Annotated in this window: 86 protein-coding genes and 5 pseudogenes; 39 read left to right on the top strand and 52 right to left on the bottom strand. The window is 66.6% G+C overall.

Features of this window, described 5'->3' with window-relative positions; all coding sequences use genetic code 11:
* Positions 1-263: 263 nt before the first annotated feature.
* Positions 264-983, top strand: a pseudogene (locus AC5RU7_RS15065) (helix-turn-helix domain-containing protein).
* Positions 984-1,033: 50 nt separating this feature from the next.
* On the opposite strand, the gene AC5RU7_RS15060 reads toward AC5RU7_RS15065, so the two are convergent.
* Together AC5RU7_RS15060 and AC5RU7_RS15055 are read right to left on the bottom strand one after the other, a co-directional pair.
* The gene (locus AC5RU7_RS15060) at positions 1,034-1,906 is read right to left on the bottom strand and encodes an alpha/beta hydrolase (protein ID WP_494052906.1); all 873 of its coding nucleotides are present in this window, start codon (positions 1,904-1,906) and stop codon (positions 1,034-1,036) included.
* Between the two features lie 45 nt (positions 1,907-1,951).
* Positions 1,952-2,218, bottom strand: coding sequence for a hypothetical protein (locus AC5RU7_RS15055; RefSeq protein ID WP_494052905.1), 267 nt, complete (start codon positions 2,216-2,218; stop codon positions 1,952-1,954).
* A 113-nt stretch (positions 2,219-2,331) separates the two neighbouring features.
* Here AC5RU7_RS15055 and AC5RU7_RS15050 point away from each other — a divergent pair, with 113 nt between their 5' ends.
* From AC5RU7_RS15050 to AC5RU7_RS15035, 4 genes are all read left to right on the top strand, one after another.
* Positions 2,332-2,724, top strand: a complete 393-nt coding sequence (locus AC5RU7_RS15050; protein WP_494052904.1) for a VOC family protein — start codon at positions 2,332-2,334, stop codon at positions 2,722-2,724.
* Between the two features lie 125 nt (positions 2,725-2,849).
* Entirely contained in the window at positions 2,850-3,311 is a 462-nt protein-coding gene (locus AC5RU7_RS15045) for a MarR family winged helix-turn-helix transcriptional regulator (RefSeq protein WP_494011592.1), read from the top strand.
* A complete protein-coding gene (locus AC5RU7_RS15040; RefSeq protein WP_494052903.1) occupies positions 3,308-4,567 on the top strand; it encodes an MFS transporter in 1,260 nt (419 codons plus the stop codon). Before AC5RU7_RS15045 ends, AC5RU7_RS15040 begins: the two co-directional genes overlap by 4 nt.
* Before the next feature lie 519 nt (positions 4,568-5,086).
* Positions 5,087-6,310, top strand: coding sequence for a CBM96 family carbohydrate-binding protein (locus tag AC5RU7_RS15035; protein ID WP_494052902.1), 1,224 nt, complete (start codon positions 5,087-5,089; stop codon positions 6,308-6,310).
* Positions 6,311-6,414: 104 nt separating this feature from the next.
* Here the strand turns inward: AC5RU7_RS15035 and AC5RU7_RS15030 are convergent, their stop codons facing one another.
* A complete protein-coding gene (locus AC5RU7_RS15030; protein WP_494011595.1) occupies positions 6,415-6,792 on the bottom strand; it encodes a VOC family protein in 378 nt (125 codons plus the stop codon).
* Between the two features lie 260 nt (positions 6,793-7,052).
* Here AC5RU7_RS15030 and AC5RU7_RS15025 point away from each other — a divergent pair, with 260 nt between their 5' ends.
* From AC5RU7_RS15025 to AC5RU7_RS15010, 4 genes are all read left to right on the top strand, one after another.
* Positions 7,053-7,661 carry a TMEM175 family protein gene (locus AC5RU7_RS15025; RefSeq protein WP_494052901.1) on the top strand — a complete coding sequence of 203 codons (609 nt, stop codon included), beginning with the start codon at positions 7,053-7,055 and terminating at the stop codon, positions 7,659-7,661.
* A 239-nt stretch (positions 7,662-7,900) separates the two neighbouring features.
* Positions 7,901-8,611 (top strand): hypothetical protein, encoded by a 711-nt coding sequence (locus AC5RU7_RS15020; protein ID WP_494011597.1) that lies wholly within the window; start codon positions 7,901-7,903, stop codon positions 8,609-8,611.
* On the top strand, positions 8,608-9,471 hold the full coding sequence (locus tag AC5RU7_RS15015; RefSeq protein WP_494052900.1) for a hypothetical protein: 864 nt from the start codon (positions 8,608-8,610) through the stop codon (positions 9,469-9,471). The genes AC5RU7_RS15020 and AC5RU7_RS15015 overlap by 4 nt, the downstream gene beginning before the upstream one ends.
* The gene (locus AC5RU7_RS15010; protein WP_494052899.1) at positions 9,468-9,875 is read left to right on the top strand and encodes a DUF1801 domain-containing protein; all 408 of its coding nucleotides are present in this window, start codon (positions 9,468-9,470) and stop codon (positions 9,873-9,875) included. The genes AC5RU7_RS15015 and AC5RU7_RS15010 overlap by 4 nt, the downstream gene beginning before the upstream one ends.
* On the opposite strand, the gene AC5RU7_RS15005 is transcribed toward AC5RU7_RS15010, so the two are convergent.
* From AC5RU7_RS15005 to AC5RU7_RS14980, 6 genes are all read right to left on the bottom strand, one after another.
* On the bottom strand, positions 9,859-10,443 hold the full coding sequence (locus AC5RU7_RS15005) for a dihydrofolate reductase family protein (RefSeq protein ID WP_494052898.1): 585 nt from the start codon (positions 10,441-10,443) through the stop codon (positions 9,859-9,861). The two genes, AC5RU7_RS15010 and AC5RU7_RS15005, sit on opposite strands and share 17 nt — an antisense overlap.
* 7 nt (positions 10,444-10,450) lie before the next feature.
* A complete protein-coding gene (locus tag AC5RU7_RS15000; RefSeq protein ID WP_494052897.1) occupies positions 10,451-10,795 on the bottom strand; it encodes an iron chaperone in 345 nt (114 codons plus the stop codon).
* Positions 10,796-10,802: 7 nt separating this feature from the next.
* Positions 10,803-11,276, bottom strand: coding sequence for an SRPBCC family protein (locus AC5RU7_RS14995; RefSeq protein ID WP_494052896.1), 474 nt, complete (start codon positions 11,274-11,276; stop codon positions 10,803-10,805).
* A 37-nt stretch (positions 11,277-11,313) separates the two neighbouring features.
* A complete protein-coding gene (locus tag AC5RU7_RS14990; RefSeq protein ID WP_494052895.1) occupies positions 11,314-12,231 on the bottom strand; it encodes a 2-hydroxyacid dehydrogenase in 918 nt (305 codons plus the stop codon).
* Positions 12,228-13,010: a DeoR/GlpR family DNA-binding transcription regulator gene (locus AC5RU7_RS14985; protein WP_494052894.1), complete on the bottom strand. Its 783-nt coding sequence runs from the start codon at positions 13,008-13,010 to the stop codon at positions 12,228-12,230. Before AC5RU7_RS14985 ends, AC5RU7_RS14990 begins: the two co-directional genes overlap by 4 nt.
* 71 nt (positions 13,011-13,081) lie before the next feature.
* A complete protein-coding gene (locus AC5RU7_RS14980) occupies positions 13,082-14,224 on the bottom strand; it encodes a Gfo/Idh/MocA family protein (RefSeq protein WP_494052893.1) in 1,143 nt (380 codons plus the stop codon).
* Positions 14,225-14,362: 138 nt separating this feature from the next.
* On the opposite strand from AC5RU7_RS14980, the gene AC5RU7_RS14975 reads away from it, so the two are divergent.
* The 8 genes from AC5RU7_RS14975 to AC5RU7_RS14940 all read left to right on the top strand — a co-directional run bounded on the left by AC5RU7_RS14975 (position 14,363) and on the right by AC5RU7_RS14940 (position 22,884).
* Positions 14,363-15,253, top strand: a complete 891-nt coding sequence (locus tag AC5RU7_RS14975) for a carbohydrate kinase family protein (RefSeq protein WP_494052892.1) — start codon at positions 14,363-14,365, stop codon at positions 15,251-15,253.
* Between the two features lie 41 nt (positions 15,254-15,294).
* Positions 15,295-16,179, top strand: coding sequence for an aldolase (locus tag AC5RU7_RS14970; protein ID WP_494052891.1), 885 nt, complete (start codon positions 15,295-15,297; stop codon positions 16,177-16,179).
* A gap of 96 nt (positions 16,180-16,275) precedes the next feature.
* Positions 16,276-17,562: an ABC transporter substrate-binding protein gene (locus tag AC5RU7_RS14965; RefSeq protein ID WP_494052890.1), complete on the top strand. Its 1,287-nt coding sequence runs from the start codon at positions 16,276-16,278 to the stop codon at positions 17,560-17,562.
* Positions 17,559-18,521 (top strand): carbohydrate ABC transporter permease, encoded by a 963-nt coding sequence (locus AC5RU7_RS14960; protein WP_494052889.1) that lies wholly within the window; start codon positions 17,559-17,561, stop codon positions 18,519-18,521. The genes AC5RU7_RS14965 and AC5RU7_RS14960 overlap by 4 nt, the downstream gene beginning before the upstream one ends.
* Before the next feature lie 4 nt (positions 18,522-18,525).
* A complete protein-coding gene (locus tag AC5RU7_RS14955; protein ID WP_494011610.1) occupies positions 18,526-19,341 on the top strand; it encodes a carbohydrate ABC transporter permease in 816 nt (271 codons plus the stop codon).
* A gap of 40 nt (positions 19,342-19,381) precedes the next feature.
* Positions 19,382-20,821: an NAD-dependent succinate-semialdehyde dehydrogenase gene (locus AC5RU7_RS14950; protein WP_494052888.1), complete on the top strand. Its 1,440-nt coding sequence runs from the start codon at positions 19,382-19,384 to the stop codon at positions 20,819-20,821.
* On the top strand, positions 20,822-21,565 hold the full coding sequence (locus AC5RU7_RS14945; RefSeq protein WP_494011612.1) for a sulfite exporter TauE/SafE family protein: 744 nt from the start codon (positions 20,822-20,824) through the stop codon (positions 21,563-21,565).
* Positions 21,566-21,609: 44 nt separating this feature from the next.
* Positions 21,610-22,884 carry an AGE family epimerase/isomerase gene (locus AC5RU7_RS14940; RefSeq protein WP_494052887.1) on the top strand — a complete coding sequence of 425 codons (1,275 nt, stop codon included), beginning with the start codon at positions 21,610-21,612 and terminating at the stop codon, positions 22,882-22,884.
* A gap of 31 nt (positions 22,885-22,915) precedes the next feature.
* On the opposite strand, the gene AC5RU7_RS14935 is transcribed toward AC5RU7_RS14940, so the two are convergent.
* Genes AC5RU7_RS14935 through AC5RU7_RS14925 form a run of 3 tightly spaced genes read right to left on the bottom strand, consistent with a single transcriptional unit; the run spans position 22,916 to position 26,000 of the window.
* The gene (locus AC5RU7_RS14935; protein ID WP_494052886.1) at positions 22,916-23,695 is read right to left on the bottom strand and encodes a carbon-nitrogen hydrolase family protein; all 780 of its coding nucleotides are present in this window, start codon (positions 23,693-23,695) and stop codon (positions 22,916-22,918) included.
* Between the two features lie 35 nt (positions 23,696-23,730).
* Entirely contained in the window at positions 23,731-25,080 is a 1,350-nt protein-coding gene (locus AC5RU7_RS14930; protein WP_494052885.1) for an APC family permease, read from the bottom strand.
* A gap of 8 nt (positions 25,081-25,088) precedes the next feature.
* Positions 25,089-26,000, bottom strand: a complete 912-nt coding sequence (locus AC5RU7_RS14925; RefSeq protein ID WP_494052884.1) for a carbon-nitrogen hydrolase family protein — start codon at positions 25,998-26,000, stop codon at positions 25,089-25,091.
* Positions 26,001-26,063: 63 nt separating this feature from the next.
* Here AC5RU7_RS14925 and AC5RU7_RS14920 point away from each other — a divergent pair, with 63 nt between their 5' ends.
* Positions 26,064-26,807, top strand: a complete 744-nt coding sequence (locus tag AC5RU7_RS14920; protein ID WP_494052883.1) for a FadR/GntR family transcriptional regulator — start codon at positions 26,064-26,066, stop codon at positions 26,805-26,807.
* A 130-nt stretch (positions 26,808-26,937) separates the two neighbouring features.
* A complete protein-coding gene (locus AC5RU7_RS14915; RefSeq protein WP_494052882.1) occupies positions 26,938-28,182 on the top strand; it encodes an MFS transporter in 1,245 nt (414 codons plus the stop codon).
* Here the strand turns inward: AC5RU7_RS14915 and AC5RU7_RS14910 are convergent.
* Complete coding sequence (locus AC5RU7_RS14910; RefSeq protein WP_494052881.1) at positions 28,179-29,177, bottom strand: phosphotransferase; 999 nt, start codon at positions 29,175-29,177, stop codon at positions 28,179-28,181. The two genes, AC5RU7_RS14915 and AC5RU7_RS14910, sit on opposite strands and share 4 nt — an antisense overlap.
* Positions 29,178-29,212: 35 nt before the next feature.
* Complete coding sequence (locus AC5RU7_RS14905) at positions 29,213-30,247, bottom strand: helix-turn-helix transcriptional regulator (RefSeq protein WP_494052880.1); 1,035 nt, start codon at positions 30,245-30,247, stop codon at positions 29,213-29,215.
* Between the two features lie 85 nt (positions 30,248-30,332).
* On the opposite strand from AC5RU7_RS14905, the gene AC5RU7_RS14900 reads away from it, so the two are divergent.
* The 3 genes from AC5RU7_RS14900 (at position 30,333) to AC5RU7_RS14890 (ending at position 33,142) form a co-directional block, all read left to right on the top strand.
* Entirely contained in the window at positions 30,333-30,740 is a 408-nt protein-coding gene (locus AC5RU7_RS14900; protein WP_494052879.1) for a DUF1304 family protein, read from the top strand.
* A 153-nt stretch (positions 30,741-30,893) separates the two neighbouring features.
* The gene (locus AC5RU7_RS14895) at positions 30,894-32,315 is read left to right on the top strand and encodes an FAD-binding oxidoreductase (RefSeq protein WP_494052878.1); all 1,422 of its coding nucleotides are present in this window, start codon (positions 30,894-30,896) and stop codon (positions 32,313-32,315) included.
* 74 nt (positions 32,316-32,389) lie between these two features.
* Positions 32,390-33,142 carry an ArsR/SmtB family transcription factor gene (locus AC5RU7_RS14890; protein WP_494052877.1) on the top strand — a complete coding sequence of 251 codons (753 nt, stop codon included), beginning with the start codon at positions 32,390-32,392 and terminating at the stop codon, positions 33,140-33,142.
* A 60-nt stretch (positions 33,143-33,202) separates the two neighbouring features.
* On the opposite strand, the gene AC5RU7_RS14885 is transcribed toward AC5RU7_RS14890, so the two are convergent.
* The 5 genes and pseudogenes from AC5RU7_RS14885 to AC5RU7_RS14865 all read right to left on the bottom strand — a co-directional run bounded on the left by AC5RU7_RS14885 (position 33,203) and on the right by AC5RU7_RS14865 (position 37,091).
* On the bottom strand, positions 33,203-33,409 hold the full coding sequence (locus tag AC5RU7_RS14885; RefSeq protein WP_494011624.1) for a hypothetical protein: 207 nt from the start codon (positions 33,407-33,409) through the stop codon (positions 33,203-33,205).
* Positions 33,410-33,432: 23 nt separating this feature from the next.
* Positions 33,433-34,165: pseudogene (locus tag AC5RU7_RS14880) on the bottom strand (dienelactone hydrolase family protein).
* A gap of 44 nt (positions 34,166-34,209) precedes the next feature.
* Positions 34,210-35,583: an MFS transporter gene (locus AC5RU7_RS14875; protein ID WP_494052876.1), complete on the bottom strand. Its 1,374-nt coding sequence runs from the start codon at positions 35,581-35,583 to the stop codon at positions 34,210-34,212.
* Positions 35,584-35,657: 74 nt separating this feature from the next.
* Complete coding sequence (locus AC5RU7_RS14870; RefSeq protein ID WP_494052875.1) at positions 35,658-36,488, bottom strand: serine hydrolase; 831 nt, start codon at positions 36,486-36,488, stop codon at positions 35,658-35,660.
* 252 nt (positions 36,489-36,740) lie between these two features.
* Positions 36,741-37,091 carry a GNAT family N-acetyltransferase gene (locus AC5RU7_RS14865; protein WP_494052874.1) on the bottom strand — a complete coding sequence of 117 codons (351 nt, stop codon included), beginning with the start codon at positions 37,089-37,091 and terminating at the stop codon, positions 36,741-36,743.
* A gap of 163 nt (positions 37,092-37,254) precedes the next feature.
* Between AC5RU7_RS14865 and AC5RU7_RS14860 the strand changes: the two genes are divergently transcribed.
* Complete coding sequence (locus tag AC5RU7_RS14860; protein ID WP_494052873.1) at positions 37,255-37,584, top strand: DUF6457 domain-containing protein; 330 nt, start codon at positions 37,255-37,257, stop codon at positions 37,582-37,584.
* A 102-nt stretch (positions 37,585-37,686) separates the two neighbouring features.
* On the opposite strand, the gene AC5RU7_RS14855 is transcribed toward AC5RU7_RS14860, so the two are convergent.
* Positions 37,687-40,014, bottom strand: a complete 2,328-nt coding sequence (locus AC5RU7_RS14855) for an FdhF/YdeP family oxidoreductase (protein WP_494052872.1) — start codon at positions 40,012-40,014, stop codon at positions 37,687-37,689.
* Between the two features lie 189 nt (positions 40,015-40,203).
* Between AC5RU7_RS14855 and AC5RU7_RS14850 the strand changes: the two genes are divergently transcribed.
* The 3 genes from AC5RU7_RS14850 (at position 40,204) to AC5RU7_RS14840 (ending at position 46,939) form a co-directional block, all read left to right on the top strand.
* Positions 40,204-41,967, top strand: a complete 1,764-nt coding sequence (locus AC5RU7_RS14850) for a RecQ family ATP-dependent DNA helicase (RefSeq protein WP_494052871.1) — start codon at positions 40,204-40,206, stop codon at positions 41,965-41,967.
* Between the two features lie 34 nt (positions 41,968-42,001).
* Complete coding sequence (locus AC5RU7_RS14845) at positions 42,002-43,201, top strand: TerC family protein (protein WP_494052870.1); 1,200 nt, start codon at positions 42,002-42,004, stop codon at positions 43,199-43,201.
* Between the two features lie 96 nt (positions 43,202-43,297).
* Complete coding sequence (locus AC5RU7_RS14840) at positions 43,298-46,939, top strand: TM0106 family RecB-like putative nuclease (RefSeq protein WP_494052869.1); 3,642 nt, start codon at positions 43,298-43,300, stop codon at positions 46,937-46,939.
* 30 nt (positions 46,940-46,969) lie between these two features.
* Here AC5RU7_RS14840 and AC5RU7_RS14835 read toward each other — a convergent pair whose 3' ends face one another.
* The 3 genes from AC5RU7_RS14835 to AC5RU7_RS14825 form a co-directional block, all read right to left on the bottom strand.
* Positions 46,970-47,296: an acylphosphatase gene (locus AC5RU7_RS14835; RefSeq protein ID WP_494052868.1), complete on the bottom strand. Its 327-nt coding sequence runs from the start codon at positions 47,294-47,296 to the stop codon at positions 46,970-46,972.
* 109 nt (positions 47,297-47,405) lie between these two features.
* Complete coding sequence (locus tag AC5RU7_RS14830; RefSeq protein ID WP_494052867.1) at positions 47,406-48,326, bottom strand: pullulanase X25 domain-containing protein; 921 nt, start codon at positions 48,324-48,326, stop codon at positions 47,406-47,408.
* A 261-nt stretch (positions 48,327-48,587) separates the two neighbouring features.
* Positions 48,588-49,649: an adenosine deaminase gene (locus AC5RU7_RS14825; protein WP_494052866.1), complete on the bottom strand. Its 1,062-nt coding sequence runs from the start codon at positions 49,647-49,649 to the stop codon at positions 48,588-48,590.
* 271 nt (positions 49,650-49,920) lie between these two features.
* Here AC5RU7_RS14825 and AC5RU7_RS14820 point away from each other — a divergent pair, with 271 nt between their 5' ends.
* Positions 49,921-50,568, top strand: a complete 648-nt coding sequence (locus tag AC5RU7_RS14820; protein ID WP_494052865.1) for a transglycosylase family protein — start codon at positions 49,921-49,923, stop codon at positions 50,566-50,568.
* A 144-nt stretch (positions 50,569-50,712) separates the two neighbouring features.
* On the opposite strand, the gene AC5RU7_RS14815 is transcribed toward AC5RU7_RS14820, so the two are convergent.
* The gene (locus AC5RU7_RS14815; protein ID WP_494052864.1) at positions 50,713-51,300 is read right to left on the bottom strand and encodes a hypothetical protein; all 588 of its coding nucleotides are present in this window, start codon (positions 51,298-51,300) and stop codon (positions 50,713-50,715) included.
* Between the two features lie 157 nt (positions 51,301-51,457).
* Between AC5RU7_RS14815 and AC5RU7_RS14810 the strand changes: the two genes are divergently transcribed.
* The 3 genes from AC5RU7_RS14810 (at position 51,458) to AC5RU7_RS14800 (ending at position 53,695) form a co-directional block, all read left to right on the top strand.
* A complete protein-coding gene (locus AC5RU7_RS14810) occupies positions 51,458-52,363 on the top strand; it encodes an MSMEG_6728 family protein (RefSeq protein ID WP_494052863.1) in 906 nt (301 codons plus the stop codon).
* Between the two features lie 2 nt (positions 52,364-52,365).
* Complete coding sequence (locus AC5RU7_RS14805) at positions 52,366-53,226, top strand: NAD-dependent epimerase/dehydratase family protein (RefSeq protein WP_494052862.1); 861 nt, start codon at positions 52,366-52,368, stop codon at positions 53,224-53,226.
* A gap of 73 nt (positions 53,227-53,299) precedes the next feature.
* Entirely contained in the window at positions 53,300-53,695 is a 396-nt protein-coding gene (locus AC5RU7_RS14800) for a DUF1622 domain-containing protein (protein WP_494011641.1), read from the top strand.
* On the opposite strand, the gene AC5RU7_RS14795 is transcribed toward AC5RU7_RS14800, so the two are convergent.
* The 10 genes from AC5RU7_RS14795 to AC5RU7_RS14750 form a co-directional block, all read right to left on the bottom strand.
* Positions 53,692-54,747 carry a metallophosphoesterase family protein gene (locus AC5RU7_RS14795; protein WP_494052861.1) on the bottom strand — a complete coding sequence of 352 codons (1,056 nt, stop codon included), beginning with the start codon at positions 54,745-54,747 and terminating at the stop codon, positions 53,692-53,694. The genes AC5RU7_RS14800 and AC5RU7_RS14795 overlap by 4 nt on opposite strands.
* A complete protein-coding gene (locus AC5RU7_RS14790) occupies positions 54,744-54,959 on the bottom strand; it encodes a hypothetical protein (RefSeq protein ID WP_494052860.1) in 216 nt (71 codons plus the stop codon). Before AC5RU7_RS14790 ends, AC5RU7_RS14795 begins: the two co-directional genes overlap by 4 nt.
* A complete protein-coding gene (locus AC5RU7_RS14785; protein ID WP_494052859.1) occupies positions 54,956-55,294 on the bottom strand; it encodes a hypothetical protein in 339 nt (112 codons plus the stop codon). Before AC5RU7_RS14785 ends, AC5RU7_RS14790 begins: the two co-directional genes overlap by 4 nt.
* Positions 55,291-57,072 carry a glycosyltransferase gene (locus AC5RU7_RS14780; RefSeq protein ID WP_494052858.1) on the bottom strand — a complete coding sequence of 594 codons (1,782 nt, stop codon included), beginning with the start codon at positions 57,070-57,072 and terminating at the stop codon, positions 55,291-55,293. Before AC5RU7_RS14780 ends, AC5RU7_RS14785 begins: the two co-directional genes overlap by 4 nt.
* Positions 57,069-58,352, bottom strand: a complete 1,284-nt coding sequence (locus tag AC5RU7_RS14775; RefSeq protein ID WP_494011646.1) for a lipopolysaccharide biosynthesis protein — start codon at positions 58,350-58,352, stop codon at positions 57,069-57,071. Before AC5RU7_RS14775 ends, AC5RU7_RS14780 begins: the two co-directional genes overlap by 4 nt.
* The gene (locus AC5RU7_RS14770; protein WP_494011647.1) at positions 58,349-59,161 is read right to left on the bottom strand and encodes a glycosyltransferase family 2 protein; all 813 of its coding nucleotides are present in this window, start codon (positions 59,159-59,161) and stop codon (positions 58,349-58,351) included. The genes AC5RU7_RS14775 and AC5RU7_RS14770 overlap by 4 nt, the downstream gene beginning before the upstream one ends.
* Positions 59,162-59,173: 12 nt before the next feature.
* On the bottom strand, positions 59,174-60,265 hold the full coding sequence (locus tag AC5RU7_RS14765; protein ID WP_494052857.1) for a hypothetical protein: 1,092 nt from the start codon (positions 60,263-60,265) through the stop codon (positions 59,174-59,176).
* An 84-nt stretch (positions 60,266-60,349) separates the two neighbouring features.
* Positions 60,350-61,345 carry a glycosyltransferase family 2 protein gene (locus tag AC5RU7_RS14760; protein WP_494011649.1) on the bottom strand — a complete coding sequence of 332 codons (996 nt, stop codon included), beginning with the start codon at positions 61,343-61,345 and terminating at the stop codon, positions 60,350-60,352.
* 1 nt (position 61,346) lies between these two features.
* On the bottom strand, positions 61,347-62,198 hold the full coding sequence (locus AC5RU7_RS14755) for a glycosyltransferase family 2 protein (RefSeq protein WP_494011650.1): 852 nt from the start codon (positions 62,196-62,198) through the stop codon (positions 61,347-61,349).
* A 583-nt stretch (positions 62,199-62,781) separates the two neighbouring features.
* On the bottom strand, positions 62,782-63,105 hold the full coding sequence (locus AC5RU7_RS14750) for a hypothetical protein (protein ID WP_494052856.1): 324 nt from the start codon (positions 63,103-63,105) through the stop codon (positions 62,782-62,784).
* Between the two features lie 99 nt (positions 63,106-63,204).
* Between AC5RU7_RS14750 and AC5RU7_RS14745 the strand changes: the two genes are divergently transcribed.
* Complete coding sequence (locus AC5RU7_RS14745) at positions 63,205-64,002, top strand: ZIP family metal transporter (protein WP_494052855.1); 798 nt, start codon at positions 63,205-63,207, stop codon at positions 64,000-64,002.
* A gap of 12 nt (positions 64,003-64,014) precedes the next feature.
* On the opposite strand, the pseudogene AC5RU7_RS14740 reads toward AC5RU7_RS14745, so the two are convergent.
* A pseudogene (locus AC5RU7_RS14740) lies at positions 64,015-66,392 on the bottom strand (Tex family protein).
* A gap of 168 nt (positions 66,393-66,560) precedes the next feature.
* On the opposite strand from AC5RU7_RS14740, the gene AC5RU7_RS14735 reads away from it, so the two are divergent.
* A complete protein-coding gene (locus AC5RU7_RS14735; protein WP_494011654.1) occupies positions 66,561-66,857 on the top strand; it encodes a hypothetical protein in 297 nt (98 codons plus the stop codon).
* Positions 66,858-67,089: 232 nt separating this feature from the next.
* Here AC5RU7_RS14735 and AC5RU7_RS14730 read toward each other — a convergent pair whose 3' ends face one another.
* The 4 genes and pseudogenes from AC5RU7_RS14730 to AC5RU7_RS14715 form a co-directional block, all read right to left on the bottom strand.
* Positions 67,090-68,160: an alkene reductase gene (locus AC5RU7_RS14730; protein ID WP_494052854.1), complete on the bottom strand. Its 1,071-nt coding sequence runs from the start codon at positions 68,158-68,160 to the stop codon at positions 67,090-67,092.
* A 110-nt stretch (positions 68,161-68,270) separates the two neighbouring features.
* Positions 68,271-69,059, bottom strand: coding sequence for a hypothetical protein (locus AC5RU7_RS14725; RefSeq protein WP_494052853.1), 789 nt, complete (start codon positions 69,057-69,059; stop codon positions 68,271-68,273).
* Between the two features lie 135 nt (positions 69,060-69,194).
* Positions 69,195-69,851 (bottom strand): DUF6318 family protein, encoded by a 657-nt coding sequence (locus tag AC5RU7_RS14720; RefSeq protein ID WP_494052852.1) that lies wholly within the window; start codon positions 69,849-69,851, stop codon positions 69,195-69,197.
* A 169-nt stretch (positions 69,852-70,020) separates the two neighbouring features.
* Positions 70,021-70,254, bottom strand: a pseudogene (locus AC5RU7_RS14715) (hypothetical protein); the annotation flags it as partial.
* A gap of 213 nt (positions 70,255-70,467) precedes the next feature.
* Between AC5RU7_RS14715 and bioB the strand changes: the two are divergent.
* Genes bioB through AC5RU7_RS14695 form a run of 4 tightly spaced genes read left to right on the top strand, consistent with a single transcriptional unit; the run spans position 70,468 to position 72,706 of the window.
* A complete protein-coding gene (bioB, locus tag AC5RU7_RS14710; RefSeq protein WP_494052851.1) occupies positions 70,468-71,487 on the top strand; it encodes a biotin synthase BioB in 1,020 nt (339 codons plus the stop codon).
* The gene (gene bsaP / locus AC5RU7_RS14705) at positions 71,484-71,753 is read left to right on the top strand and encodes a biotin synthase auxiliary protein BsaP (protein ID WP_494052850.1); all 270 of its coding nucleotides are present in this window, start codon (positions 71,484-71,486) and stop codon (positions 71,751-71,753) included. The genes bioB and bsaP overlap by 4 nt, the downstream gene beginning before the upstream one ends.
* A gap of 55 nt (positions 71,754-71,808) precedes the next feature.
* Positions 71,809-72,243, top strand: coding sequence for a pyridoxamine 5'-phosphate oxidase family protein (locus tag AC5RU7_RS14700; protein WP_494052849.1), 435 nt, complete (start codon positions 71,809-71,811; stop codon positions 72,241-72,243).
* 19 nt (positions 72,244-72,262) lie between these two features.
* The gene (locus tag AC5RU7_RS14695; RefSeq protein WP_494011661.1) at positions 72,263-72,706 is read left to right on the top strand and encodes a very short patch repair endonuclease; all 444 of its coding nucleotides are present in this window, start codon (positions 72,263-72,265) and stop codon (positions 72,704-72,706) included.
* Positions 72,707-72,712: 6 nt separating this feature from the next.
* Here the strand turns inward: AC5RU7_RS14695 and AC5RU7_RS14690 are convergent, their stop codons facing one another.
* Positions 72,713-73,936, bottom strand: coding sequence for a glycosyl hydrolase (locus AC5RU7_RS14690; RefSeq protein ID WP_494052848.1), 1,224 nt, complete (start codon positions 73,934-73,936; stop codon positions 72,713-72,715).
* Positions 73,937-74,166: 230 nt separating this feature from the next.
* Between AC5RU7_RS14690 and AC5RU7_RS14685 the strand changes: the two genes are divergently transcribed.
* Positions 74,167-74,577: an Hpt domain-containing protein gene (locus AC5RU7_RS14685; RefSeq protein WP_494052847.1), complete on the top strand. Its 411-nt coding sequence runs from the start codon at positions 74,167-74,169 to the stop codon at positions 74,575-74,577.
* Here AC5RU7_RS14685 and AC5RU7_RS14680 read toward each other — a convergent pair.
* Positions 74,550-75,311, bottom strand: coding sequence for a response regulator transcription factor (locus AC5RU7_RS14680; protein ID WP_494052846.1), 762 nt, complete (start codon positions 75,309-75,311; stop codon positions 74,550-74,552). The genes AC5RU7_RS14685 and AC5RU7_RS14680 overlap by 28 nt on opposite strands.
* Positions 75,312-75,405: 94 nt before the next feature.
* Between AC5RU7_RS14680 and AC5RU7_RS14675 the strand changes: the two genes are divergently transcribed.
* Positions 75,406-77,061, top strand: coding sequence for a sensor histidine kinase (locus AC5RU7_RS14675; protein WP_494052845.1), 1,656 nt, complete (start codon positions 75,406-75,408; stop codon positions 77,059-77,061).
* A 19-nt stretch (positions 77,062-77,080) separates the two neighbouring features.
* Here AC5RU7_RS14675 and AC5RU7_RS14670 read toward each other — a convergent pair whose 3' ends face one another.
* The 11 genes and pseudogenes from AC5RU7_RS14670 to AC5RU7_RS14620 form a co-directional block, all read right to left on the bottom strand.
* Complete coding sequence (locus AC5RU7_RS14670) at positions 77,081-78,286, bottom strand: 5-methylcytosine restriction system specificity protein McrC (protein ID WP_494052844.1); 1,206 nt, start codon at positions 78,284-78,286, stop codon at positions 77,081-77,083.
* Between the two features lie 13 nt (positions 78,287-78,299).
* Positions 78,300-80,531, bottom strand: a complete 2,232-nt coding sequence (locus tag AC5RU7_RS14665) for an McrB family protein (protein WP_494052843.1) — start codon at positions 80,529-80,531, stop codon at positions 78,300-78,302.
* Positions 80,532-80,621: 90 nt separating this feature from the next.
* Positions 80,622-80,876 (bottom strand): hypothetical protein, encoded by a 255-nt coding sequence (locus AC5RU7_RS14660; protein ID WP_494052842.1) that lies wholly within the window; start codon positions 80,874-80,876, stop codon positions 80,622-80,624.
* Positions 80,877-80,951: 75 nt separating this feature from the next.
* Entirely contained in the window at positions 80,952-81,380 is a 429-nt protein-coding gene (locus AC5RU7_RS14655) for an acyl-CoA thioesterase (RefSeq protein ID WP_494011727.1), read from the bottom strand.
* 92 nt (positions 81,381-81,472) lie between these two features.
* Positions 81,473-83,542 carry an ABC transporter ATP-binding protein gene (locus AC5RU7_RS14650; protein ID WP_494052841.1) on the bottom strand — a complete coding sequence of 690 codons (2,070 nt, stop codon included), beginning with the start codon at positions 83,540-83,542 and terminating at the stop codon, positions 81,473-81,475.
* On the bottom strand, positions 83,539-85,272 hold the full coding sequence (locus tag AC5RU7_RS14645; RefSeq protein ID WP_494011669.1) for an ABC transporter ATP-binding protein: 1,734 nt from the start codon (positions 85,270-85,272) through the stop codon (positions 83,539-83,541). The genes AC5RU7_RS14650 and AC5RU7_RS14645 overlap by 4 nt, the downstream gene beginning before the upstream one ends.
* A gap of 157 nt (positions 85,273-85,429) precedes the next feature.
* A pseudogene (locus AC5RU7_RS14640) lies at positions 85,430-86,968 on the bottom strand (MFS transporter); the annotation flags it as partial.
* Positions 86,969-87,023: 55 nt separating this feature from the next.
* On the bottom strand, positions 87,024-87,512 hold the full coding sequence (locus AC5RU7_RS14635) for a MarR family winged helix-turn-helix transcriptional regulator (protein ID WP_494052840.1): 489 nt from the start codon (positions 87,510-87,512) through the stop codon (positions 87,024-87,026).
* Between the two features lie 135 nt (positions 87,513-87,647).
* Positions 87,648-89,342 (bottom strand): thiamine pyrophosphate-binding protein, encoded by a 1,695-nt coding sequence (locus tag AC5RU7_RS14630; RefSeq protein WP_494052839.1) that lies wholly within the window; start codon positions 89,340-89,342, stop codon positions 87,648-87,650.
* A gap of 4 nt (positions 89,343-89,346) precedes the next feature.
* Entirely contained in the window at positions 89,347-90,411 is a 1,065-nt protein-coding gene (gene speB, locus AC5RU7_RS14625; protein ID WP_494052838.1) for an agmatinase, read from the bottom strand.
* A gap of 269 nt (positions 90,412-90,680) precedes the next feature.
* A complete protein-coding gene (locus tag AC5RU7_RS14620) occupies positions 90,681-91,256 on the bottom strand; it encodes a helix-turn-helix domain-containing protein (RefSeq protein WP_494011675.1) in 576 nt (191 codons plus the stop codon).
* Positions 91,257-91,516: 260 nt separating this feature from the next.
* On the opposite strand from AC5RU7_RS14620, the gene AC5RU7_RS14615 reads away from it, so the two are divergent.
* Positions 91,517-93,037 carry a sodium:solute symporter family protein gene (locus tag AC5RU7_RS14615; protein WP_494052837.1) on the top strand — a complete coding sequence of 507 codons (1,521 nt, stop codon included), beginning with the start codon at positions 91,517-91,519 and terminating at the stop codon, positions 93,035-93,037.
* Positions 93,038-93,059: the final 22 nt, after the last annotated feature.

Here is a 93,059-nt window from a genome sequence, read left to right as displayed (position 1 = left end):
GCTCTTCGCTGTCTCCCTCGCGGCGACTCAGAAAACAATACACCCCCACCCACCCCACCGCAACCCGGCCCCACCACCCCACCAAAACCCCGGAAACCCGCGCCAAAACCACCCACCAACCCACCCAGACAACCCCCCGCCGTCGAAATGCTTCCTGTGCGCTGCAGCACAGTGGACGGCTGGGATCGGAGCCGATTGAATCGGGCACGGATAGTGGGGCGGGAGCCTGTGCCGGTAAGCAGGATTGAGGGGAAAGGGGAACCGTGATCGGAATTCTTAACCGGCTGGTAGGGCTCATTAAAGACCACCTGACTGAGGAGCTGGACATTGCCGGCCTGTCGGGCAGTCTCGGCACCAGCGAGTACCACCTGCGGAGGATGTTCTCGTCATTGGCAGGCATGCCGTTGTCAGAGTATGTGCGGCGGCGCCGGATGGCAGTTGCCGCGGCCGATGTCTTGGGCGGCGGCGACCTGCTGGGCATTGCGGTCCGCTATGGCTACGGCTCAGCGGAGGCATTCAGCCGGGCCTTCCGGGCCGTGCATGGTGCCGGCCCTGGCGAGGTCCGCCGCAACGGCGGCCCCCTTCGCACACAACCGCAGCTCAGGTTTCGCCTGACCGTAGAAGGGAACAAACCCATGGACACCCGCATCGCAGACAAGCCCGCCTTCCGGCTCGTGGGCCACTCAGCCCGCGTTCCGCTCATCCACCACGGCGTCAATCCGTACATCCAGGAGCACATCGCTTCCTTGCCTGAATCCGAACATCTCCGCCTCAAGGCACTGGGCAACACGGAACCTGCAGGGCTGCTGCAGGTGAGCGCGGACGTGGACCCTGACTACACGGAGGGCAGCGACCGCCGCCGACTGGTTCCCCTCCAACCCGTGGCGGCTGAGGCCCGGGCCCTCCATCGTGGGCATACTGGCCGCGCCCCCGACTTCAGCACGGCAACCTGCGAATTATGGCTGCCGGTGGAACGCGCCTGACGAAAAGCGCCGTAGACCATAGCATTTTCCGCAGGACAAACCCGGAGGGTTCAGGCTGCCCAGCCCACTTTCCTGAGCCAGTCCTTGAGCAGCGGCAGGACAACAGAGCTCTGCATCGCCCCGAGATGGTCCAGGCCCGGCAGGACCTGGACGTCCCAGCCGGCTTCGACGAGTTCATGCTCATGCGCGGCCAGCGGGTCACCGATCCGCACCTGCACGCCGCCCCACTGCGGCGAGTAGTCAATCCGGTCTTCGGCTCCGGCGAACGCCAACCGGGGCAGGCCGGCCGGGACCAGCGCCGCGGCGTCGTCGAAATCCTGGAGAACCTCATAGAGGGTGAGGAACTGGCGCGTCTGGTCCTCGTTGGCCTGGATGGAGGCCGAGTCCCAGTCCCCTGGTTCAACCTCGGCGGGCACGGGCAGCTCCCCCGTTGCCCAGGCGGCCGCGTCCCGTACCGCTGCGTCGTGGGCAGCCCGGGTCACGGCCAGCATGCTCTTGTACGGTCCTTCGAGGGGAGGGAACCCTCCCATGGCAAGCGCACCCAGCCGGTCAGTCCGGAGGGCGAGCTGGAGACCACACAGTCCCAGCCAGGAGTAGCCGTAGTAGGCGAAAGTGGCTGCCCCCGCGGCGTCGGCGATGGCAAGCAGGTCGGCGGTCACATTCTCCGGGGTCAGCGTGTCCGGGGCCGGGAAGGCCATCCGGTGCGCCTCGTAGTCCACGGCGATCACACGGTTCGCCGCGGAAAGCCCCTGGACCAGGTTCGGCCCCAGGTCCGGATCAGCGCCCCACTGCAGGATGGTTTCGGCTTCCTCCGGCGAATGCCCGGCAAGTGGCACCGGCAGCAGGAGGTCCGGCCCGCCTCCCTGGATGGTGACGGGAATGGTGCTGCCGTCATGCAGTACAGCAGCGGCGGTTGGTGCCATGGCTACTCCCTTGGTTGAGGACCGGCGGTACTCGCGGACGTACCCCTACTCCCCCATGCCGGGATGCACCGGAACATAGTCCACCTTGTTGCCGGGGTTCTTGCGCCCGGCCTTTGTCCGGTCGTATCCCCGCGCGTCCAGGCCGTTCTTCGCCCTGAACTCCGCCAGTGCCGCGTCATAGGCCTTGTTGAGTGCCTGCCCGGAGAACTCCCCCGTGCTGCCGTCAGCGAAGGCAATCCTGATGCGGACGCTGGCCGGGTAGTGCCGGGTCATCCGGACGAAGCCGTCCGCGTCCTGCTGAAGAGTGATCAAGGGGAACCTGCTTTCGTCGGTGGACCGGCCTCCAGTTTGACGCAGGCAGAGGCCGCGTGGATACAGCGGGCCGGCAGTTCCGTCAGCAGGTAGGCGGACGATAGAGTCACCGCATGCAGATGCGCCTTGAAGTTGTCCAGGTGCCGGTGTCGGATGTCGACAAGGCAAAGTCGTTCTACGTGGAGCAGATGGGCTTCGTCCTTGACCACGATGTTGAACACATCCCCGGAATGCGGGTGGTACAGCTGACTCCACCCGGATCGGCAGCGTCGATCGTCATCGGCACCGGCATGACCGCCATGGAGCCAGGCACCCTCGAGGGCCTTCAACTGGTAGTTCCAAACCTCACCGCCCTCCGCGGCGAACTCCGGGCCCGAGGCGCGGACATAAGCGACATCCAAAACATGGGCGGCGTGCTGTTTGCACATGTCAGCGATCCGGATGGCAACCGCTGGGTCCTGCAGGAGGAAACGCCGTCGGACATCCGCGAGGCGCACCACTCCTAGCCTCAAGGCAGCCCTGGTCGTGCTGCTCACAAATGTTTGCCCTGCGCAACCATCCAGGAGCATAATCATTAGCAGAACTAATTAGCACTGCTAACGATTACCGCCCAGGAGGCGCACCCGACCAGATGACCGCCAGCCAAACGAAAAACCACGCCCAGGCAGCCCCCACCTCCCCCGACACCCTCGCCATCGACCTCCGCACTGCCGTGATGCGCACCTCGCGCCGGCTCCGCGTCGAGGCAACCGGCGAGGTGATCACCCCCGGCCAGTACACCGTCCTGGCCCTCCTCAACGGCGACGGCCCCAGCACCCTGCGCGCCCTCGCGGACAGCGAGCACGTGCAGGCGCCGTCCATGACCCGGATCGTCAACGCCCTCGCGGACCAGGGCTTCGTCACCAGGGCGCCGCATCCCGACGACGGCCGCCAGGTCCGCGTGGACATCACCGACGCCGGAAAGGCAGTCCTCGCGGAGGCGAGGGAGCAGCGCACCGCCTGGCTGGCGCAGCGCGTGGCCGGACTCAGCGAAGAGGACCGCGGTATCCTCAGCCGCGCCGCCCGCATCATGCAGGAGATGAGCGGCCGATGAGCGCCATGTTCCGCGCCCTCGAAAACCGCAACTACCGGATCTGGGCCGGCGGCGCGCTGGTGTCCAACATCGGCACCTGGATGCAGCGGATCGCCCAGGACTGGCTGGTCCTGACCGTCCTCACCAACCACGACGGGGCCGCCGTCGGCATCACCACGGGCCTGCAGTTCCTGCCCATGCTGCTGCTCGGCCCGTACGGCGGCGTCCTGGCCGACCGCTACCGCAAACGCAGGATCCTGCTCTGGACCCAGCTGGCCATGGGCATCACCGGCCTGGCCATCGGGCTCCTGGTGGTGACCGGCACCGCCGAACTCTGGCACGCCTACCTGGCGGCCCTCTGCCTGGGCATCGCCAGCGCCATCGACGCCCCCGCCCGGCAGGCCTTCGTGTCCGAACTTGTGGGCCAGGACAACATCTCCAACGCCGTGGCCCTGAACTCCGCCTCGTTCAACACCGCCCGGCTCACCGGCCCGGCCATCGCCGGCGTCCTCATCGCCTGGGTGGGCACCGGACCGGTCTTCCTGCTCAACGCGGCCAGCTACGCCGCCGTCATCATTTCGCTGTTCCTGATCAACACCTCCGCGCTGGTCCCGACCGTCCGGGCCGAACGCAGCAAGCACCAGGTGGCCGAAGGCGTCAACTACGTCCGGCGACGCCCGGACCTGATGCTGATCATGGTCCTGGTGGGGATCCTGGGCGCGTTCGGCATGAACTTCCCCATTACCAACGCGTTGATGGCCACCACGGAGTTCGGCGTGGGACCGGGGGAATTCGGCCTCCTCGGCTCCATCATGGCGGTGGGCACGCTCGCCGGCGCACTGCTCGCCGCACGCCGGTCCGGCCCCCGGCTGCGGTTCCTGCTGGGCGGGGCGCTGGGCCTTGGCGCCTTCACGCTCCTGGGCAGCGTGTCGCCGTCGTTCTGGCTCTACGCCGCCGTGCTGATCCCCGTGGGCCTGGCGTCCATCACTTTCCTGAACAGCTGCAACACCAGCATCCAGCTCTCCGTGGAGCCGCAGTTCCGCGGCCGGGTGCTGGCGCTCTACCTGGCCGTCCTGCAGGGCGGCACGGCGGTGGGCGCGCCGCTGATGGGCTGGATCGGCAGCGAGTTCGGCGCGCGCTGGTCCGTGGCGGCGGGCGGCATCGTGGTCCTGCTGACCGGGCTTGCGGCGGTGGTCGTGGTCAGCCGCAGGAGCCGGCTGACCTTCCGCGGCGCCCTCCGGATAGCGTTCACTGGCAATCGTGAGCCTGCCATCTAACCTTGGCTGCCTCAGCCAAGCGCTGAATTCCGGCTGGTGGAGGGCCTTGACGATGGCCCGGCGTCCTTGGGTATAGGGGTTATTGTCCACTCCCGGTTTAGGTATAGGGGTTATTGCCCATTGCCTGAAATTAGGTACAGACGATCGTTGTGCGTTCTTCCGCTCCAGGTCTACCCTGTGCGTATCTGGAATTAGCCATCGTTGTTTCTGGGGATCGACGCTGGCTTTAACCAGTTGGACACATCGAAGCCTCAATAGAAACAGCCAAGAAAATGCAAGCTAAGTCCGATGGCTTAGTAAGGCCCCCGTCCTCGCCGCAAGCGCCGCACCGAGTCGGCTCGATAATTCCTGCTGCGCTTGGGCCGCCTGCAATGACGGCTATCCAGAGCAGCGTTCATTAGGCGTGGCCAATCCGCGGTTGCGGCAGTGCCCGACTTTCCAGTTTTTCCTCACACCGGAATTGTGTCGCGTGGAATAACTGTTTTAACAGGAATTATCGTTTTGATAGGGGCCGGGCTGATGTTCTGGCGTAAATTCATGGCGGCTGCTTCGTCCATTTTGGTTGGAACCGCTATTCTCACTCCGCTATCGGCCCACGCCGCAGCGACCACCTCACTGGCCATGGACGCCTTTGTACAGGCGGACAGGGCAGCCACCAACTTTGGGACCAGCATTCGTCTGTCCACCGAGGGCAGGGCATACATCTGGCGGAACACACTACTACGCTTCAATATCCAGGTTCCCGCTGGCGAACGCGTTGTCTCAGCCAAGCTCCGGTTATTCTCGGAGGCCTCCGCATCTTCCAGTGAGTTCGTGGATGTGTTTACTACGTCTGGCGGCTGGACCGAACGGGGCGTCACCTGGAATAACGCCCCGGCTCGAGGGACATGGCTGGGAAAGGTTGGCGGGTTCGCAAACGGCTCTTGGGTGGAATGGGACGTTACCAAAGGCGTAAGCCCAACGGGTGGCGAACAGAACTTCAAGCTGGAAAGCAACGCACAGAAGTGGATCGGCTTCAAGTCGAAGGAGTCTCCGGATTCCGCCCGGCGTCCAAAACTGGTGGTGACCACGGGACCCGCTACGGCACCGCCAACCGAGGCGGCGGTAGTCCACGGCTGGGGCGCGCCGGTGGCCGGTGATGAATTCAATTACGCGGGCGGGCCGGACGCCACGAAGTGGATTGTCTACAACAGCCCCGGCCACGCGGGTAACGGTATACGGAGCCCGCAACAGGTTACCGTCGACGGTTCCAAGATGGTCATGAATGGGACCCCGGATGGCACGACCGCAGGAATGGGCGCGAGGTTTGCAAACCAGAAGTACGGGCGGTGGGAAGTCCGCGCGGCCGGATCAGGTGACAACGAATACCATCTGGTATCCATCCTGTGGCCGGACAGCGAGAATTGGCCGTGCGACGGCGAAGTTGACTACGCGGAGACCACCGGCGACTGGAACGTCATACAGTTCTTCCACCACTATGGCTGTTCGAACTTGCAGACGCAGGCGATCAGGCCTATTGATGTCAGCCAGTTCCACAATTACGCGGTCGACTGGTCACCGAGGGGGATCGTCGGTTATGTCGATGGAGTGAAGTGGTTTGAGGACTACGACCCAACACATCAGCCTCCCGGCCCGATGCACCAAACCCTGCAACTGGACTGGTTCCCGGACAGCACTGCCAATGGCGCCGGTGAGATGCGGGTGGATTGGGTCCGTGTGTATGCGGCAGCCGCAACCGCCTAGAAGAGCCGGGCACGACGGCGACGCCGGACTTCCGCATCCCCGCACCCTGGGAAGGGGTGCCGGGGAGGGAAGTGCCGGCGTCGTACTGCTTTGTGTACCCGAACCTACATGGACGAGATGTTGAGGATGTTGCCCTCGCTGTCCAGGAACCAGGCGCCCTTGCCCACGTCATCCATGGTGGCGACGCCGTTCTCGGTCTTGAGGCCGGGCTGGTCATACTCTTCGAAGACCACGCCGCGGCTCCGCAGTTCCTCAACCTCGCGGTCGAAGTCCTGGGCCACCCAGCCCATTTGGGTGTTCTTTGCGGTGCCGGCATTGTCCGTCTGGTAGATGAAGAACGTGCTGTTGCCGCACTTGTAGAGCAGGTTGTCCGGGCCCATCTCCTGGACGGGTTCAAGGCCCAGCTTGTCGCGGTAGAACTCCCGGGCCCTGTTGATGTCCTTGGCGGGCAGTACAGCCATAACGTCCAGATCCTTGAGCATGGTCGAATCTCCTTGCTGCGCATTGATGGCGATGCTCTCCCCCTGTGCCGGCCGTGCCGTTTCCGGACAGGCCGCGTGCCCGCCCTTTGCGCCGACTGCCGGGGCGGCCACCTGGGATCCGAACCGCTGCGCCAGCCATCATCAGCGCGGGAGTCCCCGAAGCTTACGAAGCCATTATGGAACCGAATCAGCGCCAGCGAAATAGGGCAAAATGTGGCCATCGGTGTTTCGGTTCAGGGGGTCTTGGCGTGGATAAATCGGTGCCGCTCGAACGCATGGTTTTCTTCAGCGACGCGGTGTTCGCCATCGCCCTCACGCTCCTGGCGCTGGACCTCAAGCTGCCCCTGGGCATCCCGCCGGAACGCCTGGCGGCCGAGCTGGCGGGCGCAATTCCGGAACTGCTGGCGTTCGCGCTTTCGTTCCTGATCATCGCGCGGGTGTGGATGTCCCACCACAACGACTTCTTCCGCATCCGGGACTTCAACCCGCAGCTCGCGTGGCTGAACATGCTGCTGCTGTTCTTCATCGTGATGCTCCCCGCGCCCACCGCCGTCCTCAGCGACTACGGCGGAAACCCGAGTCCATGGCCCAGCGTGCTGTACGCCGCCACCATCTCCGGCGTCTACCTGACGCTCGCCGGCATGTGGACCTACGCCTGGCGCAAGGGCCTGACCGATGACACGGTGGACGACGTCGAGCACCGGCGTGTGTTCCTGGCCAGGCTCACGGCCCCCGCGGTGTTCCTGCTCAGCATCCCGGCAGCGTTCGTGCTGGGCAGCAATACCCCGTTCCTGTGGTTCCTGATCATCCCCGCTGCCCTCCTGATCCGGCGGCTCACAGCTCGCCGCTCTCCGGCCGCCGCCCAGTAACGGCGCAGTAACGCCTGCCGCGGCATAATGCGGCAGTGAACGAGGGCCTGCACCGCTTGGCCGCCCCAGCATGGGCGGCGGTCCTCGCGCTGCTTCTGCCCGCCTGCTTCGCCAGCGATGACGACGGCGGGATCCCGGCTTCCGGAGGCTCCGCAAGTTCCACAGGCGCCACGGCTTCTTTGAGCCCTTCTTCCGCTCCGTCCCCAAACCTGCCACCCCCACAACCGCCGGGTCCCCCGGTGCCCAACCAGCCACCGGCGCCGGAGGCCGTGGTGCTCGACTGGCTGCCCGTCGGCCCGGTGGGGCGCGGCGACCCCGTCTGGTACGTGGACCTGAAAGGCCTGAACTGCACCACCCAGGGAGATCCCGCCACAGCAACCACCATGCTGGAGCTGGCACCGACGCTGTGCCAGGGCCTCAACGGCGACCAGGCCGCCTGGGCAAGTGGCGCCGCGGCCCTCGCCACGATCCCCGCACCAACCCTGGCAACGTCCGACTGCTGGTCCATGGCTGCCTACGAAGTGCTGCAGAACATTGCCGGCTTCCGCCGGCAGAACCCGGCCGTGCCGTTCACCCTGGTCCCGAGGCAGGGCACGGCCTGCCCCGCGGACCTCAAGTTCCTCGAGGACGATATGCGGAACTCACCGCCCGCCCCCGTGTGCGCCGGCGCGGCGCTCGTCCTGGTGGGAACCCTTGAAGGCCTGCCGCCAGGGTCGATCCGGTCCGTCAGCGTGGGAACGGCCATCGCAGCCGTGGGGTTCCGGAACAGCCCGGACGATTTCAACTATCCGCCCGGCGACCTTTACTTCCTGGCCCCGCCCATTGAAGCGGCGGGCCCCGTCACGGTCAGCGTTGCCGTGGCCGACGCCGACTATCCGGTGCAGGGGACCGTCACCCTGGACTACGCGGACCCACGCACGTGCCTGCCGCCGTCGGGCACCGCACCATGACCGAGGGCAGTGGCGGTGAGCGTTCCTCCTGGTCGCGCGCCTTTGGCGTGGTCGCCGCCGTCGGCCCGCCGCTCACGGTGGCAACGGCGCTGCTCTTCTACTTCGGCTGGGCCCGCGCGGATGCCCAGGCCGCCCACATGGGCCTGAACGTGAGCCTGTTCGGGTACTCGGTGCAGGATTACCTCCTGATCAGCATCAACGCGCTCTTCGTGCCGCTGGTGTCCATCCTGGTCCTGGCCGTGGTGTGGCTGGCCCTCGACCGCTGGCTGCGCCGGTGCATCGCGGAGGACCGCGGCCGGGCGGCCATCGTCCGGGCGGCCGGCATCGGCGCCCTGCTGAGCGGGCTGCTGGTGGGCACCAGCCTGCTGCTGGCCATCGCGGAGCGTGCCAGAGCAGCGCTTTACACCCCGTACCTGATGGCGTTGGGCGTGCTGGTGGCCACCTGGTGCGTCCATCTTCGCCGGCTGGGCCGGACCGGCACACGCCCGGACCTCACCGCCGAGCAGCGCGCGGTGGAAACCACCCTGGTCCTGAGCATCGTAACGCTGCTGCTCTTCTGGGGAACCGCCGACTTCGCCCAGGCACTGGGCCGGCGGCTGGCAGTGGACTACGGGCAGGGGGTGCAGTACATGCCCCGCGCCGAGGTGTATTCACCCAAACCGCTGGGCATCGGCTCGGCCGCGGTCAGGGAGGTGAACGTTGGCACCGCGGACGCGGTCCTCTACCGGTACGACGGGCTGCGCCTGCTGGTGCTTAGCGGCGGACGCTTCTTCTTCCTCCATGACGGCTGGACGCCGGAGAATGGAACGGTGATCGTCCTGCCGGACGACAACTCCGTCCGCATCGAATTCAGGAGATGATCCTGGCCATGGACTACGCCAAGGACCCACGCGTTGACCAGTACATTGACGCTCTCCCCGAGTGGCAGCAGGCGGTCTGCCGGCAGGTCCGCGACCTGGTGCATGCCGCGGATCCCGGGGTGGAGGAGACCATCAAGCGCACGGTGCAGCCCTACTTCGTGCTGAACGGCAATATCTGTGCACTCCTCGCGGCGAAGGACCACGTCAACGTGTTCCTGTACGACGGCGGCCTGGCCCCGGACCCGCAGCACATCATCACCGGCGGCCACGGCAACCAGACGGGGCGCACCATCGCGTTCCACCAGGGCGATCCGGTGAACGGGGAGGCCCTGCTGGACATCTTCCGGGCGGTGGTCGCGGACAACCGGGCCGGCGGCTGGCGGAAGCTCAAGGGCCGGGCGTAACGGCGCCGTGCCGGCGCTGGTACCGCAGCAGGACCACCCCGTTGCCGAAGCTACGGCTCTCCACCAGATCCAGGTCCGCGGTGAAGTCCGGCGACTGGAACACCCGCCGGCCCTGGCCGATCACCACGGGGTTGACGTAGATCCGGAACTCATCCACCAGGCCGTGCCGCATGAACGTTCCGGCAAGGTCGGCGCCGCTCATGATGAGGTCGCCGCCGGCTTCCGCCTTCAGTGCCTGGATTTCTTCAGGAACGACGCCGGCAAACACCTTCGCGTTCGGGCCCGCCGTGGCGAGGGTGCGGGAGAAAACGAACTTGGGGAGGCGGCGCCAGATGCCCGCGAACTCGAGCATGGCCGCGGTAGAGTCCGGATCCTGGTCAGCCGTCGGCCAGACTTCTTCCATCAGCTGGTACGTGACCCTGCCCTCGATGATCCCGCCCATCGCACCAATCTCGTCATTGAAGTGCCGGAGCAGCTCCTCGTCCACCCGGTGCCAGCTGATGTCGCGGTCCGGCCCCTCGAAGAACCCGTCCACGGACACGGCGTTGGACAGGATGATCTTTCCCATGGAATCCCTACTTCCTGATTTCCGCCTGCCGCAGCCCGACAATGTCCTCCACCACGTCATTCGGAATGGGATGCTCCGCGGTGAAGCGGATGGTTCCCTTGGACAGCGAAAAGCCCGCCAGCCGGCCGGCCACTGCCTCCACCGCCTCGGGCGAGAACGGAAACACCGAGAGGTGCTTGGCGGCGGCCACCACTCCCAGCAGCGGCTTTCCGTCCAGCTTGAGGGCGGGCATGCCGTAGCTCATGCCCTCAGTGGCCTCCGGCACCAGTTGCCTGGCAATTTCAATGACGTGCTGCAGGCACTCGCGGTCCGCCTCCGGCAGGTCCGCCAGTGCATCGTCGACGACGCCCACGGCCGCCCTAGCTCTTCTTCTTGGCTGCCACGGCGGAGGCCAGCGATGCCAGCCCGCGTTCGAAGTCGGACCCCACCATCTTGTCCATGTTGACGAAGAGGGAGAACAGCTTTGCCGGAAGGCCCTTGTTTTCACCTGTCATCACCCAGCTGACCTCGGTGCTGCCCGGCGCCGGCGTGAACGTGAAGGTGGTGGGGTTCAGCGCCTTGAAGGGCTTGGTGAATTCCAGCCTGACATTGATGCGGCTGGACGGCACCGACTCGACGATCTGCATGTTCCCGCTGCCGGCCTTGCGGTTGCCGCTCCACTCGTAGCCGGCTCCCACGCCGGAGTCCGGGCCGAAGTAGCGCCGGCTCATGCCGGGGTCCACGGCCTCCCAGGGGGACCAGGCCGTCCACTCATGGAAGTTGTTGACCAGCGGGAAGATATCTTCGGGGGCGGCAGGAATGACGGCACTGCGGCGGACTTCATATGAGGACATGGCCCCAGCTTAGGAGCCGGGGCCACGCCTGGATAGGTCAGTGGAGAACTACGTTGACGGGTTCCTTGCCGTCCAGCAGCAGCCCGATCTGCTTCCTGATCAGCCGGACCATCCGCGGGAACATTGCCGAGCTGGCGCCGCCCACGTGCGGGGTGATCAGCACGCCCGGGGTGGTCCACAGCGGGTGGCCGGCCGGCAGCGGTTCGGGGTCCGTGACGTCCAGCGCCGCGCGCAGCCGTCCGGACGAGGTTTCGGCCAGGAGCGCGTCGGTATCGGCCACCGGCCCGCGCGCAACGTTCACCAGCAGTGCGCCGTCCGGCATGGCGGCCAGGAACTTCGCGTCCACCAGCTGCTGGGTCTGCTCACTCAGCGGGACGCTGACCACCACGATCTCGTGCAGCGGCAACTGCTCATACAGTGAATCGATGCCGTAGACCGTTCCGCGCCCGTCCTCGCGTGCACGGCTTGCTATCCGGGTGACCTCGGCCTCGAACGGCAGGAGCCGGGCCTCAATGGCCTTGCCCACTCCCCCGTAGCCCACCAGCAGCACGCGCCGGTCGGCCAGGCTGGCCCGCTGGCTGTTGTCCCAGGTGCCGGAGGCCTCGTTCCGGACGAAGTCCGGGATCCCGCGCTGGCTGGCGATCATCATGCCTAGGGCGAGCTCCGCGGTCGAGGTCTCATGGACGCCGGCCGCGTTGGCGAAAACGCAGCCGGACGGCAGGACCTCAGCGACGCCGTCGTATCCGATGGACTGGCTCTGGACGAGCCCGACGTCCACGCCCTCCAGCGCGGCAAGCGCGGCCGGCTTGCCCATGTAGCCCGGGACGAGCAGGTCCAGCCGGCCCTCCGGGGCAGGGCCCGTCAAGTCCCAGAGGACAAAGTCGACGCCGTCCGTGGGCTCGAGCGCGTCCAGCAGCCTCTGGTCGGGCAGGCACACCCGCAGCCGCGCGCTCACGCGGCAACCATCAGCTTCACGCCGGCGGCGCTCAAAGCCGTTTCGATTTCCCGCGGCGGCGGCGCGTCCGTCACCAGCACGTCCACCGCGTCGAAGCCCGCCAGCCGGGCCAGCGCGTACCGCAACATCTTCTGGTGGGTGGCCACCACCACCACCTGTTCTGCCGAATCCATAAGGGCGATCTTAGTGGCGCGCTCAACGTCCCTTTCAATGTAGAACGCCTCGTCATGGATGCCGCTGACGCCGATGAAGGCCGTCTTGGCACGCAAGCCGGCCGCGGCTGTGACCGTCATGGGGCCATTGAACGCCTGGCTGTCCAGGAGCAGCTCTCCGCCAAGGCAAATGGTCCGGGCGGAGGTGAGCTGGAGGCAGCGCTGGATGGCCGGAGCCGAGTGGGTGATGATGGTGCCAGTGAAGGAAGCGGGGAGCTCGTGTGCGATCTGGTAGGTGGTGGTCCCGGCGTCCAGGATGATGGCGTCACGCTCACCGATCATGGACAGGCACACCCGGGCCACCCTGAGCTTGGCATCGGCATCCTCCCGGACGCGGGCGGCAAAGTCCGCATTCTGCCCGTGCCCGTGGACGGCACTGACCCCGCCGTGGACCACCCGGACCAGTCCCAGCTTGGACAGCACCCGGGTGTCCCGGCGCACCGTCATGTCCGACACGGCAAACCTCTCTGCCAGGTCAGTGGTGGAAATGAACCCCCGCCGGCCGAGCTCGTCCAAGATGCTGCGCTGGCGGGACGTCAGCGGCACCTCTTCCCGTGCGATGCTCATGGCCCCTTCTTTCCTGCCTAGATCCCGGACACCAGCCTGGCCGGGTGTTGCAATTCCAACACCAAATCTACTTAATGACGTACCCCGGCACCGGCATTCGTAAGCTCAACGGGGCGCCCTTCCGCGATGGAGCGCTCGGCGGCAAGGCCCATCCGGACCGACTGCAGGCCGTCGGCAACGGTGACTTCCACCGGCCCTTCGCCCAGGATGGCCTTCCGGAAGCCCAGGTGCTCGTAGTAGGTGGAGCCGTGGTGCGCGCCGGCGGCCAGGACTGCCTCGTCCACCGGAACCTCGTGCTTTTCCGGGCCCAGCGGCGAACGCGGACTGAATTCCACGGTGGCTTCGGCTTCGTCACCGGGGATCCAGTGGTTGGCCGCCACCGGGATGAGGGTCTCGATCTTGGCCGCGTCACCCACGATGGAGATCCGTTCCTGGAACTTGGACCCTTCCGCGAACATGGACAGCTCGAGCATTGCGCGCTTCCCGCCCTTGAAATCCACAATCACGTAGGCGTTGTCCACCATGTCCGAGACCCGGCCGTCGTACAGCTCGTCCATGTGGTTCACATCGTGCCCGCCGCTGGCGTAGACGCGGGTGGGTTCGTCCTGCAGGATCAGGCGCATCAGGTCGAAGAAGTGGCAGCACTTTTCCACCAGGGTGCCGCCGGTCCGCTCGGCGAAGCGGTTCCAGGCGTCAACCTTGTGCAGGAACGGGAAGCGGTGCTCCACGATGGACAGCATGTAGATGTTGCCGAGCTTGCCGTTATGGGCTGCCTGAATGACCTCCTGCACCGGCGGCATGTAGCGGTATTCCATGGCCACCCACACCGGCGCAGTGTAGTCCGCAGCCAGCCGTTCGAGTTCGTCTGCCTGCGCGGCGGTGGTGCACACGGGCTTTTCCACCAGGACCGGCAGGTTGGTGCCGCTGGCGAAGATATCCTTGAGGATTCCCAGGTGGGTGTCGTTGGGGCTGGCGATCACCAGCGCATCCACGAGTCCCGATGCGAGCAGGTCCTGATGGGAGGCGAAGGTCCGCACCTCATATCCGATCTCCTTTGCTGTCTCTTCCAGGGAGGACGGCGTGGGATCGGAAACTGCGGTGATCCGGCTTCCTGGGATCAGTGCAAGGTTCCGGACATGTTCCCGGGCCATGTGCCCGGCCCCGATAAGGCCATAACGAATGGTCCGGACCGTTTCCGCAGAAGGCAATGACATGAGTTGCTCCGTTTCTCTACGTTGAGTGGGGGGACCGCGGCGTTGCATCCCAAACAGAACTATACAGATAGTGTTGTTATTCCAACATAGCGTGTGTATATTTCTTCAGTACCAGCCGAAACTACAACGAGGTGGAACGTGCCCCAACCGACAACTGGAACCCTGCTCTTCGTAGGTTGTGCCACCCTTGACTCCATCGCCCTGGTGCAGGATTTCCCCGAAGCAGACAGCCGCACGGTGGCATCAGACTTTGCGACGGCGGGCGGTGGCCCCGCTGCCACGGCGGCCGTTGCGGCGGCGCGGGCCGGAGCCCGGACAGCCTTTGCGGGCGTCCTGGGCACCGACGAGGAAGGCGACCGGATCGTGGCCGGCCTCGAGGCCGAGGGCGTTGACACCTCCGCCGTCATCCGCGACCCCGCCGTCAAGACCGGCGCCAGCGTGATCGTGGTCAGCCGGGCCACCGAAAGCCGCGCCATCGTCACCCGCCCTGTCCCGCCCGTCAGCTTCCCCGCCGGCAGCCGCTTCGCCGAACTGCTGGCTTCCGCATCCTGGGTCCACGTGGACCACCTTGGCTGGAACGCCGTGGTGGGCGTTGGCGCGGACGGACTCAAGATCAGCGTAGATGCCGGAAACCCCATCCCGTCCTTCAGCCCACGGGGCGTCGCACTGTACGTCCCCACCATCGAAAGGCTCCGCGCTACGTACGGCGAGGACCTCTCCCCCGGGGCCCTCCTGGGGAAGGCGATCGACGACGGCGCCTCCGCCGTCGTCGCCACCGCCGGCTCCGAAGGCGCCTGGGTCCTGGAACGCGGCGGCGAGCCGGTCCACGTTCCCGCCACCGCGGCCACCATCGTGTCAACCCTGGGCGCCGGCGACGTGTACCACGGTGCCCTCCTCGCCGCCGTCGCAGCGGGCCTGCCCCTGGTGGATGCCGCCGCCTTCGCCGGCCGCACCGCCGCAGCATCCTGCGCGGGACTGGACGGCCGCTCCATGATCCCCCGCCAGGCCATCAGCCCTGTCCCTGCTTAACCATTGTTCCCAGCACAACGCCTAGCTGAAAGAAGCAGCCCATGAGCCCCACAGACCTTTCCCCGCTGCAACGCCCGTCCGGCGCGTTCGCCATGCTCGCCGTGGACCAGCGCGAAGCCATGCGCAACATGTTCGCCGAGCACACGGACCAGCCCGTCACGGACGAGGACCTCCGGAACTTCAAGCTCGAGGCCGCCCGCATCCTCACCCCCTACGCCTCCGGCATCCTGATCGACCGGCAGTTCGCCCTGGACCAGGCCATCGAGGCAGGCGTGGTGGACCCGAACTGCGGCCTCATCGCCTCCGCCGACCACTTCGAATCCGCACACGGCGAACTCGTGGGCGAGGTGACCATCGACCGGCTGGTGGATCCGCGCAAGTACGCGGCCCTGGGCGTGAAGGCGCTGAAGCTGCTGGTGCTGTACCGCCCGGACGAGCCCGCCGAGGGCCGGGTGGAGATGGTCCGTGAGTTCGTGGAGCGCTGCAAGTCCGCCGGCCTGATCAGCATCATCGAACCCGTCTCCCGCAAGCCCCTTGCCGGCGGCGACTTCGACTGGAACGCCGGTATCCTGGCAGCCGCCAAGGAACTGGGCAGCCTGGGCGCAGACCTGTACAAGGCCGAGGTCCCGTACAAGGGCCAGGCCCCCGAAGCCGAGGTCCGCGCCGCCTGCGCCGAGCTCACCAAAGCCATCGAGGGTCCGTGGGTGGTCCTGTCCTCCGGGGTCCCCGAGGACGTGTTCCCGGACGCAGTGCGGTGGGCCTGCCTGGAAGGCGCCAGCGGCTTCCTCTCCGGACGCGCCGTCTGGGCGTCCTGCATCGGCGCCCCCGACGTCGTCGAGTCCCTGTCCACCGACGCCGTCAGCCGGCTGCAGCGCCTCTGCGCGGTGGTCGACGACGTCGTCTCCACCCAGCGCACGCATGCATGAGCACAGACGCCGATCTCCAGGGGATTCCCGTCACCGTCAGGTGACCCCCTTCCAGCCAGCAAATAAGGCACAGCAACACTCAACGAGGAGACTATTGTGAGTCAGATTTCACGCAGGCAGGCCATCGCCGTCCTTGGAGCCCTGGGTTTCGGCGCCACCGCGGCAGCGTGCGCCGGACCGGGCGGCTCCACCGCCCCCGGCGGTGCAACCGGCCCGGCCGCCCCGGCCACCGGCGACATCACCGGTAAAGTGTCTTTCGCCCACTGGCGCGGCGAGGACAAGGCAGTGTTCGACGAACTGATCAAGCGGTTCGCGGCGATGCACGACGGCGTGGAGGTGGCCCAGGACATCTCCACCTCCAACGACTACAACGCCCAGGCGCTGCAGAAGCTGCGCGGCGGCTCCATCGGCGACGCGTTCGCCACCTTCCGCGGCGCACAGTTCAAGAACTTCACCGAGGCCGGCATTTACACCGACCTCAAGGGCAGCAAGGCCGTCTCCAACTACGAGGACAGCCTGCTCGCCGCCGGAAAGTCAGGCGACAACGTCCTGGGCCTGCCCTACCAGGTGGTGTTCCCCATGCCCATGGCCAACGTGGACCTGTTCGACAAGGCTGGCGCCGACCTCGCCCCCAAGGACTGGGACTCCTTCCTGGCCATGTGCGAGAAACTGGCGTCCTCCGGCGTCGTGCCCATCTCCTGGCCCGGCGGCGACGTGGGCAACGGCGGGCAGCTGTTCAACTGCATGATCGCCAACAACGGCCCGGTGGACGACATGGCCGCCCAGATTGAGCAGGGCAAGCTGAAGGTCACCGACGACTGGTTCATCAAGATGCTCAACCAGTACAAGGACCTGGTCCCGTTCCTGCAGCCCAATGCCACCGGCACCGCCGTGGAGCCGGCGCAGAACCTGTTCTCGCAGGGCAGGGCCGCCATGCTGGCCACCGGTTCCTACCACATCGCGGCGGTCCGCGGCCTGGGCGCCCAGTTCCCCATCGAGCTGGTGTTCCCCAACACCTCGGACGGCAATGCCAAGTACGAAGGCGTCTACAACGCAACCTTCATCCTGGGCGTCAACTCCGCCAGCAAGAACCAGGCGGCCGCCGCGGCATGGATCGATTTCCTGTCCGAGCCGGAAAACGCCGCCTACTACGCCAACGAGACGGCGCAGCACGTGTCCGTGAAGGACGTGGAGTACACCAACCCGGACCTGAAGCGCCTGAGCCCGTGGCTGGAGAAGAACACCGCCCTGGCCGCCCGTTTCCAGTTCCTGAACCTGGACGTCCGCAACGCGGTGGAAGCCAGCGCCACGGCCGTCATCTCCGGTACCAGTCCGGAGCAGGCAGCCGAGGCCGCCCAGAAGATTGTTGACGAGCGGCTATGAGCACCCACACCGGAACGGCGGCCAAGCGGAAAATGCCGCACCGCCATACCGGCGCCGACGAGGCCAAGGCGCGCCGCCGGTCCCCCACCCGGGTGAATCCGGCGCTGTACCTCTTCCCGCTGCCCGCCGTCGCCGTCATTGCCTTCTTCCTGGTGATGCCCACGCTGCAGGCTTTCCAGTACGCCATCACGGACTGGAACGGCTTCTCCGCGGCCTTCAACTACGTGGGGCTGGACAACTTCGTCCGGGCGTTCACCAGCGACTCACTGTTTATCAACGCGATGACCAACAACCTGAAGTTCATGCTGCTGGTGGTCATCGCGCAGACGGCGTTCTCGCTGATCCTCGCCCTGCTCCTGACGAAGAACTCCCGCGGCAGCATCCTGCTCCGCGCCCTGTTCTTCTTCCCCACCATCCTGTCCTCCGTGTCCGTGGCCTTCATCTGGAAGTTCATCTACGACCCCAACTTCGGCCTGGCCAACACGGCCCTGGGCGCGGTGGGCCTGGACGCCCTGCAGGGTTCCTACCTGGGCAACAACGCGCAGGCCCTGTACTGGGTGGCCGTCACCCAGGTGTGGTTCCACGCCGGGCAGATGATGGTGGTGTACATCGCCGGCCTGCAGTCCATCCCGCGTGAGCTTTACGAGGCCGCGGAAATGGACGGCGCCGGCCGGTGGCAGCAGTTCAAGTCCATCACCTGGCCGTTCGTGGCCCCCGCAACCGCCATCGTGGTGGCCTACACCACGGTGCAGTCGTTCAAGGCCTTCGACCTGATCCTGGGCATCGCGGGCAACCCGCCCAAGGGCTCCCTGGATATCCTCTCCACCCGCATCTACAGCACCTTCGCCAACTCGGAGTTCGGCTACGCCGCCGCCCAGTCGATCATCTTCATGGCGATGATCGCCCTGGTCACCTGGCTCCAGCGCCGGCTGCTCCGGCTGACCCCGAAGGGGGAATGACAGCATGCTCGCCTCAATCAGCCGCCGTGCCATCCTTGGCATCTACGCAATCATCATCATCGTCCCGCTGACGGTAGTGGGCTTCGGCAGCTTCAAATCCACGCAGGAGCTCTTCGCCGGACCGTTCAGCCTGCCGCAGTCCCTGTCCCCCGCCAACTACGCGGAGGTGATCGGCGGCCAGGACCTCGGATCGTCCTTCATGAACAGCGTGATCGTCACCGCCATTTCCGTGCCGGTCACCCTGTTCCTGGCCAGCCTGGCCGGCTACGCCATTTCCAGGTTGAAGGGCTTCATGTCATGGGCCATCTTCGGCTTCCTGGTCCTGGGCATGGCCATCCCGGCGCAGGCCAACATGGTGCCGCTGTACGTGCTGTTCGGCCGGCTGGGGCTGCTGGACAGCCTGGCTGGCCTGATCCTGGCCAATGTGGTGTCCACGCTGCCCATCGCCGTCTTCATCCTGGGCGGGTTCATGCGGACCCTGCCCAAGGAGCTCTACGAAGCATCCTCCATTGACGGGACCGGGCCCTGGAAGACTTACGCCTCCATCGCCCTGCCGTTGTCCGCACCGTCCATCGCGGCCGCCGCTATCTTCCTGTTCGTCATCCACTGGAACGAGCTGCTCTACCCGCTGCTGTTCATCCAGTCCCCCGGCAACCGCACCCTGCCGCTGGCGCTGCTGAGCTTCCAGGGCGAGTTCCAGACCGACTACCCGCTGCTCTTCGCCGGCGTCATCCTGGCCTCCCTGCCCGTGGTGGTGGCGTACGTCTTCCTGCAGCGGTACTTCGTTGCAGGCATCACCGCCGGCGCCAGCAAGGGCTGAGCACCCCGGTCTCCTGCCCGCCCAACGAAAGGCATCATCCGTGAATTTGAAATCAGCCGGCCACCTGGTGAACGGCACCTGGCACGCCGCCGGCGGCACGAAGGACGTGACGGACCCCGGCAACGGCAGCACCGTGGGCGAGGTGGCCTGGGGCACCGGCGAGGACGCTACCCGGGCCGCCGACGCCGCGGCGCAGGCGTTCGGGTCCTGGTCCCGCACCACGGCCCGGAACAGGGCCGACCTGCTGCGCAACGCCGCCGACCTCCTGGCCGAACGCCGCGACGAACTCGCGCACACCCTGGCCCTCGAGGCCGGCAAGCGGCTCCCCGAGGCCCAGGGCGAGGTGGACTTCTCCGTGGAGTACTTCCGCTGGTTCGCCGAGGAAGTCCGCCGCGCCACCGGCACCATCAGCCCGCCCGAGTTGCAGGGCCGCCGCCACCTCAGCAGCCGGAAGCCCATCGGCGTGGCGCTCAGCCTCACGCCATGGAACTTCCCAGTGTCAATCCAGGCCCGCAAGCTCGCCGCCATGCTCGCCGCCGGCTGCACCGTGGTGGGCCGGGTGTCCGAGAAGGCGCCGCTCGCCGCCACCGGCCTGTTCGAGGTCCTGCACGACGCCGGGTTCCCGGCCGGCGTGGTCAACCTGGTCCACGGCCCCTCCCGCGAGATCACCGCGGCCCTGCTGTCCCACCCTGCCGTGCGGGCCGTCAGCTTCACCGGATCCACCGGCGTGGGCCGGCAGATCATGGCCTCCGCCGCCGAACGCGTGGTCCGGCCATTGCTGGAACTGGGCGGCAATGCCCCGTTCATCGTCTTCGAGGACGCGGACCTGGACGCCGCCGTCGAAGGCGCCGTGCTGGGCCGGCTCCGCAACACCGGCCAATCCTGTGTGGCGGCCAACCGCTTCCTGGTCCAGGACAGCATCGCCGACGAATTCGCGGCACGGCTTGGTGCGCGCTTTGATGCCCTGAGCATCGGGCACGGCGTTCCCGACGGCGGTGCGCCGGTCCCGGACCTGGGTCCGGTCATCGACGCGGACCGGGTGTCCGCCGTGCAGGCACTGGTGGACGACGCCCTGGATCGCGGTGCGCGCCGCGTGACACAACGGACCGACGTGCCGGGCCAGGGGTCCTTCCTGGCTCCCACGCTGCTGGCCGATGTTCCCGACGACGCCCCGCTGGTTGGCGAGGAAGTGTTCGGCCCGGCGGCCGGCGTCGTCACCTTCGCCACGGAGGAAGAGGCAATCCGGAAGGCCAACGCCACCGAAATGGGCCTCGCCGCGTACGTCTGGAGCGGCAGCCCGAAGCGCGGCTGGGAGATCCCGGAACAGCTCGAGGCCGGCATCGTGGGCGTCAACGACCCCCTGCCATCCGTGGCCTTCGCACCCATGGGCGGCGTCAAGCAGTCAGGCCTGGGCCGTGAAGGATCAAGCCTGGGCCTGGAGGAGTTCGAGGAGGTCCAGTACGTGGCCTGGAGGCCGTAAGTGCTGACCACCGGGCTGGTGCTGGGCGCCGTGGTGGTGGGTGCCGGGATGCAGCGGATCACCGGCATGGGCTTCGCCCTGGTGGCCGCCCCGTTCCTGGTCCTGCTGCTGGGCCCGGTGGAAGGCGTAGTGCTGGTGAACGTCTGCAGCGCTGTGACGGCCGGGGCCATCATCTTCCGCGTGGTCCGGGACGTCGACTGGCAGCGGTACCTGTGGCTGGCGGCCTCGGCGCTGCTCGGCATCATCCCGGCGGCATTCCTGATCCGGCTCATCCCGCCGGCGGTCCTGGAGATCTCCATCGGGGTGATCCTCGCCGTCGGGCTGACCGTCCTGCTGGTCCTCAAATCCGCCACCCTTCCGCCGCGGCGGCGCTATCTCCTGGCCGCCGGCGGCCTGAGCGGCTTCATGAACACGGCAGCCGGCGTGGGCGGGCCGGCGGTCAGCATGTACTCCATCGCCACCCGGTGGCAGCACAAGTCCTTCGCTGCCACCATGCAGCCGTACTTCTTCACGATCGGCGCGCTGTCCCTGGTCTCCAAGGTGGTGACTGCGCCGGCCACCTTCCCTGCCCTGCCCTGGGGCATGTGGGTGGGCGTCGCCGTCGCCTGCCTGGCCGGACTGGTGCTGGGCGACGCCGCCGCAAGGTTCGTCCCCGCCCGCGCGGCGCAGATCCTGCTGATCATCCTGGCGTACCTGGGGGCGGCCGCCACCATCATCCGCGGCGTGCTCGACGCCGCCGGGTGACCCCAACGATTTCACCTGCACCTGTATCAGAGAGAGGAAATAACATGACGTGGCTGAACAGTGCCGCTCACGCACGATGGCTCGAGGCCGAGACCGACCGGTTGATCAATTTCGCCGTGGCGTCGAAGGTGCCCACGGGATTCGGCTGGCTCGACAACTACGGCAAGGTGTTCGCCGACAAGCCGACCCATCTTTGGATTACCGCGCGGATGGTCCACAGTTTTTCCGTTGCTGCCCTGCTGGGACGGCCCGGCGCGGGGACCCTCGTGGACCACGGCATCGCGGCGCTCAACGGGGGCTTCCATGATGACGAGTTCGGCGGCTGGTACGCCGAGATCAACGAAAACGGCCCGGTGAACGACATCAAGTCCGGCTACCAGCACTCCTTCGTGCTCCTCGCCGCTGCCAGCGCCGTGGCTGCAGGGCGCCCCGGCGCGCAGGAACTGCTGGACAAGGCGCTGCAGGTAGCCGACACGAAGTTCTGGGACCACAAGGCCAACATGTGCTTCGACTCCTGGAACCGGGAGTTCACCGAAACGGAGGCGTACCGCGGCGGGAACGCGAGCATGCACTCGGTGGAGGCGTACCTGATCGTGGCCGACGTGACCGGGGAAAACCGCTGGCTTGAGCGGGCCCTGCACATCGCCGAGGTGCTCATCCACCAGTTCGCCCGCAACAACAACTACCGGGTGTTCGAGCATTTCGACCCGGACTGGAACCCGATGCCGGAGTACAACACCGATGACCGGGCCAGCCAGTTCCGTGCGTACGGCGGCACCCCCGGACACTGGGTTGAGTGGGCGCGGCTGCTCCTCCACCTCCGTGCCGGGCTCGAAGCCCGCGGCCTGGCGGTCCCGGACTGGCTGCTGGAAGACGCCCGCGGGCTGTTCGACGCCGCCATCCGCGACGCCTGGCAGCCGGACGGCCACCCCGGCTTTGTCTACACCGTGGACTGGGAAGGGAAGCCCGTAGTCACCACCCGCATCCGTTGGGTGCCCGCGGAGGCAATCGGAGGGGCTGCGGCCCTGTACATCGCCACCGGGGAAAAGCAGTACGCGGACTGGTACGAGCGCATCTGGGACCATGCCCGCGACTGGTTCATTGACTACGAGCACGGATCCTGGAAGCAGGAGCTCGACGAGAACGGCAATGTCACGTCCACCGTCTGGTCCGGCAAGGCGGACATCTACCACCTCTGGCACTGCCTGGTGGTCCCCCGCCTTCCGCTGGCGCCCGGGCTCGCCCCGGCCGTGGCCGCAGGCCTGCTGGACGCCCGGATCAGTGCGAACGAGCCGGCCAGGGAACCTGCCGGCCGCTAAGGGCGGAGCCCCGCCGCTGTCCCGGCTCCGCCTACAGCCGGCGCTGCCGGAACATCGGGAACTGCCCGCGCACCCGCTCCACCGTCTCCGGCAGGACCTCAACCACCCGGACGCCGGGCTCCAGGCCAAGGTCCGCCTCGGTCACGCCCATCGGGTCCACCAGCACGCTTCGGCCCACGGAGACCGGCGGAGCCTGGCAGACGCCGGCCACGTAGACGCTGTTCTCGATGGCCCGGGCCGCGTTGAGGGCCAGCCACTGCCCGGTCTTGTGCGTGCCCGGCACCCAGGACGAGGGGACCAGCAGGACGGTGGCGCCGGCGTCGGCCAGGGCCCTGGCGAGTTCCGGGAACCGCAGGTCGTAGCAGGTCAGCAGGCCGAACCGCAGCCCGCCGGACTCAAAGACCACCGGCTCAATGGACGGGCCGGGGCTGATGAACCGGGATTCGTCGAAGCCCTGCGCGTCGAAAAGGTGGATCTTGCGGTAGGAAGCCAGCCGGCCGCCGTCGGGCCCGAACGCCACCAGGGTGTTGTAGGCCTTCCCCGGATCCTCCGCGGCTTCCACTACGCCCGCCACCAGCGCGATGCGGTGGCGGGCGGCGGTGGCGGCCAGTTCCCGGCAGACCGGGCCGTCCAGCGGCTCGGCCACCGCCGGGAACGTGGCGTCCACGATCTTCTTTTCGTAGGTGGCGTACTCCGGGAAGGCCACCAGGCCGGCGCCATCCGCGGCGGCCTGCGCGGCGAAGCTGTCGATGACCGCGAGGTTCGCCGCGATGTCCGTGCCGGATGCCAGCTGCCCGAGCGCTATCTTCACGCCTGCCCTTCCCGTTGCACTCCCGGAGGCCTGTGCTAGACCCCCGCCTCCACCGTGGCCTTCTCCGTGCTGGCCATCTCCGGCGGCGCTGCCCGGAAGCCGCGCGTGATCAGCGCCAGGACCAGCGCCCCCAGGATGAGCCAGGAGACTCCCAGCGTAATGGCGTTGCTGTCCAGCCGGGAGAGCAGGTAGGCGCAGATGACCGCGCCGACAACCGGGACCGCCACGTAGGACAGCGGGTTCAGGTTCTCCCCGGCACGCCGCCGGCGGAGGTAATGGAACACCACCGAGACGTTGACCAGCGTGAAGGCGGTGAACGCTCCGAAGTTGATGAACGACGTGGACGTGGCCACGTCCAGGAACAGTGCGATCAGGCCGACGGCGCCGGTGGCCACCAGGTTCAGCACCGGGGTGTGGAACTTCCGGTTGAGCCGACCGAAGACAGTTTTCGGCAGGACCGAGTCACGGCCCATCGCGTAGAGCAGGCGGGAGGCGCTGGCCTGCGCGGCCAGGCCCGAGGCGAACTGCGCCACCACCAGGCCGGCCAGGAACACGGCGCCGAACAGCTGCCCGCCGATCTGCAGGGCAAGGGAGCTGGCCGCTGAGGCCGAGTCCTCGAACACACCGCCCGGGTGCACCAGCTGGGTCACGTAGGAAACCGCCACGAAGATGCCGCCGCCGATCAGGGCGATGAGCATGATGGCGCGGGGCACGTTCCGGCGCGGGTTGACCGTTTCCTCGGTGAGCGTGGTGACGGCGTCGAACCCCAGGAACGAGTAGGCCGCAATAGCCGCGCCGGCCGAGATGGTGGCGAAGCTGGAGGTGTCGTTGAAGAGCGGCTGGCTGCTCACCAGTCCCCCGGCACCGGAGGTGGACACCACGTTGCCGATGGCAAGTGCCACGAAGAACACGATGACCAGCAGCTGGAAGGCCATCAGCACGTAGTTGGCCTTGTCCGCCACCTTGATACCCAGGATGTTCAGTAGCGTGGTGATCACGATGAATCCAACAATCCAGACACCGATGGGGATGCCGGGGAACTGCGCGCTCAGGTACGAGCCGCCGATCAGCCAAATGACCATGGGCAGGAACAGGTAGTCCAGCAGCACCGCCCAGCCCACCATGAACCCGACCCGGGAATCGATGGACCGGCGGACATAGGTGTAGGCGGAGCCGGCCACAGGGTAGGCCACGGCCATCCGGCCGTAGCTGTGGGCGGTGAAGAGCATAGCGGCCATCGCCACCAGGTACGCGGACGGGGTGGCGCCACCGGTGGTTTCGGCGATGAGGCCGAAGATGGCCAGGACGATCAGCGGGGTCAGGTACGCCAGGCCGAACAGCACCAGCGAGGGCAGCTTCAGCGTGCGGGTGAGGGTTGTTGTCACGGTGTTCCTTAAGGCTTGTAGGACGGCGGTGTCCAGGTGGCCGGGTTGATCCGGCCCTGATAGACGGGAAGTTCGACGGCGGCCTCGCCGTCGCGGAACTGGGACCAGGGGCGGTTGAGGTTCTCCGTGCCGTGCGTGCGGACCTGCTCGACGGCGGCCAGGTCCAGGTCCGCTGCGAGCAGCTGCGGCTGATGGTCCGGTGCCTCGGCGATAGTGTTGCCCTCCGGGTCCACGATGATGCTTCTGCCCATGCCGGTGGGGCCCGCGCAGTTGACGCTGACCATGAAGACCTGGTTCACGATGGCGTTGGCCTTGGCGAGGACCAGCTCTTGGCGGCGGTCCGGGGTGGTGGTCTTGACCACGTTCAGGATGACGTCCGCGCCCATCCACGCTAGCTGCCGGGACACCTCGGGGTACCAGGCGTCGTAGCAGATGTTCAGCCCGACGCGTCCGATGCCGGGCAGGTCCACGGTGGTGAACCGGTCGCCGGGATCGTAGGGCTCGAACGGGCGCCACGGGAAAATCTTCCGGTAGTAGCCGGCGAGCTCCCCCTCCGGGGACAGCACCAGCTGGGTGTTGAACAGTTGGCCTTCGGGCCCGCGCTCGCAGACGCTGCCTGGCACCAGCCAGATCTTCAGGTCGGCGGCGAGTTCCCGCAGCTCCTTGACGCGCGTTCCGTCCAGGGGCTCGGCCGAGTCGCGCAGGACCGCGGTGCGCTGCTGGTCCGGAAAGGAGTCACCGAAGAGGTGAAGCTCGGGGAACACCAGCATTTTGGTATGGGGCTTGGTGTCCAGGGCTGCCTGGACCTCTGCGGCGAAGGCGGATATTGGTTCGCCGATCAGCCGGGGCGGGGCCTGGGCGGCGAGGAGGGGAAGGACGCGGTGCATGGTGTTCTCCATGGAAGGGGCTGTGATCTGCACTATATTAGATCAGAATGATCAAATAAACGGAAGGGCGCAGATTTGGACCGTAAAGTAGCGGGTATGACGCCCCATGTGGAGGAGACTTCCGCCATTGGTTCATCCGCGCTCACCGGCATGGACCGCCGCAGCGCGATCGACGCGGTGCGGCTCCGGATCGGCATGGCCATCTCCCTGGGGCTGCTCAAGCCGGGCGAGCGGCTGCCGGACCAGGAGGACGTGGCACTGGGCCTCTCGGTCAGCCCCATCACCGCGCGCCGGGCACTTGCCAGCCTCGCCGAACAGGGCGTGCTGGTGCGCCGCCGGGGCCGCGGGGGCGGAACCTTCGTAGCCGACCATCCGCCGCGCGACGTCCTCGCGGAGCTTTCGGCCTCCCCGGCCGAGTCCCAGGCGGTCAACGAGCTGGTGGACCGGCGGCTGCTGTTCGAGTGCGCCGTCACCCACTACGCCGCCATCAACGCCACCGTGGAACAGCTGGACGAGCTGGAACGGCTGACCCGGGACATGGCCGCAGCAGCCAACTGGTCCGACTACCACCAGTCGGACGAGCAGTTCCACCAGCTGGTGGGATCCTCCTCGGGGCTGGGGACCGCCGTCGGGGTCTACCACGAGACCCTCGCGGAACTGTACGACTACTTCATCCCCTATCCCATCGACCTGCTGCACAAGTCCAACCAGGACCACATCGAACTCGTCAAGGCCCTCCGGAACGGCGATGTCCCGGCAGCGGTGGAGGTCTCCCGGCGGCACGTGGACATCCTGCACCGAACCATGTTCATGGGGCTGGCAGGCACGGCCGGGACGTAGCCGGGGAGGCGCGCAGGAGGACCTTGTCATGTACGTGACAGCGGTCCCGGTCCTGTAAATTTAAGGAAGGAATTTGTCCGGCCAGCAACGCCGCGTTCCACTCCCTCCCCCTTGAATGGACCCCCTTCGCATGCCTTCCGCGATGCCCGCGCCTGCCCCTGCCCGATTCCCCTATGCCGCGATGGCGGTCCTGGCCACCATCGCCTTTACGGCCATCACCACGGAGCTCCTGCCCTCCGGCCTGCTGCCGCAGATCAGCAGCGGCCTGAACGTATCCGAGCCCGTGGCCGGCTACCTTGCCGCCGCCTACGCCGCCGTCATTGTGGTCACGGTGGTTCCGGCCGCGCGGCTGCTGGCGGGGATCCCCCGGCATGCCCTGCTGGTGGGCCTGGTGGTCACGTTCGCGGCCAGCAACGCCTGGGTGGGCCTCGCCCCGGATTTTACGACGGCGATGATCGCCCGGATGGTGGGCGGACTGGCGCATGGCCTGCTCTGGACCACCATGGCGCCGTTCGTCACGAGGGTGGTTCCGGCGGACAAGGTGGGCAAGGCCCTGGCCATCGTATTCAGCGGCAACAGCCTGGGGCTGGCCATCGGCGCGCCGCTGGGCACCGCGCTCGGCGGGTTCCTCGGCTGGCGGGCCGGATTCCTGGTGCTGGCGGGATTCGGCCTGGTCCTGGCGGTCCTGGCTTTCTTCCTCCTGCCGCGGGTCCAGCGGATCTCCGACGCCGCCCGGCCCTCCATGCGCCGTGCCGTCAGCCAGCCCGGAGTGAAGGCGGTGGCCACCGCCTGGCCGCTGCTAGTCCTGGCGCACTTCGCGCTGTTCACCTACATCGCCCCGTTCGTGCGCGATGCCGGCCTGCCGGACTACGCCATCAGCCTTTCCCTGACCGTCCTCGGCGCCTCGGGCCTGCTGGGCATCTGGGTGGCGGGCCTCACCGTGGACTCGCATCCGCGGCGATCGCTGATCATCACGACGGCGGCAATCGCCGCATCGATGTTCCTGTTGCCTTTGGCTTCGGGCAACCTTCCGCTGGCCCTTGTGCTGATGACGGTCTGGGGCGCGGGACTAGGAGCAATCGGCATCTACAACCAGGCGGCCATCCTTCGCGCCGGCGGCGAGTACCAGGAGGCGGCCAACGGACTGACCGTGCTCACCATCCAGCTGGGCATCACCGTCGGTGCACTGTATGGCTCCGGCGCCGTGGTTGCCGGCGGCCCGCTGCTGGTTCCGGTTGCCGCAGCACTGCCGGTGGTGGCGGCGCTTGCCATCACCCTTGCCGGCAAGCGGCATGCCTACCCGCCGGGACCGCGGGAGCAGGTGTGGCTGGAGCCGCGGCCGGTGACGGCGGCCGCGGTGAAGGATCCCGCCTAGGCCAACACCTCCGCCGTCGCCAGCAGGATACTGCGCTGGCTCCCGTAGTGAACACGCAGGGAGCCGGCCAGATCGTGCAGCCAGCCGGGGCCAGCCGGGTTAGTGTCCAGGACACGGGGAGCCTCCAGCAGCTGCTGCGCGGCAAAGTCTGCCCGGGGCAGGACCAGTTCCCGCGGCCCGAGCCCGATGCCTGACGCCCACTGGTAGCCGTCGAGGAAGGCCGCGAGGAGCTCCGGATATTCCGGGAATCCGGGCTGCGGTCCCAGCAGGTCCCGCGCCGCCGAGGCCACATCCGCCGCAGCCGTCATTACCCTGGCTTCGTCGAAGTCGAAGCCTGTAAATCCCCTGCCGGTCCAGCGGAGGTTGTCCAGTTCGAAGTCGCCATGGCCCATCACCAGCGGCACCGCCGGACCGGCGGCCATGAGCCCGGCCAGGCGCTTCGCCGCCTCCTCCAGTTCCGGATCCGCCATCACGGACGCTGCTTCGGCCAGGGCGTCGAACGGTGCCGGCGCGTCCGGTTGAAGTGGAACGGCCAGGGGGCCCGCGGCGTCCTGGAAGGCTCCCAGCGCCGCGCCCCAAGCCGCGGCAGCACCGGCGTCGATCCCTTCAACGTCCAGCTCATCGCCGTCCACCTTGCCTGCCACGCTGGCGTACATGTCCCCGAGCGGGGTGCGCACCAGCTCCAGGGCGGCGCCTGCCAGGGAGGGGAAGGATGGCGCGACGGCGGCACCGGCAGCCGCCAGACGCGAATGGAACCGCGAGCCGCGGGCAAGTCGGCCTCCTGCAGGCTCTGTTGCCGGCGCGAACCGCGCGTAAAGGACCCCCCGGGGATCGGCTCCCGGCGGGGCAACGAACACGTGGGCCGCGGACGAACGCCAAAAGCGGAGAGTGCCCTCGGGCATGCCCCACCGCTCACCCACGGCATCGGCAACCGGCGAGCGCCATTCGTGATCTACGGTGTTCCGCAGCGATGCGATCTGGCTCAGAGGCAACATGGAGAAATCTTTACATGTCCTGGCTACAGATCTTGTCACGCGGACAGCCTCGCCAACAGCTCACCCCGGCTGCCCACTCCCACCTTCCCAAAGATCGATTTCAGGTGGTCGTGCACGGTGTGCGGGGAGATGAACAGGTGCCCGGCTATGGCAGCGCTGGAGTTGCCGGACATGAGCTCCAGGCAGACCTCCTGTTCGCGGGGCGTCAGGCCGTAGGCCGAGAGCAGCAGGGTGAGCACCTGGCGGGTGGACGCGGGCTCCACGGTCACTACCATCTGCCGGGGATCGTCGCCGGTGATCAGCCGGCTGGCCTGCAGGACCACCCAGCTGCCGCCGGCGTCCCGCATGCGGGCCCGGGCCGTGCCGGAGGGCGCGGCTTTTGCCTGGGCGACCACCGCGAACAGCACCATGCTGAACTGGCCGGGGGCGGCGTCGTCCAGGTCCTTGAGCCACGAGACCGCGGCCGGCGTCGCTGCCCGCAGCTCGCCGTGCTCACCGGCCAGGACAATCACGGGTCCATCGGGCTGCCACAGCTGGTTTCGCACCCGAGCCGCGACACGGGTGGCGGCGGCGAGCGCGGCGGTGACGGCAGCCAGGAATTCCACCTCGCGGTCGCTGAAGTCCCGGCCGCCTTCCCGGAAGAGGCTGCCCACGCCCCAGCACGATTGGTCCACCCGGAACGCTCCGCGGAGCTCGTGCACTAGGCCAATGGGACGCAGCAGGTCGTTCACCCGCACGCTGCCGGCCACCTCATGCCTGGGGGCGTCGGAGATCCGTGCCACCGGAACGGGACGCAGGGCGAGCCGGGCGAAGGTGTTGGGTTCGGTGCCCTCATATTCGGACTGGGCAAAGCGGATAGCGTACTCGTCCGTGACGGGCCAGGGCCGCCAGTTGGTCACGGAGTTCATCACCATATTTTCAGGGTCGACGCCGGCCCAGCAGGCCTGGTCGAACGGCACCGACTGCCGCACCAGCCCGAGGGCGGCGCGGTAGAGGTCCGCCAGATCCAGTCCGCCGGCAGCAAGCACCGCGATTTCCCGGCGGGCACGCTCCGCGCGCTCCTCCCACATAGGTCCAGTATCCGCCGCCGGGGACGGCCTGCAATCCCCTGTTTTGGGGATGGGACATTGCGCTGGCTGCGCCTAGCCTTCGAGCATGAACATGGTGTCCCAGGTATTCGCGGTGCTGGCGGTGGTGGTCTACGTCGGCGTGTTTCCGGTGGAGAGTTTCCTGCTGAGGCGAAAACCGTGGGCGCAGAAGTTCCTGAGCACGCCGCCGGAAAACGTCCCCGCCGTGATGATGTGGGCCATCCCCACCGGCTACAGGAACCTGGTGGTCGCGCTGGGCGTGGTTGCCGGGCTGGTGGCCGTGAACATTGGTGAACTGGTAGTGGGCTACACCCTGGTGGTCTACTGCTGCCTCAACATGGTGCTCACCGCACCCACCATGCTGCTGGCGGACCTGCAGGGACACTATCCGAAGAAATGGGAGAGCGTCCCTGGCACGCTGGCCGCCACGCTGCCGGCCCTGCTCGCCCTGGTTTTCCTGCCCCTGGGGCCATAGGCGTCCGGCACCGGGCACACGCTATTGACCGCCCCGGGGGGCCGCCAGATACTTGGAGTGCCGTTGCCAATCGCACCCGTTCAAGGTGCGTACTCCACGTTCATCCCGGCCGGATCGGTGAGGACCCGGCACTGTATCCGGCGAGGTCAGACCATGGAACAAGGCCGTTCAGAAGACCAGATCACCCAGGCACTGGAAGGGTTGCGCAGCCAGCTCAGCGGCAGCCTGCTCCAGCCCGGCGACGCCGGCTACGAGGACGCGCGCCGGGTTTGGAACGGCATGCATGACCTGCATCCCCGGGCCATTGCCCTGGCCGGTTCCGTGGCGGACATCGACCCCGTCCTGGCCGCAGCCCGCAGCACCGGCCTGGTGCTGGCGGTCCGGGGCGGCGGACACAATGTGGCCGGGCACGGCAGCGTGGAGGGCGGCCTGGTCCTGGACCTGAGCAGGCTGCGTGAGGTAGCCGTGGATCCGGTTACGCGCCTGGTCACCGTGGAGCCGGGCGCAACCCTGGCGGACGTGGACAGGGCGACGGTGGAGCACGGCCTGGCGGTCCCCATCGGGGTCATCAGCGCCACGGGCATCGCCGGGCTTACTCTCGGGGGCGGCGTCGGCTGGCTCACGCGGAGCAACGGGCTGGCGCTCGACAACCTGAACTCGGTGCACATCGTCACGGCCGCCGGCGACCACCTCCGCGCGAGTGAGCATGAAAACGCTGAGCTTTTCTGGGGAGTGCGCGGCGGCGGCGGCAATTTCGGCGTCGTTTCCTCCTTCACGTTCCGTGCCCGGCCGCTTCCCCAGCCCGTCCTGGGCGGGAACCTCTTCTATGCTCCCGAGCACTGGAAGGACGCCCTGGCCGGTTTCGAGACTTGGACCCGGGACCTGCCGGACGAGATGAACCCGATTGTCAGCTTCATCGCTTTTCCTGCGGAGTTCGGACTGGGCGACGCCGTCTGGATGGTCATCGGGTGCGCCTGGGCGGGCACCGACCACCAGCCCGGACTGGACCTCATCGATCAGTTGCGGAAACTCGCGCCGCCGGACCAGGAGGAGGTGGGCCCGGTTTCCTGGATCGAGTGGCAAAGCGCCATGGACAGCCTCTTCCCCACCGGCTCACGGGGCTACTGGAAGAACGTCTCCTTCTCCCGGTTGGACGGGGAAGTCATCGACGTGGTGGCAGGTATTGCCTCCGAGGTGCAGTGGCGGGGCACCGGGATCGACATCCACCTCCTGGGCGGAGCCTTCAGCCGGGTCCCGGAGGAGTCCACCGCCTACCCCAACAGGTCCTCGAGGTTCCTGCTGAACGTCTACGGCTTCTGGTCCGACGCGGACGACGACGTACGCCTCACCGAGTTTGCGCGGCAGGCACACGCACGGATGCAGCCCTTCGCGGAACAGGGTGAATACCTGAATTTCCTGGGCGGCGAAACCCGCCAGGACCCGCACGCCGCACGCCTGACCTACGGTGCGGACAAGTACGACAACCTCATCGGCCTCAAGCAGCGGTACGACCCCGGCAACCTCTTCAGCCGAAACCACAACATCCAGCCCCGCCAGCCGTCCACCGCCCCGTAGTGAGGCCCCGCCGCGGACGGGAAGAGCAATGGGACCTCTTGATATGTGACTATTTGGTCACCTATGATGAAGGCATGGACGACGTGTTCAAAGCACTCGCCGACCCCACCCGCCGGGACCTCCTGGATGAGCTGTTCCGGGAGGATGGCCAAACCCTGAGCGCACTTGAGGCACGGTTCGCCATGACCCGGTTCGGGATCGCCAAGCACCTCCGCCTGCTGGAGGATGCGGGCCTGGTGGTGACCCGCCGTCGGGGACGGGAAAAGCTGCACTTCCTGAACCCGGTACCCATCCGCCTGGTCCACGACCGTTGGGTGAGCAAATACGCAGAACCATGGGCCGCTGGCCTCAGCGACCTCAAATCCAGATTGGAAAGTCCCATGGAAAAGATCTTCGAGATTTATATCAAGACCACACCCGAGCGGCTGTGGGAAGCCATCACGGACAGCGACATCCGCAGCAAGTACCAGTTCGGGAACACCATTGAGTCAGACTGGACGCCGGGCGGTCGCTTTGTGATGAACAACGTCAAGGCTGACGCACCGCTGGGTGAAGGCGAAAACCTGGAAGTGGACCCGCCCCGCCGGCTCGTCCAGACCATGCGGGCGCTGTGGGGCGAGGACGTCAAGGCCGAGGGGACCTCCAAGATCACGTGGGAGATCGAACCCGTGGGCGACTCATGCCGGCTGACCGTCACCCACAGCGACCTCCGCGAAGGCGCCAACGAGCAGCTCTACGGCGGCTGGCCGATGATCCTGTCCGGCCTGAAGACCTGGCTGGAAACGGGACAGAAGCTCACCACGCCCGGCTCGCTGATGTACACCTAGGGCTCGACGACGGCGGCGTTCCGGTACGGCAGCCGCTACTTTCGCAGGGACGCGGCGGGCTCAGGTCCGCCGCGTGCCGTCCCACCTGCGCTGGCGCAGCTTCCGGCTGGCCACCAGGGAGCCGCCCATGAACAGCACGCCCAGGACCACCGCGGCCACCCCAACATAGAACCAGCCGCCCCGGGTGAAGATCATCAGCGCAACACCGATGATGCCCAATCCCTTGGCGGCGATATCCAGGTACAGCTGAACCTTCGGAGAGTCCATACGTCCACGATAATCCCGGCGTGCTAGTCCCTGAGGCTTCTGTCCAGGAACGAGAGGGTCCGGTTCCATGCGTCGGCCGCAGCTTCGGCGTTGTAGGTGTACCTGTTGGTGTCATTGAAGAAGGCATGGCCCGTCTCCGGATACACCACGGTTTCAAAATCCACGCCCGCTGCCGCCATCCGCCGCTTCAGCCCGGGCAGCTCCTCCATCAGGGCAGTATCCTTCCCCCCGTAGAACGCCAGGACCGGACAGGCGATGGCTCCGAGCTCCCGCGTCTTTGAACTCGGCGTGGCCGTAGAAGGGAACGGCCGCACGCAGCCTGGGTTCGGCTGCGGCCAGGGAAAAGGTGTAGGTCCCGCCCAGGCAGAAGCCCGTCGCGGCAACTCGGCCGGCCAGTCCCGGCACACCATCCAGGTGGTCGAAACAGGTCCGGAGGCCGGCAACGGCGTGCTTGGCATATTCCGGCGAGCGCATTGGCGCCATGTGCTTCCGCATCCGGGGCTGCGCGTTGCTGCGCTGTTCGGGGTCGAACACCGCTTTTTGAAGCTCCCCGCTCAGGTCCGGCACGCCCCCGGCTCCGGACAGCAGGTCCGGCGCGACAACCAGGTAGCCTTCCTCGGCATAGCGGTCCGCGACGTCCTTGATGTGGTCCACCAGGCCCCACACCTCATGCACCACCACCAGACCGCCCTTGGGTGTTCCAGGGGGCTCAGCAACATAGGCCTGCACCGAGGTTGCGGCGTTTACCAGAGTCATCATGTTTCCCATGGGGCCAGCATGGCACGGCGTCCAAACGCTTCCTAGGGGTGGTGCTGGGCCTCCCGCTCCCGCCACAGCAGGCTCAGGCAGAACGTCACTACGCACAGGACCAGCATGGCGAGCACCATCCGCGCCCAGCTTTCCTGGTCCACCCCGCCGGCCGCGAAGACGCCGATCATCACGGTGGCGGTAATGGCGCCCACGTACCGGCACGTCTGGTAAATGCCCGCCGCCACTCCCCGCTCCTGCGGCCGGGTGGACACGAACATGCCCTGGTTGGAGGCAATCCCCACCGTCCCGTAGGGCACGCCCATGAGGGCGGTCATCACCACCACCAGCGGTATGGCAAGGCTGCCGGTCAGCAGCCACATCAGCCCGGCCGCAGCGGTCAGCAGGACGACGCCGGCAAGCAGGACTCGCCGTACCCCGAACTTTCCCATCGCCTTGACCGCCCACGGCGTGGCTACCACGGACATCCCGGCCAGCGGCAGCATCAGCAGGCCCACAACGCCGGGATCGTAGCCGCCGGCTTCCTGCAGTAGCTGCGGCAGGCCAAAGAAGACGAAGTAGTAGACGCTGCTGAACACCGCGAACGCCAGGTACACCAGCATCAGCGGCCGGTTCCGCCCCAGCAGGCGAAGGTCCAGGAAGGGCCGGGTGAAGTGGAGCTCGCGCCAGGCGAAGACGGCAGCGATCACTGTTCCCGCGCCCAGCATCCACCAGCGGTAGCCGGGCAGCACATTGAGCGCGGCCATCATCACCAGCATCAGCGCGGCCACGAACGCCAGGATCCCGGGGATGTCGGAGTCCCGCAACAGCTCGGCCACGCTCCCCCGCTCCCTGGCCTCGTCCGGCGGAGCCGCCTGCCGGACGACTAGCAGCGCGGCCAGCGCGAGCGGAACGTTGACCAGGAACAGTGCTTCCCAGCCCACCAGGCTGACCAGCAGCCCGCCCACAACGGGCCCGACGGCGGCAGCGGACGTGTTTGCCATCTGCAGCCGTCCCAGCGGGCGGGCCGGTTCCATTCCGGCACGGTGCGCGATGGCACCCACCATCACCACGGCGCTTGGGTAGGCGGTGGCTGTGCCGAGCGCCATCACCGCCCGGGCAACGCAGAGGAGCGCGAAATTCGGGGCGAACGGTGCCAGGGCACAGGTGACGGCCACCAGGGCCATGCCCAGCATGAACATCCGGCGCGGTCCGAACCGGTCCGCCAGCCTCCCCATTACCGGCTGGCCCGCCGCGGAGGCGAGGTAGAAGGACGTGACCACCCAGGTGACGGCGGCGACGTCGAGCCCGAAATCGGCGCGGAGCACCACGAGGGCCACGGCGATCATGGAGGAGTTGAGGGGGTTCAGTGCCGTGCCCAGGCTGAGGCCGGCGACGGCCAGGGCAGTCCGGGGGTTGTTGCTCACGGTGACAGTCTGGTGCAAGGTGCGGCCGGGAAGCGACTTTGGCTGCCTGGAGCGTCCTCCCGGTCCCGGGGCTGTTACTTCCCGGCCGGGGTCAGCGGGAACAGGGCGTCCTCCACCGCGCCGGCCAGCTCCCGGATGAGCTCCGCCTGTTCCGGTTCCTCGAAGCCTTCGGGGTTCTCCGTGTAGACCACCAGTGCGAGGGTGGAACCCCGGTAGGTCAGGAGCGCTGCGTCATGGAGTTCCCCGTCCATTTCCCCGTATTTGTGCTGCACCTCGATGCCGGCGCGGGAGCCGGCGGGGATAAGGTCGTCGTTGTTGGTGTCTTTCATGTATCCGAGCAGCTCCGCCGTGTTGGCTTCGTTGAGCAGCTCCCCCGAATGCAGCTTCTTAAGGACCAGAGCCATGTCTGCGGCGGTCAGCAGGTTCTGTTCCGGATCGTAGCTGACGCCGATGGAGGCCGCGTAGTCGATCAGCCGGGGGTAGCCCACGGCGTCCATCAGCAGCAGCCACGAATCGTTGTTGCTCTGGTTCACCATGGCTTCCATCTGGAAGGCGGCGTCGTAATCCCCCATCGGGTCATCCAAGCTGGCTTCCCCAGTTTCGACCAGATGGTAGAAGGCTGCCGCGGTGATCAGCTTGGCGGTGCTGGCGGCCGTGAACACGCCGGTATCACCGAACGTCAATTCGGCATCTCCCGAGACGTCCGCCAGCGCGACTCCCACCCGGTAATCGCCGGCCTCTTGGAGGAGGGACTCAACCTTGTCCTGCAGCGAGTCAGGGGCGGCAGCCACCGGCTCGGCCGGGACCGGGGCGGCGGCCGTGGGCGCAGCGGTCCCGCCGAATGGCTCGGACCGGACCACGGCCAGGGCGATAGTGGCCACGAGGACCAGCGCGACGGCGCACAACAGGAGCGCCGCCTTCCTCCGTCCGTGGCGGACGGGGCGAACTTCCTGTTCTACCCGAGGCTCTACTGGGTGCACCGGCATACGGGCTCCTGTCACAACTCAACGATCCGGGCATCACGCCCCAGCACGCGATGTGATGCCGATTAGATCACCAGTTGTTGGGAGCCGGCTGATAGCCCGCCGGAGTGTCGTGGCCCCTGGGCGGGGACGCGCATAATCACCACCGACGCGATGGGTGTCGTGGCGCTGCCGCTACCGGGCGCGGGCGGCCAGCGCCGTGTCCAGGAATTCAAGGTGCGCAGGCTTCACCGCCACCACGCTGCCGGCGTATTCGGGGTGCTTGGCCAGGAACTTCTTGATGAACGGGCACACCGGGACGATGCCCGTGCCGGCAGCGACCGTGTCATCCAGGGCCGCCGTGGCCAGCCGGCCGGCCAGGCCCTGTCCGCCATACTCCTCGTTAACAACTGTGTGGTAGAAGATCCGCTGCGGCGACCCGCCGCCGTCGTACGCCTTATACGCAGCCTTCCCGATCACGTTCCCGGCGTCGAGGATCTCGAAACGTTCGCGCTCAGCGTTGTGGCGGACGGTGATGTCACTCAAGGGGATCTCCTTCGATGCGGTGCGGCCTCTGGACAGCGTAACCCGGTGGGCCGCGTCTCTATTTCCGCACTGGGGGCCTGCACCCGGTGACTTCCGTTCCAAAGCCTTGTAGTGTCGGCACCGGACAGCAATACCGGCACATTTCGATGGCAAGGAGCGGACCATGACAGTCAACGACGACGAGGCACAGGTACTGGACCAGTGGAGCAACCGGCTGGCGCAGGCCCTCCAGATACTGGACATGAAAGTGGACCACGAGCTGCTCCTGGACCTCGCCCGCAAGTCCGCGGACAACGTCATCCACGCGGCGGCGCCGGTCACCACGTTCCTGGTCGGCTATGCTGCCGGGCTGGACGCCGGGACGGGCAGCGCCGGAACCAGGGAGGCCTCGGCGGCTGCCGTGGAAAAGGCCGCCCGGACCGCTTTCCAGCTGTGCGAGGACGGGCGCGACGGCGGTCCCGCCAGCCGCGGCTGGGCGGACACGGCCCAGTAACAGGCGACATCCCCGCCTGATGGACGACTCCCCGCCGAATGCCATGGGGAAAAGTCTCTAAGACGGGGACATGTTGATCCGGTGCTGCCCGCGGCCAGCACATTAGCCCCAGGCGGTGGGCTCCTCCTCCAGCACGGGTACGGGTTCAAGCCGGACGATGACGGCTTTCGACGCCGGCGTCTGGCTTCCCTCCGCCACGCTTTCCAGCGGCACCAGCACGTTCGCCTCCGGATAATATGCCGCCGCACAGCCGCGGGCCGAGGGGTAGGAGACCACGCGGTAGTTCCGCAGCACCCGGTCCACTCCGTCGGAGTACACGCCGTGAATGTCCACGTGTTGCCCGTCGGACAGCCCCAGCTCCGTCAGGTCTACGGGGTTCACGAACACCACCTCGCGGCCCTTCTTGATACCGCGGTACCGGTCGTTGTGGCCGTAAATGGTTGTGTTGAACTGGTCGTGCGAGCGCATGGTCTGCAGGATCAGGGTTCCCGGAGGCCGCTCCACGTACTCCAGCTCGTTGACAGTGAACATGGCCTTGCCCGTGGGCGTGTTGAAGGTCCGCGAGTCGCGGGGCCCGTTGGGCAGGATGAACCCGCCTTCCTGCCGGATCTTCCGGTTGTAGTCCTCGCAGCCGTTCACCACATGGGATATGTGGTCCCGGATCAGGTCGTAGTTCTTTTCAAAGCCGGCCCAGTCTGCCGAGGTCCGGTCACCCAGCGTGGCCGCGGCGAGCCGGCAGACGATGGCCACTTCGGACAGCAGCCCCGGTGCCACCGGCTCCACGGTGCCGTGCGAGGCATGGACTGCGCACACGGTGTCCTCCACGGAGACGAACTGCGGCCCGGACTCCTGCCGGTCGATCTCCGTCCGGCCCAGTGTGGGCAGGATCAGGGCCTCGGCCCCCGTCACTCCATGTGAGTGGTTGAGCTTAGTGGAAATCTGGACAGACAGCTCCGTCTTTTCCATCGCCTCCTCCGCGGCACGGGTGTCCGAGATGGCCCCCACGAAATTGCCGCCGAGCGCAATGAAAGCCTTGATGCCGCCGTCGCGCATTGCCCGGACCGTTTGGACGGCGTCGAGTCCATGGTCGCGCGGGGGCTCGAAATCGAACTCCTGCCCCAGCGCGTCCAGGAAGGCGGGCGGCATCTGCTCCCAGATCCCCATGGTCCTGTCGCCCTGGACATTACTGTGCCCACGGATTGGCGAGGCGCCGGCGCCCGGCTTGCCCATGTTGCCGCGGAGCAGGAGCAGGTTGATCATCTCCTTGATGGTGGCCACGCCCTTTTTCTGCTGCGTGATGCCCATGGCCCAGGTGATGATCACCCGGTCAGCTGCGATATACCGGGCCGCCAGTTCCTCGATCTCCTCCAGGCGGAGCCCGGTGGCTTCCAGTACCGTGGCGTCGTCCAGCCGGGCAAGGTGGGCCCGCAGCTCCGCCAGCCCGTCGCAGTGTTCTTCGAGGAATTTGTGGTCCAGCACCGTCCCGGGATGGGCGTCTTCGGCCTCGAGCACTCGCTTGGAAATGGCCTGCAGCAGCGCCATGTCGCCCCCGATCCGCACCTGCAGGAACTGGTCCGCCAGGTCCGTGCCGTGCCCGATGATGCCCTTCACCTTCTGCGGGTTCTTGTACCGCATCAGGCCGGCCTCCGGCAGCGGATTGACCGCCACGATCTTGCAGCCGGCTTCCTTGGCTTCCTCCAGGGCTGTGAGCATCCGCGGATGGTTGGTGCCCGGGTTCTGCCCCATGACGATGATGAGGTCCGCCTTGGCAAAGTCGTCGTAGGACACCGTTGCCTTGCCCACGCCGATGGTCTGGCCCATGCCCCAGCCGGAGGACTCGTGGCACATGTTGGAGCAGTCCGGCAGGTTGTTGGTTCCGTACGCGCGGATGAACAGCTGGTAGAGGAAGGCGGCCTCGTTGGAGGTACGGCCGCTGGTGTAGAACGCGGCCTGGTTGGGGTCGGGGAGCGACTTCAGCTTGCCGGCGATGATGCTGAACGCCTGCTCCCAGCTGACCGGCCGGTAGTGGTCCTCCCCCGCCGGCTTGTACACCGGCTCGGTGAGGCGGCCCTGCATGCCCAGCCAGTACTCGGACCGTTCCCGCAGCTCGCTGACCGGATGCTCTGCCCAGAACTCGGACCCGATGACCATCGGCGTTGCCTCCCAGGTCACCGCCTTGGCCCCGTTCTCGCAGAACTCGAACATCTTGCGGTGGCCAGGGTCCGGCCACGCGCAGCTCATGCAGTCGAACCCGTCCTTCTGGTTCAGCGCCAGCAGGGTTTTCCGCGACCGCTCCACGCCCATGTGCTTGAGCGCCGGTTGCATGGAGTAGTAGACGCCGGGCACCCCGGCAGCCCAGGTTTTGGGGTGGCCGGTCACTTCGAGTTCAGACTCGTCGGCTTCTTCGACCTTTGGGTTCTTGCGCGTCACGCTGCACACTCCTCGGCTGATTCCTGGTCCCCATTGCCTTCGGCATCCGCCGGCGGACCAGCTTCCTCCACAGTTGTTCGTCCCGCCGAGGAAGTCAAGGGATGGACGACGGCGGCCCGCGGCTGGCGTAGGCTGGTTCCCACGGCTGAAGCAAGCGGCCGCGGGACCCACTGCGCGGAGCTGCCTTTCATGTCCGACGATTCTGCCCTCGCCGCCCTCGCGGCGTCTTCGTTCTCCCTGCCCGGGCTGCGGGACGGCCAGCTGGCCGGTATCAGCGCCCTGGCTGCGGGCCGCGACGTCCTGGCCGTGATGCCCACCGGATACGGGAAGTCCGCCATCTACCAGGTGGCAGCGCAGCATCTGCACCACACGACGGGACGTCCCGCCGTGGTGGTGTCACCCCTGATCGCACTGCAGGAGGACCAGCAGGATGGCCTGGCCGGTGATCTGGGCGCCGGGGCCGCCGTCGCCATCAATTCCTCGCACAGCGATGCCGAGGTGGCAGCCGCCTGGCAGGCTGTCGAGTCAGGGGAAGCCACCTTCGTGTTCCTCGCCCCCGAGCAGCTGGCCAAGGGGGAGACGGTGGACCGCCTGGCCGCCCTGGACATCTCCCTGTTCGTGGTGGACGAGGCACACTGCGTTTCCTCCTGGGGCCACGACTTCCGCCCCGATTACCTTGGCCTTGGCAGCGTCCGTGAACGGCTGGGCAGCCCGCCCGTGGCGGCACTCACTGCCACCGCGGCTCCGCCCGTCCGTGACGAGATTGTGGCCCGGCTGGAAATGCGGGACCCGCTGGTGCTGGTGCACGGTTTTGACCGGCCCAACATTTCCCTGGACGTGGTCCGGCACCAGGAGGACAAGGGCAAGCGGAAGGCCGTGCTGGAGCAAGTCGCCGGGTTCGCAAGGGACGGGCAGGGGCTGCTCTACGCCGCCACCCGGAAGGACACCGAGAAGTACGCCGCCAAGCTTGCCGGGCTCGGGCTGCGCAGCGAGGCGTACCACGCGGGCAGGACGGCCGCGGACCGGGAGCGGATCCACGAGCAGTTCCTCCAAGACGGGCTGGATGTTGTGGTGGCCACCACCGCCTTCGGGATGGGCATCGATAAAGCGAACGTCCGCTTTGTGGTCCACGCGGACATTCCGGAGGCACTGGATGCCTACTACCAGGAGATCGGCCGGGCCGGGCGGGACGGGGAGCCTGCCGAAGCCGTGCTGCATTACCGGTCCGAGGACCTGGGACTGCGGAAGTTCTTCACCACCAGCTCCCCTGACCCCGAACGGCTCATGGCGCTGCTGAACGTCCTCAAGGCCGCGCACGCGCCCACGCCGAAGTCATCCCTTGCCGAGCTGACCGGGTTTCCCGCCCGCCGGGTCACCGGGCTGCTCAACCAGCTCGAGGAGGCGGGCGCCGTCACCATCGGCAAGCGGGGCGTCCGGCTGGACTCCAAAGCCAAGCTGCCCGCCCTGGTGGACCGCGCCGTCGAACTCGCCGAGGCCCGGCAGCGGGTGGAGCAGTCCCGCCTCACCATGATGCGCGCCTATGCGGAGACGGACGGCTGCCGGCGGCAGTTCCTGCTGGGCTACTTCGGTGAGGACCTGCCCGAGCCCTGCGGGAACTGCGATGGCTGCACCGCGGCGGCCGGCCGGGAGGAGGCGGCAGAAGCTGCGCACGACGGCGGCGGACCAGACAGGAAGGCACAGGCAGGCAAAAAGGACGCGCCAAAGAAGAAGGGCCCGTCAGGGAAGAAGGCGCAGGCAGCCAAAAAGCCGGGCGCGAAGAAGCAAGCCGATGATCCCTTCCCGCTCCAGTCCACCGTGGTGCACAAGGAATGGGGATCCGGCCTGGTCATGCGGCACGAGGATGACGTCATCACCGTCCTGTTCGAACAGGAGGGGTACAAGACGTTGTCGCGTTCCGCCGTCGTAAAGCATGAACTGCTCAAGCCCGCGTAGGCTTGAAGGAGACTGACGACGAAAGGCCTGCCGCGTGGAAATACCCTCCATAGTCTGGATCCTGACCATCGCAGGAATCGTTGGCCTGCTGGCCTTCGACTTCTTCTTCCATGTGCGGAAGGCCCACACGCCGTCCCTCAGGGAAGCCGCCGTCTGGTCCGCCATCTATGTGGGCATCGCGGTGCTTTTCGGGCTCGCTGTGCTCCTGTTTGGCGGGCCGACCATGGGAACCGAGTACTTTGCCGGCTACATCACGGAGAAGGCACTGTCCGTGGACAACCTCTTTGTATTCCTCATCATCATGGCCAGCTTCAGGGTGCCCCGGGCAGACCAGCAGAAGGTGCTGCTGTTCGGCATTATCTTCTCGCTGATCGCCCGCACGGGTTTCATCCTCCTTGGAGCTGCGCTGATCAACAGTTTCGCCTGGGTGTTCTATATCTTCGGACTGATCCTGCTCATCACCGCCGGCAACCTGCTCCGGCCGGAAGGCCACGACCAACACTCCGAAGGCCTGGTGGTCCGGCTCGCCAGGAAGTACCTCCCGGCGTCGGCCCACTACGACGGCGACAAGCTCTTCACCATGGAGAACGGCAAACGGGTCCTCACCCCGATGCTCCTGGTGATGGTGGCTATCGGCGGCACGGACATCCTGTTTGCCCTCGATTCCATTCCGGCCATCTTCGGTCTCACCCAGAACGTGTTCATTGTCTTCACCGCCACGGCGTTCTCCCTGATGGGCCTGCGGCAGCTGTACTTCCTGATTGACGGCCTGCTGGACCGGCTGATCTTCCTCTCTTACGGCCTCGCGGTGATCCTGGGATTCATCGGCGTCAAGCTGATCCTGCACGCGCTGCACGAAAACACCCTCCCGTTCGTCAATGACGGCGAACACGTCAGCGTGGTGGAAGTAAGCACCGAGGTTTCGCTCAGCGTGATCCTAGGCGTCCTGCTGGTTACGGTACTGGCGTCCGTCTTCAGTCCGAAGGGCAAAGCCAAGAACGCCGTATCCGGGGCCAAGCGCCACGCCATCGAGTACCTGGACCTCAACTACGAGACTGACATGGTGGAGCGGGACAAGCTCTTCGCGAAGATGTGCCGCGAGGAGGACCAGATCCGCAAGCTCCCGGAGAAGTACAAGAGGCTGATCCGCAACGAAACCGAGTTCCTGGAACTGCTCCGGAACGCCCACGACGAACACGACAAGGCCCAGGTCCGGGCGGACGCCAAGGGCTGACCGCTTAATTGTCGGGCCCTCTTGCTACGTTTGGTGCAGGTGTAAACCAGGGCCCCAGGAACCGTCCTCCGGCCCGGCTGTCAATGGGGAGGCCCCGTGTTTCTGCTCGAAGCTGCCAGCGCCGGCGCGGCTCCGGACCTGGTGTTTTCCGCCAGCGACCTGGTGGCCGCGAGCGAGTGTGAGTACCGCGCGCTCCGCATCCTGGACGAAAAGCTGGGCCGCGCCCCGAAGGCGGAATTCCCGGCAGATGAGATGCGCGTGCGGGCCGGCGAACTGGGTGACCGGCATGAGCAGGCGGTCCTGGCCGGCCTGGTCCGGAAGTACGGTGAGTGGGACGCCAGCCGGGGCGCCGGGGTCTACTCCCTGGAACGCGGGGAAAACCTGCGCGGCGAACTGCAGGCCAAGCATGCGGAGACCGAGCTGGCACTCCGGTCCGGTGCCGACGTTGTCTTCCAGGCCACGTTCTTCGACGGCGAGTTCCTCGGTTATGCCGACTTCCTGGTGAACGAGGCCGCTGGTACCGGGAACCCGGGGCGCTACGAAGTCTGGGACACTAAGCTCGCCCGGCATGCCAAGGTGGGCGCCCTGCTGCAGCTCGCCGCCTACGGGGACCAGCTCATCGGAATGGGACTGGATCCCTCCCCCGTCGTCACGCTGGTGCTGGGCACCAGGGTGGGTGAGGACTGGCTTCGCAGCAGCCATTCCCTCCCTGACCTGCTCCCCGTTTTCCGGGAACGACGCCGGCGCTTCCGCCAGCTGACTGCCGCCCACCGGACCGCCGGGGTCCCCGTCGAGTGGCAGCAGCCCGGCGTTGTGCACTGCGGGCGGTGCGATTACTGCGCCGAGCAGGTGCAGGTTCACCGGGACCTGCTGATGGTTGCCGGGATGTCAGTGGTGCGGCGCCGGAAGCTCCACGCCGAGGGCATCACCACCATCGACCAGCTCGCCGCCATGCCGGCGGATGGAGCCTCCGATTCCGTGGCAAGGCTGCGGTCGCAGGCCCGCATGCAGCTGGGACTGGACCGGGCTGCCGGGTCGCGGACCTTCACCAAGGATGGGCACCCGCACACCGTCTCCTACACGGTCCTGCCGGACAACACCATTGATTCGCTGCCCGCCCCCAGCCCGGGCGACATCTTCTTCGACTTTGAGGGTGACCCCCTGTGGCAGGACCCGGCCACCGGCGTGTGGGGCATCGAATACCTCTTCGGCGTCATCGAGGCCCCGGAGCCCGGTGCTGCCGGAGACCCCGTCTTCCGTCCGTTCTGGGCCCATTCCCGGTCCGGGGAACGGCGCGCCTTCCTCGATTTCCTTGACTACGTGGAGGAACGCCGGGCCCGCTACCCGGACATGCACGTCTACCACTACGCCTCCTACGAGAAGACGGCCCTGCGGAACCTTTCCCTGGCCCACCAGGCCGGCGAAGAAACGGTGGACGACTGGCTCCGGCAGGGCCTCCTCGTGGACCTCTACGCCACGGTCCGGCATTCGCTGCGGATCTCCGAGGCGTCGTACTCCATCAAGAAGCTGGAACCGCTGTACATGGGCGATAACCTGCGCTCCGGCGACGTCAAGGATGCCGGCGCATCCGTCGTCGCCTACGCGGCCTACTGCGCGGCCAGGGATGCCGGCCACCAGGAGGAGGCCGGCAGGATCCTTGCCTCCATTTCCGACTACAACCAGTACGACTGCCTGTCCACGCTCCGGTTGCGGGACTGGCTCCTGGAGATCGGGGACCGGGCGCGGGACGAAGTCCAGGCAGCCGGTGCCGAGGCCGTGCAAGCCCGGCCGGGAACCGCAACCGCGCAGCGCAGTGGCGGGCGGGAACGCCACCACACCGTGGACGAGACACCCGAGGAGGCCGCGCTCCGCGAGTACTTGGCGGGCCTGCCGGACAACCGGCCCTGGACCGAGGACGAACGGGCCGTAGCCATGGTGGCAGCTGCCACCGGATACCACCGCCGCGAGCGCAAGCAGTTCTGGTGGCAGCATTTCGACCGGGTGGAGGCACCGCTGGAAAACTGGTCGGAGCAGCGGAACGTGTTCGTGGTGCAGTCCGCCGAAGTGTCAGTGGACTGGGCGCTGGCCAAGCCGCGCGAGCGGATGCGCACCCGGGTTCTGCGGCTGCGCGGCACCATGACGGAAGGCTCGGATTTCCGCGCGGATTCCACCTGGTGCCGGCTCTATGATGCTCCCCCGCCGGACGGGATGGCGGCGCCGGGTGCCGCTCCCGGGGCCAGGGCCTTCACCTTCGGCACCATGATCAGTGAACTCTCCCCTGCGCCGGACAACCCGGAACATACCCTGATCACCATCGCCGAGCGCGAATCGGGCAAGGTGGCAGCCTACCCGCACCTCCCCGTGGCTCTGACCGAGGACCAGCCACTTGCCACGGCCAGCATCGAGGCAGCCATCGCGGAGATTGCCCGTGCCGTGGGATCGTCCCTCCCGTCCCTGCCCGCCCAGCCGGGGCTGGACATCCTGCGGAAGCAGCGGCCACGGTTCCGTTCGTTGGCAGGCCCCGTGGAAGTCCGGCACGCCCCGGACGGTTCTGCCGGTTACGCCGCCGCCATCACGGCATCGCTGCGGGACCTCGACAGGTCCTACCTTGCCGTCCAGGGACCTCCCGGCACGGGCAAGACCTTCGTCGGCGCCCACGTGATCGGCCAGCTTGTGGCCGAGGGCTGGAAGGTGGGTGTGGTGGCGCAGTCCCACAACGTGGTGGAAAACCTGCTGTGCAGGGCCGTCGAGGTTGGCGGCGTCGACCCCGCGGTGGTGGGCAAGAAGCTGGCCGCACCGCATGAGGTGCCGTGGACCCTAACGTCCGACGGCGACGTGGCACGCCTACTGTCATCGCCCGGCGGGTGCCTGATCGGCGGAACAGCGTGGACCATGACAGGGAAGGAAGTTCCCGCGGGTTCCCTGGACCTGCTGGTGATCGACGAGGCAGGGCAGTTCTCGCTGGCCAACACCCTCGCCGTTTCCCGCGCCGCCACCCGGCTGCTCCTGCTGGGGGACCCCCAGCAGCTGCCGCAGGTGACTCAGGGCGCGCATCCTGAGCCCGTGGACGAGTCCGCCCTGGGGTGGCTCGCCGCCGGCCACGCAACCCTGCCCGCATGGTTGGGCTACTTCCTGGCGGACAGCTGGCGGATGCACCCCGAACTGTGCCGGGCGGTGTCGCAGCTCAGCTACGAGGGGAAACTCCAGTCGGCTCCGGCGGCGTCGCTGCGCGAACTCGAGGGTCTTCCGCCCGGCGTCGAGACCGTGTTTGTGGACCACACCGGCAACGCGACCAGCTCCAGGGAGGAAGCAGCCGAGGTGGTCCGCCAGGCGCAACGCCATCTTGGTCTGAAATGGACCGCGGGTGCAGAGAGCGAAGCGCGGCCGCTGGACCAGCAGGACCTCCTGGTGGTCGCCGCCTACAACGCACAGGTCCACCTGGTCCGGAAATATCTGGAAGAGGCCGGCCTGCCCGGGGTGCGCGTCGGAACCGTGGACAAATTCCAGGGCCAGGAGGCACCCGTGGTACTTGTCTCGATGGCGTGCAGTGCCGTGGCGGAGGCTCCACGCGGCGCAGAGTTCCTGCTCAACCGGAACCGGGTCAACGTAGCCGTATCCCGCGGCCAGTGGCGGGCGGTTATCATCCGCTCCCCCGAGCTCACCAGCTATATGCCGCGCCGGCCCGCAGCGCTCGAGGAACTAGGCGCCTTCATCGGCCTCAGCCCGCGCGCGGAATAGAGGCGGGGAACGCCTGGGGCCAGGCGGCAGTCAGCGTGCCCGGAAGCTGTGGAAGCCGCCCTCGGCCGCGGTCAGGGACTCCTCGACGCGTTCCACCCTGCCCGGGGTCCGGTCGGATTTCAGCCAGTCGAGGAGTGCACGGACCTGCGACTCAGGGCCCTCCGCGACCACGGCAACCGAGCCGTCGCTGACGTTTCGCACCTCGCCGGTCAGGCCTAGTTCCTCGGCCTTGCCCATCGTCCAGAAACGGAAGCCAACCCCTTGCACCACGCCGAACACGCGTGCACTCAGCCGCACCGTGCCCGTCGAGGAACCACCCGGTGCTGAACCCGCTGGTGAACCGTCGTGGCCGGCCATGGGTAGACCTCCTCAGGATCGTCGCCCTGCCCCAACTGGGTAGCAGTAAGTGTCGTTATAGGCGTTCAAAGCGACATTTGCTGCGACCCAGTTGGGCTGGGCGGACCGCTTAGTTGATGGTGATGTCGCGGGTGGCGTGGTTGTAGCGGATGGTGACCGTGCCGCCGGGGTGGTGCAGTTCGTGGTTGGGGCCGTCGAACGTGCCAAACGCGCCGTAGTTCTCGTCCCATGAGCGGTTCAGGGCGATCTTGAAGGTGTAGTAGCCGGCCGGCAACTCGGCGCTCTTCTTCCACAGCTGGTCCAGGAAGTCGAACTCCATCTGGGCTTCGTCGTACTGGGGGGCCCAGTTTTCCGGTGCGCCCAGGAAGGTGTTGAAGTCACCGGCAAGGGCCACGGCTTCGGGCTGCGGGTGCGTCTCAACATCCGGTCCCTCGAACGCCTCGGCGGCAACAGAACCGGCGGCAACAGGCTGCTTGGCCGGCGTCTTGCCCTTGACTGCCTTCACTACAGGCTCAACGGCTTCTTCAAGTGCCTTCGCCGCCTTGCCCACAGCGGCTGCTGCCTTCTTGGCGGGGGTCTTCCTGGCGGCGGTCTTCTTGGCCGGGGCTTCCTTGGCCGCAGGCTCAACGGGAGCCGCGCTCACCTTCCGGACAAAACCTTCGGGAGCGGTGGGAACCGGGGTGTCGGCAGGAACGGGCGTGCCGGCGTCGAGCGCGGTGGCGAACGAAACGGCATCGGGGTAGGCCACGGTGGCACGCATGCCGTCCTCGGTGATGGTCCAGCCGGAGCGGCCCTTCACCAGCCAGCCGGCCTTGACCAGCTTGGCGGTGGCGGTGGTGAGCGTCTTGTGGCCGCGGGGAATACCGCCGCTGAGCAGTTCGGCTTCGTGCTCGTTGAACGGCACGCGCGCAGTCGCCTCGGCGAGGACCTGGCCCGCGTTCAGTGCATCGCCTGACCACACGCCTTCGGTCAGGACATCCAGGACGGTCTTGAGTCGAAGGAAAGTGTTTTCTGCGGTGGACTTGGCCATGATTCCCCTTTTATGAAAGCGATCGGTCATAGGCATCTTGCCAACTGCCCGTAAAATCGCGCGACTTTAATTGGTTAACTCTGCGTGTCGTGACCGACTATGAAGCGGATCCCGCATCAAAGTGAGGCGAAGGTCTCGGGTAAGGGCTGTTGCATAACCCTCATAGCGCCGGCATGGGTGCCGCCTTGCAGTCCCCGGACACGCCTGCGGCACCCAGTTTAGCCGCACTGCCATGCAGTTGTTGCCTGGGACACAGCAGCGTCAGGGCGTGGCTTCCCCGCCGTTCAGTTCCTCCAGCAGTTCGGCCTTCCGCTCGTCGGATGCGAAGGACGAATGGATGGAGTTCGCGGCGAGGCGGGCCTTGTCAAAGTCGGAGAGATCGAAGACTGCCTTTAGCTGGGCAAAGTTGTCGTCCACGTAGCCGCCGAAGTATGCGGGATCGTCAGAATTGACCGAGACGTTCAGCCCCGCGGCGAGCATGGCCGGCAGCGGGTGGTCGGCGAGGGTGTCCACGGCACGGAGCCGGACGTTGGACAGCGGGCAGACTGTGAGCGGGGTCCGTGCATCCACCAGGCGCTCCACCAGGTCGGGATCCTCCATGCAGCGGATGCCGTGGTCGATGCGCTCCACGCCCAGGACGTCCAGGGCTTCGATGATGTACGACGCCGGCCCCTCCTCGCCCGCGTGCGCGGTCAGCCGGAGGCCTGCTTCGCGGGCCTTGGCATAGAGACGTTCGAATTTGGCAGGAGGATTGCCCACCTCGGCGGAGTCCAGGCCGATGGCCCCGATGGGCGCCTCCATGGCGAGCAGTCCGTCCAGGACCTCCAGCGCCGAGTCCTCGGGGAGGTCGCGCAGGAAGGCGGCGATCAGCATGGTGGAGATGCCGAAGTCCTCCTGGGACGTGGCCAGCACCGATGCCACACCGTTGACGCAGGTCTCCAGGGGAATGCCGCGCGAGAGGTGCGCCTGCGGGTCCATCATGATCTCGGCGTGCCGGACGCCGGCGGCAGCTGCGCGCTCAAGGTAGGCGTGGGTCATCGCAGCAAAGTCCTCTTCGGTCTGCAGCACGGCCATGTTGGCGTAGTACAGGTCCAGGAAGGATTGCAGGTCACTGAACTCGTACTTTTCCCGCAGCTCGTCCAGCCCGGAGTACGGCAGCGTGATGCCGTTGCGTTCGGCCAGGGCGAAGATCAGCTCCGGCTGCAATGTTCCCTCGATATGCAGGTGCAGTTCGGCCACCGGGAGGACCCGGGCCGGGGCGCCGCCTTCTGATTCGTCAGCTTCAATTCCGGGCGCGGCGGTGCCGCCGGCAATGTTATCCATCCGGTCAGGATAGTGCCCCGGGAAAATTTCGCCCACCGGCGGATCACCGGCGGTCCGACACTCCCGGCAGATCTCGATTTGATAACCCTCCGGCCATGTCCTAGCGTGAAAGGCATACCCGCCCAGCGGGTGCATGAATGCCCGGTGCTGCCTCCACCAGAACTGCCCAGCGGCAGCCACCGAAGTTGACCTCTATTTGTCAGGGGCGGGCAGTGGCGCGACGATCTCCGGGGACGGAACCAGCGCCGGTGGCCTTCAGGAGCATCACCACATGAAAAACACCACCTTCCGTACTGTCGCGCGCCGTGGAGCCACCGTGGCAGCTATTTCCGCCGCAGGCCTGGCACTCTCCGCCACGGCAGCCAACGCGACCACCAGCACTTCCACATGGGACGCTTTGGCTCAGTGTGAAAGCGGCGGCAACTGGGCCACCGATACCGGGAACGGCTACTCGGGCGGCCTGCAGTTCAGCCCCAGCACCTGGTCAGCATACGGCGGCACCGGCTCACCGGCGGACGCCAGCCGCGAGCAGCAGATCGCCGTTGCGGAACAGGTCCAGGCCTCCCAGGGCTGGGGCGCCTGGCCCTCCTGTTCTGCGCAGCTCGGCCTGAGCGGCGGCGCCACCGGGACCGCACCGGTCCAGCAGGCGCCAATTCAGCAGGCACCGGTGCAGCAGGTGCCGGTCCAAACCGCCCACGTCCAGGCCGTTCCGGCAACCCAGGTTCCTGCCGCCAAGCACGTAACAGCGGTGGCGCTCAGCGGAGAAACCTACACGCTGCAGGCCGGGGACACCCTTAGCATCGTGGCGGATAAGCTGGGCATCCAGGGCGGCTGGCAGCAGCTCGCGGACGCAAACCTGGACACCATCTCGGACCCGAACCTTGTCTTTGAAGGACAGGTCCTCCAGCTTCCCGCATAGAAAGCTGCCCGGCAGCCCATAACTGCCCCGGCCCTTCGGGCTTCCCAATCAGGTCGGCGATAGACAAATTCCGTTGACCACAAAGACGACGCCGGCACGCCCCACGAGGGGAGTGCCGGCGTCGTTCCCTTAATCCAGCAGCGCTTAGCTGGCTGGCAGCTCGCGGACGATCCGCACCTTCCAGGCGGAGTCATCGCTCGTGTCCAGCAGGGCGACGGTGCCATGGGCCAGGTTCAGCGCCACCCGCTTGACGGCGAGCAGCTCCAGGTAAAGGTGCTCGTTCATCCGGCTGGGGGTATCGATCATGTACTTCACGGCGTCCCGGACCTTGCGGTAGTTGGCGCTGCGTTCCCGGTGCATGTGCAGTTCCAGGGCCGACTTCTGCTTGATCCGCGGCTCGTGCCGGTTCAGCAGGGTAACGGCGGTGTGGACACCCACCACGAGGGCCAGCGAAACCGCATAGATCCACCATCCGCTCGAGAGCAGGAACAGCGGCAGGTTGCCGATGGCCACAATGGCGATCACCACGCGGAGCGCTGCGATGCGGCGCATGGTCTTGGCCACTGCCGCAATGCCGTCGCGGAAGCGGTGCTGCTCCTTGCGCGCGGCGTGGGGATCGATGGTGAACTCATCGAGGACCAGGATGCCCTTTGCTTCCGGAGCCAGCATCTGCCCGAAACGGGGCAGGCTGGGGGAGGAATGTGCGGGGGTCTTTTCAGGTGTTAGTGTCATGAGGGAGCTTCCAAAACGCGGGGGTGGTTGCGAGGATCTTAGTGGTTTCAACCTGCGCCCGTATGCATGCGTCCACTATTTGGACACCCGCAAGGCTCCCACTGTGGCCGGCGGCACTGCAATTGGAACATCCGCCGGGTGCCGTCAGACTGAATGAATGCAAACCTTCCTCCCGTACCCTGACTTCCGGCAGAGCGCCGCAGCACTGGACACCGCCCGGCTCGGCAAACAACGGGTCGAGGCGCTCCAGACGCTCCGCGCCCTGGTCATTCCCGGATACGGCTGGCAGACCCACCCGGCCATCCGTATGTGGATGGGCTACGTCCCGGCGCTGACCATGTACGGGCTGGCGATGGTGGATGAATGGACCAGGCGCGGGCACCCGGACAACACGCGAGCGAACATCACCGAGTTCGCACCACAGGCGGCACACCCGGACTACGCCGGAAAGATTCCTATGCCCCCGTGGCTGGGGGATCCGGACGTCCACCTCAGCCACCGCTCCAAACTGGTCCACAAGGAACCCAAGTTTTACAGCCCGGTCTTCCCCGACGCGGTGCCCGACATGGATTACGTGTGGCCGGAACCCCGGCATGAGTTCTTGCCACGGGAGCCCGAGGGCGACATTCTTTGGATCCTCCGCGACCCGCACGACGCCGTTGATCCCCAGACGCTGGACACGGTGGCGCTTCCGCCCGTGAGCGGCAGCATCGGCGCGCCCGGCGCCGAGGACTACTCCCCCGTCTATCTTGAGGAGACTTCACGCCGCCCGTCGCGGCAACCGCGGAAGGCCCCGGCCAAGCCGCAGGCGAAGAAGCCCACCCGCAAACGGCTGGCGCAGGAGGAGGCCTTTTCCACGCTTCCGGGCAAGACACCGGTGGCTGTCCCGTTCGAACATGGACAGAAGTTTGCCGTGGGACAGGTGGTGGGGCGGCCCATCACCCTTGAGGACGGCAGGTTCGGCCGGCACTTCGAGGTCACGGAAATTATTGACCGTTCCGCGTTCGCCTACCCGGCCCTCCTCCAGGATCCGCGCGTGTTCTTCGCCGTTGAGGCTCCCTAGGCATGACCATCCTGCTGGCAGGCTGCGGCGACCTCGGCACGGAAGCGGGCCTTCGGTTCGCCGCACTGGGACACCGGGTGGTGGGCTGGCGCCGCTCCCCCGGGAAACTGCCTGCCGCCATCGAAGGTGTGGCGGCTGACCTGGGCGCCCCGGACCTTCCGACCGTCCCCAAGGACACCACCGCCGTCGTGATTGCCGTTGCTGCCGACGCTCCGACGGAGGACGCGTACCGGGCGGCTTACCTGGGCGGCGTCACGCACGTGCTGGACGCTTTGGAACGAGACGGCGTGCGGCCGGCACGGGTGCTTTTTGTCTCCTCGACGGCAGTCTACGGTGACGCAGACGGCGGTTGGGTGGACGAAGGCACTGCGCCTGCCCCGGGTGGATTCTCCGGACGGGTGCTGGTGGAAGCCGAAAAAGTGTTGCGGGCCCGGCTGGCAGGAACCGGGACTGCGGCTGTGTCCCTTCGGCTCGGCGGCATCTACGGCCCCGGCAGGACGCGGCTGATCGACCAGGTGCGCAGCGGTTCGGCCGTTGTCCCGGAAGATGTCCGCTACACCAACCGGATCCACCGCGACGACGCTGCCGCCGCGATTGTCCACCTGGTGTCGATGGCCGCCGATCCTGCGCCCGTCTACATCGGCGTGGACGATGACCCCGCAGACCTCGGTAGTGTGCTGCGGTTCCTGGCTGCCGCCATGGACCTGCCGGAACCGCCAGTGGGTGATGCCGGACCCGCGCGCGGCGGGAACAAGCGCTGCAGCAACAGCCTGTTGCGGGGCACCGGCATCACCTTCGCGTTCCCGTCATTCCGCGAGGGCTACCGGGACATCCTGGCGGGCAACGGCGTCCGACATCCGTAAAATGCCGGCGGCTCCCCCGCCTGGCGTTTAGGCTGGCTGCTCAGGGGCACGGCGGAGAGCGGAACGGGCAGGCATGGATTTTCGGCACATCATCGAGACGGTCGGGGAGTTTGTCGATTTCGCCGGGGTGGCCGTCATGGTCATCGGCGCCCTGGTGTCCATCCCCCTGGCGCTTCGCGGATACCGGCCGCGGCGCCTCCGTGCCGGCAACGAGGAGCTCAGCCTTTACCGGCTGTACCGGCAACTGCTGGGCAGATCCATCCTGCTCGGGCTCGAGCTGCTGGTGGCGGCCGACATCATCCGGACCGTGGCCGTCACCCCTACCTTCGAGAGTGTGGGCGTCCTTGCGGTCATCGTCCTGATCCGGACGTTCCTCAGTTTCTCGCTCGAACTGGAGATTACCGGGCGGTGGCCGTGGCAAAAGGAGTCCCCGAAGCCTGGCGATCCTGCCGCGGCACGTGCGGGCTAGGACCCCGAGGCCGGGTGCCAGTACCGCAGGCCGCCGCTGGTGGCGCCGCCGGGCGCCACATCGATCATGGCGTACGGGAACGCCCGGCGGTCCGACTGGTCCGGTCCGCGGCCGCGGACGTCAGAACACCACGTGCCGGTGTTAATGTACCGGGTGGAGCAGTCCTCCAGCGGGGACTCCAGGGCCCTGTGGGTGTGGGCTGAAATGTACCAGGCCACCCCGGAACCGTAGGCCTCGAGGGTACGGGCGAACCGGCCCGCAGCAGCGGGCGCTTCCTCGCTGGCGATGCTGCGTCCGGCGGCTGCAAGGACCATGCGGGTGGCGGTGCGCGGGACAGCCGACACCGTCCGGAACCTGGACAGGCGCGCCAGTTCCCGAACGGCGGCCTCGTTGAGGGCAAGGCGCCGGGACTCGGTCTTCAGCAGCACGTCGTAGGCGCCCGACCTGACGCGCCGTTCCGCCCGCTCGGACGCCAGGCAGGCGCGCGCAACGGCTCCGGCACGGCTCAGGCGTGAACCCGATGGCTGGGCGTGCCAGGCGGCGAGCGGGGGCAGGTCCAGCTCGTCGGTGCCGTTGACCGCAGTACGGAGCACCTCCGGGATGCGGTGCAGGGCGTGGTGCTGGTGCCCGTGCTCGGCGACGAGCACGTGGGGCACGTGCAGGAACCAGGGGTGGACCCGGACGCGCGTGGGCTCCAGTGGTGACAGCAGTTCCGTTAGGCTGGCGGCAACCGCTGGCCGGGCCAGCTCCACGTCATGGTTGCCGCATACGAAATGCAGCTGCACGCCGCGGGCCGCGCACTCCTGCAGCGCCCGGAACGTGCCATCGTGCCGGGCAAGGATGGCCTTGAGCCGTGCCAAACTCTGGTCCTCACTGAAGCCAGCCAGCTCGAATGTGTCACCGACGAAGACCACGTGCCGCTCCGGCCCCGCAGCCGCAAGCACCTCGTTCCGCAGGAATCCGGGCAGTTCCCTGCCGGGGTGGCGGGGATCGTCATCCGCAACATCCAGGTGGAGGTCGCTGAGGAGCCACCACCGCGCCGCGCGGCTCATGTGATCAGCTCCCACACGCGCGGAATGAAAAGGACCAGGAAAACCACCCAAACGGCGGCGACTGCGGTTCGACCGACCGTTCGGCTGACAGTCCGGCCGAGGAGCCTCGCTCGTGCGGGCTGCCCGGAGTCCTGTCCGGTATGGCGCACCTCGAGCGCGACCAGGGTGGTGAGCAGGGCGGCGGCAGCAAGCAGTCCGGGAAGATCGATCATGCCGTGGCCTCCTTCCGTGCCCGTGCCAGGCAGGCAAGGACAGTGATGGCGCCCATCGCGATCACGCACGCCTGCCATGACCACACGGTGAGGTAAAACATCGCCGCGGAGACGGCCGTGAGCATGGCGAGGCCAAGCGCCAGGACCAGCAGCGCGAAGAACGCGGCGTCGGTCACCGGTGTGAGCCGTGCCAGTGCCTGCCCCGGGAGGAGAACGAGGACCGCAAGCGCCGCCAGCGCCTGCAGCGGTGCGGGCAGCCCCACAAGGGTTACCAGTGACAGCGCGATGGCAACGAGGCCAAGCGCCAGGGTGGGTCGGCTGACTCCGCTGCTCATGGTGTCACCCGGTACACGCGTGCGTCGGTGTTGCTGAACACCAGCTCCACGCCATCCTGCGCCTTTAGCCACTCTTCCATCTCCTGCATGTTGCCGGTGGTGCTGTCGCCCTGAAGCACGAGGCTGGCCTCTGCAGAACGCATGAGAAGCACGACGGCGCCGGCTGGGTTTTCCCGGGCGTAGCCATAGAAGGTCGGGCCGCAGGTTGCCGCGGTCAAGTCCTGCCGGCACAGGTCTTCGATTGCCCGGTAGGGGTGATCGAGGTAGGTCTCGGTGCGCCACGGCGTCGGGTGGGCCGCGGAGAGAATTGCTGCTCCAGGCGGTGCCAAGCTCTCCGCTGTGGCAACGGCTGCCATCTCATCGTCCGTGAAGACGTCATACTCGGCGTTCCCGAACCGGCCTGTCACCGTCATCGCGGCCAACAGGCAGAAGGTGACGACAAGGACCCCAACCATCCGGAAAGAGGGGCGCATGTTGCTGCTCTCTTGGGGAAGCAGGGCTGAACAGACCAGCAGGGCAACGAAGGGCAGCGCGAACAGGGAGACGCGGATGAGCATCTCTCCTCCGTACATCTGCGCCGGAAAGAGCAGCAGGGGGCCTGCGGCGAAGAGGACGACCCTGATATCAAGCCGCCGTCTACGCCAGTCGCGCAGGGCGCCCACCGCTGCGAGGACCCACAGCAGGACGGTGAGCACTACCCGAACCTGCACCACAAACACGTGGCCGGGAGTTCCGCTCACGCGCTCAGCGACGTTCGATTCCACCGCGGCGGACAGTCCTGCGTCCTCCATTGGGGGGTGCCCAATGAGGTAGGTGCTGGCGGGATAGACCAGCCAGAGCACCAGCACAATAGCGGCGATAAGGGGCAGCCGGCCGGGCCACACATGTCCGCTCAGGGTAAGAACGGTGATGACCAGGAGCAGCATAAAGGGCGTCAGCTGGTGACTGGCACAAATAACTGTGATGAGCAGGAGTGCTACCACGAGGGCACCCACCCGGAACCCCCGCCGGGGGTCGACAGGCGAGCGCTCCCGCCACCACACCGCAAGGTTGGCCGGCCGAAAACCCCGGAACCGTGAAGGACGCGCGCCCAACGGGCCGATCAGCAGCACAGCCAAGACGAGGTACAGGAAGAAGCCGAAGGCCTGGGGCGACAGGTAGTCCTGGTCCTGCCAGTTTCCGAGGCAGAAGATCCAGAGCGCGAGCCACCGCCGTCGCGGGTCCTGGGTCAGGTAGCGCAACAACACAGCCACGGCAAGGAGCCACAGCCCCACGTTGAACACTGGTGCCCAGAGGGCGACAGTCACCGGATCAAGACCGCTTGCCTCAAGTATCGTGGCCAGGAGGGCGAAGAACCCGGGCCAGTTGAAGTAGGCGTCGATGTTCGGATCCACCGCCTGCATGTCCGCGAGTGCATCGGTTATCCCGAGGTGACGGAACGCGACCTCACCACGGGGAACGTCGGTCACGAACGCTGCGGCCCCAAACAGCACGAGCACTTGCACCGCGAGGAGCCACATCATGACTAGGCGGCCCGCCGGGCCCGTGGCATCCCCGCGCAGCGCCACCACGAAGGTGACGTTCAGAAGCAGGACCCCAATCCAGTACGGGTACGGGAGTTCGGCGGCGAGCCCCAGGTCGCTCTCCACTGGCAGGACCACAGCGGAGGCCGCCCCTAAGGCAAGCGCCAGTGACGCGAGGCCGGCCAGTGCACACCAGACGTCACGTGGCTTCCAGCGGCCTTCAGTACGGCTGGTCGCTTCGATCGTGCTCGTCATGCTACCTCCTTCTTAACGCGCCGGAGGATGGCGAGGAGCCTGATACCCACCGCCGCGGCCCCGGTGGAGAGCACCACCAGCCACGCCAGGGCCATCGCGCTCGAGCCCCTGTCGGCAGCCAAGAGCGCAGCGGTGCAGAGTGCGACTGCGAGCGTTACGCCGACTGCGATGGCCTCCACGTAGCGGCCGCGGGCCCGGCACACGGCGTTGTATGCCTGCAGCACTGCGTACGCGACCACGCCGGCCGCCAGCAGCCGAAGAGCACCGGCAGACGCGTCGGCGTATTGCTCCCCCAGCAGATGGAGCAGCGGGCGGGCGAAGACAACAAGGACTACGGCGGCCAGTCCGCCCACGGCGAGCGACCACCGGAGGGTGGCCCAGGTTGTCGCGACCAGGCGTTCAGGCTCCCGCACGCCCTCCGCAAACTGGACGATGCCCATCAGCATCGGGGCTGTGTAGGCGGCCCATGCCATCATCCAAGCCGGATACCAGTAGGCGGCGGCCTCCGGTGCCACCATATGCGCTAAAAGAAGCGGCAGCAGCAGTCCGGGGGCGCGCTCGCTGAGGGTCAGGAGCTGGTTCGGAATGCCCAGCATGAGCACGGCACGGCCATGTGCCGGACGCAGCGTGGGCCGCGGCCGATAACCGATAAGCCTTCGCAGCTGGACCGCACCGATGACGGCTGTCACGGCAGTCCCCAGGGTCCAGCAGGCCATCAGCAGGTCCACCGGGGCGGGATGCGCCTGCCAGGCCACAACGGCCACAGCCGCGAGCGAGACCACGCCGCCCACGGTGTACCTCAGGGTGGCGCTGGCACCTCGTCCCAATGCAACGAGCGCCTGGTCCAGCACCGTGCCCATTGTCCCTGTCACGGCGGCCAGGAGGAACATGAGCCAGAAGAGAGCAGATACCGACGCCGTTTCCGGTGCAACGGTCAGCTCCAGCACGAGGTAGCCGAGGGCCAGCACGGTACTGGCCAGCGCCACGATGCCGAATGCGGCGTCCAGTACCCGGGCCGGCGGCTCTCCCCGACCCACGGAGACAATCACGGCCGACCCGGCACCCAGCACGGCCAACTGCGCACAGATCAGCACCGCCGAAACTGCTGCCGTGGTGAGCCCCACCTCCCGCGCTGCTGCCGCGTGGGCGGCCACGATCCAGAAAGCGAAACCTGAGCCGGTCTGGGCGGCCTTGGCCAGGATGAGGCCGAGCGAGCTGCGCAGCGCGGAGTGCCGGACGACTGTTGAGACGTCCGTTGCAGCACCCCGCTGATCGCTCACGATGCGAAACCCTTCACCAATCCCGCGTAGTTGTACCAGCAGAAGGCGGCGTAGTACCGCAGCCACCGGGGCTGGCCGGAGGCGAGGCTCAGGGCGCTGCCGCGAACCGCGGCGGCGGCGGGCAGCAGAGCCAGCCTGACCCCGCGCCAGCCATGCTTGCGGATCATCTTTCCCAGCCCAGTTCCGTCCATGAGGAACTGGTCCAGCGCGAAGTCGAAGTCGTCGGCGGCAAAACGGTGCTCGACGAAGACTTTGCGCGATACACCCGTCCGCAGCCCCGACTGCCGCATCCGCCAGCGCAGTTCGATGTCCTCACCCGACTTGAACGAGTCGTCGAAGCCCACGCCCATCATCAGTTCCCGGTCGACGATCGTCGCGACGAGCCCGAACCAGTTGCGGCTGCGGCCAGTGCGGTGGTGGTGTGCCAGTGCCTGCCCCCAGTAGCCAGGTCCGGCGACGCTTTCCAGGCCTGCCTGGAGGGCGTCGTAGCCGTCCTCCACCAGTTCCTGGAGCAGGTCGGCCACCCCCGACGGGCCGAAGACGACGTCGGCGTCGACAAGCAGGACCCAAGGCGTGTTGCTGCTCCGGACCCCAAGCGTTCGGGCCCAGGGCAGGCCGCGCCCCTCGTCGCTCACCACCCGGGCTCCTGCTGCCCGGGCGATCTCGACGGTGCGGTCGGTGGAGAGTCCATCCACCACGATGATCTCGGCGACACCGGACTTGCGCAGGGCTTCCAGGCAGCGCGGGAGCAGGTGCTCCGCGTTGCGCGCCGGAACAACAGCGGTGACGTCGGCAGTGCTGTGACCCACGTCCGCCACCCCTTATGCCTGCTCGTCGAGGACCGCGGGCAGCAGCTCCTCGAGATGGCGGACAATGTCATCGGATGCCTGGTCCGCCGACCACGCGGCCGGCACCTGCAGCAGATGGCAGGGGCGGCCGTCGAGGGCCTTGTTAAGCACGAGGCCCTTGGCCGCAAAGTGCTCGCGCCAGGGGACGACGGACGTGGCCGCCAGGCCGGTCACGACCCGCTGGGAGAAGCCGGCCATCTCGATGTGGAAGTTGCCCATCATCCGGTCGACCATCCAGTCGGTGGTCTTCTCGAGGATCCGCGTATGGCTGCCTTCGTACCGCTCGATGTAGATGGAGGCCGCGAGTGGTGCCGATGTGGTCACTTCCCGTCCGGGAAATGCCGCTCCTGCGTCAACCATCCGGTGCTCGGGCGACCACTTGCGGGAGAAGTCCGCGAGCCTCGGATAACGGATGACGTACGGGTGTACCAGTGTTGTGAGGCGGCCGACGCTCTGCGAGAGCGATGACGGGACGAGGGGTTTCCGGACACCTTCAAACAGGTGCGGATAGATGTTCCGGTGGTGTGGCTTGATGAACATAGGCTTCGCGTAACCGAGCAGGGTGGAGTCCTCGGCGAGGAAGGCCCAGTCGTCGCCCATGAACGACCATCCTTCGCGCCGCATCAGCTTCGCAGCGGTGCTCGTCTTGCCGGTCCCACCGGCCGCGGGAAGTGCAATCGCGTGACCCCGGTAGGCCATGGTTGCCGCGTGGATCATCGCGGCTCCCCGCTCCACCATTGCAGCATCGAGGACAGGCACTACCGACGTCAGCAGTTCACCCGGACCGTGGATGCGCCACTGCTCGGCGTCCCGGACCACCTGGACCCGGTCGGCATTGAAGCGCACGCTGTTGTCCGTGTACGCGAGCTCGTGCTCAAGGTGGCCTGCATCCGGCATCGGCTCCGGCCGGCCATCCACGACGATGTGGGCTGGCCGTTCGGCGTCGGTGGCGAAACACGCCAACATGGTCTTGAGCTGGTGGGCTGCCGGTGCCTGTGCATCAACGCTGATGTTGATGCGGCCATGGATGTCAAAGTTGAGTGCTTTGTTCTGTCTAGTGCGCATGTTCGTCCCCTGTCTGGATGGTGTGTTGGTCGGATCGTGTTGCTGGACTGGACGGTGTCGGCCCCCGAGCCTTGCCGACGACGTTCACTGCACGTCCCGCCATGGACTCACTCCGGCCAGGACCGGCCGGTTCAGGGGGCGACCAGGCACATGGGCAAGCTGGCGTCCGCGGAGGTAGCCTGCCGATGTGTAGGCCACGACCGCCACGAAGGCAGCCGCGCGGCCAAGTCCGGAACGATCTCCGCGGGTCCAGTCATAGATCCCTGAGAAGAAGGCCTTGGGCAGGACGCTGCGGACGTACCGGCGTTCCGGGCCGAGGGCCCGCTTGTGCCCAACGACGTGGCTGACCTGGGCCTTCGAAATTCCCTCCGACCAGGACCTTGAAAGCATGTAGCGGACGGTTCCCCGGCTTGCAGGCACGTGGTGGCGCACCAGCGCTGCCGGCTCGTAGACGATCCGGCTCCCGGGGGAGCCCATCGTGGACCGGATGCAGATCTCCGTCTCCTCGCACCCCAATGGAGTGGAGCCGCGCCGGCCCAGGGAGTGGTTGAAACCGCCCACCGTTCTGATGACATCAAGCCGGAAGGACATGTTGGCACCGATGACGTTCCTGACTTCGGATGCCACCCGTGGCAAGCCCCGGTGGCTGCAGCCGACAATCCAGTCGAGCTCTTCTCCAAAGAAGCCGGGCCGTCCCGCTTCCCAGAGAGGCTCCACCCGGCCGCCCACGCCCAGCACCTCGGGATCGTCATAAAGGGCCATCAGGCGTTCTAGCCAGTCCGGTGCCGCCACGGCATCGTCATCGAGGAAGGCGACAACGTCCGAGTCGGCCAGGCCCACGCCGGTGTTACGGGCACCGGAGAGCCCTCGCGGGCCGGTGTTCCTTGCGACAGTGACGTCGTCAACAGTCTTGGCCAGCCGCTCGTAAAGTTCCTCATTGTGGTCGATGACCACCAGGACTTCCTTCGGTGCGAAGGTCTGCGCCCGAAGGGACTCGATGACATCCAGCAGCCAGTCCCAGCGCTCAGCAGTGTAGGCGCAGATGATCACTGAGACAGTCGGGGAAGGTATGTACTCCATGTCAGGCCACGCTCACCACGGGAAGAACACTCAGCGGATCGGTGGGTGTCCGCGGGAAGCTCACGCTGGTGTAGGCGTACTTCACCCGGCGCAGCGCCTCGGGCCGCGCGCCGGCGGTGGGGGAATCCCACAGGAGGCACTCATGCGCCATTGTCCCCAGGACCCGCCAGCCGTCCCGGAAGGTCTGGAGGTTCGACACCCCGGAGATGCGGTCCAGCTCGAAGCTGGGAACCTCGGCGATTCGAAGGCCGGCCCTGGCGGCCCGGACGATCAGCTCGGTCTCGATTTCGAAGCCGTCGGATTCCAGCTGCAGGACATCCAGGCACTCCCGCCGGAAGGCAATGTAGCCGTAGCAAAGGTCGGAATAGTTGCTGTGCAGAACCGCGTTGGCCAGCCCGGTCAGCGCACGGTTTCCTGTGCGCCGCAGCCACGTCAGGTCCTCCGATCCCCCGCCCGTGACGTAGCGGGAACCTTTGACGAAGTCATAGTCATGCTGCAGTGGGGAAACGAACCAGCCGATTTCCTGCGGATCCATGCTTCCGTCCGCGTCCAGCATGACGATGATGTCACCGGTTGCGGCAGCAAATCCTGACCTTAGCGCCACCCCCTTGCCCTTGCGCTTCTCATCCACCACCACGATGTCCTGGCGCACTGCCCGCGCCACTCCGACGGTGTTGTCCGTTGACCGGCCGTCGACGATTACCACCTCATCGACGTACAGCGGCATCCGCCGAAGGACCCAGGGAATGTTCTGGGCCTCGTTCAAGGTCGGGATGACCACGCTGATCGATGCCCGCACCGGCGCTGCTGCGAGCTTCGAGAGCGAAATGGGTGGCTGGGTGGAGATAGACATATGCCTCACCTCTTCATGGCGTGTGGAGAACTCTGGCCAACGGGGAAGCACTGCTGAGTCAGCGCTTGTTGGGCCTTGGTCAGTTCCTTGGCCCGGGGTAGGTTGAGCTTATGGTTGCCCCGGCGGCTAATCACCAGTAATGAGTACTCGCCTTTTTAGTCGCGTTCTACTGGAGGGAATTGCCTGCTCCGGGAGCTAGGAGGGCAGGGGCCGGGCCCAGCAATCCGTGCTGTACATTGGGGGACTTGTCCCATGCGCAAGTTAGGTAGGGTGGGTACCCCGCCATGAAGAGGTAGGTTGCGGCGAAGAGGTAGGTTGCGGCGGCTCGACGGTAGGTCATGGGTGGGCCATCGGATTCTGGTCGCGGATACAACACCACCATTGGAGTGCTCCAGGGACCACGGGCAACGGCGCCCGCGGCTACACGCTGCGCGATGGCCTCGTGGAAGCCGCCGGGATCAGAGTCAGCGGCCCGCCGGAGTCGGTCCTCTATTCTCCCGGGGTGCGCAGCCGGTTCGGGCGCCGCGCATAGTCACGGACCGGCGGTAGTCACCGGCAGGCGTTGACTTCCAGCCCGCGGGGGTCAGGCGACGTCGCGCCAGCCCTGCCCCTCGCTGAAGGTGGCCACCAGCGTGCCAACGCCCGGCTGCAGTGAATTGGAGGGATCGAAGTACAGGCTCGCCTCTGAGGCCCGGCTGTGCGTGATCAGCTGTTCAGCTTCAAGCTTGGCCTCCGGCACAGTGGCGCCGATGATGCCGGTACGGGCGGGAAGCTCGGTGGTGTGTACCACCTCGGCGCCGGTCTGGGTCAGAGGAACGGTGGTGCCGGAGTTGATCTCATCGTAGGGAAACGCAAACTCGGCATCATCGGACGCGGCAGGGATGGTGTACTCCAGGAAATAGGTCATGGATCCACCTTTGCAGATAGGCCCACGCTGCCGAAAGTCCGCGCACGCCCTCTCGCACAACGTCTTCCCACGTCAATGCGGCCCTCCTATACTTACCGCATGTTGATGTCGCTGTGGTTCGGCGTCATAGCATCCAGTGCACTGATTCTGGGTGCCTTTATTGGTGTCCGGTTTGAGCTGCCCAAGCGCCTCCTGGCTATGCTGCTGGCCTTCGCCGCCGGTGCACTGATGACCGCCCTGGCTTTCGAACTGTTCGAGGATGCATATGAACATGGCGGGATCATCCGCGCAGCCATCGGGCTGATAGGTGGCGCAGTGGTGTTCACGGTCCTCAGCGCTCTGTTGGACCGGTGGGCGCAGCCCGGAAAGCAGGAGCAGGCGACACCTGCGGACGAGTTCGAAGGGAGCGCCAAGCTCGATACGGATGCCGCCGCGTCAGATAAACATGCCACTTCTGCCTCAACACGGGGAGCGGCAGGGCTGGCTTTGTTGGCCGCGGTCACCTTGGATGGCGTCCCGGAGAACGTTGCCCTGGGAATCGCGCTGGGAGAAGGCACCGGTGGGCTGGCCCTGCTCGCGGCAATCTTTGTCTCCAACTTCCCCGAGGCCCTGGTTGGCTCAGCATCCATGCGAAGCCAGGGACGCTCAACGGGCACCATCCTGGGTCTTTGGCTGGGGTGCGCGGCCCTGCTGGTCATCGCAGTTGTTGTCGGTGCGGGGCCGCTGTCCGGGACAGACCCCGAGGCCATCTCCATACCGTTGGCCTTCGCCGCCGGCGCCGTCATCGCATCCCTCGCGGACACACTCATGCCGGAAGCCTATGAACACGGCGGCCCCGCGGTGGCCCTCAGCACGGCGGGCGGATTCGTCCTGGCCTTCGTCCTGTCCCTGGCCTAAGCCGATACCGGCCTATTTCCCCAGCCCTGCCCTGCGGAGCGCTTCTGCCATGGCTGTGTTCACGGGTTCGGGCTTCGACGACGATCCACGGCCGCACGCCCGGCAGGCTGGCGCCGTCCGTCCGACCTCTCCGCAGCGGGCTTGCCCGCACCGGCACCCCGCGCGCCCTTCCCGCCCGCCGCGGGTTCGTCGTCGAGCCTTAACGTCAGGGAGATCCGCTTACGCTCCGGGTCAGCCTCCAGAACCTTCACCCGGACCACCTGGCCGGACTTAACTACCTCCCGGGGATCTGACACGAACCGGTTGGCCAGGGCGGATACGTGGACCAGCCCGTCTTGGTGGACGCCAACGTCCACGAACGCTCCGAACGCCGCGACGTTGGTCACGGTGCCCTCGAGCACCATCCCCGGCTTCAGGTCTGAAATTTTTTCAATGCCCTCGGAGAAGGTGGCGGCAGCAAAGGCAGGGCGCGGATCCCGGCCGGGCTTGTCCAGTTCGGCCAGGATGTCGGTGACGGTGGGCAGGCCGAAGGTATCGTCCACAAAGTCCCTGGCATCCAGGGAGGAAGCGGGCGCGGACCCGGCCGCAACCAGGATCTTCCGCGCCACCGCATAGGACTCCGGATGGACGCTGGACGCGTCCAGCGGCTCCGCTCCCCCGGTGATCCGCAGGAAGCCCGCGCACTGCTCAAAAGCCTTGGCACCGAGCCGGGGCACCTTCTTCAGGTCGGCGCGCCGGGCGAACGGGCCGTGCTCGTTCCGATAGGCCACGATGTTTTCGCTCAGCAGGGGCCCGACGCCGGCCACCCGGCTGAGGAGCGCGGGTGAAGCGGTGTTGACGTCCACCCCGACGGCGTTGACGCAGTCCTCCACCACGGCATCGAGGCTGCGGTCCAGCTTCGATGCCGTCACGTCATGCTGGTACTGCCCCACGCCGATGGATTTGGGGTCGATCTTCACCAGTTCCGCGAGCGGATCCTGGAGCCGCCGCGCAATGGACACCGCCCCACGCAGCGAAACATCCATGCCCGGCAGTTCGGCGGCTGCGAGCGCTGATGCCGAGTACACGGACGCGCCCGCTTCGGACACCACCAGCTTCTGCGGCTTACGGTCCACGTCCGGCAGGAGCTTGATCAGCTCGGCGGCGAGCTTGTCCGTCTCCCGGGACGCGGTGCCGTTGCCGATGGCCACGAGTTCGACGGCGTGCTGGCGCGCCAGCTTCACCAGGGTGGCCAGGGCTTCGTCCCACTTCCTGGCGGGGGCGTGCGGGTACACGGTGTCGGTGGCCACCACTTTTCCGGTGCCATCCACCACAGCCACTTTGACCCCCGTGCGCAGGCCCGGGTCTAGGCCGAGCGTGGCACGGTTGCCGGCGGGAGCTGCGAGGAGAACGTCGCGCAGGTTGGCGGCGAATACGCGGACGGCTTCGTCCTCGGCTTCGGCGAACATCCTGCCGCGGAGGTCTGCCGTGAGGCGGGCCAGCACGCGGGACCGCCACGCCACCTGTGCGGTCTGCATCAGCCACGCGTCGGCGGGCCGGCCGCGGTCGGCGACCCCGAGGCACCTGGCAACCGCGGACTCGTACCGGGAGCGGGCGGCGGTGAGGGCGTCGTCGTCTGCGGGATCTGCCTCGGCAAGGTCGAGCTCGAGGATGCCGTCTTTCTCACCGCGCAGCAGCGCGAGGACCCGGTGCGACGGCATGCCGGAGGGAGCCTGCGCGAACTCGAAATAGTCCGCGAACTTCTGGCCGTCCGCTTCCTTGCCCTTCTTCACGCGGGAAACCATACGGCCCTGGGTCCAGAGCCGCTCGCGCAGGGTGGCGGCCAGGTCGGGATCCTGCGCCACGCGTTCCACCAGGATGGCGCGGGCACCGGCGAGCGCAGCGGCGGCGTCGCCGATCGCATGCTCGGTGTTGAGATACTTTGCAGCCTCCCGCTCAGGGTGCAGGTCCGGCCGCTTGAGGAGGGCCTCGGCCAGCGGTTCCAAACCTGCTTCCCGGGCGATCTGCGCCTTGGTGCGCCGCTTGGACTTGAACGGCAGGTAGATGTCCTCCAGCCGGGACTTGGTGTCCGCGGCGAGGATCGCCTTCTTCAGCTCGGGGGTCAGCTGGCCCTGTGCCTCCACCGCTTCCAGGACGGTGCGACGGCGGTCCGCGAGCTCGCGGAGGTAGCGCAGGCGCTCCTCAAGGTCGCGGAGCTGGGTATCGTCCAGGGTCCCGGTGGCTTCCTTGCGGTACCGGGCGATGAACGGGACGGTGGACCCGCCGTCGAGCAGTTCCACCGCGGCCTTAACCTGCCATGCCTTGACGCCCAGCTCAGTGGCGATTTGGGCGTAAATGGCGTCGCCGGCAGTTGGCGCTGCAGAAGGAACGGACGTGGGTGCTTGGGGCAGTTGAGTCACCAGAACATCTTGCCTTACCCGCCTGCGCCGCTCCACCGCTGCCGGCGCAGGAACGGAGCATGGGGGGTGGGGCCCGGCGCGGGTATTCCGCTCACGCCCGCAAAGTGCTGTAGTGGAGGTGCCGTCACTGGGACAACAAAGCTCAAGGAAGAGGCCGCCATGCGGGAACTGCTGATTGTGTTTCAGGAGGGGTTCGAGGAAGCCAATATCACCGTGACGGTGAACGGGAAACAGGCGCGGCGGGACCTTGGGGTGTCCACCAATCCGATCCTTGGCATAGCGTCGGAGGTGTCCGTGGAACTGCCGGCGAAGGGCGCCCAGGTGGGCGTGGAGGTGACGAACCGCGGGCTCAAGGCGATCACGAAGGTCTCCGGCAAGCCGAAGAGCGTGCTCGTATCCATCGAGGACGGCAAGCTGGTGATGAGGGAAGGGACCGGCCGGGAAGCCGTTTTGTAGGCCCCTTCGGCCGCTGCAGCAGCTACGGTGGCGGAGGTCTAGCAAAAGTAAATTCGATGGAGTAGCATCTGATCACCGCCGGCTTCCAGAGGAGTCCGGCGGGCCACACTGAATCGTAAGTCGGTCGGAAGTCGTCGGATGGCTTCCGGCCCCGCTGCCGGGACAGCACACCGAGCAGCAACGACGGCGGCACCCACTTGCAGGTGCCGCCGTCGCCATGTGTCCGGGCCGGCTAGCCCTGGTAGGCGGGGTAGTCGATGTACCCCTTGGCGCCTTCTGCGTAAAAGGTGGAGGCATCCAGCTCGTTGAGCGGAAGTGCTTCCTTCCAGCGCCGCGCCAGGTCCGGGTTGGCGATGGCAGGCCGGCCCACCACCACGGCGTCGGCGTGGCCGTCGGCAATCAGGTTTACCGCCTCTTCCCGGGTGGTGACCACACCGAAGCCCGTGTTGACCAGGAAGGTGCCGCCGAAGCGGGCGCGGAGGTCCTGGACGAGTTCACCGGCGGGTTCGTGGTGCAGGATGCTCAGGTAGGCGAGGTTGAGCGGGGCGATGCTGTCCACCAGGACTTCGTAGGTGGCGCGCACGTCCGCCGGATCGGTTTCGGCGATGCCCTGCACGTTGTGTTCCGGGGAAATGCGGATGCCCACGCGGTTGGCGCCCAGCGCTGCCACCACAGCGTTGACCGTCTCGATGACGAAGCGGGCCCGGTTTTCCGGCGAGCCGCCGTAGCTGTCGTTACGGACGTTCGAGTTGGGTGCCAGGAATTCATGGAGCAGGTAGCCGTTGGCGGAGTGCAGCTCCACGCCGTCGAAGCCGGCCTCGATGGCGTTCAGCGAGGCATCGACGATTTCCTGGATCAGCAGGGGCAGTTCGTCGGTGGTGAGGGCGTGCGGAACCGGGTACGGCTGCTTTCCGGAGGGGGTCCGGACGTCACCCTCGATGGCGACGGCGCTGGGCGCCACAAGCTGGTGGCCTCCGGTGATGTCCGGGTGCGAAACCCGCCCGCCATGCATGATCTGCGCGAACATGAAGCCGCCTTCGGCGTGCACGGCGTCCGTGACCTTCTGCCAGCCTGCGATCTGTTCCTTGGTGAAGATGCCGGGCTGGCCCGGGTAGGAGCGGCCCGCGGGGCTGGGGTAGGTGCCTTCGCTGACGATCAGGCCCAGGGAGGCGCGCTGGCGGTAGTGTTCTGCGACGAGCGGGCCGGGGACGCCTTCCTCACCGGAGCGGAGCCGGGTCAACGGCGCCATGACCAGGCGGTTGGGAAGTTCAAGCTCGCCGAGGGTGAGAGGGGAAAACAGCATGCGCAGTTCCTTTCGAAGGCTAAAGACGTACTGCCCATGCCAACTGGGGCGCGCGTGCAACTATTCCGGATGCGATCCGCATCACAACCTGGTTGGCGCTGGGCCAGGGGCTAATGGGATGCCGGCGCGCCGGGGCAGCCCTGGCCGTTCGGGTTGGTGTTGCAGTCGTCGGCGTAGTTGCGGGTCAGCGAGCGCCAGACGCTGATGGTCTGAGGCGGCGAACTGAACTGGCCCTGGCCGGGGATGGGCAGCGGCGGACCGGCGTTGACGGAGTAGGTGCCCTGGAAGGAAGTGGTCAGGACAACCTGGAAGTCGCCGGTCTGGCCGTAAGCGTGGCTGGTGCGGGTCTTTTCACCCCAGCGGTCCTGCGGCAACGGGCCTCCCATGGACGGCTGGGGACCGAAGACAGTGCCGTCGCCGTAGTTCCAGGTGTACTGGACAGGAGTGGCGACCACATGGACGGCCTGGCCGAACATGGTGATGTCGAACCGCTGCTCAACTGCCTCGGCGTAGAAGTTGGTTTCAGCGCCGCGGAGCGTGTGCGGGCTTGGCTGTGCTGTTACGGTTCCCGCGTTGATGGGCAGGTTCTGGAATTCCCGCTGGATGTCCGCGGCAATGCGCGGCAACAGGTCCTCCGGCGCTGCGTCATAGAGGCAGGTGGGCCCGGAGTGGGGCGCCCAGACGGCACCAGGCACTCCCCTAGGCCGGGACAACCACATAACCGGGATCCCGTCTTGGCCATCGGGGCCGTCCTTGCACTCCAGCTGCCTGCCCAGGCAAGGAGTGTCGAAGTCTCCCCCGCCAAGATGGCACTGGAGCTCGTATTTATACTCGTTGGGGTCAGTGGAGACCGCACCGGGCTCGCCGCGAACTAACTTGCCGGTTCCGTTGTCTTTCACCCATTGATCAGCGCCGACGTATAGGCCCCTATCTTTGTATCCGACTGAAATATCGGCGTGCGCGACTACTGGAGCGAGCACACTAAACAGCACGGTTAGACAGAAAACTTTCAGTCCCCTGGCTTTCATATCGGACTACCGAATTAGACCGAGGTCTGTCATCGTCCAGCCTTGAAACTGAAACGTGGCCGCCACACGGCTTCCAGTATTCGTGGCTGCAGTGGGAGCTTGGTGCAGACTGCCATCCGGATTTCTGATTTCGATGGCTTGTTGAATGACTTGAACTACGGCATACGGCTCTGCGCCAGGTTCAATGGTCGCCGTAATTGCGGGCGTATCAATCCCGCCTCCTGATATCCATCGGCCCTCGCCCCAGGCTTCCTCCACTCCGTCCTTCAGGCCTGCACAAAAGACACAATTCGGCCCGCTGATCATTGCCAAGGTTTCCGTGTCCCCCGTTTCATAGGCATATTCCAAAACCTCGTACCAGTATCGAACGAATGCCTCGAGACCTTCCTTCGTCTCGGTCTTGGCTACCTCGGGCATGACGGGGACCGGGACGTTTTGGGCCGGGCCGGAGGCATCGGCGGGCTTGTAAACAGCGGTGGGTGACGGGGTAGGCGTTGGCGAAGCGCTGGTAGTGGCCAGGTCAGTCGACGCAGGAGTGGTGGTCCCGCCCTGCCCGGGCGACTCCCCCGAATTGCATCCGGCCAATCCAAGGGAGAGAGCAATTGCCAAACCGAGGGCTCCAGCCCGGAAACCACGTGACGTAACAACGTTCTGTAAAGCCATGGGCCGCTATTCCCCCAGTAGTTATCGGACGGCGCTCTCCGGACAGTGCCTTAAGGGTAGCCCACGTCACAATGTGGCAATCAAACTTATCCACAGGCAAAGTCCGTAAGGGAAGCCGGTGCCACCAAGCACCGGCTTTCCTTACTGTGATGTCACCAACTGCGGAACGTCACCGCCGGGCGGACAGGACCAGCTTTCCGGTCTTGTCCGTGGACAGGGCGAGTGCCGAGACGTACTGCGGGCCGCCGTCAGGCGCGTCCTGGCCGGAGCGGAACATGTCCGGACGCTCGGACTCGATCCCGGTCACGTGGCAGAGGAGCTTCGCATCGCTGGGGTTCCCGTCGGCGTCGAACATCGGCAGGTCGGTGCCGTCGTCGGTGCGCCGGAGGTAGTCGCGGCCCTGTCAGGGTCGCTTTCGTCCGGGGAATTGGTCCGGTGCGAAGCTATCCAGCCGGGAAGACACCCCAGTCACGGACCTGTTTCCGCTGTGTTAAGTCTTGACCGAAGCTGTCAACAAAACCGGCAGCCGGCCCTTGTGGCCATCCGACAAAAATAGGGAGGCAGTCCGGAACTAGCGTCGGCAGGGAAGCCATCCCAGTCAGCCGGAGGACCACCCATGACGACTCAACCGCAACTCCTGAAATATCCAATCCTCGAGACCGCCCGCGGGCAGGTCCTGGAACAGGGCCTCGGCCTGTCCGAAGCCCAGCTGGTCGAAGTCCTGCGCCTGCCGGACGAAGCCCTTTCCGCCGCCCTGGACCTGGCCCACCAGGTGCGCCTCCGGCACTGCGGCGAGGACGTGGAAGTGGAGGGCATCATCTCCATCAAGACCGGCGGCTGCCCAGAGGACTGCCACTTCTGCAGCCAGTCAGGCCTCTTCGACTCCCCCGTCCGCGGCGTGTGGCTGGACATTCCGGAACTCGTCAAGGCCGCCAAGGAAACGGCCGCCACCGGAGCCACCGAGTTCTGCATCGTCGCCGCCGTGCGCGGGCCGGACATCAAACTCATGAACCAGATCAAGTTCGCCATCGACCGGATCAACGAGGAAGTGGACATCAACATCGCCTGTTCACTGGGCATGCTGACCCGGCGGCAGGTGGACCAGCTGGCCAGCTGGGGCGTGCACCGCTACAACCACAACCTCGAAACCGCCCGCAGCTACTTCCCCCAGGTGGTCACCACCCACACGTACGAGGAGCGGCTGGAAACCTGCGCCATGGTCAAGGACGCCGGCATGGAACTGTGCTGCGGGGCCCTGATCGGCATGGGCGAGAGCCTGGAACAGCGTGCTGAACTCGCGGCCCAGCTGGCCGCCCTGGACCCGCACGAGGTCCCGCTGAACTTCCTCAACCCGCGCCCCGGCACCCCGCTGGAGAACCAGCAGGTCATGGACGGCAAGGACGCCCTCCGCGCCATCGCCGCCTTCCGCCTCGCCATGCCCCGCACAGTCCTGCGCTACGCCGGCGGCCGCGAGCTCACCCTTGGCGACCTCGGCACCCGCGACGGGCTGCTGGGCGGCATCAACGCCGTCATCGTCGGCAACTACCTCACCACCCTGGGCCGGCCCGCCACCGCCGACCTGAACCTCCTGGTGGACCTCAACATGCCCATCAAGGAACTGCAGAAGACGCTATGACCCCCACCCGCTCCCCCGGTTCGACGGCCCCGACGCCCTTCATCTTCTGCGGGCACTGCGGCCTCCCCTCGGAGAAGGAAGCGTACGACGGCGGCAGCACCCCGCCGTCGTCCCCGCACCAAAACTGCGTGGTGCGGCTGGAACTGGACCCTCCGCGCTTTTGCGTCCAGTGCGGGCGCCGGCTCAAGGTCCAGGTTTCTCCCGTTGGCTGGTGGGCCCTCTGCTCGCGCCACGGCAAGACTTCGGCCGCCGCTGACAGTGACTGAGTCAAAAACAGCCAACCCTCTGGCGTGTTTCTACGATGCGTAGAAGAATGGCTTCATGATGTTTGAACACGCAGACGGTCAACCCGTACTCGAACTCACCGATGGGCAGTCCTGGCACCTCCTGGAGAACACCAAACACGGCAGGCTGGTGGTCTCGGTTGCGGGCGAACCGGATATCTTCCCGGTCAACTACGTCACCGCGGAGCGGAAGATCTACCTCCGGACGGCGCCGGGCAACAAGCTGGCACAGCTGACCATCAATTCCACGGTGCTCTTCGAAGCGGACGGCATCGACTCCGACGAGGCCTGGTCCGTGGTGCTGCGCGGAACCGCCCGCGTGCTGAACAAATCGGCAGAGCTGGAGGCTGTGGAGGCGCTGGGCCTGAAGACCTGGGTGCCCACGCTCAAGGACTTTTACGTGGAGATCGAGCCAACGTCGGTCAGCGGCCGCCACTTCGTGTTCGGCGAACAGCCCGAGCGGGAGATCTGAGCGCTCCTAGACTTGGAGTATGGCGGACAAGCTGACTCCGGAGCGGCGCAGCTGGAACATGTCCCGGATCCGGGGCAAGAACACCAAGCCGGAACTGCTGGTCCGCAGGCTGCTCCATGCCAAGGGCTACCGCTACCGCCTGCACGGCAGGTCCGGCACGTCGCGGCTGCCCGGCAACCCGGACCTGGTGTTCGCCGGCCGCCGCAAAGTCATCTTCGTGAACGGCTGTTTCTGGCATTTCCACGATTGCCGGGTTGGACAGCACGCCCCAAAGGCAAACGCGGAATTCTGGGCGGCGAAGCGCTCCAGGACAAGGGAGCGCGACGCCGGCCAGCGACGCCTCCTTGAGGACGCGGGGTGGGAGGTCCTCACCGTCTGGGAGTGCGAGCTCAGGGACGGTTCTGCGCTGGAGGACCATCTGGTGCGCTTCCTCGAAAGCGGCAAGGACCAGCCTGCTTCCTGACGGGATTCAGCTGCGCCGTGCCAGCAAAGCGTTCCTGAGGGCGGACGCGGACGAGTCGCTGCTGTTCATGCGCCAGTCGGCTTCCTTCTGCAGGTGGAACCAAACGAAGCCCACCACGTCAGGCTGGGCAGCCAGGAAGGACACGAGGTCGGTGTTCCAGGCGGCTTTGGACCCACCCAGTTCGGTGGAAGCCGTCTCCGCGATGAGAATGGGCTTGCCCGGAGCCAGCGTGCGGAGCTGGGCGATGCCGGGTCCGAACAGCTCCTGGGGCATGATCCAACTGCTCCATGTCTGGGACGTGCCCCAGTTGTAGCCGTCCAGGGCAACCACATCTACATAGGCAGCGCCCGGGTAAAGGCCGGCCAGGTCCGTGGATCCCCAGTAGGGGACGTTCGGCGACCACACCCATTGCACGTTGCCTGCTCCGGCAGCCGCCACAAGATCATGGACGTGCTGCCAGGCCGGAATGTAGTCGCCGGAGTGGTTTCCGTTGACCCCTTCGGACCAGGGGTACCAATTGCCGTTCATTTCGTGGGCAAAGCGCAGCATCACGGGCTTGCCCCAGGCGGCGAGGGCCTGACCCCACTCGGTGATCCGGGCATCGAAATCACCGGCCGTAATCCGGTCCAGCGAGTAGGCCGGCTGGTTGACCCCGCCGCCCCAGGCCCACGGCTCCCAGGTCATAAGCGGCACCGCCCCGCGGGCGTGTACTGCGTCCATCTCTGCCAGGGGTGGGGGCTGCGGGAAGTCCTTGTACATCAGGACCATCGAGGGGCTTTCCCCTGCGAGGTTGGCCACCTCATCCAGTTCGGCCGCAGCCAGCGCTCCCCCGGCCGTGCCGACGCCGAAACGCAGCGGAGCAGTGCTGACGGCGGGTGACTGGGGCGCAGGTACCGGGGCTGCCTGCACCACGAAAACGGTGGAGGCCTTGATGGAAGAGGTCTTGGCCGTGATGGTGGTGTTCCCTGCCGCGCCAGCTGGAATGGTGATCCCGGCAATGAAGGATCCGGTTGCCGTGGTCCGGAACTGGAACGTGGCCGAGCCGACGATCACCGTCCCCGTGGTGGAGGCCTTGAACCCTGCACCGGAAACCGTGACCACAGACCCCGCCGGTCCGGTCCCCGGGTTGACTGCCACCTGCGCGGCGGAAGCGCCGCCGGCAGCGGGCTGCACGCCGGACAGGACCAGCCCGGCACCAAGGAACACAGCGGCGGCCAGCGTTCTCAGCATTCGAAACAACACAACCCATCCCCAGCTGACGGGCGGCCGGAGTCGCAGTTTTTCCGTGCAGGAAGCACTGGCTCAAGTATTTGGCGCAGATCCCGTACTCCCATCAAGAAACCCACAATTATCCCCTGAAAGACTGCCGCCGAGTGCCCACAGACCTAACCTGAAAGAGCACAGCCCCCAATAACCCGCGACGTTTCCGTCAATGGTTTCTCCCAGCTGAAAGGAGCGTCGTGAGCGCCTCAGATGATGCCCCCCGGCCGCTGGTGGACCAGTCCGTACTCGACCGCCTACGCGAGGAACTGCACGAGGACGAGGGGTACTGCAGGGTGTTCGTGGACAACTTCATCGAGTGCCTGCCAGAGCGCATCGACCGCCTCCGGCTGGCCTTGACGACAGGGGATCTGGAGGGGTCAGTGGACGCTGTCCTCAGCCTGAAGACGTCAAGCCAGATGGTGGGAGCCGAGCGGCTTGCCGCCCTGGCTCTGGACCTCGAAGACGAAATCCGCACCGACGCACGCTCGTCTGACGCCGCCGTCGTCCTTCCCCGGCTGGCCGCCACTTTCCTTAGGCCCATCAACCTGTGCAGCGGACTGACCATGCACCGGCTGCAAGCTCAGTGCTCGCTTGGTGCCAGCCGGTAGCCCACGCCGCGAACGGTTTGCAGCCAGCGCGGCTGCTGCGGGGAATCGCCAAGCTTCTTGCGGAGATTGCCCATGTGGACTTCCACTGACCGTTCGTCGGCCTCGCTGATGTAGCTGCCGACGTCGTAATCCTCGTCCCGCAGCCGGCGCACCAGGTCAGCCTTGGTGCGGACCGTGCGGCCGGCCTCAAGCAAGGCGTGGAGCAGTTCGAACTCGGTGCGGGTGAGGTTCATTTCCTTCCCGTCGACCACCACGGTGCGGGAAGCGTAGCTGAGTTCCAGGCCGTTGTGGTTGTAGTTTCCGCGTTCGGAGTGTCCGGTGCCCTCCGCAGCTTCCACAGTGGACGCCTCGGTTTCCGCACCGGACCGGGGCCGGCGCATCATTGCAGCGATACGGGCGCGCAGCTCGCGCGGACGGAACGGCTTGGTGAGGTAGTCATCGGCGCCGGACTCCAGCCCGATCAGGGTGTCCAGTTCTTCCGTGCGGGCCGTGAGCATCACGATATAGGCGTCGGAGAACTCGCGGATCTGCCGCGACACCTCAAAGCCGTCGATGTCCGGCAAGCCGAGGTCCAGGGTGATGACGTCCGGGTTCAGGGTCTTCGCGATGAGCACGCCTTCGGCGCCGCTGCTGGCCACTGTCACTTCGAAACCGGCCTGGGTCAGGACCGTGCGGACCAATTCCCGGATGTCGTGGTCATCCTCGATGACCAGCCCTACACGTGCATCACTCATAGTGCCCCCTCAGCAGCCAACGTCAGAAGTATAGCTGCCTGCGGATATCCTGCTGGTATGGCCCCTTACACCCTCGCGCGAAAGTCGCCACGCAATGACTGATCCCGTCGCCTGGTCCTCGGGACGGCTGCGATTCTTCCGGCGTCCCTTCCACGAGTACCGGCTGCGGGACCGCGTAGCACTGAGCCAGATGCCGCTCTTTGTGACTACGTGCCTGACGGCTTTCCTGGTGTGGGTGTTCTTTCCCCAGGGAATGGGAAACCCCTTCTTCGTCATGTTCCTGGTCTCCCAGCTCGTCCTGATGGCGTCCTGCTACCTCGTCCCTTGGGAGCGGCTGCCGTACACGAGCTTCCTCATCATCCCGGTGCTCGACTTCGTCTCCATCGGGTTCGGGCGGGAAGGCGGCCTCGAGAGCCTGACCAGCATCGGCCTGCTCGCGGTGCTGCCAGTTATCTGGCTGTGCGCCTCGGGCTACTACCCCAGGCTGGCCCTTTGGCTCGCGTTCCTCGCCCCGCTGGCCATTCTGTGGGCGCCGCTGCTCCTCAAGGGGACCTTTACCGCGCAGGACTTTGCCCGGACCCTGCTCCTCCCCGTCATCACGCTCGGGATCGGCGTGTCCGTGAGCGTTTTGACGCTGAGCATGATGCGGCAGCAGCGGGAGCTGGAGGAGAAGGACGACCAACTGCAGGCCACCCTCCATTCCAGCCAGCGGCAGGAATCGCTCCTCAATGCTGTCCTGGATACCGTCCACCTTGGCGTCCTTGCCGTTGACGCTGACGGGCATGACGTCCTGATGAACCGGAAGCAGCGGGCCAACCACGTCCTGGCCAGCCCCAAGGACAACGCGGACCCCAACGAGTCCCAGCTGCTGGTCTTCGGCGCGGACCGGAAAACCCCGGTTCCCGTGGAGGACCGCCCGGTCCGCCGCGCCGTGCTGGGCGAAACCTTCACCGACTACCTCGTCTGGCTGGGTGAGGGCCAGGAGCAGCGCGCCTTCGTGACGACAGCGCGTGCCATGAAGGATCCGGACGGCAAGTTTGCAGGCTCGGTGATCGCCTTCAGCGACGTGACGGACCTGGTGAACGCCCTGTCCGCAAAGGACGAATTTGTTTCCAGCGTCTCGCATGAGTTCCGAACCCCGCTGACGTCCATCCTGGGCTATGTGGAGATCCTGCTGGCCGAGGAGCAGGAAGACTCAGACCGGGAGATGCTGGAGATCATCCGCCGGAACTCCGGGCGCCTCCTGACCCTGGTGTCCGACCTGCTCGCGAGCCGCAACGGCCAGCTGATCGTCACGCCGCACACCGTGGATGTGGCCGAACTGGTCCGTTCCAGCGTCTCCTCCGCGCTGCCCAAGGCGGCAGTGGCCGGAGTGGTCCTGGCGGCCGAAACGCCGGACAAGCTGGAAGCCCATGTGGATGGCGCCCGCATCTCCCAGGTCCTGGACAACCTGGTGTCCAACGCCATCAAGTACTCCCCCGACGGCGGAAACGTCCTGGTCAGGCTGGCGCAGGAGGACGGGCAGCTGGCCTGCCGCGTCTCCGACACCGGCATGGGGATGACTGCGGAGGACACGTCCGAAGTGTTCGCCAAGTTCTTCCGCACCAGCAACGTCCGCCGCACCGCCATACCGGGCGTCGGCCTGGGCCTGCCCATCAGCAAGGCCATCGTCGAAGCGCACGGCGGGACGATCCAGGTGGACAGCCAGCTGGGCAAGGGCACCACCTTCACGTTCCGGGTCCCGGTCTAATCCCCACCCGCGCCCGGCATTACGGCGTGGACTGCCGGACCACCTCACCCCAGGACTGCCGGGCCAGCTCCCGGACCGAGGCCAGGATGTCCGACGGCGGCCGGGAAAGGTCCAGCGGAAACTCCACAATGTCGATGTCAGTGTTGAGGATCCGGCGGAGCTTCATCTCCCCCGCACCCGCGTAAACCAGCCAGGCGGTGGGCACGGCCAGGGCGGTGCAGTGTGCCAGCATCTGGTAGTGGTCGGCTGTCAGGGAGGCGCCGGCATCCGAAGCCGCCTTGTACTTGGCGTTGTACACCACCACGGGCCGTCCGCCCAGCAGGTGCACGGCGTCCGGCTGGACCTGCAGCCTGTCCGTGTCCCGCACCGCCTCGCTCAGCAGCGCATTGTACCGCAGCCGCAGTTCCCCCGGGTATCCGGCCATGGCCTCCCGCAGCGCTGCGCCCACGAAGTCCTCGAACACCCGGGCCATGTCCACCACGAACGAGGCCGTCTGCTGCCCGCCCTCGCCCGCTTCGGCCGACGCGTTGCGGAGGATCACTTCCGCCAGGCGGAGTACCGCGTGGTAGCGCAGGTTCATCCGCGTGGGCCGCCACGGCGGCAGCGGTGCCCCCGAGGCAAGCCGCGTGACGGCGTCGAGCTTTCCCTTGAGCTGGCGGAGCCGGCTGACCACCTCCGGGCGCACCCCCGGGACCTGGCCCATCCGCTCAAGTGCGGCGCGCAGGATCCGGTTCTCCGCGATGTCCTCGGTGAACTCGTCATAAGAGACCTCAAGGGGCACCAGCATGCCCGGCCGCCGGGAGATCTGGTCCGAGATCCTGATGCGCCCCTTGACGGTCCGCAGCGACTCGTCCACTGTCAGGTAGCCCTGCAGCACGCCGCGGCCCAGGGCGCGCTCCGCCAGCTGCGCGAGCGACTCGGCCAGCGCGCTCCACAACCCGCTGTCCTCGGCGGCGGCAACGGTCTCCGGCCGGAAACCCTGGTCCCCCGCGTAGCTGAGCAGGAACAGGAGACGGCCGAGCCCCAGCCGGTCTTTGGGCCGGACATCCAGCTGGACCGTGGAGGTGCGGACAGAGCCTACCTTGCCCACCGGTTCGATCCGGTACAGGCCCATGCCCATGGGAGAGGCCTTGGCCAGGCCGCTGGAGTTCACGAACGAGGCGCTGGCAGGGTCCAGCCGTTCCACGATGCCCCGGGACAGTTCGTCCAGCACCAGGTGCCGCATTGAGGAAGCGCGGCTACCCGGCTGCAAGGCGTCCCAGCAGCTGGTCCAGTCCGAAGCGCTCCTCAAGCTGCGCCCGGGTGAGCTGGCCGTGGTAGTGCTCCTCCAGCAGCGGCATCAGCTCGTACTTCCAGATCCGGCGCAACCCGGCGGGAGTCTGGGCGGCCTGCTTCATAAAGTAGGACGGGCCGATCATCAGGTCCCGGTCCCACTCGTCGATGGCACTGTTCAGGGCATCCAGCAGCAGCGCCGGGGTGGTGTCCAGCTGCCGGGCCTGCAGGAACCTCAGGAGTGAGCCCTTCACCGGTTCGGTCTGCGGGTGCAGTTCGATGAAGGAGAACCGGCGGCGGATGGCGGCGTCCATCATCGCGATGGAACGGTCCGCGGTGTTCATGGTGCCGATGATGTAAAGATTGTCCGGCAGCGTGAACGGCTCATTGGGACTGTACTGCAGGTAGATGCGGTCGTCCCGGTACTCGAGCAGGAAGTACAGCTCGCCGAACACCTTGGCCAGGTTGGCCCGGTTCATCTCATCGATGATCAGGAAGTACGGCTTCTTCTCGTTTCCCGGCTTGGCGGCCTCCTCCGCGAGGCGCCGCAGCGGCCCGGCCACCAGTTTGAAGGACACCTGGCCGTCGTCGGTCTTGTCCGGCCGGTAGCCCTCGAAGAAGTCCTCGTAGGCGTAGGACGGGTGGAACTGCACCAGCTTGACGCGCTCGTCGGTGGTGTCGTCGGCCAGCTCCGCGGCGAGGTGCTTGGCCAGGTACGTTTTTCCGGTGCCGGGCGGGCCGTAGAGGACCAGCTGCCGGTTCTCCTCCAGCAGGTCAGCGATCTCCTGCAGGGGCTCCAGCTCCATGTGCAGCGAGTCGGCGAATTCGGGGGTTAGGCGGCGGAAGCCCTCCTGGACAGGAAGTACGACGGCGGCGCCTTCCGTTTCGCTGTCCGGTTCCGTTTCGGCTTCCGGCGGCAGGAGGGCCTGGAGGGCCGGCATCACGCGGGTCACGTCGACCACGATGCCGGCGGTGGCAAGCTGGCGCTGGACGTGCCGGGGCAGGCTCGCCGTGGCATGCCCCTCGTCAAACCAGCGCACTTTGCGGCGCAGCCGCCGGTTGTCGTCGTTGTAGTCGGGTTCGCCCAGCACGCCGCCCAGCCGCACGGTGCCGGCATGCTGGTACAGGACCAGGTCCCCTGGTTTCATGACGGTCAGGAAGGCGAAGACGGCCGTCTTGGTGTCCTCGCGTTCCACATAGCCAAGGTGCTTGTAGTCCTCGTCCACCGCATGCTGCACCACGCCGGCGGTGACTCCCGGGTCCAGCAGCCGGAGGTGCTCGACGTCGAGGGTCACCTTCTCCTCGTCCTGCCAGGCGGTGAGCAGTTCGGTGTTGTCGCCGTGGGTCCGCAGCAGCCACGCCCGGTGCCCGGGATCGCCCACCTTGCGCCACTGGCTGACCAGCTGCCGGGCGTACCAGTCGATGCGCTGGCCCGCCTGCTCGTCGAGGTGCAGGCGGATGCGGTGGATATCGGCGGTGATGTCCTCTTCGCTGTCGCTCTTTGCCCCGCCCACCAGTGAGGCGAAGGCGTCCCGGATTTCCTGCCGCTCGACGTCCGCCACTACGGGTTCGAAGTAGCTGGGCCAGGCCAGGAATTCGATGCTGCGGCGGATAGCCGGCTGGTCGTGTGGCGTTCCGGCCGCCAGCCGGTGGAACTTGAGCGGGTCCTGCAGCGCACCGGTGATGGCGGCGGGCGGCTGCTGGTCCACGTGCTGCACGAACCGGCACAGCCATTTGAGGTGGTCCCAGATGGTCCAGTTGAATTCCGCCGTCCGGTCCCGGATCACGCCGTGGTCCGTCATGCCCTGATAGAGCTCTTCCGGCAGCTCAAGCGGCGGCTCTAGCCAGGAAGCGGCCTCTGCGACGCGGGCGCGCTTGACCTTGAGCGACTTCACCTCGTGGGCCAGTGGCAGGGACTGCAGGAAGAGCAGTTCGACGGCCAGCTGTTTGGCTTCCCGGGACGCGCCGTCGAGGTTCTGCCGGAGGTTGGTCATCATGGGCGCCTTGGGGTCCGGCGCGCCCCGTTCCAGCCTGTCCGCCAGCTCTGCCGCCGCTTCCGACGTCCAGGTCAGGGTCCGTCCGTCCAGCGCCGACGGCTTGCCCTGCAGCCCGGGGCCGAGGACGAACCAGGCCGCGTCCTCTATTTCCCGTGAGATGCCGAGGGCGCGGGTCATGGCAGCAGTGGAGGCGGGGGTCATGGGTTCAAATTTACAGGGTGAAGCTGGATGGCTGCTCAAAGCCTTCGTGGTGCACCCTGTTTAACCCCCGCCAGCTCTTCCCGCGGAACGCTACGGCGCTCCCGTCCCCCGCTTCCGGCCGAAGATGAAGTACCCCATGGGGCCGATGAAATTTATGAAGGACGCTGCCCTCCAGGCCCCCTTTGGTCCGTTGATCAGCGCAGCGGGTCGCTTGGAGATGTCCCGTTGCGCTGCCACCAGTAGCGACATCTGGACGATGGCCACCAGGATGGTGCCGACCTTGGCCGATGGTGACATCTCCTTCCAGGTCTTCTTCCTGGCCGTGCGGGTCTTGTTCTTGGCCATCTGATCGTCCTTTCACTGTCGGGAGTTCCAGTCCAATAGGTCCGATGGCCCCTTGTCCAGAGCCTTTATGCCTATTTAGTGCTTTACATGGTGCGTGTAGGGTGCCATCCGGTCTTTCTGCTCCGGGGTCAGCCGCTGGACGCGTCCGGTGGCTTCGTCCACGAAGGCCAGGTGTGTGCTGGCCTTCACGCAGTCCTCCCCGGTGACGGGGTCCTGGATGAGGTAGTGGATGTCAAAGCTGGCTCCCTTGACGGCACCGATCCAGACCTGCACGACGGCGGGGACGTTGCGGTACTCGAGGGTGCGGACATAGCGGATTTTGTGATCTACAACCAAGGCCATGGTCCCGTCCGGGACAGCGTTGAACAGGCTTACCCGCGGCTCGATCCCGGGCAGCCCGGCGCCCTTCGGCGGCCCGAAAGCCCCGATCCGGGCCTCCTCCAGCATCCGGACGATCTGCACATTGTTGATGTGGCCGTAGGCATCCATGTCGCCCCAACGCATCGGCACCAGGACCTCGATCCGCTCGTGGCCGTCCGAGTCCTGCTGCTTCGTGTCCTGCTTGATGTTCTGCTCCAATATCCCGCCCTGCGCGCTCAGCTGTGTACCGCCGTCGAATCGTCTTCCGGCACCTCGCCGGCGTCCGCCCCAGCAAACTGGGACATATACAGCCGGTGGTAGGCGCCTTCGGCGGCAAGGAGGACCTTGTGGTTCCCCTGCTCCACGATCTTGCCGTCTTCCATCACCAGGATGGTATCGGCATCCCGGATGGTGGAAAGCCGGTGGGCGATGACGAAGCTGGTCCGGTCCGAACGGAGCGCGGCCATGGCCTTCTGCACCAGGAGCTCGGTGCGGGTGTCCACGGAACTGGTCGCTTCATCGAGGATGAGCAGGGAAGGGTTGGCCACGAAAGCCCTGGCAATGGTGATCAGCTGCTTCTCACCGGCGCTGACGTTGTTGCCTTCCTCGTCAATGACGGTGTCGTAGCCCTCGGGCAGGGCACGTACAAAGCGGTCCACGAACGTGGCCCTGGCGGCGGCCATGATCTCTTCCTCCGTGGCGTCCAGGTTGCCGTAGCGGATGTTGTCGTAAATGGAGCCGCCGAACAGCCACGCATCCTGCAGCACCATCCCCACCTTTGACCGCAGCTCGGAGCGGCTGAGATGGGTGATATCCACGCCGTCCAGGGTGATGGAGCCGGAGTTGAGCTCGTAGAAACGCATCACCAGATTGACCAAAGTGGTCTTTCCGGCACCGGTTGGCCCCACAATGGCCACCGTGTTGCCGGGCTCCGCGGTGAAGGACAGGTTCTCAATGAGCTTCCGGTCCTCGGTGTAGCTGAAGGTGACGTTCCGGAAGTCCACGTGCCCGTCGGTCTTGGCCGGCAGGTGTTCGGTGGGGGTCTCCGGGTCCTGCTCGTCGGCGTCCAGGAATTCGAACGCCCGTTCCGCGGAGGCGACGCCGGACTGGAGCATGTTGGCCATGCCCGCCATTTGGCCCAGCGGCTGGGTGAACTCGCGGGAGTACTGAATGAACGCGGTGGCGTCGCCCAGTGACATTGAACCGGAGGCAACCCGCAAGCCGCCCACCACCGCGATGCCCACATAGCTGAGGTAGGAGACGAACTGCATCACGGGGAAGATGATGCCGGACACGAACTGGGCGCCGAAGCTTGCCTTGTACAGGGCGTCGTTGCGTTCCTCGAACCGCTCCAGCATGTCCGCGTCCCGGCCAAAGACCCGCACCAGGTCATGCCCGGAGAAGGACTCTTCGATCTGGCCGTTGAGTGTGCCGGTGTTCTTCCACTGCGCGGCGAAGAGCTTCTGGCTGCGCACGCCGATCATGCCGGCGGCAACGCCGGAGAGGGGCAGCGCGATGAGCGCGATCAGTGCCAGCTGCCAGGACACGATGAACATCATGATCACGATGCCCAGCACGGTGAGGAGGGAGTTGATCAGCTGCGCGAAAGCCTGCTGGAGCGCCTGCTGGATGTTGTCGACGTCGTTGGTCACGCGGGACAGGACGTCGCCGCGCTGGCGGGTGTCGAAGTAGTTCAGCGGCAGGCGGTTGAGCTTCTTTTCCGTATCGTCGCGGAGCCGGCGGATCACCTTCATGACGATGCGGTTCAGCACGTAGCCCTGCAGCCAGAGGAAGATGTTGGCCACGAAGTACATCAGCAGCACCACGGCGATGAGCATGGTCAGCTTGTCGAAGTCGATGCCGGCACCGGGCACCAGCTCCATCCGGGAGACCATGTCCGCGAAATTGTCCTGGCCCTGCTGGCGCAGCCCGTCCACGAACTGTTCCTTGCTGACGCCGGCGGGAAGCTGCTTGCCCACCACGCCGGCGAAGATGACGTCCATCGCCTGGCCCAGGATCTTGGGGGCAATGACGTTGAGCACGACGGCGACGATCACCATGGCCACCACCACGTAGATGCCCAACGCCTCGGGTTTCAACAGCCCCATCAACCGTTTCGCTGACGGCCAGAAGTGTTCTGCCTTCTTCGCGGGCATCCCGCCGAACATGTCGCCGTCGGCCTCGGAGGGCTTGTACTCCTCCTCGACGAAGTCATCGTCCTGCAGGACCTCCGCGGCGGGAGGACCGGCCGCGGCCGGTCCTGGCGTTTCTTCGAGAGACGTGGAGTCCTTCTTGCGGGGGTTCATGCCATTTCCTCCACGCTCAGCTGGGATTCAACGATTTCCTGGTAGGTGGGTGACGTTTCCAGCAGCTCCTCATGGGTTCCACGGTCCACGATCCGGCCATTGTCCAGCACCAGGATCTGGTCGGCCTCGGTGATGGTGGACACCCGCTGGGCCACGATGATGACCGTGGCGTCCGCGGTGGTCTGCTTCAGGGCGGCGCGCAGCCGGGCGTCGGTGGCTACATCAAGGGCGGAGAAAGAGTCGTCAAACAGGTACACCCGCGGCTTGGTGACCAGCGCCCGGGCTATGCATAGCCGCTGCCGCTGGCCGCCGGAGACGTTGGTTCCGCCCTGGGCGATCCTGGCGTTCAGGCCGTTCTTCTTGTCCCGGACGAACGCTTCGCCCTGGGCTACCCGCAGCGCGTCCCAGAGTTCCTGGTCCGTGGCCTCGGATTTGCCGAACCGCAGGTTGTGCTCGATGGTGCCGGAGAAGAGGTAGGGCCGCTGCGGCACCAGGGCCACCCGCTTGGTGATTTCCGCCCGGTCGAGCCTGCTGACGGGGACACCATCCAGGAGGACCTCCCCCTCGACGGGGTCATAGAGGCGGGGCAGGAGCGAGAGGAGGGAGGTCTTGCCCGCACCCGTGGATCCGATGATCGCCACAGTCTGGCCTGGCCGTGCGGTGAAGCTGATGTTGCTCAGGACCGGTGACTCCGCGCCCGGGTAGGCGAAGGTGACGTTGCGGTATTCCACCACACCCGCCAGGGATGCCGGTGCCTGGGGCTGCTCGGGGTCGTGGATGGAGGGTTCGACGGCGAGCACCTCGCCGATGCGGTCGGCGCAGACCGAGGCGCGCGGGATCATCATGGCCATGAAGGTGCCCATCATGACGGCCACCAGGATCTGCAGCAGGTACTGCAGGAAGGCGGTCAGCGCGCCCACCTGCATCTCGCCGGAGTCCACCCGCTGGCCCCCGAACCACAGCACCGCCGCCGTTGACAGGTGCAGGATCATGCTGATGGCAGGAAACATCAGGACGAACAGGGCGCCGATCTTCAGCGAGACGTCGGTGAGCTCCCGGTTGGCCTCGCCGAACCTGTCCGTCTCGTACGGTTCCCGGACGAAGGCCCGCACCACCCGGATGCCGATGATCTGCTCGCGGAGGACCGCATTGATGCGGTCGATCTTCTTCTGCATGGAGCGGAACAGCGGCATCAGCCGGACCACCAGGTACCCCACCACCACGGTGAGCAGCGGCACCGAGACCCACACCAGCCAGGACAGGTTGAGGTCCTCGCGCAGGGCCATGATGATGCCGCCGATGCACATGATAGGCGTGGCCACCATGAAGTTCAGGGCCATCAGCATCAGCATCTGCACCTGCTGGACATCGTTGGTGCCGCGGGTAATCAGCGTGGGGGCGCCAAAAGCGTTAACGTCCTTCGCCGAGAAGCTGGTGACCTTGCGGAACACGGCCCGGCGCAGGTCCCGGCCCAGCGCCATCGCAGCCTTGGAGCCGAAGTAGACGCCGGCGATGGCGGTCCCCACCTGGACGAACGCCACTAGCAGCATGACCATGCCCGTGCGCCAGATGAAGTCGGTGTCCCCGCGGGACACCCCTTCGTCAATGATCTGGGCATTGAGGCTGGGAAGGTACAGCGCGGCGATGGTGGAGGCCAACTGGAAGGCGATGACCGCCACCAGGTAGGGCGTGTACGGCCTGGAAAACCTCCGTATGAGGGTGAGGAGCATGCCCGCGGATCCTTAGGGATAAAGTTCGGTAGGAAGAGAGTTAAGTAGTAGCAGCCGGGGCTGACATCCTTAGCTTTCCCACTCTACGAAACTCCTCCCAGGTGGGGAACAAACCCTGCCGAAGATCATCCGAGGGGAGTACCGCGGCGGGTCACTTGCCCGCTGTGGCAGGCTCCGGCGTCGTACCTTCCGGTGCGGGCTGGATGTCCACGGTGCGGCGCAGCGGCTTTTCCTTGATAAAAAGGACGGATATCAGTGCCACCACGGCAACAGCGGCGGAAATCAGGAACACTTCTGCAGTGGCATCGCCGTACGCTGCGCGCATGATCTCGCGGACCGGTTCGGGCATGTGCGCCAGGTCCAGGCTGCTGCCGGCGCTGCCGCCTTGGACGGGGATGCCGGCGGCGGCGAGCCCCCGGGTGGCCAGTTCGCTGACCCTGTTGGCGAGGACGGCCCCCAGGACCGAGACGCCGATGGCGCCGCCCACGGAGCGGAAAAATGCCACCGAGGCGCTGGCGCTTCCGATGTCCGAAGCGCGGACGGTGTTCTGGACGGCCAGGACGAGGTTCTGCATCAGCATCCCCAGGCCGAGGCCCAGGACCGCGGTGAAGACGCCTGCGTGCCACAGTTCAGTGGTGTGGTCCATGGTGCCGGCCAGTCCCAGCCCGCCGATCAGCAGGATGGAACCGGCAACCAGGTAGCCCTTCCACTTGCCCGTCCGGGTAATCAGGAGCCCGGAGGCCACGGAGCCAGCCAGGTTGCCGGCGATCATGGGCAGGGTGAGCAGGCCGGCCTCGGTGGGCGTGGCGCCGCGGGCCACCTGAAAGTACTGGCCCAGGAAGGTGGAGGATCCGAACATGGCCACGCCCACTGCCACGGAGGCCAGGATGGCCAGCGCGGTGGTGCGTTCGGAGATGATCTTCAGCGGAATGATGGGCTGTTCCACCTTGGACTCCACCAGCACCAGCAGCGCCAGGAGGAGGACGCCGCCTCCCACCATCAGGGCGGACTGCCAGGAGATCCAGTCGTAGTAGTCGGGGTTGCCCGCGAAAGAGACCCAGATCAGGAGCAGGCTCACGCCCGTGGTCAGCAGGATGGAGCCCAGCCAGTCGATCTTGGCCGGGCGCCGGACGTGCTGGATCTTGAGGGTGACCTGGAGCAGGATGAGGGCGACGACGGCAAGCGGCACGCACACGAAGAAGGTCCAGCGCCAGCCCAGCGGACTGTCGACGATGAATCCGCCCAGGAGAGGACCGCCCGCGGTTCCCACGGCCATGACGGCGCCCATGTAGCCGGAGTACTTGCCCCTGTTCCGGGGCGGAATCATGGTGCCGATGATGGCCTGGGCCAACGCAGTGAGGCCGCCCATGGCCACGCCCTGGATAACCCGGGCACCCAGCAGCAGCGGGATGGTTTCGGAGAGCCCGGCCATCACCGACCCGGCGACGAAGATGACGATGCTGAGCTGGACCAGGAGCTTTTTGTTGAAGAGGTCGGCAAGCTTGCCCCAAATGGGGGTGGTGGCGGCGTTGGCCAGCAGCGCGGCCGTGATCACCCAGGCGAAGTCGGTCTGCGTGCCGTGCAGGTCGGACATGATGGTGGGCAGCGCGTTGGCCACGATGGTGCTGCTGAGGATGGCGGTGAAGAAGGCCGCCAGCAGCCCGGTGAGGGCCTCCATGATCTGGCGGTGTGACATCTCCGGCGCTGCCATCACTGGCGTGGAGGCTGCGTGGGCGGGGGCTGCGGCTTGGCTAACCATGGTTCTGCTCCTCGGTGGTTGGTGGCATGCCGGCCGCCGTCGCCCGGGCTGATTTCTTGAGTGATTCGGTGAGCTTGTGCAGGGTTTTCGCCGTGTTGCCGGCGTCCGCCTCGTTCCAGTCACGCAGGTAGTCCTGCAGGATTGCGGTCCGCTGCTCCTCGATCTGCCGGAGCTTGTCCTTTCCGGCCGGCGTGAGGGCCACCAGCTGGGCGCGGCCGTCGTCCGGATCTGGCCGCCGGACCACCAGGCCCTGCTCCTCGAGGTCAGCGATGTGGCGGCTGAGGACGGGGGCACTGACGCCTAACCGTTCCGCGAGCTTCGTGGCCCGGGACTCCCCCTCCCCCACGAACCGCAGTACGCCCTGGAGGGCCACTCCCGTGTCCTGGCCACGGACACCGGCCGCGGCAATGCAGCGGACGGCGCGCTGCAGGTCGAAGATCTGGTACACGAGGTCGGCTGCCGTATCCGGTGCTACTGCCATGGCTCAGGCACTCCTTACTTGTTTGCCTGAAGCAACTATAGACGAAATTGATTGCTTTGGGAAACCATCTGCTCGGAGGCACGAAAAACCCCGGCTCTGATGGAGCCGGGGTCTTCTGCTGGATTCTGTTTCTGGTCAGGCGTCCAGGTGGGTGGGCCCAAACATCTTGAGGAGGGTTTCAACCACGACGACGTTCGGCCCGTCCGCGGCGAAGCCCGCCTTGAGCGCGTCCCCCACATCTTCAGGGGCCACTCGGGTTGCAGGCACACCGAAGGCTTCGGCGAGTTTGACGAAGTCGGGGCGGGCCAGCTCGGTGGCGGTGGCTTTGCCGAAGGCACCCACCATGTACTCGCGCAGGATGCCGTAGCCGCCGTCGTCCACGATCAGCCAGGTGACCGGTACATTGTGCTGCTTCGCCGTTGCCAGTTCCGAAATGGAGTACATCGACGATCCGTCGCCGGACACGGCCAGCACCCGGCCCGGCTTGCCCAGCGTCTCCAGACCTACGGCAGCGCCGATAGCCGCGGGAAAGCCGTAGCCCAGGCCGCCGGCGCCCTGCGCGGAGTGGAACTGCCCCTCGCGGGCGTCCCAGCAGGACCAGCCCCAGTACGCGGCGATGGTCATGTCCCAGAACGTCTGCATGTCCGCGGGCACCGCCTCGCGGATGTCGGCCATGAACTTGAGCTCCTTGGCCAGGTCCTGGGTCTCCAGCCGGGCCTTGACTTTGGCCAGCGATTCCCTGACCAGTTCCTCCGGCGGCACCCCGTGCCAGCTAGGAGCTACGGCTCGTTCCGGGCTGAGCGCTTCGTCCAGGGCGGCGAGCGCCTGGCCGGCGTCGGCGCGGATGCCCAGGCCGGGGCGGTTTGACTCCAGCACGCGGGGTTCGGCGTCGATCTGGATGATCCTGCCGCGCGGTTCGAAGGTGAAGTAGTTCGAGGTGACCTCACCCAGCGACGAGCCGATGACCACCAGCACGTCCGCGTCCTCGAGCAGGTCCGTCATATAGCGGTCCTCGATCCAGGACTGCAGGGACAACTCGTGGTTCCACGGGAATGCGCCGTTCCCGCCGGGGGTGCAGATCACCGGTGCGCGCAATTTTTCGGCGATGGACAGCAGCGATTTCTCTGCGCGTCCACGGCGGGTTCCGCCGCCTGCGATGATCGCCGGGCGTTCGGCCGCCTCCAGCCACTTCACGGCCTCGCGCACCAGCTCCACCCGGGGAGGGTTGTCAGCGGCTTCGGCCAGGGCGTCTTCCACCGGCGGCACCATGATCGGGTCCAGCAGCACGTTCTGCGGGATCTCGATCCACACCGGGCCCTGCGGTGAGGAGATCGCCTCGGTCCAGGCGTCCTGGATGGCGGACGGGATGCCGGAGGCGTGCTGGATCAGCCGCTGGCTCTTGGTGACGTTCGCCGCCGACGCTTTCTGGTCATCGAGCTGGTGCAGCATGCCTTTGCGGCGGGCACCCAGGCCTTCGAGCGGGATCTGGCTGGCCACCACCACCATTGGAACGCCCGTTGCATAGGCTTCCTGGAGGCCAGCCAGCGACGTGAGCGCTCCGGGCCCGGTGGAGAGGAACAGGACCCCCACTTCACCGGTGGCGCGGGAATACCCGTCCGCCGCAAAAGCGCTGTTGTTCTCCACCCGGGAGGAGACGAACTGCAGGTTGCCCCGGCCCATGGCGTCGAAGAGGCCCAGCGCGTGCTGGCCGGGTATGCCGAAGACAGTCTTGGCGCCCAGCGCCTCCAGCGTCTCGACGACGAGGTCCCCGCCGTTGCGGGCACCGGCGCCCTTGGTGGGAGCTGCTGTTCCCGAGTCGAAGTCAATCATGGCCCTACTCCTTGCCGGCCGCCGCGAAGCCCGCCGGCCGACGGATGTCCTGTCCCAGGGCCTGCGCGGCGTAGCCGGTGGCCGCGCCGAAGCGGTCTCCGGGCACCGCAATGTCTGCCATCAGGGTCACCAGCTCGTAGGCGACGTGGCTGGCGGCGACGCCGGTGATCTCCGCGTGGTCGTATGCGGGAGCCACCTCCACCACGTCCGCGCCCACCAGGTTCATGCCGCGGAAGCCACGGATGATTTCCAGGAGTTCGCGGCTGGTGATGCCGCCGGCTTCGGGGGTGCCGGTGCCGGGTGCGTGGGCGGGGTCCAGGACGTCGATGTCCACGGAGATGTACAGCGGGCGGTTGCCGATCCTGTCCCGGACCTTGGCCACGGTCTCCAGGACGCCCTGGTAGTAGACGTCCGCGGAGGTGACGATGCCGAACCCGAAGCGGTGGTCGTCGTCGAGGTCCTTCTTGCCGTACAACGGGCCGCGGGTGCCGATGTGGCTGATGGCCTCGGTGTCCAGGATGCCTTCCTCGACGGCGCGGCGGAACGGTGTGCCGTGGGTGTACTCGGCGCCGAAGTAGGTGTCCCAGGTGTCCAGGTGGGCATCGAAGTGCAGCATGGCAATGGGTTCGCCGGCCCGTTCGGCGGCGGCGCGGAGCAGGGGCAGCGCGATGGTGTGGTCGCCGCCGAGGGTTACCAGCTTGCTGCCGTTGGCCGTGAGGTCCAAGGCATTCTGCTGGACGGTTTCAATGGCCTCGTTGATGTTGAAGGGGTTGACCGCCATGTCACCGGCGTCCGCCACCTGGACATTTTCGAAGGGGCTGACATCCCAGGCCGGGTTGTAGGGGCGGAGAAGGCGGCTTGCTTCGCGGATATAGTTGGCGCCGAAGCGTGCACCCGGCCGGTAGGAGACGCCGGAATCGAAGGGAACGCCCACTACCGTCACGTCCGCTTTGGCTACCTGGTCCAGCCGGGGAAGGCGGGCATAGGTGGCGGCGCCGGCGTAGCGGGGAATGCGGGATGAGTCGATGGGGCCAAGGTTGCCGTTGGCTTCGATGCGCAGCTCTTCCATGGGGCCTCTCCTTCAAGGAGTCGTATGACTGATGTGACTGCCATCATACACCGTGGTTTTCCTATGCGCACCAACTGTTTACCAAAACAGCTTCGGGAAGGATCGGACTCCAGCAGCAGATGGCAGCAAATGGGGGACGCATCACGCACAGCATATTTTTGGCTGCCCCGTACAGCTTGAGGCGCGCTATTTCGGGAGCCTGCAAGCAGCCTTGGGCCAAGAGGCTGCCTCACGTGACGCCATGGGCCCCGCATGGTGGGCGGAAGGAGCTAGCGGCTGGCAGCCGGGACAAGCACCCAGAGCACCTCAACCGGCTTGTCGGTCGGGTTGATCCAGGTGTGCGGTTCCCGGCCGGGGAAGGTGACCGTATCTCCGGTCTCAAGGTCGTACTGCTCGTTGGTGAGGATCAGGCGGATGCTGCCTTTGATCACGTGGAGTACGTCCACGTCGCAGTCCACGGCGTAAAGCTCCGACTCACCGCGGCCGTGCGGCTCAATGCAGGCCTGGATGATCTGGATGCGCCGCTCCGAGCGGGCGGTCAGCAGACGCTCCACGATGCCCTGTCCGCCCAGGGAAATGCGCGGACCGTCGTTGCGCTTGGTCAAATGCGTTTCCGGCGCGGCGAAAAGGTCCCCGATGGAGATGGACAGCACCTGGCACAGGGTGACCAGGGAAGCAACGGAGGGGGAGGTCAGATCGCGCTCAACCCGGCTGAGGAAGCCCTTGGTCAGCCCCGTCGCGTCGGCAACCTGCTCGATGGTGAGCCGCTGGGACTGCCGGGCGGCACGGATCCTGGATCCAATGGCAACGGGAACGTTGCTCGGCTCAACTGGCAGTGCCTTCATGTACGAACCTTTCACGGCCGGCAGCCCGGCCCACTCTGGAGCAATACTAATGGCCACTCCGGTGTATGACGCGTCCATGGCGCGCCCGGACCGCCCGGCACTCCGCCCTTGACTGTTACTACCGTCACAGCCTAACCTTTGGAAAACAGTTGTTGCCTATAGGGCAATTATTGAGAGTTTCCTCTCGCCAACTTTCACCTGAGGCTTCGGCCGCCCTCCCGAACCCGCCCCGGCGGCGGTACAGCTCCAAGGAACCCAACATGGACGTAAGTGTCATCAACATCGCCATTGTGGTGGTGTACCTGCTCGCAATGCTGGCTTTTGGCTGGTGGGGCAAATCCCGTACGAAGAACAACAGCGACTTCCTGGTGGCGGGCCGCCGCCTGGGGCCATTCCTCTACACCGGCACCATGGCCGCCGTCGTCCTGGGCGGCGCCTCCACAGTGGGCGGCGTGGGGCTGGGCTACAAGTTCGGCATTTCCGGCATGTGGCTGGTGGTTGCCATTGGCGCGGGCGTGCTGCTCCTGAGCCTCCTCTTTGCCGGAACCATCCAGAAGCTGAAGATCTACACGGTTTCGCAGATGCTGACGCTGCGCTATGGCAGCCGGGCAACTGAAGCCTCCGGCATTGTCATGCTCGCCTACACCCTGATGCTTTGTGCCACCTCCACGGGCGCCTACGCCACCATCTTCGTGGTGCTGTTCGGTCTGGACCGGGCACTCGCCATTGCCATTGGCGGCGCCATCGTCCTGGTCTACTCGACCGTGGGCGGCATGTGGTCCATCACGCTGGCCGACCAGGTGCAGTTCGTCATCAAGACGGTGGGCATCTTCTTCCTGATGCTGCCCTTCACGATGAACGCCGCCGGAGGCATTGACGGGATCCGCAGCCGCGTGGACGAGAGCTTCTTCCAGATCGACGGCATCGGCCTCCAGACGATCATCACCTACTTCGTGGTCTACACCCTGGGCCTGCTCATCGGCCAGGACATCTGGCAGCGGGTCTTCACCGCCAAAACGCCCGGCGTTGCACGCTGGGGCGGAGCAACCGCCGGTATCTATTGCATCCTCTACGGTGTCGCCGGCGCACTCATCGGCATGGCCGCCAGCGTCGCCCTGACCAACATCGAGATCGCGGCCAAGGACGACGTCTATGCGGAGGTGGCCCAGAACCTGCTGCCCGTCGGCATCGGCGGCCTGGTCCTTGCGGCCGCGGTTGCTGCCATGATGTCCACCGCTTCCGGCGCACTCATCGCAGCCGCCACCGTTGCGCGGGCCGACGTCCTGCCGTTCGTGGCCAGCTGGTTCGGCAAGGACATCAGCACGGAGGACACGGACAACCCGGAGCACGACGTCAAGGCCAACCGCATCTGGGTCCTCACGCTGGGCATCATCGCCATCGTCATTGCCATCATCACCAAGGACGTTGTGGCAGCGCTGACCATCGCATACGACATCCTGGTGGGCGGCCTCCTGGTGGCCATCCTTGGCGGCCTGGTCTGGAAGCGCGGCACCGGCATCGCCGCCGCAGCCTCCATGGCGGCAGGCTCGGTGGTGACCCTGGGCACCATGATCATCCTGGAAATCAACGCCAAGGCACCGTTGGACGGCATCTACGCCAACGAGCCCATCTACTACGGCCTGATTGCCTCCGCCGTGGTCTACATCGCCGTCTCGCTCGCCACCCCGCCCACCGACCCGCAGGTGATGCGCAACTGGCAGCGCCGCGTCTCCGGGCAGGAGGCAGGGGAAACCCCGGCCGAAGCTGTCACTGCCCCCTGACCCAGGGCACCACGCACGACGG

This window comes from Arthrobacter sp. K410C (assembly GCF_059090105.1).
This window is presented reverse-complemented; position numbering and strand designations above follow the sequence as displayed.

Excerpts from the sequence above, each read along its gene's own strand:
- AC5RU7_RS14765 (WP_494052857.1), bottom strand. The coding sequence starts at position 60,265 with ATGCGCACTAGACAGAACAAAGCACTCAACTTTGACATCCATGGCCGC.
- AC5RU7_RS15005 (WP_494052898.1), bottom strand. The coding sequence starts at position 10,443 with ATGGGAAAGATCATCCTGTCCAACGCCGTGTCCGTGGACGGGTTCTTC.
- AC5RU7_RS14910 (WP_494052881.1), bottom strand. The coding sequence starts at position 29,177 with ATGTTGCCTCTGAGCCAGATCGCATCGCTGCGGAACACCGTAGATCAC.
- AC5RU7_RS14735 (WP_494011654.1), top strand. The coding sequence starts at position 66,561 with ATGCGGGAACTGCTGATTGTGTTTCAGGAGGGGTTCGAGGAAGCCAAT.
- AC5RU7_RS14680 (WP_494052846.1), bottom strand. The coding sequence starts at position 75,311 with ATGAGTGATGCACGTGTAGGGCTGGTCATCGAGGATGACCACGACATC.
- AC5RU7_RS14745 (WP_494052855.1), top strand. The coding sequence starts at position 63,205 with ATGTTGATGTCGCTGTGGTTCGGCGTCATAGCATCCAGTGCACTGATT.
- AC5RU7_RS14830 (WP_494052867.1), bottom strand. The coding sequence starts at position 48,326 with ATGGCCAAGTCCACCGCAGAAAACACTTTCCTTCGACTCAAGACCGTC.
- AC5RU7_RS14820 (WP_494052865.1), top strand. The coding sequence starts at position 49,921 with ATGAAAAACACCACCTTCCGTACTGTCGCGCGCCGTGGAGCCACCGTG.
- AC5RU7_RS14940 (WP_494052887.1), top strand. The coding sequence starts at position 21,610 with ATGACGTGGCTGAACAGTGCCGCTCACGCACGATGGCTCGAGGCCGAG.
- AC5RU7_RS14750 (WP_494052856.1), bottom strand. The coding sequence starts at position 63,105 with ATGACCTATTTCCTGGAGTACACCATCCCTGCCGCGTCCGATGATGCC.
- AC5RU7_RS14665 (WP_494052843.1), bottom strand. The coding sequence starts at position 80,531 with ATGACCCCCGCCTCCACTGCTGCCATGACCCGCGCCCTCGGCATCTCA.
- AC5RU7_RS14730 (WP_494052854.1), bottom strand. The coding sequence starts at position 68,160 with ATGCTGTTTTCCCCTCTCACCCTCGGCGAGCTTGAACTTCCCAACCGC.
- AC5RU7_RS14760 (WP_494011649.1), bottom strand. The coding sequence starts at position 61,345 with ATGGAGTACATACCTTCCCCGACTGTCTCAGTGATCATCTGCGCCTAC.
- AC5RU7_RS14955 (WP_494011610.1), top strand. The coding sequence starts at position 18,526 with ATGCTCGCCTCAATCAGCCGCCGTGCCATCCTTGGCATCTACGCAATC.
- AC5RU7_RS14790 (WP_494052860.1), bottom strand. The coding sequence starts at position 54,959 with ATGATCGATCTTCCCGGACTGCTTGCTGCCGCCGCCCTGCTCACCACC.
- AC5RU7_RS14670 (WP_494052844.1), bottom strand. The coding sequence starts at position 78,286 with ATGCGGCACCTGGTGCTGGACGAACTGTCCCGGGGCATCGTGGAACGG.
- AC5RU7_RS14960 (WP_494052889.1), top strand. The coding sequence starts at position 17,559 with ATGAGCACCCACACCGGAACGGCGGCCAAGCGGAAAATGCCGCACCGC.
- AC5RU7_RS14885 (WP_494011624.1), bottom strand. The coding sequence starts at position 33,409 with ATGGACTCTCCGAAGGTTCAGCTGTACCTGGATATCGCCGCCAAGGGA.
- AC5RU7_RS14980 (WP_494052893.1), bottom strand. The coding sequence starts at position 14,224 with ATGTCATTGCCTTCTGCGGAAACGGTCCGGACCATTCGTTATGGCCTT.
- AC5RU7_RS14780 (WP_494052858.1), bottom strand. The coding sequence starts at position 57,072 with ATGACGAGCACGATCGAAGCGACCAGCCGTACTGAAGGCCGCTGGAAG.
- AC5RU7_RS14675 (WP_494052845.1), top strand. The coding sequence starts at position 75,406 with ATGACTGATCCCGTCGCCTGGTCCTCGGGACGGCTGCGATTCTTCCGG.
- AC5RU7_RS14985 (WP_494052894.1), bottom strand. The coding sequence starts at position 13,010 with ATGAGCATCGCACGGGAAGAGGTGCCGCTGACGTCCCGCCAGCGCAGC.
- AC5RU7_RS15030 (WP_494011595.1), bottom strand. The coding sequence starts at position 6,792 with ATGCTCAAGGATCTGGACGTTATGGCTGTACTGCCCGCCAAGGACATC.
- AC5RU7_RS14630 (WP_494052839.1), bottom strand. The coding sequence starts at position 89,342 with ATGATTGACTTCGACTCGGGAACAGCAGCTCCCACCAAGGGCGCCGGT.
- AC5RU7_RS14690 (WP_494052848.1), bottom strand. The coding sequence starts at position 73,936 with ATGCTGAGAACGCTGGCCGCCGCTGTGTTCCTTGGTGCCGGGCTGGTC.
- bsaP (WP_494052850.1), top strand. The coding sequence starts at position 71,484 with ATGACCCCCACCCGCTCCCCCGGTTCGACGGCCCCGACGCCCTTCATC.
- AC5RU7_RS14700 (WP_494052849.1), top strand. The coding sequence starts at position 71,809 with ATGATGTTTGAACACGCAGACGGTCAACCCGTACTCGAACTCACCGAT.
- AC5RU7_RS14890 (WP_494052877.1), top strand. The coding sequence starts at position 32,390 with ATGGACGACGTGTTCAAAGCACTCGCCGACCCCACCCGCCGGGACCTC.
- AC5RU7_RS14795 (WP_494052861.1), bottom strand. The coding sequence starts at position 54,747 with ATGAGCCGCGCGGCGCGGTGGTGGCTCCTCAGCGACCTCCACCTGGAT.
- AC5RU7_RS14755 (WP_494011650.1), bottom strand. The coding sequence starts at position 62,198 with ATGTCTATCTCCACCCAGCCACCCATTTCGCTCTCGAAGCTCGCAGCA.
- AC5RU7_RS14810 (WP_494052863.1), top strand. The coding sequence starts at position 51,458 with ATGCAAACCTTCCTCCCGTACCCTGACTTCCGGCAGAGCGCCGCAGCA.
- AC5RU7_RS14800 (WP_494011641.1), top strand. The coding sequence starts at position 53,300 with ATGGATTTTCGGCACATCATCGAGACGGTCGGGGAGTTTGTCGATTTC.
- AC5RU7_RS15050 (WP_494052904.1), top strand. The coding sequence starts at position 2,332 with ATGCAGATGCGCCTTGAAGTTGTCCAGGTGCCGGTGTCGGATGTCGAC.
- AC5RU7_RS15015 (WP_494052900.1), top strand. The coding sequence starts at position 8,608 with ATGACCGAGGGCAGTGGCGGTGAGCGTTCCTCCTGGTCGCGCGCCTTT.
- AC5RU7_RS14850 (WP_494052871.1), top strand. The coding sequence starts at position 40,204 with ATGTCCGACGATTCTGCCCTCGCCGCCCTCGCGGCGTCTTCGTTCTCC.
- AC5RU7_RS14815 (WP_494052864.1), bottom strand. The coding sequence starts at position 51,300 with ATGACACTAACACCTGAAAAGACCCCCGCACATTCCTCCCCCAGCCTG.
- AC5RU7_RS14995 (WP_494052896.1), bottom strand. The coding sequence starts at position 11,276 with ATGTCCTCATATGAAGTCCGCCGCAGTGCCGTCATTCCTGCCGCCCCC.
- AC5RU7_RS14635 (WP_494052840.1), bottom strand. The coding sequence starts at position 87,512 with ATGGCAGTAGCACCGGATACGGCAGCCGACCTCGTGTACCAGATCTTC.
- AC5RU7_RS14655 (WP_494011727.1), bottom strand. The coding sequence starts at position 81,380 with ATGCGTTGGGGCGACATGGATGCCTACGGCCACATCAACAATGTGCAG.
- AC5RU7_RS14695 (WP_494011661.1), top strand. The coding sequence starts at position 72,263 with ATGGCGGACAAGCTGACTCCGGAGCGGCGCAGCTGGAACATGTCCCGG.
- AC5RU7_RS15060 (WP_494052906.1), bottom strand. The coding sequence starts at position 1,906 with ATGGCACCAACCGCCGCTGCTGTACTGCATGACGGCAGCACCATTCCC.
- AC5RU7_RS14900 (WP_494052879.1), top strand. The coding sequence starts at position 30,333 with ATGAACATGGTGTCCCAGGTATTCGCGGTGCTGGCGGTGGTGGTCTAC.
- AC5RU7_RS14620 (WP_494011675.1), bottom strand. The coding sequence starts at position 91,256 with ATGAAGGCACTGCCAGTTGAGCCGAGCAACGTTCCCGTTGCCATTGGA.
- AC5RU7_RS14660 (WP_494052842.1), bottom strand. The coding sequence starts at position 80,876 with ATGGCCAAGAACAAGACCCGCACGGCCAGGAAGAAGACCTGGAAGGAG.
- AC5RU7_RS14895 (WP_494052878.1), top strand. The coding sequence starts at position 30,894 with ATGGAACAAGGCCGTTCAGAAGACCAGATCACCCAGGCACTGGAAGGG.
- AC5RU7_RS14905 (WP_494052880.1), bottom strand. The coding sequence starts at position 30,247 with ATGTGGGAGGAGCGCGCGGAGCGTGCCCGCCGGGAAATCGCGGTGCTT.
- AC5RU7_RS15040 (WP_494052903.1), top strand. The coding sequence starts at position 3,308 with ATGAGCGCCATGTTCCGCGCCCTCGAAAACCGCAACTACCGGATCTGG.
- AC5RU7_RS14785 (WP_494052859.1), bottom strand. The coding sequence starts at position 55,294 with ATGAGCAGCGGAGTCAGCCGACCCACCCTGGCGCTTGGCCTCGTTGCC.
- bioB (WP_494052851.1), top strand. The coding sequence starts at position 70,468 with ATGACGACTCAACCGCAACTCCTGAAATATCCAATCCTCGAGACCGCC.
- speB (WP_494052838.1), bottom strand. The coding sequence starts at position 90,411 with ATGGAAGAGCTGCGCATCGAAGCCAACGGCAACCTTGGCCCCATCGAC.
- AC5RU7_RS14835 (WP_494052868.1), bottom strand. The coding sequence starts at position 47,296 with ATGGCCGGCCACGACGGTTCACCAGCGGGTTCAGCACCGGGTGGTTCC.
- AC5RU7_RS14645 (WP_494011669.1), bottom strand. The coding sequence starts at position 85,272 with ATGCTCCTCACCCTCATACGGAGGTTTTCCAGGCCGTACACGCCCTAC.
- AC5RU7_RS14805 (WP_494052862.1), top strand. The coding sequence starts at position 52,366 with ATGACCATCCTGCTGGCAGGCTGCGGCGACCTCGGCACGGAAGCGGGC.
- AC5RU7_RS15045 (WP_494011592.1), top strand. The coding sequence starts at position 2,850 with ATGACCGCCAGCCAAACGAAAAACCACGCCCAGGCAGCCCCCACCTCC.
- AC5RU7_RS15035 (WP_494052902.1), top strand. The coding sequence starts at position 5,087 with ATGTTCTGGCGTAAATTCATGGCGGCTGCTTCGTCCATTTTGGTTGGA.
- AC5RU7_RS14970 (WP_494052891.1), top strand. The coding sequence starts at position 15,295 with ATGAGCCCCACAGACCTTTCCCCGCTGCAACGCCCGTCCGGCGCGTTC.
- AC5RU7_RS14650 (WP_494052841.1), bottom strand. The coding sequence starts at position 83,542 with ATGAACCCCCGCAAGAAGGACTCCACGTCTCTCGAAGAAACGCCAGGA.
- AC5RU7_RS14615 (WP_494052837.1), top strand. The coding sequence starts at position 91,517 with ATGGACGTAAGTGTCATCAACATCGCCATTGTGGTGGTGTACCTGCTC.
- AC5RU7_RS14920 (WP_494052883.1), top strand. The coding sequence starts at position 26,064 with ATGACGCCCCATGTGGAGGAGACTTCCGCCATTGGTTCATCCGCGCTC.
- AC5RU7_RS15010 (WP_494052899.1), top strand. The coding sequence starts at position 9,468 with ATGATCCTGGCCATGGACTACGCCAAGGACCCACGCGTTGACCAGTAC.
- AC5RU7_RS14860 (WP_494052873.1), top strand. The coding sequence starts at position 37,255 with ATGACAGTCAACGACGACGAGGCACAGGTACTGGACCAGTGGAGCAAC.
- AC5RU7_RS14825 (WP_494052866.1), bottom strand. The coding sequence starts at position 49,649 with ATGGATAACATTGCCGGCGGCACCGCCGCGCCCGGAATTGAAGCTGAC.
- AC5RU7_RS14915 (WP_494052882.1), top strand. The coding sequence starts at position 26,938 with ATGCCTTCCGCGATGCCCGCGCCTGCCCCTGCCCGATTCCCCTATGCC.
- AC5RU7_RS14720 (WP_494052852.1), bottom strand. The coding sequence starts at position 69,851 with ATGGCTTTACAGAACGTTGTTACGTCACGTGGTTTCCGGGCTGGAGCC.